The organism is Desulfobacula sp. (assembly GCF_030145145.1).
Lineage (GTDB): Bacteria > Desulfobacterota > Desulfobacteria > Desulfobacterales > Desulfobacteraceae > Desulfobacula.
In genome coordinates, this window is sequence record NZ_JAQYWD010000011.1 from 1 (window position 1) to 115,343 (window position 115,343).

The following is a 115,343-nucleotide window of genomic DNA, read 5'->3' on the forward strand; positions in this document are numbered from 1 at the left end:
AAAATCGTCTTGAAGAATTGTTTGCAGAGCTTGAAAAACATTCGTGCATTAATGAATTAGAACCAGCATCTGATGTAGATAGAATATTGCCTGGGTTTCGAAAACTTATCAAAATGAAGGTTCTTCCGAATTTAATCACCCGGTTGGTCGCTGACTGTCACGCTATGGCATAAAGAAACCTGAGGGTCACTATCAAATTTTGTGCCAACCGTTATTTGTGATAATAGGAAAATTTTGATAAAAACTATACGGCCTTGCACTCGCACTTGGAAAATTTTATGGCCAATTCGATTCTGTAACAGCCTGTCGAGGATTTCAAGTACAGGATTACGTTTACACCGGGGGTGGAAGTTGTTAAACCAGGAGAACTTCCCCGGTATGAAGGCAAGGCCAAACGGTTGATCCGTGAAACCTGAAAATATAATTTATGCATGTGTCTATCGTCAGGGATGGATAATTGACACGTCCCGTTTCCCTAAATTTTTATTCAATCATAAAAGGAGTAGAAAATGAAAAAGACATGTCGTTGCAGGATGTCAGGCGTTAAATCGAGTTTGAAAATGGTGTTTCTAATGCTGGTGATTGGCAGTTTTATGCTGCCCATGGTTGCCTTTGCAGGTGATACGATCAATCTGACTTATAGTGGATTTATGCCGCCCACCCATGCACAAAGCAAACTGGAAGCTGCATGGTGTAAAGAGGTGGGTATAAGGACAGAAGGGCGGGTAAAGATTACGCATTATTCCGGGCAAACCCTGACCAAGGCCGCACAGAATTATCAGGGCGTAAAATCAGGTCTTTCAGATTTGGGATGTTCAGTTCTACAATATACCCGGGGCCGATTTCCCATGATGGACTTCATCAACCTGCCCCTTGGTTACCCAAGTGGACAGGTCGCCACGGCAATTATCAATGAAGTCTATGAAAAGTTTGCACCAAAAGAATTAGATGAAGTAAAAGTGCTCTATCTTCATGCCCATGGACCTGGATTCATACATACCAAAGACAAACCCGTTCATAAAATGGAGGATTTAAAAGGGCTTAAAATTCGTTCCCACGGACCAACAGCCAGTATGGTTCAGGCGTTAGGCGGTACCCCTACGGCTTTTCCCATGAATGAATTATATCAATCGCTGCAAAAAGGGGTCGTCCAGGGTGGATTGTATCCCCTGGAATCAAATAAGGGATGGAAGATGGCGGAAGTTACGGATTATGTCATTGCCTGTTACCCCACAGCATATTCTTTGGGATTTTTCGTTGTCATGAACAAAGATAAATGGAATGCACTGCCCGAAGAGGATCAAAAAATAATTGAAGGAATCAATGGAGAATGGATTTTTAAACATGGAAAGGCATGGGAAGCCGGTGCTTTTGAAGGGATCAATTTTCTGCTTCAAGCGGGCAATTCCATGATTGGTATCGACCCCAAAGAAGCAAAAAGATGGACGAAAGCATGCAAACCAGTACTGCAGGATTATATCGATCTAAACAATGAAAAAGGCCTGCCTGGAAAAGAAGTGCTTGAATATGTAAAAGAACGGTTGGCAGAAAACGAAAAAGGAAAGTTTGAAAGCAAGTACATGGAAAAAAATCAATAAGACTGCTTGCGGCTTTTAAATCCATGTATTTTAAAATCATCATAATATAATTTCGGCGCAGAGTCATGCAGGGGATTTACCGTATCCTGTTATGACTCTGCAGCTGAAATTATAAATACTGCGAACCAAAGGTCTGTTTAACACCTTCAATAAAAATATTGAATCTGTTCTCTGTGGAGATAAAATATGAAAATTGCACAATGGCTGTCTAATACTCTCAAGAAGGCGGGTGGCATATGCCTGATCGCTATGATGCTTTTGACGTGTGCCGATGTGGTGGGTAGCTTTTTCGGACATCCCCTTCTCGGATCTGAAGAATTAACCGGCATGGGCGCATTTCTGCTGCTGGCATTTGCCATGCCTTCAACGGAAATGGAAAAGGGTCATGTGGGAGTGGATCTGCTCTACATGATGTTACCACCGCGGATCAAGAGGATAAATGATTGCGTAGTCGTTATGCTATCGTTTGTCTTGTTCTGTCTTGTTACCTGGCAATGTTGGTTATATGCAAACGAAGTCGGTGAAGCCGGACAAGTCTCTGCAACCCTCCAGTTTCCCACTTTTTATCTTATATACGGCGTATCTTTTGCATGCGGCATCCTTGCGCTGGTTATATTTATTGAGCTGCTAGCTCTATTAAAAGGAACGGTCCCAAATGAGTGAACACACTATCGTCGGCATCATCGGTATCTTTTTTCTGATCGCCATGCTTTTTTCCCGCATGGCGGTGGCCTATGTAATGGCGCTTGTCGGATTTATCGGGTATTCTTATCTGACTAACCTGCAGGTTGGATTGCGGCTTCTTTCAACCGATATTTTCAGTGTTTTTTCATCCTATGGCTTGACCCTGATACCCTTATTCGTATTCATGGGATATATTGCTTTTTACTCGGGAGTAAGCAGTTCTCTGTATGATGTGGCCTACAAGTTTGTCGGAAGAGTCCGGGGGGGGCTTGCCATGGCCACTGTAATGGCTTGTGCCGCATTTGGCGCTGTTTGCGGATCTGCTACGGCCACAACGGCTACAATGGGTACCATTGGTCTCCCGGAGATGGAACGGTATAAATACGGCTCCGAACTTTCTACGGGTTGCGTCGCTTCCGGAGGTGGTCTTGGGGCATTGATGCCACCTAGTGTGGTGCTTATCATATACGGTATTTTGACGGAACAGTCCATTGGAACGTTGTTCATTGCAGGTGTTGTTCCTGCCATCTTTATGACCTTTTTATTTATGGTGGCCATCAGGATTTATTGCATATTCAAACCGGAGCAGGGACCCAAAGGTGAGAAATTTACCCTCAAGGAGATGATTCTTTCCCTGGGAGAACTCTGGGAAACCCTTGCCGTATTCCTGTTCGTTATGGGGGGATTGGTAACCGGTTTGTTTACACCGACAAAATCAGGTGCAGTCGGGGCCTTTGCCATCCTTATGATTGTCATGCTCAGACGTAAGCTTTCCTGGGAGGACTTTAAAAATGCAATATACGGCACGCTTAAAATCTCCTGTATGGTTATTATGCTGATTGCCGGTGCCACTGTTTTTGGTCACTTCCTTGCGTTGACAAGAATTCCCCTTGAACTGGCCACTGCAGTGGGCACGCTCGACCTGCCGCCCTGGATCATCATCGGCCTGATTTGTTTTATCTACCTTCTGGGCGGATGCTTTATCGATTCAATGGCGTTGATCATGCTCACCATCCCTATTTTTTATCCCATTGTCCTCAATTTAGGATATGATCCTATCTGGTTTGGTATCATTATTGTGCTGGTTACCCATATGGGCATTATCACACCTCCGGTGGGTACTGCAGTCTATGTTACAAAAGGAATCGCCAAAGATGTTCCCCTCGTAACCATCTTCAAGGGGTCTTTTCCATTCCTTCTGGCCTTGATTGTTGGTACGGGTTTAATGACGGCCTTTCCTGAAATTGTGACCTTTCTACCAGGCCTGTTTGACTGATTACTTTGGATAAGAATGTATGAAAAAAATCAGTGATACCGGATGCAAACTCATAAAAAAAATTGTTGTACCGGATGAGGAGAAATTGATTTCCAAATAAAGGAGCGATGCAATGAAGACCAAAAAGATACTTGAGGGGAAAAAAATTCTCATCGTTGATGATGAACCGGATGTACTAGAATCTTTAATTGAACTATTGAGTTTATGTAAAATAGACACGGCAACATCTTATGATGAAGGCAAACAAATGCTGGAAAGCCAAAATTATGATATGGCAGTCTTGGATATTATGGGGGTAAATGGATTTGAATTACTCAAGGTCGCAAATAAACAGGCGATTCCTGCATTTATGCTTACGGCAAATGCATTAACAAAGGAGAGCCTTGAGAAGGCTGCCCAGTCTGGAGCAGTCTATTTCGCGCCAAAAGAGAAAATGATTGATATTGAGGTTTTTATTGCCGATGTATTTGAATCCCTGGATAGTAAAAAAAATCCATGGGAGAAATTATTAGAAAGGCTGGAGGGATTTTATGATAGAAGATTTAAGGGACAAAACTGGAGAGAACAGGAGGGCAAGTTTTTGAAAAACCACAGGAATAAGTTTTATTAATTTTTAATAATATGAACAAGTTGCTTTTCAAGCCGGTCCAAAATTTTCTCTAATGTTGAATAAAATTTTAAAATGAGACAGACGAATCAATCCTTCCGACTGTTTCATACCCCCATGCAAAAGTCATACTGTTCGATTATACCCAGCAATTTTAATTTCTGGATACACTTTGCGTGAATTGAATGGCGTTCACACAACCATTTATGCCTTACCAGCGAATTTTACTTGACACTTCAGGGGTAGAACTGGTTATTACAAATCAGAGAATTTGTCAACCAGGAAACGCTTGGACAGCAATTCTAAATATCAGGCTAGGGTCAGGCTTGCTTTATTGCGCTTTTAGCCTCTTCAAGAACCGATTTTCGATAAAAAGCACAATAAAACAAGCCTGACCCGTTCAAGAAAATGCCAAAATGAGAATTGCTGCGCTTGGACAGCAATTTTCATTATGGTTTAAATGATTGAACAGTGAACCGGGTCAGGCTTTGAGGGAGTGTATGCAAAAGAAAAATGAAATTAAAACCATAGGTGAGCTTAAAAAGTCAGGGTATGAGCCGGTATCGGTCAGGGCTGAAATGCGGCGTAACCTGATATCCATGATTCAAAAGAAAGACGATATATTTCCCGGGATAATCGGGTATGATGATACGGTCATTCCCCAGATTGCAAATGCCATTATTTCCGGTCAGGATATGATATTTCTTGGTGAGCGGGGACAGGCCAAGTCCAGGATGATGCGCTTAATGGTCAATCTGCTTGACGATCAAATACCCGTGATCAAAGGGTGTGAAATACATGATAATCCTTTGGCTCCCCTGTGCAGGGAATGCCGTGATCGAGTGGCTGATCAGGGTGATGCCGTGGAGATTGCCTGGTTGTCCAGGCAGGATCGGTATGGTGAGAAGCTGGCAACACCGGATATTGTCATTACGGATTTAATCGGAGATGTTGATCCGATTAAGGTGGCCGAGGGGCGGTACCTTTCCGATGAACTGACCATCCATTACGGCTTAATCCCCCGGACGAACCGGGGTATTTTCTGCATGAATGAGCTGCCGGATTTAACGGACAGGATTCAGGTGGGTCTGTTTAACCTGATGGAGGAAAAAGACATCCAGATAAGGGGGTACCGGATCAGGCTTCCCCTGGATATGGTCCTGATAGCCAGCGCAAATCCTGATGATTACACCAGCCGGGGCCGGATCATCACCCCGCTCAAGGACCGGTACGGGTCCCAGATAAGGACCCATTATCCTAAAACGATTGAAGATGAAATCCGTATTATGGAAATGGAACACCGGCAGTTTCCCCATGATGGCCCTGGCACGTATGTGCCCCGGTATATGTCGGAAATTATTGCAGAGGTCACCCATCTTGCCCGGAAAAGCGCCCATATTAATCAGAGCTCCGGGGTCAGTGCCAGGGTGTCCATTGCCAATTATGAAACACTGCTCAGCAACGCTGTTCGGCGGGCCGTAATCCTGGGTGAAACATCCGCGGTTCCCCGTATCAGTGACCTGCCTTACATTCACGCATCCACCATCGGCAAGATTGAACTGGAAAGCTTTGACTGTGTCACAGAGAGCAGTGTCATTGACGGGTTAATTCGACAGGCGGTGCTGAAAGTCTTTAACCGGTATTATCCGCCTCATAAGCTTAAGGCGATCGTCGCTGATTTTACAGGTGGCCTGAATGTTGAGGTCTCAGATGAAATGACGGCCAGGCTGTATGTACAGACCGCAACCCGGATTGGCGGTATGGCGGATGCGGTAAAGGAGATAGCACCCCCGGAGGATCCGGAAGCCGTTGCATCGGCGGTGGAGTTTATCCTCGAAGGGCTTCATTTGAATAAGCGGTTGAACAAGACTGAGATAGATTCAAAAAGGGTTTACCGGCGTTAGTATGCGAAAATATCGGTATTCTAAATGGGATTCATCTCAACAGCGATTTGATCCGGACCAGGAAGCGTTGATGGATGAGCTGGGCCAGGACCTGATGTCTTCGGGAAACGTGACCGATTCCCTCAATCAAATGCAGCAGCAGGGCCTGGAAGATGACCAGGGGCAGAGACTGCCGGGTGCAAAGGACATGCTGGAGCAGTTGCATCAGGAAAAACAGCGCCTGGAAAACCAGGCACAGACATCATCAGAAAGCAGATCTCCAGAGGATGGGGGCGATCTGGACAATGGCTTACCGTCGGCGGGTGATACTGAAAATCCGGAGGACACTGCGTCTTCAGCTGAAGCCGCGTTAACGGAAATGCTGCAGAAAATAGACCGGCTGGAGAATCAACTGAAGAACTCGGAAACCTGTTCCCTGGAGAGTATTGATGAGCAGCTTCTCAAGGACGTTATGGGGGATCAGGCGACGGACCACCTGAAACAATTGTGCGACATACCCCGAACCTTAACCGACGCCGGTTATATCAGCAGGACAAACGGTAAATATGTATTAACCCCTCGTGGCATGCGAAGGATTGGGCAAAAGGCTTTACGGGATATTTTCGCTCAACTTCGGAAAGGACGGGGGGGGGGGCATAATACTATTTCAAAAGGTAGCGGTGGTCAGATAATAGAAGATACCAAAAAGTATGCGTCAGGAGATGACTTCCAGGTACACCTTCAGAAAACGATTATGAACGCTGTTTGCCGGGAGCCGGCGGCATCCACCGTCAAACTTAAACCCGAGGATTTTGAAGTATTTGAGAGAGCCGGCCTGGAACGGTCAGCAACGGTTTTGATGGTGGATTTGAGTTTTTCCATGCTGGCCCGGGGCCATTTTGAAGCCGCCAAGCGGGTGGCGATTGCCCTGGATAGTCTTATACGGAGTCAATACCCCAAAGACAGCCTCTATATCGTCGGTTTTTCAAACGATGCCCGGCAGCTGAAAAAAGAAGACCTGTCTTACATCCAGTGGGGTGAGTCGGATAATTATACCAATATTCAGCACGGGCTGTATGTGGCCAGGAAGTTACTGGCCAAAGAACGTCAGTCCAATCAGCAGATCATCCTGGTCACCGATGGAGAACCAACAGCCCATTTTGAGGACGAAGCCCATTTTTTTTACCAGGCGCCCCCCAGTCCGCGCACCCTCCAGTTAACGCTTCAGGAAGTGAGGAACTGCACCAGAAAAGGGATCGTGATTAACACCTTCATGCTTGAGAATGATAAGTTTCTCACCGCGTTTGTCACCCGGATGGCGCATATCAATAAAGGACGGGTGTTTTTCACCAGTGCTGACACCCTGGGGCAGTATCTGATTGTTGACTACATGGCCAATAAAAAGCGGACCATCGCCCTGGGGTGAGTGGCGTTCAAATGAAGCCGGAGGGAAAGGTCAGCCTGGTTTCCCAGGGGCGATGAATTCATTCCCGGTCTTGAATGGTCTTGTTCTTTTTAAGGGGTAAGGCCGAACCGCAGCAATTTAAAGTCCTGGCAGACCCGATGGGAAACATGGCTGCCCACACGTCCCATGAATAGATTTTCCGGTTTCAGGCAGATGTTTGCTTCATTGGTCTGCAGTTCAAGAAATTGATGGGGGCTGAACAGGTGTATGAGCATGTTGCGGTATTGCTGAACCGTCAAGCCGGATCCATCCAGATCCCAGGTCCATGAATATCCAACCATATAGGCAATCATTTGTTCAATGTTTGGATGGGACAGCATGAGACAGAGTAAATCCCCGGCAATTTTACAGGATCGAAACCGCCGACATACCTCTATGGCCCTTATTTCCATCATTATGCCCGGTCCAAGTTCGGCCCATCGTTCATCCGCATCCGGATGACTGAAAACCCCAAAGCCCACAATCTGACGGCTTTCCGTCAGGGCCAGCACGACATTGGCCAGGGCTGCTTCGGCATGATGTACCAGGGTCTCCCGTTTGGTATAGATGGATTTATACTGGGCATGGGTTGTGAATTGATCGTCAAACCGGTACGTTTGAATTTCATCCGGTGTGCAGAATGATCGAATCTGAATCGGACCCAATGCTGTTGGTCGATGACGTGTATTTTGTATTGAGTTGGTCAATTAAAGCTAACGTCCGAAAGTTGAGCGGTTAATAATCACTCCATGTCCTGTGCAGGCACTTCATCATGATCACCAGGTCATGATGATTGCCTGAATCATCTTTGATAGCATTTTCCAGTTCAGCACACTTGAAAAAATCAAATTTTTTTAACGCATCAATGGCATCGTTTTCAATGCCGGCGGCAAGATCCGCCCGGAGCATTTCCAGGCCCTTATCCATTGCCAGCTGAATCAAATCCAGGAGCAGCCAGGTCCCCAGCCGGTTTTGACGAAACTCAGGTAAAACGGTTATCCGAAATCGCCCCACATGGCTGGTGGCGCCAAAATCCCGCATATACAGGCTCCCCTGGCCCACCACACAATCGTCGCAAAGAGACAGGATACAGGCAACATTCCCTTTTTCAACGGCATCAAACCACCGGTCCATAATCGGTGTATCCATGACATTGTAGTTCATCAGCCAACGATCGGATTCAGGGATCTGGGTGTGAAAAGCGTTCAGCAGCAACCGGTCGCCAGGTTCCAGGGGACGGATCACCACTTCCTTGCAATTTTTCAGTACACATTCTTTCGGGTATCTCACGATGTTGATCTCCTCAATCTGGCGGACGACCGGCTAACCATGTGGTTAAGAAAAGCCCTGACGATTCCGCCGAAGCGGTATCTTGGCCAGGCCATGCAGGGCCACATTTGTTTGTATGGATATCCAAACGATAGCTAATATATAGCTTTATGTCAAGAAAAGGATTGACCCGGGGATGAATTTTAAAAATCTGCTTGTGATTCATCGGATATATGATATGGGAAACAACAGACAAGGGAAAATAATGGGTATAATCAGGAGAAACGTCCATGAAAAAACAACGGCCTTTTTTCATTCTGCTGGTGGTGATCATTGCTGCGGTTCTGGCCTGGTTTCTGTTCGTTGAGGAAGAAGATCATTCAAACACCCTCAGGGTGTCGGGAAATATTGAAATCACCGATGCGCAGCTGGGCTTCAAGATTCCCGGGAGACTGGATGCCTGTTTTGTCGATGAAGGCGACACTGTGGCCAAAGGGGCCTTGCTGGCACGGCTGGAAAATTCGGATCAGAAAATTGTTGTGGCCCTTGGGGAGACCCGGCTTGCCCGGGCAAGATCCGTGCTGTCGGAACTTGTGGCAGGCAGCCGTCCCGAAGAGATACAGCTTGCCGGGGCAAAAGTGCTTCAGGCCCGGCAGACGGTTCTGGAACTGACCCGGGGCAGTCGGGTCCAGGAAATTGAAAGTGCCGGATCAGATCTGGATACGGCAATGGCTGCAGAAAAATCAGCCCAGACCCAGTTGATCCAGGCACGGGCGGATTATGATCGGTTTTCAATTCTGTATCAACAGAAAAACATCAGCCAGCGGGATTTTGAACTTTACCAGACCCGGTATGAGGTGGCCCAAAATACGGTACAGGAACTCCGGTCAAAGGTCAATATCGCCCGGCAGGCCTTATCCCTTCGCCGGGAAGGGCCACGGTCCGAGCAGATTGAAAAAGCCAAAGCAGCCCTGTCCCAGGCCCAGGCAGAATATTCCCTGGTAAAAGCCGGGCCTAGAAAGGAAAAAATCGAACAGGCAAGGGCCCAGGTGAAGGAAGCTGAGCAAACCTTGAACCAGGCCTTGCAGCAATTGAGTTATACTGAACTTTATGCCCCCATGGCCGGCATCATCCTGACCCGATCAGCAGAACCCGGAGAATACCTGAATCCGTCGACCCCTGTGGTGACCCTGGGAGATCTTCACCACCCCTGGCTGAGGGCTTTTATCAATGAAACAGATCTGGGAAAAATCCGGCTGGGGGACAGGGTCACCGTGACAACCGATTCTTTTCCAGACACATCCTATGATGGCATCCTGAGCTTTATCAGCAGTCAGGCAGAGTTTACACCCAAATCGGTTCAGACATTTGAGGAACGGGTGAAACTCATGTTCAGAATAAAAATCGACCTGTCCAATCCCCATCAGTCCCTTAAGCCGGGCATGCCGGCAGATGCGGTTCTGTCAATTTCTTCCCCCTGAAATGGACGGTATGGAAAAAAAAGACGTCCCCGCCATTGACGTCCGGAATCTGACCAAACGATTCGGCACGCTCACGGCTGTGGATAACCTCAGTTTCCAGGTCAGCCGGGGCGAAATCTTCGGCATTGTCGGGCCGGACGGTGCTGGAAAAACCACCACTCTGCGGATGCTCGCCAGCATCATGGATCCGGGATCCGGCACGGCGGCCATTGCCGGATATGATACCCAGACGTCCCCTTCCGCCGTAAAAGAGCACCTGGCCTATATGAGCCAGCGGTTCGGCCTGTATCCGGATCTGACCGTGGCCGAGAATATTTCTTTTTATGCCGACCTTTACGGCATGCCCCGGAAGGACCGGGAGACCCGCATCACCGATCTTTTGGGATTCAGTCACATGCAGCCGTTCAAACAAAGAAAGGCCCGGGAGCTGTCCGGGGGGATGAAGCAGAAACTGCAACTGGTCTGCGCCCTGATTCATACTCCGGCGGTGCTGCTCCTGGATGAACCCACCAATGGCGTTGATCCTGTGAGCAGACGGGATTTCTGGCGGATTTTGTACCGGCTTGTCAAGGAGGGGGTCTCCATCCTGGTCACCACGGCTTATCTGGATGAGGCGGAACGCTGTGACCGGATCGGACTTCTGGATCAGGGAAAGTTTCTGGCCACAGGCGCCCCCCATGACATCAAACAATTGATGATGGGCACGGTGCTCACCATAAGGAGTCCGGATGCCCGGAAGATCCAACCGCTGTTACAGGCGGGATTGCCCCGCCTGAATGTCACTGCGTTTGGGGATACCGTGCATATTGTCTGTCAACAGGTTCAGGCGACCCGGGAAAAAGCCCTTCAACTGCTTCAACCGACCGGTTTCAGGGTCGATGACATCAAAGAAGCCCCCCCCAGCCTGGAAGATGTTTTTGTGTCGATGATGTCACCGCCGGGAGGGGGCGGCGATTCGGCAGATACAGCCGGTAACGTCCCCGTTGTGACGGCGGATGCTGATTCTCCATCCGTTGGAACGCCGGGACAGATCACGGGGGACACGGCCGTTCGGGTGGATCACCTGACCCGGGTGTTTGGCAGTTTTACGGCCGTTGACAACCTGAGTTTCCAGGTCGACCGGGGGGAAATTTTCGGGTTCCTGGGGCCCAATGGTGCCGGGAAAAGTACCACCATCCGCATGCTTTGCGGATTGCTGGCCCCCAGTTCCGGCAATGGCCGGGTGGCAGACTATGATATCCTTACCCAGGCGGAACAGATCAAGCAGAACATTGGGTATATGAGTCAGAAATTTTCATTGTATGAAGATCTCACTGTTGAGGAAAATATCCGGTTTTATGGCGGCATTTACGGACTGAAAGGCCCTGCCATGACCCGGCGGAAAGCCTGGGCCATGGAAATGGCCGGTCTTTCGGATCATGGACGTTCCCTGACCGCCGTGTTGAGCATTGGATGGAAACAGCGTCTTGCCCTTGCCTGTGCCATCCTCCATGAACCGCCCATCCTTTTTTTGGATGAACCCACCAGCGGGGTGGACCCCTTGAGCCGGCGGCGGTTCTGGGAGCTGATTTACGGCATGGCCGACCAGGGAATTACCGTGTTTGTGACCACCCATTATATGGAAGAAGCAGAGTATTGTGATCGTATCGCCTTGATTTATAAGGGCCGGATGATTGCCGAGGGAACCCCCCTGGCCCTTAAAACCCACCAGATGAAGGAACAGATTCTTGATGTGAGATGTGACAGGCCCCAGGAGATGTCCCGGGAACTGGTCCCTCTGCCCGGGATAAGGGATGTCTCCCTTTTTGGCGCCGGACTCCATGTGGTCACCCTGGATGCGATCCGGGCGGAACAAGCCATTCGCCAAAAATTTGAAACCCTGGGGATCACCCGGTATGCCATTGAAAAAATACTGCCGGGCATGGAAGATGTCTTTATCTCCCTCATTGAAGCGGATGACCGGAATGACCCGGGCAATGGGCACCAGGGGGGAGATCAATGACGCTTCAACGGCTGTTTGCGGTTGCCAGAAAAGAGTTTATCCATGTGGTAAGGGACTGGCGCAGCCTGGCCCTGTCCCTTGCCATTCCCGTGATCCTGATCCTGCTGTTCGGGTATGCCCTGACCCTGGATTTAAGGAACGTGCCCACCGTGGTCTGGGACCAGTCCCGAAGCCGACAAAGCCGTGACCTGTTAAGCCTGTTTTCAGGATCACCCTATTTTTCCATGGTGGGCTATCATGATTCCTATAACGATCTGCAGCTGGCCCTGGACAGAGGCGCGGCCATGATTGCCATTGTGGTGCCGTCGGACTTTTCCCGGAAAATCATTGCCGGTAAAAAGGTGGCCATCCAGATCATCGGTGACGGCAGCGATGCCAACACCTCCCGCCTTGCCATGGGGTATGCAACAACCGTGGGCAGGATCTATGCCGCCACAATCACTGCAAAAAAGATGCAGCTGTCAGGAAGAGCCCCCCTGATGCCACCCGTGGAAATGGTCACAAGGTCCTGGTACAATCCTGATTTGAGAAGCCAGAATGTGATCATACCCGGGATCATTGCCATTGTCATGGTGGTGATTGCGGCCATGCTGACATCCGTTACCATTGCCCGGGAATGGGAAACCGGCACCATGGAACAATTGATCAGCACACCGCTGAAAGGTCCGGAACTGATCGTCGGCAAGGTTCTTCCGTATTTTGTCATTGGCATGACCGACGTGACCATTGCCGTTGTCATGGGCAAATGGCTGTTTCATGTGCCCATTGTGGGGAATGCCGGTCTGTTGTTTGCCATGGCCGCCATTTTTCTCACCGGGGCCCTTTTCTGGGGCATGACCCTGAGCATTGTATTAAAATCCCAGGTCCTGGCCAACCAGATCGCCATTGTTTCCGGGTATCTTCCCACCCTTATCCTGAGCGGGTTTGTTTTTGCCATTGAAAATATGCCCATGCCCATCCAATGCCTCACCTATATCGTGCCGGCCCGGTATTTTATTGCCATCCTGCGGGGGATTTACCTGAAGGGCATCGGGCTTGAAATTCTCTGGCTGGATGCGGCGCTTCTTTCCCTTTATGCCGGTATCATGATCCTGCTGGCCCACCGAAAATTTAAATTCAAACTGGAATAAGCATGATACACCGGTTAAAACAGATGCTCATCAAGGAATTTTTACAAATGCTGCGGGACCCCCGTATGCGAATGATCATTTTTGGCATGCCCGTGGTCCAGATGGTGATCATGGCCTTTGCATTGACCACGGATGTGACCCACATCCGCACGGCATTGCTGGACATGGATAAAACCGCCTCATCCCGTGAATTGATCAACGACTTCACGGCCGGCGGCTATTTTCAGATATGGCACATGGCCGGGTCCCAGAAAGAAATGGCAGACCTGCTGGATCATGCCGTTGTCAGGGCGGTGATTCATATCCCATCAGGGTTTGAACAGACCCTTGCCCGGGGGTCAACTGCCCGGGTCCAGGTATTGACAGATGGGACGGACAGCAATACCACCGCCATTGTCCAGGGATATGCCGGCCATATTATCCAGGCGTATTCAAATCGAAAACTCATGCACCAGGTGCAGCAGCAGGGGATGACCCTCCAGCCGGACCTGGTGGACACCCAGTCCCGGGCCTGGTTTAATGCCAACCAGGAAAGCCGCTATTATTTTGTTCCGTCCCTCATTGCCGTGATGTTGTTCATTTTCAGCCTGCTGCTCACCAGCATCGGCATTGTCAAGGAAAAGGAGATCGGTACCATAGAACAGGTCATGGTCACCCCCATCCGGAAAATAGAGTTTATCCTGGGCAAAACCATTCCATATATGATCACCAGTTACATCTCCATGACCATCATGCTGTGTGTGGCATTTGTGGTCTTCGATATCCATGTCAAGGGAAATATCCTGCTGCTCTATGGCCTTTCCGGGCTCTACCTGTTCGGGAACATGGGCATTGCCCTGATGATCAGCGCCAGTGCCGCAACCCAGCAGCAGGCCATGCTCACCAGTTTTTTGATTTTAATGCCCTGTGTGATGCTGTCCGGGTTCATGTTTCCCATAAAAAACATGCCGGATCTGGTTCAATATGCCACTTTTTTGAATCCCATGCGCTGGTATCTGGAAATCTTGCGAGGCATCGTCATGAAAGGTGTGGGCGTAAAGGTCCTGTGGCCGGCCATTGCGGGTCAGGCAGCCCTGGCCGCAGCCTTCATCACCCTTGCCTGGGCCCGGTTCAGCAAGACCTTGTCCTGAAAAATCCGTTCACCGGATCGGATCGCCGTTTATTCGATGGGGTCATCTTCGGTGAGCTTTCTTAATTCATTCATTAAGGTCGAATAGGACCATTTTTTTCCTGTCCTTGTTTTGAACCCGTCGGCATTCAATAAGGTGACAATTTTTTTTTTGGAAACCCATTGACTTAAATGATCTTGTGCCACCTTAAGGGCCCGTTCAAACTGCTCCCTGTATTCATCCTTAACAGATGGGGGCGGCGGCGCTATTTCCCGGATTATCACCGGGTCCCTTTTCCTTTCATAAAATTCCCGGGGCGTTTCGGCTTCCCGGGCTTTGGCGAGATCTGCCATTTCTTTATACACGGGACAGGTTGGCTCACAAGTGGCTTTGAACGGGTTTTTTTCACAATTGCAGTCAAAGGTGACATCAGACGTGTAAATATACTTGATGTTGGACTTGGTGCTATGCCGAATTTTTGATTTTGAGCTGGCGGATATGGCGGACAGCACATCCATACAATATTCAATCATCCATTCCTGACACGCGTCAGCGGACAGTCCGCTATAGTTGAACCAGGCGGCCAGGTACTGGGTTACGTCCTGACGGGAAGGCAGGCGCTCCCCATTGGAAAATCGGTCCAACTTAAGCCCGTTGTCAGCCAGATCCTGAATACATGGAAATATGGATGTTGTGTTCCGGTTGATAAACAGCTTGTTCAAGGTGTCCAGATAGGTATCAGAAAAATCAGCAGAATTGATTGTCATGTTCTTCACCACGGTTTGGTATTTGATTATGTTGAATAAAACAGAAAAAATATACCCCATTCCGGGACAACAGGGCAACCCTTAAGTTTTAACTAGGGCAGTTAGAAGTCATCCGGGCTCTGGATCAGGTCCCGGATGGCCTCAAGATCGGCCAGGGCTTTCGCCTGGGATACATCCTGCCAGCCGTCTTCCCGGATCCGGGTCAGTTCTTTTAGAAATTTGCCAAGGGTCTGGGTGTACTTTGCGGCACTGCCAAGTCCGGTAAAGGGCTTCCCTTTTATTTCACCACTTTCCCTGCGGATCTCCTGGACTTCCTGAAATGCCCGGTTAATGGACTTTTCACCCGTGTTGACACTTTTCAGGATCTCATCATTTCCATGCGCCATGACCTTGCGGGCCTTTTCAACTTTATGGGGGCTGATGCCCAGTTCTTTTGCCCGGATTGCGTTGGTTTCTTTCCGGTTCAGCTTAGGGGTTCCCTGGTTTTGCCCCTTTTGTGCAGCACCATGGACCGTGTCAAGCAATTCAAGGCATCTTAAGATATCTTCATCGGTCATGTTCCGGCGGTTCCGCTGGATATGGAAACTGTACAGAATCGCATCGTCTTCGGTTTCAAACTTTTTGAACAGGACCGGCACTTCTTCGATATCCATTGCCTTTGCCGCCGCCAGCCGGGTATGGCCATCCACCACGATGTTTTTCCCCTCCCAGATGAGGATGGGGAACATCGGGTCAAACCCGTTGGTCTCCATGTCCTGCCGGATGGATTCAAGGGTGTCCGTTCCAATGGGAAAGATGGCGGCAAAGGGATCCTGGATATTCAGTTCAGCAATGGCTGCAAAATCGATGTTCATGTTCACTATCCTGTTCGTTTATGGTTATTCGATTGTGTTGATTAAAATGAAAATGGGTTATACCCCATTCCGGCAAGAAAGTACAATCCTAAAAGTCGATCATCGTCTTTTCGGCCTCCTCCGGCCTTTGCCCCGCCCCTTTGTCCCGGCGGGGAAGGCCCGGGGCAGTGTCCTGGCAAGGACGTCATACCGCCCGGGGCTCACCGCGGCCTGCTCATGGATGAGGGTCTGCCAGATTCCAGCCTCATGATCCTGGGCCCGGGTCATTATCTGTTCCATATCATAACGGCTTTTCAGGGGCGGCTGCTGCCCGGGCATAACCACGCGGCGCGGGGTTACGGCATGGGTCCGGAACACGCCGGTTCCTTTCCGGGCATACCACAGCAGGGTGTGGGCCGTTGACAATGCCCCGGCCCAGGGATAATCATGGAGCCACCATTGATCTGACAGCCTGTCAATGGCCCTGTCAATGCGGTCCTGATCCTGCAGGGACCGGGGGGAAACCCGGGACGTATAAAACAGTCCGGTGCCCAGTTCATCACCGGCCATCTGCCATATCCGTTGAATGCCGTAGTCTTCCGGATGCAGGGCAACACGGGATCCGTGCCACAGGCCAAACTTTCCGCAGATAAACAAGGAGATCTGCTGTTTCAAGGCCCGGATAAACCCCAGGGTGGCCCTGGCTTCGGCTGCGGTTTCCGTGGGGAAGGCATTAAAGCACATGGCTTCAACGGCAATACCGGCTTCGGCCAAATTTTCCACGGCAGCCTGCATTGTTTTTACGCCCACGCCCTTGTTGATCAGTTTCAGAAGACGGGGGGCGGCCGATTCAATGCCCAGGGCCACGGACAGGGCCCCGCCGGCCTTGAGATCCCGGCATAGGTCCGGTGTCAGTTCCGGTTCCGGCCGCATATCCGAAGACCAGTGAATCTCCAGGGATGCTGCCTTTAGGGCCTTGGCCAGTTTTTGGGCGGTTTTCGGCAGAAATGCATCCTGGGAAAAATAAAAGTTCCGACATCCCCATTGGGATGCCATCTGTTTGAGGTGCGCCACCATGTCCGCCACCCGTCGCTCACGGTATTGGGCAGTTCCCTGACGGCACAGACCGTAATGGCAGAACGCGCATTTGCCCCAATAGCATCCCCGGGTGGGATCATAGGGCAGGACCAGCTCCGGTGAAAAATAGGTTTCCAGGGGAAGTCCGTCAAAATCAGGGGCTGGCAGCCGGTCCAGCCGGGTATGGGTACGGCCGCTGATAATTTTTACCGGCCGTTCTCCCCGGTCCAGAGTGTCTGCCAGTTCCAGCAGTGCCGCCTCCCCTTCGTACAGCACGGCCGAATCAAAGGGTCCCAATACCCGGACCTGGTTTGCCGGGGTCTGCCGCACCAGGATCTGGGTAATGGCCGGTCCGCCCACGGTGATGTGGACCCCGGGAAGCCGTTGTCTCAGATGATAGGCCAAAGAGAACCCCGGCTGGATCTGTCCGGGAAAGGCCATGGAAATTCCCACCAGGGTGATTTTGTTTGCAGCCAGGCGATTGCCCACTGCTTGAAAGGTTTCCTGAAACGGATTGTTTTCCGGATCAGCATCTGTTTTGATCTGTTCCGGGGTCAAGAGTGAAAACGGGGTTCGGTACCCGGTAAAATCAACAAACAAAGGACTGTAAGCCGCACTGATAATCGCCAGCCCGGCCTGTACGGTCTGGACAGCCCGTTCATAGGTTGTCCCATGGAAAAACCGCCTGCCGGTGCGATCCCTGAGTACGGAAACGGCATCGTCAATGGTATCGTTGACCCAGGACAGATCCGGGGCAACTTCCCCCAGGCGGGAATAGTGCATCTGGTCAATGTGATCCAGGGATGGTTTCTGGTCCAGGACCTGGTGGGCTGCCCGGATTTTCTGGGCCATTTCTGCCATGACGTCCCCGCGCAGCAGTCGATCATAGGCCTCCACATTGGCATCCACGGGCAGCACCGTTTTTCCGTGGGCACGGAGCCAGGCCGTGAGGGTGGGCACGGACAGATAGGGCGCTGTGGGATCGCATGTGGGGGGATAGATCAGGGCAATGGTCATGATGCCCGTCCCATCAATGGTGAATGATGGCGGCCAGGGGAATAATGGCTCGGGTGTAACCGTTTGTTATGGGTCATACGGATGTCCTTATCTATACTCACATTGTTTCCTCCATACCGGGATTATTTTGTTATCCTATACCATTTTTTCACATTTTTTTCTCCATTGGATTCTTGTATGATAAAAACTCATTTTATTTGCAATGGGATGTGATAGAGTACAGCAATTTTCATTATGGTTTAAATTATTGAACAGTGAACAGGGTCAGGCTTGTGTTATTGTGCTTTTGACAGCCCGGCTGAACATCCAGGGCAAAAAATCGGCAAAAGGGTCAATAATGCAACCCTTCTCCTGGGGAACGAAAAGGGGTATGCGGCAGGGTAATGATAATAAAATATGTCAAACGGATTTACGACAGGTTCCTTAAAATCAGGGGAACACCGCGTGAAATAGGCTTGGGATTTGCCCTTGGCCTTTTTATCGGTTTCAGCCCGTCTATGGGTCTTCAGATACTGCTTGCCGTTTTTATGGCATCCCTCTTGAAATGGAGCAAAATAACGGCCGTCATAGGGGTTCAGGTGACGAATCCGATTACAGCCCCCTTTATCTACAGCGGTACCTATTTCCTCGGATCCAAGCTGATCGGACTGGAAAAACCGCTGATACTGACCCGCCATTTGACCATGGAATCCCTATTGGCAATGATACAGCAGGCGCCCGGGATTTTTGTTGCCATGACGATAGGGGGTATCCTGATTGGATTGCCGCTGGCCGTCGCAGGATACTTTGTGGTGTATAGAATGATGAATCAGTACCAGGAAAAAATCAAAGCCCGTATCCGAAACAGGGCGCGTCAAATTCGGCAAAGATTAAAGTGGCGCAGATTACGCCGGACAAAAAAGTAACATCCACCGCTGAAAGTTTCAACAAAAGGAGATGATCATGGACAGACATTTTTTAATCGCTGTTTCAGAGCAGAAAAGCGCAATATATGGTGTTCGATTTGTTTCAGATTTTTTTTCAGACAAACACCCGATTAAATCGACCTTGTTTTATTCGGCCCCAAAACCGGCGGCCGCATTTGAAAATGAAACAAGTCTTGAGGCAGGTTCCAGACAGAAAGAGCAGCAGAGAAAAATTCTGGCCAAGGGAAAAGCTGCAATGGAGACCGTCAGGCAGGAATGCCTTGATATGGGATTTCAGAAAGAAAACCTGACGGAAATAATACAGACACAGGTTTTTTCAAAAGTTACTGATATTATCCAGGAAGGTGAGAAAGGATCCTACGATGCGGTTGTCCTGGGCAGAAGAGGACTTTCAATGCTGGAAGCAGCCTTTGAAGACAGTGTGAGTCGGGCGATTTTTAAAGAGACCGTTGCGTTTCCGCTTTGGCTTTGCCGATCGTCAAACCCTGCCCGTAAAAATATCCTGTTCTATGCTGATGGGTCAGGGGCATCCTTTCAGATGGCGGATCATGTCGGTTTTATTGTGGGGCTTGAACATCGGCACCGGGTGGATATACTGGTCCTGGAATCCCTGGCGGCCCAATCCTCCCTGATGGATCAATATAGAAAAATTTTTGTGGACCACGGGTTGTCTGACGATATGATCCGATTTCAACCGCTTGGCTCGGGCAATCCTGCAAAACAAATACTGAAACTCATTGAAAAGAATTCATATGCAGCCGTTGCCCTGGGAAGATCCAGCAGTGAAAGCAACCTGCTGACGCGACTGGTTAAAGGTCCGGTCTGCTCGGTGTTGTTCAAAGAACTTAAGGATGCAGCGCTTTGGCTGTGCCCATAATTTGTGTTCATATTTTTGAAGGCAAAAAGAGAAGCAGTTTGTCAAAAACCACTTCTCTTTTTGCTGACGGTCAGTTGTTTTAAAGGGCGTTATGCCACTTCTTCGAATTCTGCATCCACCACATCTTCATCCGCGTTTGTTGCGGAGGATGAGCCGGAAGGGTTTCCATTCCCATGACGGCCATCGCCCGGATTGTTGGATTGCTGGTACATCGCCTGAGCCAGTTTGTGTGCTGCCTGGTTCAAGGCTTCAGTCCTCTGCAGAATACTCTGGGTATCTTCTTTTTTCACAACCTGTTTCAAGTTGCTGATGGCTTCCTCTACTTCCATTCGAATATTTCCATCGACTTGTCCGCCCATTTCAGCCAGGGTTTTTTCAGTGGCGTGGATTAACGCATCGGCTGTGTTTCTCGCATTTACCCGGGCCTTTAACTTCTGATCTTCTTCAGCATGCAATTCAGCATCCTTTATCAATCTGTCCACATCTTCTTTAGAAAGGCCGGATGAGGAGGTGATCTGAATGGACTGTTCTTTTCCAGTTGCCGTGTCTTTTGCTGAAACATTGACAATCCCGTTGGCGTCAATATCAAAGGTAACCTCGATTTGCGGCAGGCCCCGGGGTGCCGGTTGAATGCCAACCAGATCAAATCGACCCAGCGGTTTGTTACCGGATGCCATTTCCCGTTCACCCTGGAGGACCTGAATGGAAACCGCCGGCTGATTGTCTTCGGCTGTGGAAAAGGTTTCACTCTTCCGAACAGGGATGGTTGTATTCTTTTCAATCAATTTGGTCATGACACCGCCCAGGGTTTCAATTCCCAGGGATAACGGGGTGACATCCAGCAGGAGGACATCTTTCAGATCGCCTTTCAGAACCGCTCCCTGGACAGCCGCGCCTATTGCCACAACTTCATCCGGATTCACGCCCTTGTTGGGGGTCTTGCCAAAAAATGTTTTTACCCGGTCCTGGACCGCCGGCATGCGGGTCATACCCCCCACCAGGATCACTTCATTTATGTCTTGGGCAGAAAGACCGGCATCCTTTAGTGCGGTCTGGCAGGGTGTTATAAGCCTATCCAATAGGGTTGAAACCAGGGATTCCAGCTTAGCCCTTGTGATTTTAATGTTCAAATGCTTGGGGCCGGACCCATCCGCCGTGATAAAGGGTAGATTGACATCGGTTTCCATGGATGTGGACAATTCCATCTTGGCCTTTTCAGCGGCTTCTTTTAATCGCTGCAGCGCCATTTTATCGCCTCTCAGGTCGATTCCCTGGTCCCGGCGGAATTCTTCTGAAAGATAATCGATGAGCATAAAGTCAAAGTCCTCACCGCCCAGATGCGTGTCGCCGTTGGTAGACTTGACTTCAAAAACCCCATCACCGATTTCCAGGATGGAAACATCAAAGGTGCCGCCGCCCAGGTCAAATACAACGATTTTTTCCTCTTTCTTTTTGTCCAGGCCATAGGCCAGCGCAGCTGCTGTGGGTTCATTGATGATCCTCAGGACATTCAGACCGGCAATTTTCCCAGCATCCTTGGTGGCCTGGCGCTGACTGTCATCAAAATATGCCGGCACGGTAATGACGGCATCGGTTATGGTTTCACCAAGGGATTCCTCTACGGATTTGCGAATTTCCGCCAGGATATGAGAGGATACCTCTGCCGGGCTGTATTGTTTTCCCCGAAGATTGATACAGACATCCCCATTGCCGGCTTTTTCAATCGTAAACGGCAACTTGCCGATATCCTTTTGAATTTCAGGCGAATCAAACTTTCGTCCGATCAGTCTTTTAACCCCAAAAACCGTATTGGCGGGATTGGTAATGGCCTGCCGCTTGGCAATCTGGCCCACCAACCGCTCTCCATTTTCAGACACCGCCATAACCGATGGCGTGGTTCTTCCGCCTTCCCGGTTCATGATTATTTTGGCTTCACCGCCTTCCATTACGGATACACATGAATTGGTCGTGCCAAGATCTATTCCTATAATTTTTTTCATTTTTTTACTCCTGATTTATATATTGCACTTTGTTTTGGCGATGCCATACATACAGCATCTTTTCTCATGTCGGAAAAATAAGCACCATAAAATTCATTGTCAATCATATTTTATGATTATTTATACTTTTTTATAAAAAGTAATGAGATAATATAAGGCTTATCGGCTGCTGCCTGAGTTTGTTTTATCGGCGTTCAACAGAGAAGGAAAAATAAACACATTAGAGACGCCTTTGTATCAATGATTATTCTGGGTATGACAGCAATTCTCATTTTGGCATTTTCTTGAACGGGTCAGGCTTGTTTTATTGTGCTTTTTATCAAAAATCGGTTCTTGAAGAGGCTAAAAGCGCAATAAAGCAAGCCTGACCCTAGCCTGATGTTTCATATTTAGAATTGCTCTTTTTTTATTGCTTGACATTGAAAAAAACATTAACTATGCTAAACATCACTAAATAAAAATATTTTTGGAGGTAATGGTGCCTCCCCTGTCTATAGCCGGACAGGAAAAAATACGTTAGAGGTAATGAAGCCTCTTTTGTCCACAGCAGGACAAAAGAGGCTTTTTTTGTTTTTTCATCCGATATGCCTGAACCGGGGTTAACCCAAACATACCCCAAAAATCAGGAAACGGTGGAGAAAAACAAATCAATAAACAGCAGCAAAAAGGAGAATCAACATGGCAAAAGAAATCATCCTCTATAACCTGAGAGACGATGTAACAGATGAAGATTACATAAAATGGTGTGCCGATTACAAGGGCCCAACCCTGTTGAGCTTGAGTTCGGTCAAAAGTTTCACCCTTGTGAATATGCTGGGCGGGGTGAAAGGAAATGGCAAAGAGAGCATCCCGCCGGAAGAAACCAAACCCCCGTTTAAATACATTGGGATTCTAGACAGTACAAATCTGGCAGACTGGGACAAGGATAGAAATTCAAAAACATTTAAAGAAGAATTTTTCCCCCAGTGGTTTTCCAAATGGGTGGCGGATTTTTATGTGTTGGCAGGCATGGAGGTTTATGACGAAAAAAGTGAATAAATTTTACATAAAGGAGGGGGCATCGTGAATTTAGAACATCTGTTAACCAAAGAACATCTTCAAATCAGAGAAACCATTCGAGAGTTTACCAAAAAAGAGATTATGCCCAGGACCAGGGAGCTGGAGGCAGATTACAGTCTTGTAGAAGAAGTGCACCAGAAGCTGGTTGATATGGGGGTTCAAGCCGATGGGTATCCGGAAGAATACGGCGGCGGTGGACACGGTTCCATGAAATCCTTGTGTATCATCACTGAAGAACTGGCCAAAGGGGATGCCGGCATCAGCCTGTCCGTTGGAATTAATGCCGGGATCATTCTCAAACCGGCAATGGTGGTTGAAAATAAATTTGTAATGGACCAGTTCATTCCCCGCTTCACGGGTGACAAACTGGCTTATGCCTGCATTTCCATGACCGATGAGCAGGGTGGGGCGGATTCGGAAAATCCATTGCTTGCAGGGGGAGGGATCAAGACCACGGCAAGGCTTGAAGGGGATGAATATGTGATCAATGGTGCCAAGTCCTGGCCGACCCACGGCGGCGTTGCAGAATGTTATCTGACGGTCTGCAATACAGACCCTTCAGCCGGCGATGAGGGAATCGCCTTGATTTATGTTCCCAAGGATACACCGGGCCTGACCTTTGGAAAACCGGAAGAGAAGATGCTGTTTAAAACATCCATCAACTCATCGATCTATTATAACAATGTCCGGGTGCCCAAGGAATACCGCCTGGCCGGTCCGGGTATGGATGCCAATATTTATCATTTTTTTGAAGTGGGAACCGGGTGGCATTCGTCTGCCATGGCCCTGGGCGTTGCCGAGCGGGCATTTGAGCTTGCTCTGGCGTATACAGGGACCCGGATGGGCGGATTCAAGCCGGTGCGGCAGCACAGCATGGTGGCAGGGATCCTGGCCGATATGGCCATTGGTATTGATATGATGCGGGCCAGCGTCTACAACCTGAGCTGCATGCTGGACAACCTGGATGTATACGGTCCGCCCTGGAGCCCGCAGTTAATTTCCAAAGCATCTGCCACCCGTGTTTTTGCCGGGGACAAGGCGGTTGAAATCGTGAATAAGGGTGCCGAACTCCTGGGGTCCATGGCAATTTCAAAAGACTTTGGCTACGAAAAATGTCTCAGGGATGCCAAGATATTCCAGCTCTGGCTGGGCGGGCAGCAGATTTGCCGCTACCGGGTCGCCCGGGGCTATTATGATTTGAAAAACTGGGCATAGCAATTGCCTTAGATAAGAGTCCCTTCATGTTTCTGGTTTTTAACATCATCCAAGGAAATGGAAGGATTAACGAATTTAATACGATACATTAACAAACAGAGGACATAATGATGTTAACAGGAAAAAAAATTATTGTAACCGGTGCCGCATCCGGTATTGGTGCTGAAACCGCCAAACTATTAAAGGCAAAAGGAGCCAGTATTGTTGGCATGGATATTAATGAACCCCAGGCCAATATAGATCAATATATAAACGTTGATTTTTCAGATCCAGGATCAATTGAAACAGCAGTGGCATCTGTTCCGGATGGAATTGATGCCTTGTGCAACATTGCAGGCCTTCCTCCGACAAAAGAACGGGCACTGGTACTGAAAGTTAATTTTCTTGGACTCAGACATTTTACCGAACGGATGATTGACAAGTTAAACGATGGTGCTTCAATCGTAAATATTGCGTCCCTTGCCGGTCTCGGCTGGCCGGAAGCCGGGGACCAGATCAAAGCCTTACTGGCATTAAGGGATTTTAGTGCCACTGAGGCATTCTGCGAATCAAATGGTGTAGAAGAAGGGGGGGGGCGGTCTTATTTTTTCACCAAAGAAACCCTGATTGTCTGGACCATGATGAATCGCTGGACCTGGCGTGACCGGGGCATCCGAATGAACTGCGTGAGCCCCGGACCTGTTGAAACCCCGATCCTCCCTGATTTTCTTGAAACCCTGGGTGAAAGGGCTGCAGAAGATGCAAAGGTGATGGACCGGCCCGGACGTCCCGAAGATATTGCACCGGTTATTGCGTTTATGTGCAGTGACGACAGTAACTGGATAAGGGGTGCAAATATTCCCGTTGATGGTGGGATGTACCAGCATGTTCTGTGTAATATGCATGGACATATTTAATTCAGTTAAATTTTAAATACGTATGTCATCTAAAAAAGTGAGAGGAAAAAAATGAGAGTATCTAATTTATGTAAGGCCATGAGCATTGGATTGATCAGCGTAATGATAGGATTTAGCTCTGTGCAGGCACAGGACGTCATCAAGGTCGGAATGTCTGCGGCGAAAACCGGCCCCCTGAGTGGCGGTACGGCGGTTACCCAGTGGCCGAATTTGAAACTATGGGAGCACACGGTTAATGCCAAGGGCGGAATCAAAGTAGGTGACAAACGCATGCCTGTTAAAATCTTTGAATATGATGACAGAAGCCATCCTACGGATGCGGTTAAAAATATTCAACGGATGATCAACAAGGATAAGGTTGATTTTGTTGTTGCACCTTATGGTACCGGGATAAACCTTGCCGTTGCCCCCATACTTGCTAAATACGGGTATCCCCATATCGCTGTCAGTTCCATTACTGACAAGGGGGATGAGTTTACCAAACGATGGCCGAATATGTTTTTAACCCTGGGTACATCCACAGGGTTTGCCGAATCAGTAGCCGATGTCCTTAAAAAAATGCGTGACCAGGGAAAGATAGGCAACAAGGTTGCGGTTGTAAATGTTGCTGATGCCTTTGGTATTGAACTGGCTCATGTTGGCAAACCCGCATTGGAAAAGGCCGGTTTTGAAATTGTATATGAAACATCCTACCCTCTTGGAACACAGGATTTAGCACCGGTAATCAATGGAGCAAAGAATGCCAAACCAGATGCATTTGTTGCCTTCAGTTATCCGCCTGATACGTTTGCACTCACCGAACAGGCCAAAATTTCAAATTTAGAGGTTAAGGCATTTTATGTCGGTGTTGCGACCTGCTTTCCTGCTTTTGAAAAAAGATTCGGTTCGGCAGCGCAGGGCATATTCGGTGCAGGTGGGATAAATCCTGACACACCGGAGATGAAAGCCTATTTCAAGAGCCATCTTGAAGTTACCGGTGTGGCCGCTGATTACTGGGCCAGTGCCACTACCTATGCAAGCCTTCAGGTTCTTGAGCAGGCCATTGAACGCGCAGGCACCATTGATCATCCCCAGGTCATTAAAACAATAAAGAACGGCACATTTGATACAGTTATGGGAAAGATTACCTTTGATGGGAACATCAATCGTAAATTCTGGACCATGGGGCAGTGGCAGGATGGTGTGTTCTATGGCGTTGCTTCCACAGGTCTGGATGGGGAAAAAGAGCCAATCATTAAAACAGGTTGGAAATAGATCTTTTTTTGTCATCAATAAGGGCCTGATCTGGCAACAGTTTCAGGCCTTTTTATAGTGTTTAGGAGTTCCGGGGTTATGGAAATAATTATTACGGGTATTTTGTTGGGTGGTGCCTATGCATTAATTGCAGTTGGCCTGACCATACAGTACGGGGTGGCTCGTATCATGAATCTTGCAACGGGTGAGACACTTGTTGCGTCATGTTTTTGCACATTCTGGATGTTTAACAGTCTCAAAATAAATCCAATTTTAGGTATTTTTCTGATCGCACCGGCGGCATTTATACTCAATTGGGCAATCTATTCACTCTTGCTTTTACCGCTGGTACGTCGTGCCAAGAACAAAGCAATGCTGGAGGTGGACAGCATTCTGGCTACCTTTGGAATTCTCTTCTTATTGGAAGGCTTGATGCTGGTGGGATTTGGCGGGGAGTATTTCAGCTATAGTTTTCTGTCCACATCCTACACGATTGCCGGAACCGCATACGGCTTGAACAGGATTGTGGCATTTCTGGCAGCCGTTCTGATCACAGGAACACTCTATGTTTTTCTTACCCATACCCGTTATGGAACATCCGTCCGGGCGGTTGCGGTTGACCCTGCCGCCGCCGGACTGGTGGCTATCAATGTTGATCGTGTTTCTGCATTTGCATTTGCCCTGGGAGGTGTTGTGACGGCCGCAGGAGGCACTCTTTTGTCTACTTTTTACACCTTTAATGCTTCCATGGGGGTTGTCTTTACGATGAAGGCATTGATCATTGTTATCATGGGCGGTGTAGGAGATGTCCGCGGTGCCGTGATAGCAGCGCTTATTCTTGGAATAGCTGAAACTGCAACGGCAACCCTTATAGATCCCGGATTAACCATTGCCGCTACCTATTTTCTGTTTATTCTTATTCTGTTATTCAGGCCCCAGGGGTTGTTCGGGAGACAAACGACATGATAAAAATAACAAAAGATGAAATCCGTATTTTACTATACATGGTGGTTGCTGTTGCCATACTTGCCTGTCTGCCGCTGCTCGACCAGGGGTACATCCTGTCGCTGGGATTGACCATTGTTATGTATGTCGCACTTTGTACTGCCTGGGTCCTTTTTTCAGGACCAACACACTATATTTCCCTTGCCACAGCCGCATTCTTTGGTCTTGGAACCTATGTCGTCGGCATCGGGATAGACGTATTGCCATTCCCCATACTGTTAATCATCGCGGCCCTCATCGGTGGGGTTGTTTCCGGATTGGTCGGCATTGCAACACTTCGTTTGTCAGGCGTCTACTTTGTCATTTTTACGTTGGGTATGGCGGAGCTGATTCGCCAGATTGTCACATGGATCCAAACCAATTTTACAACAGGAATCGGACTTTATGTTCTCACCGACTTTAGTGAAGCACACATTTATTGGATGTTGCTGGCATTGACGGTCCTTATCTTTATTACAGGCTGGCTGATCAATCGTTCCCGGTTGGGGTTTGCCATGAGAATTATCGGCAATGATGAGACGGTTGCCGCCCATGTCGGTATTGACTCGGCAAAGGCAAAGGTATTGCTGTTCCTTATCTCCGGTGCCTATATTGCTGTCATTGGGGCGATTCTTGCACCGCGGTTTGCGTATATCGAACCCCCCTCCGCGTTTAATCCCATGATTTCATTTTTAGTGGTCATCATGTCTCTGATGGGGGGAACCCGGACGCTATGGGCACCCTTAATTGGCGTTGTTCCTTTTACATTATTGTTTGATATGGTTTCTGCTAGATTTCCCAATCACTCAAGTATTCTGCTGGGCATTGCTTTTCTGCTGATTGTATATCTGATTCCGGACGGGTTGATTGGTAGAATTGAGGGAATCACCAAACGATTTTCAAAGAAAAAGGAGAGGACACATGAGTAAACCGGTTGTTTTGAAGGTCAATAGTGCTACCAAACGATTCGGCGGACTTTTGGCTGTTAACAATTTGGATTTCGAGGTGACTGAACACGAAGTTCTGGGTCTCATCGGTCCCAATGGCTCAGGGAAAACAACAGTGATGAACCTGATTTCCGGAGCTTTGAAACTCAGCTCAGGTGAAATCCGCCTGGAAGAAAAAATTGTCTCAGACCTGCCGGCGTATAAAATATCACAACTGGGGATATCCCGTACATTCCAGCTGGTTAAAATCTTACCAACCTTAAGTGTCATCGATAACGTTATTTCAGGTGGTGTATTCGGATATCACAGAATGTGGGGAGAAAATGCAGAAGAAACAGCATTACATCTGCTGAAAAAAGTCGGACTGGCAGCCTTGGCATTTAAGCCCACAGAACAATTGACCTATATCGATCAAAAACGTCTGGAACTGGCAAGGGCATTGGCCGGGAATCCCAAACTGTTATTGCTTGATGAATGGCTGGCCGGGTTGAATCCAACCGAATTGCAGATCGGTATTGAGTTAATTCATTCCCTGCGGGCTGAAGGAAGAACCATCATACTTGTAGAGCATGTTATGGACGCTATTCGAAGCTTATGTGATCGATGTGTGGTGATGAGCAGCGGCGTTAAAATTGCGGATGGAGAAGTGGCAGAAACATTAAAGAACCCGGAAGTCATACGGGCTTATTTGGGGGATTCAGATGCTTAGAATTGAAAATATGTCCGTGGCTTACGGGCATCACCGCGCCCTGGACAACGTATCGATGAAAGTTGACTCAGGTGAGATCGTCGTAGTACTGGGCGCCAATGGCGCTGGGAAATCAACACTTTTGAAGGCCATTGGCGGTATGATCCCGGCAGGAAATGGCTTTAAGGCCAGTATCAATGGCCTACAAATTCAGAACAAAAAACCCCATACCATTGTGGAAGCAGGGATTGCTCTTGTTCCGGAAGGCAGAGGTGTTTTTGGTGAATTAAGTGTCGGCGAAAACCTGAAACTGGGGGCCAACCCCAAACGGGCGCGGAAGCATGAAAATAAAAATCTGAAAACCGTATTTGACCTTTTCCCAGTCCTTGCCAGAAGAAAAAATCAACTCGTACGGACAATGAGCGGTGGTGAACAGCAGATGGTTGCCATTGGACGCGCCATCATGTCCCAACCGGATATAATGATGTTTGATGAACCCTCTCTGGGCCTCTCTCCGTTGCTGACAACTGAAGTGTTCAAGGTGCTCACCCTTCTGAAAAAAACAGGTGTCGGTATCCTGCTTGTAGAACAGAATGCCCGCCAGAGTCTGGCAATTGCGGATAGAGGTTACCTTTTAGAAAACGGGCATATCGGACAATCAGGATTGGCCAGGGACTTGATTGAGGATGAGGCGGTCCGCAAAGCCTACCTGGGGGGATAAATTAAAGGTGTTCGGTCATGGATTATATCCGGGTTGCTTTTGATGGGCTTGATCATCGTTTCGGCCAATATCCAAGAGGGGTCAGGCTTGCGTTATTGACGCTTTTGCTGAATTCCTTTGCCATTACAGTCTGTTATCAAAAGCACAATAACACAAGCCTGACCCCGTCGAACCATGACCCCGTCGAACCATCAATTACGACAATTGGGCGAAGTTAGGACCAAGCCCCTTTTGATGAATTTGACTAAATCAGCAGGTTTGGTTATGAGTGTCTCAAAGATTACCTTTTATCTGAAGGAGTGACATGGCCGATTATTTTGAATCCGGTATTGGAAAGGCAACCTTACATCATCCAGAACAAGATCACGCTGAACTGGGTCGCGAGGCGGCCTCAGAAGCACTGTCTCAGATTAAGCAATTCCAACCCTGTCTTGCAATGGCCTTTGTTTCCTCTGAATTGGATATCCCTGGGATCACAAAGGGGATAAAAGAGATGATAAAGGAATGTCCTCTGATTGGAACAGGCACCGCTGCTGCCATTGCAAACGGCTTTGCAGCAAACAGTGTTGTTGTATGTGTTCTGGCGTCCCCTCATATTAGAGTTCGAATCGGTGCCGGGAACAATGTCAGCCAAAACTTCCAAACAGCCGTCAGTGAAAGCCTGTCGGATGCAGGGATTAATCAATACTTTGACTATCTCCATCCACAGCATCAAATGCTTCGCATGGCTTCAGGAGGCACTTCTGGAAATTCACCTGTTCTTCTCATTGTTTTTTCCCCTGGATCAACAACTGAAAAATATTCCTCCAGCCATGATATCCACTCTGTCTTACGAAAATCTTCTGCCAATCGGATACCCATATTTGGCGGTAGCTCATCCGATTTTTTTCACTATGGACCAAACTATCAAATTATCAACAATCGTGTATTAAACGATGCCATAGTCCTGGCATTTCTTGAAACAGATGTTCTCTTTGGTTTGGGAATGGCACATGGATTTATCCCAACCAAAAAACAGGTGATGGTAACACGCGCTTCCGGTCATTTTATCCATGAATTTGATAAACGGCCGGCTGTTGATGTTTATGCTGAATTGCTTAAAATGGATCCGCTGCACATCAAAGGAAACTTTCAGGTGGGTGTACCGCCTTTCAAGCAATTTCCCCTTGGATCTGTGGATATGTATGGGAATTCAATATTGCATGTGCCGGAACGTCTTTTAGACGATGGATCTATTCAGTTCGCCCATGTCATTGAAAACTCCCGGGTCATGAGCTTAATGCGGGCTAAAGATGACGAGGTGCTAAATGCCGGGGTTGCCGCATATAATAAAGCCGTTCTATACGGCGGTTTAAACAAACCGTCATCCATCATCATGCTGTCCTGTGCATTGAGAATGAAAAATCAAGCGGAACAGGAAGACCTTAGACGGGTCCGGGAGAATGCAAATCTCTCGTTCTGTGGTCTCTATTCTTATGGGGAAAAAGGTGTTCTGGATGATGGTCTCCCTGTGTATAATAATCATTCTGTTTCTACCCTGGTTTTCTCAGATGAATTGAATCCCATTGCCTCTTTGGTGAACAAGAATAAAAACATATATGAAAAATTTAATGATGAACTTGAAAAAAAAGCACTTCAAATAAAGTCAATTTCCAAAATGAATGAGGTGATCCAAAATGAAACCGATGTGGGCCGGCTTCTCACCTCTCTGACGTCAGAGCTGGCCGTATCTTTCCCATGGGCGTATGGTGCCTTTTATCTGTCTGAGGGTCAAAATGGAACATTGGCTTTGGCAAGTGCGGTTGATTTTGAAAAGTTCCCCGACAAAATCCAGATAAACAAAGAACAACCAGGGTTCTTGTATATCCATCTGGATAGCCATGAAAAGTCTTTTGGGGTAATGGTTTTGAGAGTTAAGGACTCCGCCGTGGGTCTCAATGAAGAAGATATCCAATTGGCCAGAACAATCGGTAAAATGGCAGCGAATGGCCTTCATCAAATTGAATTGGACAGCCATCTGAATGTTAAACTGCGGCAGCTTGAAATTCTAAACCAGATCGGCAATGAATTATCTAAAACCGAGGAAAATGGCCTGCAATCTGAGAACATATTAAACCATATCAAACGGTCTTTAAAATTATCATTCGTAAGTCTGTGGCTGATCGATAGAACACATCAGCTGCTGACAAAAGAAGCCATCACCTCAAATGAAGATATGAAAATCGGCCAGGTGGAAAAAGAAAATGACGAGAGACTTGCCAGGTGGCAGATCGAACATGAAAAACCCCTTTTTTATACCAATGAACCCGGGATGATGCACCCCATCCAGTTGATCGCACCATTTAATTTTAGTTTTGTTTCATTACCCATCAAATTAAAAGGAGAATTAAGGGGGATTTTAAATTTATTTTCCCTCCGACAATATAAGTGGTCTCTTCAAACAGAGCGTATATTTGAAAACATGGAATTTTTGCAGAACATCTCCACCCAGATTGCCATGTTCATAGAAAACAGGAGTCTTCATAAACACACAACCCTCTACAAAGAGATTCATCATCGCGTGAAAAACAACCTGCAGAATATTGCCAGTCTCCTGCGGATGCAGCGGCGCCGTCTTGACAGTATTACAGCAGACCAGGCCTTGTCAGACAGTATTGCGCGAATTATGAGTATTGCCATGGTTCACGACACTCTCTCCCAGAGTGAGATTGGTCTTGTTGATCTCCACCGGCTTATGGACAGTATCATTAAATTCTGCGAGTCAGAAGCTTCCCACAAAATTAACATTACCCTGGATGTTTCCGATACACTCACCATGATCCCCTCCAGGGAAGCAACCACACTTTCACTGGTAGTGAATGAACTTGTTCTTAATGCCATCCAGCATGGCGTTAAAGGGAGAGAAAATGGTAAACTCCAGATCATTGTTGAACAAAAAAATGATATATCCGTCACGATAATAGATGACGGTCCCGGGTTGCCGGACGCATTTGATGCTAAAAAGGATGGGAATTTAGGATTGACCATCGTTCAAACCCTGGTTAAAGATGAACTTAAAGGTCATTTTGAAATCAATGGATCTTCCGGAACACGGGCATATGTTTGTTTTCCGACTCCTAAATCCTGCTACCCGTTACAAAAGTCTGAAAATAAAATTAAACTTCATAAAGAAAAACCTAAAACTCGTTTTGGTAAGATAATGAGCAAATTTGGAGGGAACCCGATGACAAAGGAAAGCGCTTTAAAAGATAAAGTGATACTGATAGTTGATGATGAAGCCGATATTCTTGAAACAGTGCAAGAAGAACTTTCCATGTGCCTTTTGCACAAGGCCCAGGATTACGATACGGCAAAGCAATACCTGGCAAGTTATACGTATGATATTGTTATTTTGGATATTATGGGAGTGGATGGGTTTGAGTTGCTGAAGGATTCTGTGCACAGGGGGTTTCCCACCACCATGCTGACAGCTCATGCCTTGACACCAGAGGCATTAAAACAATCCATAAAGCTGGGGGCGGTATTTTTTCTTCCAAAGGAAAAGTTATTTGAGTTAAAGGAATTTTTAGAAACAGCAGTCCTCAAAGAAAAAAAAGCGTCCTGGTCATATTTTTTTGATACATTCGGCAAGTATCTTAGCAACCGCTTTGGACCGGACTGGAAAGAAAAGGATAAATTCTTCAAAGAATTTGAAAAGTCCATCAGCATGAATAAAAAGGATTAATCGGCCGAAATCATATCCTTTTTTCTTCCGAAAGGGATTTGCAGTTTTCGCATGCGGGACCGAAGGGTACCCGGATTGATTCCCAGCAGGTCAGCGGCACCATTTTTCCCCTGTACTTTACCTTTTGTCAACTGGAGAACATGCAAGATATGGCGCCGGTTAATATCTTCCAGGTCAAGTACTTCAGGGTCATGAGAACCCAATTGCCTTGGAGACGGAAGGGTAGAATTTAACAGATGACGATCATCGAAATGAAGTCTTCCTTCAAATCGTCCTGTCCTGCTGAGAATAAGCGATCTTTCTATAAAATTTTCCAACTCTCTGACATTACCGGGCCAGTCATATTCCGTTAACCGATCAATTGTTTCGGAAGTGACAACCGGACGTTGGCCCAGGTTCAACTCCCGGGTTTTAAGATCGATAAAATAGTCTACAAAACCAGGAATATCGGCTTTGCGCTGGCGAAGCGGCGGGATGATGATGGGAAAAACATTCAACCGATACCAGAGATCTTCCCGGAAATATCCGTTTTTGACCATTTCTCCAAGGTTTCGGTGGGTTGCCGCGATGACCCGGACATCCAGTGTCTGGTTTTCGGTTCCACCAACTCTTTCGATAGTTTTTTCCTGCAAAACCCTCAGCAGTCGAATTTGTGCTGCTGCCGGCAGTTCGCCGACTTCATCAAGAAAGACCGACCCTTTGTCAGCCCGTTCAAAAAGACCTCTTTTCATGGCCATTGCACCAGTAAAGGCCCCTTTTTCATGACCAAACAATTCACTGTCGATAAGCGTTTCAGGGATGGCACCACAATTTATTTTAATGAATGGACCCTTTCGTCTATCTGAAGAATAATGCAGGGTGTTCGCAATCACTTCCTTACCCACTCCCGTTTCTCCAAGCAGAAGAACATGGTTGTCTAAAGAGGCAACTTGTCTGACCATTTCCATGACATAGCGAAGTCCGGATTGTTCACCAATGATAACGTCACCTGAAATTCGATGAAGTTCCTTTTGCAAATATTGCTTGTCATCTTGTAATATTGTTTTCAGTTTTACGACTTGCTGATAGCGAAGGTGGTTGGAAATGGCAATTGAGAAAGGATCCCGAAGCATGTGTATCAGCCGGAGATGCTTTTGAGAGAAAACATTCTTTTCTTTTGTCATCATACCGATCACCACCATCTGATCGCCTTCAATCTGAAGGGGGATACCGATGCCGGAGGCTGTTTTATAACCCGTTGTCTGGGCGATTTCCCTTGTTATGGTTTTTCTACCGTCAATGTCAATCAAGTAGGGTTTCCCGATGTCGGATTTTAATTCTGCCTGGGCTTTTTTTGATAGAAACCGGGTTTGGTTGAGTGGTATTTTTAATTCAAAATCAGATGCAAATGCAATGAATTTGAATCCACCCGTTTCAAGATCGAATAGATTGCAGTCAATGCTATTGATGGGGATATATTGTTTCAAAAATAAAAAACAATTTTTGAAAACTGCCTTCAACTCCAGGCTGCCGCAGATATTTAGTGTTGCTTCATGGAAAAATGCATAATCATCAATTTTCATATCAGGTTCTTAAAAGTGTGATATTTATCATATTGTTAAAAAAATATTATATTTCACATACAGATCTGATAAATATCACATATAAATAGTTATAACAATAATAATATTTGTAATCACAGGCAAAATTAAAGTTGGCACAGTTATAGCATTTAAGTTCATAACACGTTAAGCATGATCCTTCAGAGGGTAATGATGCCTTCTGAATTTAATGAATAGAAAAAAAGATCCTTAGAGGTAATGAAGCCTCTTTTGTCCAAAGCTGGACAAGAGAGGCTTTTTTTATTTTTTCATCATAGACGTCTGAAACGGGGATAAACAGACACCACTTAAAAATTCAGCAAGCGGTTGAGAAAAATAATTCAATAAACACAAGCAAAAAGGAGAGCCATCGTGAATTTAGAACATCTGTTAAGCAAAGAACATCTTCAAATTAGAGAAACAATTCGAGAGTTCACCAAAAAAGAGATTATGCCCAGGACCAGGGAGCTGGAGGCAGATTACAGTCTTGTAGAAGAAGTGCACCAGAAGCTGGTTGATATGGGGGTTCAAGCCGATGGATATCCGGAAGAATACGGCGGCGGTGGACACGGTTCCATGACATCCTTGTGTATCATCACTGAAGAACTGGCCAAAGGGGATGCCGGCATCAGCCTGTCCGTTGGCATTAATGCCGGAATCATTCTCAAACCGGCAATGGTGGTTGAAAATAAATTTGTAATGGACCAGTTCATTCCCCGCTTCACGGGTGACAAACTGGCTTATGCCTGCATTTCCATGACCGATGAGCAGGGCGGGGCGGATTCGGAAAATCCACTGCTTGCAGGGGGGGGGATCAAGACCACGGCAAAGCTTGAAGGGGATGAATATGTGATCAATGGTGCCAAGTCCTGGCCGACCCACGGCGGCGTTGCAGAATGTTATCTGACGGTCTGCAATACAGACCCTTCAGCCGGCGATGAGGGAATCGCCTTGATTTATGTTCCCAAGGATACACCGGGCCTGACCTTTGGAAAACCGGAAGAGAAGATGCTGTTTAAAACATCCATCAACTCATCGATCTATTATAACAATGTCCGGGTGCCCAAGGAATACCGCCTGGCCGGTCCGGGTATGGATGCCAATATTTATCATTTTTTTGAAGTGGGAACCGGGTGGCATTCGTCTGCCATGGCCCTGGGCGTTGCCGAGCGGGCATTTGAGCTTGCTCTGGCGTATACAGGGACCCGGATGGGCGGATTCAAGCCGGTGCGGCAGCACAGCATGGTGGCAGGGATCCTGGCCGATATGGCCATTGGTATTGATATGATGCGGGCCAGCGTCTACAACCTGAGCTGCATGCTGGACAACCTGGATGTATACGGTCCGCCCTGGAGCCCGCAGTTAATTTCCAAAGCATCTGCCACCCGTGTTTTTGCCGGGGACAAGGCGGTTGAAATCGTGAATAAGGGTGCCGAACTCCTGGGGTCCATGGCAATTTCAAAAGACTTTGGCTACGAAAAATGTCTCAGGGATGCCAAGATATTCCAGCTCTGGCTGGGCGGGCAGCAGATTTGCCGCTACCGGGTCGCCCGGGGCTATTATGATTTAAAAAACTGGGCGTAGCAGCAATGAGTGCCAATACCCACTCATAGTTTCCGGCTATATTCATTAACCCTATTTACGATGCGAAAGGAGTTTAACACGGATGGATCAGAAAATTTACCATCACATTAGAAAAGAGTCTATTGCAAACTTTTTCTTTAACGCTGTCGTCAATGGTATCATCGCATATTTTATCGGACGATCAACCAAGATGCTCTTCATATGGGGAAAGGGGAGCTTTGGAGGCGATATTGTGGCCACAGCCTTTTTTCTCCTTATCATTGTCTCCCTTGTTGTAATTCCGCTTAAAAAAAGAGGGGTCCGAAAAGGAACCCTGCCTTCACTTGAATGGAATCAATGTCTTTTTTTACACCGGATTCTGAGCAAATTTCCCCAAAATACAATTTTGTGTTCCCTTGTCTTTGGCTTTGTCGGACTTGCTTTTATCGCGCCGGTTACCCTCCTGCCGTTTTGGGTCATGGGTATAACCCAAATGACACCCCAGTCTTATATCATATTTAAAAGTATTTGGGGCGGGTGTCTTGTTGCGGTAATGATTTGGCCCATTATCATTTGCGCATTGGGAAACACGACTCCTGAATCCGCCTCTTGATTTTGGCAGGCTACGTTAAGTTCGTTTCAGAAGGTTTTTTAAATAATCATAGAAAAGGAGAAACTGAACATGCACATGAACAGAAAGGTCGATGTCCAAACCGAAAAAATTATTGATAAACTTAAGCTGGCTATTAAGGAAGCAGATTTTGATGCAACACCGGTCATTGCACAGGAAGCCCTGGATGCGGGTATTGATTCCGCTCAAATTATGCAGGAAGGCATCTGCCAGGCATTGATGGAAATTGAGCATGACTTTTTTGGGGACACCAAACCCACCATGCATCCAAAGCATTTAATGGGTGTTGAAGGCGCTCGCCGTGCAATGGCCGTGCTTGAACCCTTGATGAAAAATAATGACGGCAAATCCGGTACCATCGTCATGGGCGTTCCTTCGGGAGATACCCATGATTTTGGTACAAAAACAGTTGCCTTGTCCCTTCTCGCAGCAGGATTCAAAGTGGAATATCTTGGAAGAGACGTCGCCCCGTTACGGTTTGTCCAGAAAGCCCAGGAAACAAACGCTGATATTATCGGAATATCATGTTACCAGACAACAGGCTTTGAAAAAATTGAAGAGGTCATTGACCTGATTTCCCAGGTTAAACTCCAGGACAAAATCCGGGTGATGGTAGGTGGATCCGTCATCACCCAGAAGTATGCGGACAAGTTGAATATAGGATATGCAAAAAATGCTGCAGATGCCGTAACACTGGCACAAACACTGGTGAGGAGGTAATAGATATGGCAAAAATGACTGCAAGTGAAAGAATCATGATGTCGGCTATGGGGAAAGAACCTGACAGGGTACCGGTTTTTGGTATATTTAACGACTGGGCATGGGGGCAGTTATATGGCAGGAATCACATGCTGGATTACTGCCAGGATGCTGAAAAATGGGCTAAAGTCATGGTATGGACGTGTAAGGAAATGGGAGGTGATTCAGCAGTGGCACTGCCTGATGTGCACCCTTTGGCTGAAGCGATCTGTGAGGCATCCGGCCTGCCCAGTCCTTCCATTTCATGGAAAGACTTTCCCCGAACCGATGCGCATAGCCTATATGAGGGTGACCTTGTCAATGATCCGGCATATGGCAATCCCATTATTAAAACAATGAAGGATGCAGAAAAGCTAAAACCGGCTGATCCCTATAAACATGGAAGACTTCCGGTACTGCTCAAATCCATAGAACTTGCAAACAAGGAATTGAAGGGCGACTGGCCTGTTGGTGGAATGGTTGAAAATGCATTGTCTGTCGGCGGAGGCCTTATGGGCTGGACCCCGATGTTTATGGCCATGGAAAAAAATATAGCGTTGTGGAAAAAGGTAGAGGATGTGGCCATTAAGTCTTCATGGGCATTTGCCAAAGCCCAGAAAAAAGTCGGGGCTGTTTTTGCTGTAAGCCATACAGAGCTTCCCGCCCGGGTGGGGTCAGAATCATTCCTGGCAAACCCGACCTGGATGCAGGCAGACTGGCCGCCTGAGCTTTATAAACGAATCCCGGAGGAATTGGGTTTGGGCATTGCCGTACATGCCTGTACCACAGGACCGAATGAGCCGGGAATCGACGCATGGAAAACAATGGTAAATCATACAGCTTCATTTTTTTGTGCGGAATCCGGAGGCGCAGACTCCCTGGCGCGCATTAAGGAAGCATTAGCTCCAGCCTCGGTAATGGGCAACATTCATCCGGTGGATATCATGCTCCATGGCACCCCTGATGACGTAGAAGACGCCTGTATAGAGCTGATCAAAAAATGTGGTCCCGGGGGTCGTTTCCAGCTTGGACCCGGCTGCACATACTCTCTTGACGTCCCTTACGAGAATGTAAAAGCCATGGTTGATTCATGTGAGAAGTATGGCAAGTACCCGATAAATCTTTAAAAAAAGGATACGGCCATTATATTGTCGAAACAGATGGTGTCGTATCCGATTCACGACCCAGGACCATGTTCCGATGTATCAGATCATCGGAATACGGTCCTGGACACATCCAGGCCAGGAATGCGTAATTTTGTGTTTGCCAAAACAAAGAACCCTTTTTTAAAAATTCAAACCAAACAATGCCAGTTTAAATTCTTCCTGCATTGAATCCGGCACATCTGAACCAATACGGGTAAAGCATGAGGTGTTCCTTCCGGCATCATAGATACCTTGCGGGTTTGCGCTTATTTTCTTGACATTTTTCCGGTTTAGATTTACAAAGGAAAGTTCAATTATTGATATCAACTGATCCGAATATCGGAGGAATAATGGATTATAAAAAGACCTTGAATCTGCCATCCACAAAATTTGCCATGAAGGCCAATCTGCCCCAACGCGAACCCCAGCAGTTAAAAGAATGGGAAGAAAAAAAAATCTATCAGAAGTTAAGAGAACAATCTAAAGGCAGCGTCCCTTTTATTCTCCATGACGGCCCTCCCTATGCAAATGGTCATCTCCACATGGGACATGCCATTAATAAAATTTTAAAAGATATTATTGTCAGATCCAGGCAGATGGCCGGATTTGATGCGCCCTATGTTCCCGGTTGGGATTGCCACGGCCTTCCCATTGAGCACAACGTGGACAAAAAACTGGGTAAAAAGAAACGGGAGATGACCGATGTCCAGGTCAGGAAAGAGTGCAGATCATATGCTGCCAAATTTGTCGATATTCAACGAGAAGAATTCAAACGGTTTGGGGTTATTGGAGAATGGGATCAGCCGTATTTGACAATGAACTACCCGTATGAAGGCAGGATTGCCAAAGAATGTGGAGAGTTTGCTCTTTCAGGGGATATGTTTCTGGGCAAAAAACCCATTCACTGGTGCTGCAATTGTCAAACTGCCCTTGCAGAAGCGGAAATTGAACATCACGACCATACCTCTCCGTCCATTTTTGTCAAATTTCCGGTAAAGGATGATCTGTCAGACCTCCTGCCCGGGGTTGAAGACGATATTTTTGTGGTGATCTGGACCACAACGCCCTGGACCATTCCTGCCAATATGGGGGTTTGTCTGCATCCGGATTTTGTGTATGTGGCCGTTAAAACAGAGCAGCAAGGGGTTCTCATTGTTGCAAAGGATCTGGCGGAAAAGGTCATGCAAACCGTTGGCATTGAAAGCTATACCATTTTAAAAGAAATCTTTGCCCGGGATCTTGAAAAGAAACGCTGCAAACACCCGATTTATAACAGGGATTCATTAGTGATCCTGGGAGATCATGTCACCCTTGATGCCGGCACCGGGTGTGTTCACACGGCACCGGGCCATGGGGCCGATGATCATGTTGCCGGCAGTAAATACGGCCTGGAATGCTACTCACCGGTGGAAGACAATGGGGTATTTTCCAAGGATGTCGAACATTTTGCCGGTGAATTTATTTTTAAAGCCAATACCCATATCAATGAAAAACTGGCCAGCCTGAATCTCCTGTTAAAAAATGAAAACCTGTCCCATTCCTATCCCCATTGCTGGCGGTGTAAAAAACCGGTGATCTTCAGGGCAACTCCCCAATGGTTCATCTCCATGGATAAAATGGCCCTGCGGCAGAAAACCCTTGATGAAATCAATAATGTCCACTGGATTCCCTCCTGGGGCCGTGAAAGAATCTATTCCATGATTGAAAACCGTCCGGACTGGTGTCTGTCACGGCAGCGCTCCTGGGGGGTTCCCATTCCGGTATTTCATTGCAAAGCGTGTAAAGAGGTGTATGTCACACGGGAATCCGTAGATAAGATACACGGATTGTTCTCGGAGCACTCTTCTGATATCTGGTTTGAAAAAGATGCCATATTTTTGATGCCCGAAGGTGCCACGTGTGAAAAATGCGGGTCAACCGATTTCACAAAAGACCATAATATCCTGGATGTCTGGTTTGATTCCGGTGTGAGTCACGCCGCGGTTCTGGAAGAAAGAGAGGGGCTTTCCCGGCCGGCAGATATGTATCTGGAGGGAAGTGATCAGCACAGGGGATGGTTTCATTCTTCGTTGCTGACCAGTGTGGGAAGAACCGGACGAGCCCCGTATAAAGCGGTTCTCACCCATGGGTTTGTGGTGGATGAAAAAGGGCATAAAATGTCCAAGTCTGTGGGAAATGTTGTGGCCCCGGACACTGTGATCAAACAATATGGCGCGGATGTCTTGCGGCTTTGGGCGGCTTCGGCTGACTATAAGGGCGATATCAGTATTTCCAATAATATTATCAAACAATTATCAGACGCCTACCGGCGCATCAGGAACACCTGCCGGTTTATGCTGGGGAATTTTTCAGATTTTGATGTTACAACGGATTTGCGACCCATCAAAGAGATGTCCGGACTTGACCGGTTTATTCTCCACCGGCTTCATCTTTTTGTAAAGCGGGCCCTGGCATCCTATGAAACCTATGAATTTCATACCATTTATCATACCCTGCACAATTTTTGTGTGGTGGATCTGTCTTCTTTTTACCTGGATATTATCAAGGACAGATTGTACACGTCTCCGGCAGCGGACCCGTTGCGGCGGGATGCCCAGACTGTCATGTATATCATTCTGGATGCCATCGTAAAAATCATGGCCCCGATTCTGCCATTTACAGCGGATGAAATTTACCAGCATATGCCCAAAGGTATAGATCATAAAGACTGTATTCATCTGGATGCCATGGTTGAGCTGAACGATGAGTGGCAGGACGCAGAACTGGCAGAGGTTTGGGAAAGCATTAGAACCCTGAGAGGCGAAGTCACCAAAGCCCTGGAAGAAGCAAGGAAAAGTAAACTGATCGGTCATCCGCTGGATGCAGCTGTTGAAATTAAATTGCCGGATACACAACTGAAAACACATGTTCAGAACTTGAGTGAACCCCTCAATGATATTTTTATTGTCTCCAAGGCTGTGCTTGTTGATGCCCTTGATGAAAACGCTTATCAGAGCAAAGAAATCGAAGGGCTGGTCATCAAAGTGCAGAAATCCACTGGGGTCAAATGTGAGCGATGCTGGCGGTTTGAAGACACCATTGGCAATGACACGGATCACCCGACGGCCTGTGAACGATGTGCCGCTGCCTTAAAAAAGATCGTGTAAATTGAATCGGATTGTCCTCTCCAGAGACTTCGGTCAAACCGTATGGTTAAGGTTAATTCTGGTCAGCGGATGTGTTGTTTTCGCTGACCAGATCACCAAGTATTTGATCAAGATCAATTTAGCCGTATATGATCACATCGTTATTGTTGAAAAATTTTTTAATCTTACCCATATCCTGAATCCCGGCGGTGCGTTTGGTTTTTTTGCGTCCCAGTCCCTTGAAATCCGAAAATTTATTTTTCTGTTCATGTCGTCCCTGGTTGCTGTTTTTGTCTTGTGGTTCTACAAACGATGTGCCCTTGAATTTGTTTTTCTCTCCTATGGGCTGGCCTTGATTTTTGGTGGTGCCCTGGGAAACCTGATTGACCGGTTCCGGTATGGCAAGGTCGTTGATTTTTTAGATTTTTATATTGGCTCTGCCCATTGGCCGGCGTTCAACATTGCCGACAGTGCCATCAGCATTGGCATGTGCATATTGATTTATCATATTCTGTTAAAAAAAATGCCTGAGGTTTAATAGTTATGCATCCGACTCTTTTTCATATCTTCGGTGTCAAGCTTTACTCCTATGGTCTGTTCGTTGCCCTTGGGTTCATGACAGCCGTATGGGTATCCCAGAAAAATGCCAAACCCCATGGCATATCCCCCCAGACCATTACGGATATCTTTTTTGTCATCCTGATGTCCGCCCTGATCGGTGCGCGATTGTTGTATATAGTGGTCAATTTTGAGTCGTATCAATCCAACCTCCTGGGTATTTTCAAGATCTGGGAGGGGGGCCTGGTTTTTTTTGGTGGATTCCTTGCTGCCGTTATCGTTACCCCGGTTTACGTTGGAATGAAACACCTGGCCGTCTGGAAACTGGCGGATATTATTTCACCCGGCATTGCTTTAGGTCATGCCCTGGGCAGAATCGGCTGTTTTTTTGCCGGATGCTGCTATGGAAAAGCGTGCAGCCTTCCCTTTGCCATTAAATTTACAAATCCGGAAAGCCTTGCCCCCATTGGGATTTACCTGCACCCAACTCAGATTTACGCGGTAATTTCAAACCTGGTCCTGTTTTTTATTCTAATGGCGCTGCAGAAAAGAAAAAAATTTGATGGTATGGTCTTTCTCTGTTATATCATGCTCTATTCTCTGTTCAGATCCATCATTGAATTTTTCCGGGGGGACTTTCGGGGGGTGTTCTTTTTTGACTGGATCTCCCTGTCCCAGGGCATTGGATTGATTGTGTCCCTGATAGCCTTTATCCTTTTAATCAAACTGTCAAGACCCTTTTATGGCCCCAGCAAATAGTGTCATTAAACATCATCAATTGGGGTCATTTCTCAGTTCGGCCCAACCGGATACGATTCCGGGGTTTTTTATAATTCACGGGGAACCCTATCTGATAAAACAGGCGTTTGATACCCTGTCCTCTTTTCTGCTCGGACCGGATCATTCACCGTTTGCCCTTGAAACCCTGGAAGGGGGATCTGTTTCCATTGGGGATATTATTGAGCAGGTGTCCACGTTTTCTTTTCTTGTTCCCCAAAAAATTGTGGCCGTCAAAAATATTCCTTTGTTTCAAGCCCCCCAAGGCAGTCAGGACATCAGTTTTTCTTCGTCAGATATTGAGCACCTGGCACAATTTCTTGATGCAGGCCTTCCCGCAAATCATTTTTTAATCCTGACAACCCCCCATATTGATAAAAGAAAAAAAATTTACAAAAAAATGGCCGACAACGGATGCATCATTGACTGCTCTGTTGCCTCAGGTGTAAGAAAAGCGGATACGGATGAACAAAAATCGGTCTTGCAGCAGGTTGGTGCTGATATTTTGTCAACCGTTGGCAAAACCATTGACAATAAAGCTTTTCATGCCCTGGTGGAAATGACAGGATTTAATCTTGATCTTTTTTCCCAAAACCTGGAAAAGCTGATTGTTTATTCCGGAAAGGCCAGTCGTATTTTAATTACAGATGTAAAAGCGGTTATTATAAGGGATAAAAAAGACCCGATTTTCAATTTGACCAATGCTGTTTTGGACAAAGATGTTAACCTGTCGATTACCTATTTAAATTCACTGTTTAATGACGGTTTTCATCCCCTTCAGATCTTAAAATCCTTTGAAAATCTGATTCGAAAACTGATCCTGGTGAAATGTTTTATCCAGGACGTGTATCAACACACACCCGTGCAGTTGAAAAAAATGAATTTTAATTCATTCAAACAGGTAGTGCTTCCCAAAATCGTTCAACATGATCAGCAAACAATGACAGACTATAAAACCCAGGATGAATATTTAACATCCAACACTGTAAAGAAAAAAAAGGACCCTCCCAACGATCTTTTACTTGCACCCAACCCCAAGAATCCTTATCCTGTATTCCAAGTATTTCAAAAAGCTGAAAATTTTTCATTAAATGAGCTGAATCAAGCCGTGTTTTTTTTAAGTGATTTAGATTATCGGCTGAAATCTTCATCTTTTGATGCAAAGACACAAATCGAGAATTTTATCATCAATATCTGCAGAAAAGGAGGGGAGGGGGATGCCGAGAAAGACAAAAATCGTCGCCACCATTTCTAATTTAAATTGTTCGTCGAATTTTATTAAAGGCCTGTATTGGGCCGGCATGAATGTGGTGCGGTTGAATACCGCGCACATGACCCATGAGGATGCACTCGAAGTGATCCAAAACACCAGACAGGTGTCGGATAAGATAGGACTTCTGCTGGATACCAAGGGTCCTGAAATCAGAACCTGTGATTGTGTTTCCCCCCTGGCGGTAAAATATGGCGATACCATACGGATTAAAGGGGCACCGGGTGAACGCTCAAACAATGATATCATCTGCGTGTCATATGCGCATTTTGTAGCAGATGTTCCCATGGGCAGTTCTATTTTGATTGATGATGGGGATATTGCCCTGGCGGTCATGGAAAAGAACGCTGAGTATTTAACCTGCCATGTGGAAAATGACGGCGTGATTAAACCCCGGAAAAGTATCAATATCCCTTCGGTTCATGTGACCCTTCCGGCGCTGAGCGAAAAGGATAAAGGCTTTATCAGGTTTGCCGCTGATCATAACCTGGATTTTATTGCCCATTCTTTTGTGAGAAACAAAGAGGATGTCATGGCGGTCCAGAAAATTTTAGATGAAAAAAAGTCTACCATAAAAATTATTGCAAAGATTGAAAATGCCCAGGGGGTTGAAAATTTGTCGGAAATTCTTGATCATGCCTATGGGGTGATGATCGCAAGGGGAGACCTGGCCGTTGAAATCCCCACAGAACAAATCCCGTTGATCCAGAAAAAAATTGTCAAAGACTGCATGGAAAAAAGAAAACCCGTCATTGTTGCCACCCAGATGCTGCACTCCATGATTGAATCCCCCCGACCCACAAGGGCAGAGGTGTCTGATGTGGCCAATGCCTGCCTGGATCATACCGATGCCCTCATGCTGTCCGGGGAAACAGCCAGTGGCAAATATCCTGAAGTGGCGGTGAGAACCATGGCAAAGATTGCCCAGGAAGTTGAGAGCAAGAAGAGTAGTTTTATTAATGTCCCCTATACCCTTGAAAATAAAATAACCGCTTACCTTGCCAAATCAGCTGTTAAAGCCGCGTTAAGACTGAACATAAAAGCCATTGTGGCGGATTCCCTGACCGGAAAAACCATTTGTGCCCTGGCCGCTTACAGGGGAGACAGTCCCATATATGCCCAGGTATATGACAAAAGCGTGATGCGGCAGCTCTCCTTGTCCTTTGGGGTGTTTGCCGACCATATTCCCTTGACCAGTGCCGGTGAAAATCCCTTGAAGCAATCCATCTGCAGGCTGATTGATGAAAAACACTTTATGGACGAGGACCTGATCATTGTCCTGGCCGGCAGTTTTGGGGTCAAACACGGTGTTTCCTATATGGAAATCAGTACTGCTAAAAACTTTAAAGGAAATTGTACCCTAAATATCAAATAGATCCTGGGCCTGGTAGGAACTTCGAACAAAAGGGCCTGCTGCTATTCGTTTAAATCCGATTTGCCGGGCAATGTGTTCAAGCTGCTGAAATTCATCCGGGGAATAATATTTTTGAACGTTTAGATGGGCTCTTGTGGGCTGAAGATATTGACCCAGTGTGATGATGTCACAGCCATGATCAAACAGATCTGCCAGGGTCTGTTCCAGTGCTGCCGTGGTTTCCCCCAACCCCACCATGATCCCTGATTTCACCGGCATGGCAGGGTCAATGGCCTTAACATTCTGCAGCAGATCAAGAGACTGCTGATAATTGGCCTCAGGTCTTGCCATCGGATAAAGAGAGGGAACCGTTTCAATATTATGGTTCACCACATCCGGATTTGCACATACAACTATTTTTAGCGCCGCCATATTTCCCTGGAAATCAGGAATCAGGACCTCTACTTTCGGGTCGTCCGGCAGAACGGATTTTATGGCATGGATGGTATTCGCAAAATGGGTGGCACCACCATCCTCAAGATCATCCCTTGTAACTGAGGTCACCACGACATAGGTTAACTTTAAATCAAGGGCAGCTTTGGCCACCCGCATGGGTTCTTCTGGATCAACGGGCAGGGGGGCGCCCCAGGACACATTACAGAACCGGCAGTTTCGGGTGCAGTCAGATCCCAGGATCATAAAGGTGGCAGTATCTTTGGAAAAACATTCAAACATGTTGGGGCAATTGGCTTCCTGGCAGACAGTCTTTAACCCGGATGTTGACAAGAGGTTCCTGACCCGTTGATACTCCCCGCCCTGGGGAAGCGATTTTTTCAACCACCAAGGTTTTCCTTTTCGTTTTTTTTCAATAGACATTGGTTCTTAACTCGTTTCTTTTTTTCTAATCGAATAGTCGAATACAGTTGAAAAATGTTGTATAAAAGCCGTTTTTATTTGATCCATTGACAGAGTGTCCGTGTCTGGGCCGCAACTCGACCCGGATTTGACCAATTCCTTTTCAATGGAGGTGATGGAGATATCGCTGAGCCCGCAGGGATGAATCCATGAAAAAGGTTCAAGGTCAGGGGTGATGTTCATGGCCAGCCCATGAATGGAGATACCTCTTTTAATGGAGATGCCGACACTCCCGATCTTAGCATTCTCCACCCACATGCCATGATTTTTTGGGTTTCGGTCTGCAGGAATGTTAAACGCCAATGCGGTTTGTTTCATGATTTCTTCAAGACCATGGACATACTCTTTTACCCCCAGTCGGTTTCGTTCAAGATCAACAATGGGGTACAGGACGGCCTGACCTGGGCCATGATAGGTAATATTTCCACCGCGATCCGTTTGGACCAGATCAATGTTTTTTTCGCGTAAAAAGTTTCGGGATACGCCCAGGTTTTCCAGTCCCCCTCTTTTTCCAAGGGTGAAAACCGACGGGTGTTCCACAAAAAATATCCGGTCCTCAAGGAGCGGTTGATTCATCTTTGAGTGTAAGGTCTCCAATTGAAAATCAAGCGCTTTTCTGTAGTCCAGCAGATCAAGATCGATGAATACCGCAGAGCGCCTGGCCCGGTTTATCCTCTCAGGCATGGCTTCCTTGCTGCCGTGACTTCGTCCAGCCGTGTGACCTTGGGCCGAAGGGGTGCTGTTTTTAATTTTTCAGGATTCTCCTTTGCTTCCTTGGCAATGGCTTTTACCGCGTCAATAAATTGATCAATATCTTCTTTTGATTCGGTTTCCGTGGGTTCAACCATAAATGCACCATCCACAACCATGGGAAAGTATACAGTGGGCGGATGAAACCCGAAATCCAGTAGTCGTTTTGCCATATCCATGGTGGTAATGTGCGTCTCTTTTTGAAATAGATCATTAAATACACATTCATGCATACAGGGTCTGTCATAGGGCAGGTTAAGCGTGCCTTTCAAACTCTCTTTGATATAATTGGCATTGAGGACGGCCAGTTTGCTGGCATCGGCAAGTCCTTTGGCGCCCATGGACAGGATATAGGAATAGGCCCTGACCATCACACCAAAATGTCCGTAAAAGGTATGGATTCTGCCGATGGTATCCGGACAGTCTGTAACCCACTCATAGGTATCTAATTTTTTTATAATTCTGGGGATGGGTAGAAAGGGTTCAAGGGCCTTGACAACCGCCACCGGTCCTGATCCCGGACCACCGCCGCCATGGGGGGTTGAAAAGGTTTTATGAAGATTTAAATGAAGGATGTCAATACCGACTTCACCGGGTTTGACAATACCCATTATGGCATTCATATTGGCGCCGTCGCCATACACGAGCCCGCCCTTGGAATGGACAATATCGGCGATTTCTCGGATATTGGATTCAAACAGTCCCAGGGTATTGGGATTGGTGACCATGATCCCGGCCGTATCTTCATCCATAATGGCTGCCACGGCTTCCGGTTCGAGGATACCATTTTTACCGGATTTGATATTCACGGATTCATATCCGCAAAGACTGGCACTGGCTGGGTTGGTGCCATGGGCCGTGTCCGGGATAATAATTTTCGAACGCTGTCGACCGTTTTTTGCATGAAAGGCATGGATCATGAGCATGCCGGTAAATTCACCATGGGCGCCAGCGGCCGGTTGAAGGGTCACTGCATCAAATCCGGTTATTTTCGCCAGATAGTGCTCAAGGTTCGCCATCAGTTTTAATGCCCCTTGGGAAAACATATCCCCGGCGAACGGGTGGGCAGCGGCAAACCCTTGTCGGGCCGCCTGTACTTCATTGGTTTTGGGATTATATTTCATGGTACACGACCCCAGGGGGTACATACCGGAATCCACCCCAAAATTCCACTGGGAAAGGCGGGTGTAGTGCCGGACCACATCCAGCTCGGACAACTGGGGAAGGTCAGGGGCATCCCCTGTAAGGTGTTCATCCAGCAGTGTCCGTTCAACATCCGGCTTTGGCAAGGACATGGCACACCGTCCTTTACGACTTTTATCCCACAGCAGCGGTTCATTGAAAATAAGGCCGCTTGTTCCAGGTTGCTCGTTCATTATTTCACCTCCTTTGCCAGTTGATCGATATCTTTTTTTGAAAGGGTTTCCGTTGCGCAGAACAGATAATGGTGTTTGAGTTCAGGATAGAACGGTTCAAGATTCATTCCGGCAAAAATGCATTTATCCTGAATCAAGGCCGTCCTTTTTTGTTCAAACCCCTTCGGCGCCTTGAGGACAAATTCATTGAAAAAAGGTGTCTCATATACTGATTCAAAACCTGCCGTTAAAAGACTTTCTTTTAGATAGTGGGCTTTATCATGATTCTGCTGGGCAATTTCCCGGATGCCGATTTTACCTACAGTGGCAAGGTACATGGCCGCTGCCATGGCGTTGAGTCCATTGTTGGAACAAATATTGGAAGAGGCTTTTTCTCTCCTGATATGCTGCTCCCGGGTGGCCAGGGTCAATACAAACCCTTGGTCACCATTGGTATCATGGGTTTTTCCAATCAATCGCCCGGGAAGGTTTCTCATTTGTTTTTGCGTACCGGCAAGCAATCCCAGACCCGGGCCGCCAAATGATTTGGCAAGGCCTAAACTCTGGCCTTCGCCAGCCACCAGATCTGCACCAAAGCTGCCCGGTGTTTTTAAAAGACCATAGGCCATTGCCTCGGTAAAAGAGACGATAAACAAACTTTTTTTAACGTCGGCAATGGCTTTTACAGCGGCTAAATCTTCTATGTTACCCAAAAAATTCGGAGACTGAATGGCAATGCCGGCAATGTCCTCCATACCTGCTAAGGCGGTGAGATCTGTTCGCCCCTCTGGTGTATAAGGAATTTCAACCATTTCGTAGCCCGAAGGGCTGATGTAGGTCTGAATGATCTGTCTGTGGCTGGGATGAACCAGGGCCGAAACGGCAATTCTGCGGACTTTTTTACTCGTCCTTAAGGCAATCAGCGTGGCTTCTGCCAGGGCTGTCCCGCAATCATAATGGGATGCCGTTGCAATGTCCATGCCCAAAAGCGCTGTCACCATGGTCTGAAATTCATAGATGCCCTGAAGGGTTCCCTGGCTGACTTCCGGTTGATAGGGCGTATACGCAGTCATAAATTCAGACCGTGAAATCAAATAGGGGATAATAGCAGGAATATAATGGTCATATCGGCCCGCACCGATGAAGCATTTATAATCCTTACACGCAATGTTCTCGGAAGCAAGTGCTTCCATATGGGTATTGAGTTCCCATTCAGACAAGCTTTCCGGAATATCAATACCGTCCTTTGTTTTGAGATTATCGGGTATGCAGTCAAACAGGTCTTCAAGGCAGGATTGTCCTGTGACCTTTAGCATACTTTCGATATCTTCCGTGGTGTGGGGGAGATAACGCATGGCTTTTTATCCTTTCAGCATGTCAAGGTAAGCGGTTTTGTCCATAAGGGTATCCATCTGGGAGATGTCCGACGGTGTTAACTTGATGAGCCACCCGGTGTCATAACAAGAGTCATTCACCAGTTCAGGGGCATCTTCAAGTGCTGCATTGATCTCCACAATCTCTCCGGCGATGGGCAGATAAATTTCAGAAACCGCTTTGACAGATTCCACACTGCCAAACTCATCCCCCTGGTCAAATTCATCACCGACTTCCGGAAGTTCGACAAAAACGATCTCCCCCAGCTGGTCCTGGGCATAATCATTAATGCCAATGGTGACAATATCACCGGAAAGTTTTGCCCACTCATGATCTTTTGTGTACTTCACATCATCCGGTAAGTTAAGATCCTTCATTTCTTTCATGCGAGCCTCCAATCATAAATGTTAAATAAAATTATCCAGTTTTTTCCTTGCCGTTCTGTCCGGTCTGATATCTGTCACAATGGTGGCGGTTATCGTTCTTTTTCCTTCTTTAAACGTCAACTTCATACCCGGGTCCAAAGGTCTGGACACCTTTACAAACCCACAACTGATGCCTTTTATCTTGAGATCCGGGGGACGGTTTGCGGAATTGATGCTTACAATTTTGTTGTTATGCCAGGTGATCCCCATATCGGTGGCACAGGTCAGCACTTTACCAAGGATGTTTCCTGTTTCATCCGTTACCTGGGTATGATCGCCCGGGGAAACCTTTCTTAACGACTCTCCCACAAAGGGATAGGTAAATGCATCGCCCGATTCGGCCGAAAGTGCTTCCGCTCCAAGAAAGGGTTTTGTAAAAGCGGTTTTGTCTTTTGTATAGGGCAGGGCAAACTCCCAGGGGTGATTTGTGAACTTCCAGGGCCCAATATCCTGATGGGACAGGGGCAGACATGCGCCGGCCCTTAAAGAGTCCCGGGCGCCTAAACCACAGGCGGCAATGCCAAAACCGTCTCCCGCGGCCAAGGTGTCTTTCCACAGTTTAACGATGGCACCAGGAGCAAGAAAGATCTCAAAACCAAATTCACCGGTATATCCTGATCGTGATAATAAGACCGGGGTGCCGTCCAGCAGTTGAACATCGGAGTTACCAAAGACAGGTTCATTAAAGTTGCCTTTAAATGAAAAATACGGCATGCGATCAAACACTTTTTCAGGATTTCGAAGTACGCGTGACAGAATCCGGGCGGAATTGATGCCCTGGATGTCCATTTTGGCGATTTTTTCAGATAAGTCCTCAATGGTGACATCCAGGCCCTTTTTGTTTGCATCCAGATGTCGGGCAATGGCAGCGCCCATGCCTGCATTGACGCAGACCATGAACGAGCTGTCTGAAAATTTGTAAACAATGGCATCGTCTATGCAATGCCCTTCCATTGTCAAGAACGCACCGTATACGCATCGACCCGGCTGAAGCGGGGTAATGTCCCGGGTAAAACAATAATTGATCAGTTCAAAGGTGCCGACCCCGGTAACGCTGATGCAGGCCATGTGGCTGGTATCAAATATACCGGCGGATGTCAGAACGGTAAGGTGCTCGTTTTTAACCCCGGTGTCATACCATAACGGCATGTCAAATCCACCAAAATCAGCCATATTCGCACCGGCGCTTATATGCCAGCCATGCAACGGAGTTGTTTTCAGGCGGGTGTTCATGCTCATAATAACCATCCTTTTTCTAAATTAAAAAATATAAGGAACCTTTAAATTATAGGATTTATAGACCACAAAGGTTTCCACGGATCTGACGCCCTGGACCTGGGAAATTTCTTCGGTATAAAATTCCAGCAGCCCAAAGCCTTTTTTAAACAATATCAGCACCAGAAGGTCATACCTGCCGGTGACAACGCTGACGGAAATAACCCCTTTGAGCTTGCTGATTTCTTCCCCTTTTTCCACCAGGTTCATCTCTGAAAGCTTGATGCCGATGATGACCACCCGGTGATCGGGCAGGGTTGCCGGGTCAACAAGGCCGCAAATTTCCAGAACACCTTCTTCCTGAAGTTTATTTACCCTGGATCGAACGGTGTTCTCCGTGATGGCGAGTTTATCGGCAATCCGTTTAAAGGATTTTTTTCCTTGCTTTAATTCTCTGATGATATCAATATTGGTATCGTCAATTTTCATGATTTCCCCATTATTTGGTATATATTTGTGGAAAATGATTTTTATTTTATAATGATATAAAAAATATCTTACGATAATGGTATTGTCAAATAAAATTTAAAAAAATTTATGAAAAATTAAATTTTATTTGATTAAATTAAGGGAATTCATTTAGACAATGGTAATAAAATCGCCATTGCAGCCGTGTTAAATGGTCAGAAAGCAGTGCTTGCTCCTAAAACCGTAGACCGTCTCCTGACGGCCGCCGGCTTCAACCAGGCCGCCCTGGTAACCGTATCAGACAAGGCTGCCCTGTCAACAGCCTGCAACACCATCGGATTTCCCCGCCATGGTCACTGGAACGGAAATGATTCTCGGCGTCAGCCGGGAACAGGGGTTTGGACACCTCTGGAGACAAGCTCTTATTTTTGGGGAGTTATTCCCCGTTTGGGGAATAACTCCCCAAACGGCCGCCCTTGGCCCCAAACGCATCAGAATCAATCGTCAATTTGATAACCCCTAAAAATCAATCACTTTTCAGACCGCTTGCAGGTTCGAAATTCGGCGATTCAAAGGGCTGGCACACGAGTTGCTCTATATCACTATTAAAGAAGCATAGAAGGACATACATGACATTGGCACTTGAAAAATGATAATAAAGGAAAAGTCACATGGAAAATGGTTCTGAAGAGCGAGCGGTATTTTATCAGGTACTGACGAGAAAAATCAGGTCCTTGATACTGATTGTCTCTTTCCTTCCTATGATATTAACCACTGGCATTCTGTTTTACCGTTTTCATCTCACCTATACCAAAAAAACACAGGCACATATTTCAGAGCTGATTCAAAAACACAGTGACCAGATCGACACTTTTCTGTTTGAGAAAGTAGGGAATATAAAATACCTTGCGCATCATTTTGATCGTGGAAAAATGGCACCGAAAATTTTTCTTAAAGAAAATTTTGAGTTGTTAAAAAGTGACTATGGTGACGTATTCACGGACGTGGGACTGGTCGATGAAAATGGCATCCAGTTTGCGTATGAAGGTCCGTTTAAGCTTGAGAATGCCAACTATTCAACTGCAAAATGGTTTATAGAAGCAAAAGAAAAACCGTTTTATATCAGTGATGTGTTTACCGGGTTGAGAGGGCACCCGCATTTTATTATTGCGGTTAAAATTAATTCGGATGATTCCAACTATGTTTTACGATCGACCATCAATTTTGGTGCCTTTAATTCTCTTGTTGAAAATATCCATATCGGGAAAACCGGATTCGCCTTTATCATTAATGCAAACAGTACGCTGCAGACAAAAAGGGATATTGGATTTGACCCGTCAATAGCTGCATCAATGGTTGATCGAAACCTTTACAAAAATAAGAAAACATTTTTTACAAAAAAACAGGATGCTTCGGGAAATCATTATATTGTCGTGACATCCATGCTCAATAATATTGACTGGGTCATGGTTTTTCAGCAGGACCTCAATGACGCGTTTCATGATATGCGGGAAGCCCAGTATCTTGCATTGGCCATTTTTATGATCGGAAGTATTGCCATCCTTTGGGTAATCGTTGCACTTCCCCGCAAAATTGTGAAATTGATGTCCAGTTCGGATAAAAAAAGTGAGGCCATGAACAGGCAGGTTGTTGAAAGCGGGCGCCTGGCATCGATTGGCGAACTGGCAGCCGGCATAGCCCACGAAATCAACAATCCGGTGGCCATTATGGTGGAAGAGGCTGGCTGGATAGGCGACCTGCTGGAAGAAGAGGATTTAAGGGAATGTGAAAATCTCGAGGAATTTACCCGTGCCCTGGGTCAGATTCAAACGCAGGGCAGACGATGCAAGGAAATTACGCATAAACTGCTCAGTTTTGCCAGAAAGACCGATTCAACAATCAACGATGTACAGATCAATACGGCTGTCACGGAGATTGTCTCTTTGACCGCCCAGATGGCCAGATATAACAATGTGACAATCAAAACTGAACTGTATGAAAAAATTCCATATATCAAGGTATCACTTTCCGAACTGCAGCAGGTTATCCTCAATTTAATCAATAACGCCATTGATGCCATGGAAAAAACCGGCGGGGTGATAACAATTGAAACCAAAACCAGCACCACTAAAAAAAATCACATCGTTATTGCAATCGAGGATAATGGTCCCGGCATACCCAAGGATAACCTGCACCGGATATTTGACCCGTTTTTTACGACAAAACCCGTTGGACAGGGAACCGGTCTCGGGCTTTCAATCTGCTACGGTATTATTCAGAGAATGAGCGGAAAGATAGAAGTCTACAGCCATGTGGGCGTCGGAACAAAGTTTAGAATCTGGATACCATTCCAGGAAGATACAGAAATTAATGGAGAAGACCTTATCATTGAATCATAAAAAAAGGGAGATTAATTATGCACAAAATCAAAGTATTGCTGGTAGATGATGAAAAGGCATTTTTGGATACGATCAGTAAACGTCTTAAAAAAAGAGGAATGGATGTTACGGCCGTTTACAGCGGGAATGACGCACTTTCCGAGCTTGAGAAGAATAAAAGCATTGAAGTGGTAATTCTTGATGTAAAGATGCCGCAAATGGACGGCATCCAAACCCTGATCAAGATTAAAAAAACGTTCCCCCTGGTGGAAGTGATCATGCTGACAGGTCATGCCACGGTGGAAACTGCAATTGACGGTATGAAACTAGGGGCCTTCGATTATCTCATGAAGCCCTGCGACATTGAACTGTTGCTAACTAAAGCCATGAATGCGGCAGACAGGAAAAGACTGCATGAAGAAAAAATTATGGAAGCCCGGATTAAGGAAATTACGGATCGGCGGGTGTAAGATTTAAAGAGGAATACCATGAAAAAACAGCCAGAAGATAAGAATACCATCAGTGTTTTGCTCATTGATGATGAAAAAGGGTATTTAAATGTCCTTGCAAACAGGCTCTCCAGACGGTTTGTCAATGCCACAAAAGCGTTTTCCGGTCCACAGGCGCTCCGGATTTTGAGGAAAAAGGATTTTGATGTCGTGGTCCTGGATCTGAAAATGGAAGAACTGGATGGCATCGAAGTGCTGAAAATAATAAAAAAGATGGCCCCGGAACTGCCGGTCATTATTCTAACCGGGCATGGATCCCAGACAGCGGCCAAAGAAGGAATTTCTTACGGTGCTTTTGACTATCTGACCAAACCCTGCGAGCTGGTGGAATTGATCGATAAAATCGAACAGGCCTGTATTGAAAAATCAAGACAAATACAATCTTTTTACCCTGTGGATTAATTGAGCCGCTGGATTAGATGTGATCTGTTAAGGAGTTAAGATGTTTTATAAAACAAATGAATTTAAACTGTGCATTGCTTTTGTTGTTGGTATCTTGGTTTTTATACTGCCCAGACCTGAAGGAACTCAGTTCAGGATAACCAATGATCAGGACATGATGTTGTTGCAGAATTTGAGTACGCATTTTGATGTGGTTCCCCAAAAAGAGAAAAAGACTGTTTCCTACGTTGTGAAGGCTAAAAACCCCGGGGCACCTGAGGCGTCTGCAGACTTCCTGAATCAGAAGGTAAAAGACATGGGGTTAAAAGAGGTTAAAGTCGACTATATAGACGGGCTTTCACCAAAAGCAAAAAGGTTTCTTGCCATCCTTGCGTTTCTTGTCATATTGTTTGTGATTGAGCCCATACCACTGGAAATTACCGCTGTTTGTATCGGTGTGTTTCTGGTCATTTTTCAGATTGTAGATGTGAAAACGGCATGGGCCCCGTATATGCATCCGGTGGTCATTTTTATCATGTGCTGCCTTATTTTCGCCATTGCCCTGGACAAAGCCGGTTTAACCAAACGCCTGGGATATTACATTATTAAAAAGGCAGGAAACAGCGTCACCCGGTTTACATTTATCATTGCCATCGGCCTTGGGCTTGCCTCGTCGGTGATGCATGATGCGGCTGCCTGTGCAGTGGGGATTGTAACCATGCTGCCGTTGATGCGGTCGGTTGGGATTGAACCGTATACCAATACAGCCAAGTTCATGATGCTTTCTTTGCCTTTTGCCTGCTCTGCCGGCGGCATGGGATCGCTTGTGGGTGGTGGCCGGAATATGGTTTCCGCAGCATTTTTAAAAGAATTTACAGGCATTGAAATCACGTTTTTTGACTGGATATTGTATGCGATGCCGGCAGCCATTGTGACGGTTCCGGCGGCAGTTTTTATCGTATATATGGTTTACAGACCAGACCCGGAATTTAAACTGCCGGATTTTGATGAAGACCTGGGCCCCATGACAAAACTGGAAAAAAAGACGTTGATTATTATTGTTTCTTCCTTTGGCCTGTGGCTGACCAAAGGTCTGCACGGCATAGACTATTCGGTGACAGGGATGCTTGGGGTTGCCGTCCTGGTGGTGTTTAAAGTGCTCAAATGGAGAGATATTAATGACAACATGGAATGGGGAACGGCATTGTTTATTTTTGGTGGTGGTATCTCCCTTGGGCTTGCCATGGGCTATTCCGGTGCGGCCGATTATTTGGCCCACCTGTTCTTCCCGTTGATCCAGGGGAAAGGCTGGCTGGTGCTTTTCATCGGAGTCGGCGTCTTTGGTGCCCTGGTCACCAATGCCATGGCCAATGTGGCTGCTGCAGCGCTTATTTTACCCATTGTCATCCCAATGGCCCAGCTTGAAGGCGTGGACCCGACAGTGTTGGCACTATGCCTTGGGATGGCCACCTCCTTTGCACTGCTGCTGGTCATTGGCTGTCCGCCAAATGCCATTGCATACAGTTACCGGTATTTTAAATCATCTGATTTGACAAAGGTGGGCCTGGTGGCCACACCGCTCCTGCTAACACTTCTTGTGGTCGTAGCAGCCGTGTGGTGGAAAATCCTGGGATTAATCTAAGGGGCAAGTGAAAAGAATGACAGATAAAGAACACGAGATGGAAAACAAGACGGACGAAAAAATCCTCGTTCTTCTGGTTGACGATGAGACTGGGTTCCGTCGGACAATCGCCAAGCGTCTCGGTAAACGTCAGATGGCAGTCATAGAGTCGCCCAATGGCAAGGCGTGTATGGAAATACTTGAAAAAGAACCGGTTGATGTGGTCGTTCTTGACGTAAAAATGCCGGGAATGGACGGAATCGAGACATTAAAAGCCATTAAAAAAGTATATGTTAAAAAGATTCAGGTAATTCTTTTGACAGGCAATGCAGCAGTGAGCGACGGCATTGAAGGAATAAAGGCTGGTGCTTTTGACTATTTAACCAAACCTGTTGAGATTGATCATCTGGTAAATAAAATCCGGCAGGCAGCGGATATGCTCCGGTTTGAAACAGAAAAGCAAAAAGAACAGGAATACCGCTTGAATCTGGAAAAAAAGATGATAAATACGGAACGGCTTGCCTCTCTGGGAACGATGTCCACCGGGATTGCCCATGAGATCAACAATCCCCTGGCCATCATTAATGAGTCTGCCGGATTTATGAAACAGGTGGTCCAATCCCCTGAAATGGCGGCTTTTCCTCAAAAACAAGCCCTGTTAACCGGGATTGAGAAAATTGAAAAAAGCATCAAAAGGGCCCGAAAAATAACATTACAGCTCCTTGGACATGTCAAACAGCAGTCGTCCCAGATCGGTGAATGTAACGTGAAAGCACTGCTTTTTGAAACCCTGAGTCTTTTACAAAATGAACTGGACGATAAAAATATTAGTGTACAATGGGAAATGGATCCGGAAAAAATGACCATCTGGAGTGATCCGTATAAAATCAGACAGGTATGTATGAATCTGTTGAGCAATGCCATTCATGCAACACAAGAAAACGGTTCAATCACCCTGTCCGGTTATATGATTGATAGTGATGTCCTTCTCGAGATTAGGGATAACGGTATTGGAATTCCCAAGGAAAATTTGGGTAAAATCTTTGATCCGTTTTTTACAACCAAATCTTTTGATAAAGGAACCGGGTTAGGTCTATTCGTGGTTCATAAGATTATTTCCGCTCTGAATGGAGAAATTCATGTAAAAAGTGAGGTTGGAAAAGGAACTTGTTTTACTATCAGGTTTCCTAAATACACCAAAATCAGTGACGGGACAGATAAAATGGAAAGGGGGCAAATCAAATGATAAAAATACCGGCGAAAGTTTTAATCGTAGATGATGAAAAAGATTTTGTGGAAATGTTTTCATTGCGGCTGAAAGGCCAGGGAGAAAAAGTATCCACGGCTTTCAGCGGGAAACAGGCATTGGAGATCCTGGAAAAGGTGAGGATTGATGTGGTCATCCTGGATATCCGGATGCCGGGTATGGACGGTATTGATACCCTGAAACAGATAAAGACATTATATCCCCTTGTTGAAGTTATTTTACTGACAGGGCACGGATCCACGGAAACGGCTGTGGAAGGTATGAAATCAGGGGCGTTTGACTACCTGATGAAACCGGCTGATTTTGAAGACATTAGAATAAAACTTGAGAATGCCAGAAAACGAAAAGATGAGCACGAGGAGCGCATTCGGCAGGCGGAAGTCCGTCTTCTATTAAGAAAAAGTGGGGATTTATAAAACTCAACTGCGATTAAACTCAAGGAGACACAAATGAAATCCATCCTAGTGAAAGATTTAATGGTTCCCCTTTCGGAATATGCAACAGTAACCGATGATGCCATGCTCTCGGATGCTTTGGACGCCCTGGAATCGGCACAAGCGGAATTTGACAAAAGCAGATACCGCCATCGGGCAATTTTGGTTTGCGAGAAAAAAAGTGGAAAAGTGATCGGCAAGCTCAGCCAGCTTGACGTTATCCGGTCATTGGAACCTAAATATGAATTATTTACTGAAGATAAGACATTTCCGAACGCCGGAACATCACATTTTGGTTTCAGCCCAAAGTTTATGAAAGATATTCTGGAACAATACGAATTGTGGTATGAACCCATCAGTGATATCTGTAAAAAAGCACAGGTTCAAAAAGTTAAAAATATTATGCAAACACCTTCGGTCGGAGAGTTTGTTAAAGAAGATGCGAATTTAGGTGAAGCGATTCACCAACTCATCATGGGACACCATCAGTCTCTTTTGGTGACCCGAAATGGAGATATTGTGGGAATTTTACGGCTGACAGATGTTTTCAAAGAGATTTGCAATAACAGGTAACGTAAAACATATAGAGAGTGTTAAAATGCTTTTCAAAAAAATAGAAAATTTTCATGATGCAGTCATACAAATGACATTTGCCTGCGTTGTTTCATTGGATAAATCAGGGAATATTCTTGAATTTCACTCCTATCTGGATAAAATTTCTCCGAAAACCGGAAAATCCCTTATCGGGAAAAGCTGGGTTGAAATATTTGTTCCTGAAAAAAAAGGAAAATTTTCTAAAAATTGTTTTGAAGATGCGGTTTTTCAACGGGGCGGGGCAAATCAAACGCCCAAAATTTTAACATCTTATAATAACGAGTTGTTCGTAGAATGGAATTTTCTGAAGGTTGCCAAATCTTGTGATACCACAGCCCATATTCTGGGTGTGGGAATAGACGTTACCAGACACATAGAACTTGAGCAGCAGCTTCAGCATGCAGACCGGCTGGTCACGGTGGGTCAGCTGGCTGCCGGGGTCGCCCATGAGCTGAATGGCCCCCTGAACAATATTCTGGGATATGCACAATTATCATCCAAACAGCAGGATTTACCCGAACAGGTCTATCAGGACCTGGACAATATTATCCGGCTCTCTTTGCATGCAAGGGAAATCATCAAGAAGGTCATGCTGTTCAGCCGCCAGCTACCACCGGGTCATGAAAATATTGATTTGAATAAAGTGATCAAGGAAAGTCTGTACTTTACCGAACCACTGTGCAGGCAGGAAAAGATAGACGTCCAATGCGAATTTGATGAAAATTTGCCGGAGATGAAGGGAGATTTTTCCCAACTCCGTCAGGTCGTTGTTAATCTTGTGGTAAACGCGGCACAGGCAATGCCTGAAAAAGGCGGGGAGATCATCCTGCAAACCCTGGCAGAACCAAAAGACAGGATCGCAATGATCATCAGGGATACCGGAACAGGTATGTCCCCAGAAACACTTGAGCACTGCTTTATGCCGTTTTTTACAACCAAAGATGTTGACCAGGGGACCGGTCTTGGACTATCCGTAGTTCATGGTATTATTAAATCTCACAACGGGGTTATCACAGCGCACAGTACATTGGGAAAAGGATCCCGTTTCCATGTAGCGTTTCCGGCAGGGCCGGGAAAAGGAGAAAACAATGCCTGACACCCGATCAAAAAAAAACTATAAAGTTTTGATTGTCGATGATTCCATTCAGACACTTGAAGTGATTCAGCGAAACCTGAATGCAAACGGGTATGATGCATACACCTGCAGCAGTGTCCGGGATGCTGTGAGATTTCTAATGGAAAGTACCATTGATATCGTTATCACGGATTTTAAGATGCCCAAACAAAACGGCCTGGAACTTATTCGGCATATCCGGGATAATTTCTATGATATCGAAATCATCATGATAACCGGTTATCCGGATATTGAAGATGCGGTCCAGGCGATCAAAGACGGCGCGGATGATTATTTGGTCAAACCCTTTACTGATGATGAATTGCTGCTGGCAGTCCAACGGATGGTGGAAAAGCTCAATAACCGCAGATTTGTTGAATCTACTGCCAAGCCGGCAAAAACATACGGCATTATTGGTGAGTCTGCAAAAATGAAGCATGTGTTTCATCGAATTGAAAAAGCATCGGGCACCAATGCCACGGTTTTGATCTCAGGTGATAGTGGAACCGGAAAGGAGATCGTTGCACGCGCCATCCATTATAACAGCGAACGCCGCAGGAAACCTTTTGTTCCGGTCAATTGTACAGCGATCCCGGATACCTTACTGGAAAGTGAACTTTTCGGCCATGTGAAAGGTGCATTTACAGGTGCAAGAGACAAACGGGACGGTTTTTTTCAAATTGCCGATGGGGGAACTATATTTCTTGATGAGATCGGAGATGCCAGTCTGAACATGCAGGGGAAACTGTTAAGGGTTCTTCAAAACAAGGAAATTCGGCCGGTTGGGTCGCCCCAGATTCAACATGTGAATACCAGAATTGTCGCAGCCACGCACAAAGATCTTCCCGGTCTGGTTGGCAAGGGACTGTTCAGGGAGGATCTTTTTTACAGGCTGAATGTGATTGACATTGTTGTGCCGGCTTTAAATGAACGCTCGGACGATATCCTTTCTTTAATAAATTACTTTGCGCATAAATTTTCAAATGAAATGAATTGCCGCTTACCAGTATTTTCCGACAACGTAATTAATGCATTAAAACGTTATTCCTGGCCCGGCAATGTAAGAGAACTTGAAAATCTGATTCAGCGCCTTGTTGTTATGTTGGACGGCCATCAGGTTAAAACCACTGATCTTCCCGAGTCCATGCGGTTTAATATATCAATCAGGCAGGCAGGAAAACAAAAACTTAACGATGTTGTGGCAGATCATGTCTTGAATATACTCACGATAACCAAGGGAAATAAAACACAGGCGGCGAAAATTATGGGAATTGACAGAAAAACCCTGAATTCAAAACTAAAGAAGATAGAGAACAAGAGTCAAGATTATTGAGTCATTGATATTGATCCAGATTAAAATTTTTCTATAAAAGAAAAAAGGAGAGGACAGACTGATGAACAATAAAAGAATACCGCAATGGGTAATTTCCATAATGATTGTCGCCTTTTTTAGTGTCCTATCTGTTTCGGGAGAGGCTGCGTCGAGCAGTATTTTATCACGCGGACAAAGTGTTTATGTGCCTGTGTATTCACATATTTATCATGGTAACAAGGAAAAACCGTTTAATCTTACGGCAACACTGAGCATCCGGAACACAAACCTTGAAAAAGATATTTCCCTCCAATCAATTGATTATTTTAACTCAAACGGCGATCTGATTAGAAGATACATACAAACGCCAATCACCTTGAAAAAATTTGCAACAATCCGGTATATCGTTAAAGCCAAAGATAATACCGGCGGGTCCGGGGCCAAATTCATTGTTCGGTGGAAATCTGATGCGCTGGTAAATACCCCGCTTATCGAAGCGATTATGATAAGCACACAAAGTCAGCAGGGAATTTCTTTTGTTTCAAGAGGTCAGGCGATTAAAGAATAAACCAGTCGGTGAAAGTCCAACCGATGACAAAAGACTCAAACCTTGCAGCAGGGGAGGTGCCATGGCGGAAAACCAAGATGGAGAAGACCTCGGTATCGGTAAAAAAAATTAACCCACAAGTTTGATTTGGCTGGAATAGAGGCCCTGCTCAACCTATATGGCTCCTTTAGGGAGTTGAAAAATTATTTTCCGCCTTCATCAATCGCATAGCTAGTTATTGCTGACTTTCTCAATTTCAATTCTACGGTTGTCCTGTATTTGATATTATTTTCCATGAGATTCATCATCTCCCTGTCAATATTCACGGAATCAAGGTGATAAATATCAACTTCTTCAGTATTTTCTTCATTCATGGAAAATGAATCCCCACCATTTGGCGACAAATGTTTAGAATGCGTTTTATCAAGGTAATCAGGTTCTTTTTCATTCATCACCCGTTTAAGCGTTCGATTAAAATCGAGATCTTTCGGTTTATAACCAATGGTATCCATATTAGCTATATTGCCGGCAATAAGCTTGTGTCGCCTGGCAGAAATATCAAGTGCTTTTCCGATCATCTGTGATGTTGGTCCAAAAATTCTTGAGTCTGACATATTTCCTCCCTGATAATGCTTTAAACTTGATATCAAGAAAAGCAATTTGTATGCCAAAATGTACTAATGCCTTTTTCGAAACATGGACGGACTTCTTTGAATTGCAAGAATTTGCCCCATGATTCCTGGCCTTCTTAAACAGCGATCGTTCCGGTATACCATTACCCTGATGCTCTTAAATGCCGGTTTTGATAATAGTTTGTCAAAAAAAAGTCCGGGGGTTTCATGCTTTTTATTTTTAAATTTATGTATTGCATTAACCAGGATGTCAGGTATTTGAACCTAAAATTATTTTTATTGTCATAATTTTGACGAAACAATAGAGTCGAAAATATCCAGTGGGAGCATATTTTTGGGTTTTTGAAAAAAAGAATTGACATAAAATAAGAGATCTCTTATTTTATTTTAGTCAGACAGATGAGGGAAGGATTTTTTTTCGCTAAAAAGATCAGTCTCAAATAGGTCAGCAATGAGTTTCATTGTTGACCTATTTTTTTGCATAAACAGCGTTGATATAAATGAAGATATTTTTATTGAGAATGGAATGTATAGAAAAAGATTAAAGGAGATTTAAAATGAGTCTTGAGTGGATGCCAAGAGAAAACGAAGTAAAAGATCACACGTTACATAGAAACCCCCATTGGGGAACAGAAGCCCCCTGCGTCGTGTATGAGAAAAGACCGTTAACAGATCCCCAGGGAAATGTTACGGACAAATTGTTTGTGGCATGGATTACGTTGAACAACCCAAGACAGTTCAACTCTTACACCACAGACATGGTAAAAGGCGTTATTGCCGGATTTGAAAATGCATCTCTTGACAGAAGTGTTGTGGCTGTCGTTTTTACTGGTACAGGTCCCTATGCGTTCTGCACCGGTGGCAATACCAAAGAATATTCAGAATTTTATTCAAAAAGATGTGATGAATATGGTCAGTACATGGAGCTGTTCAACCACATGGTGGATTCCATCCTGGCCTGCAAAAAACCGGTTATCTCCCGGGTGAACGGCATGAGAGTTGCCGGTGGCCAGGAAATTGGTCTGGCATGTGACCTTGCTGTTTCTTCGGACCTTGCCATTTTTGGTCAGGCTGGACCCAAACATGGTTCCGCCCCTGCCGGCGGTTCCTCAGATTTCCTTCCCTGGTACCTGAGTGCAGAAGATGCCATGTACAACTGTATCTCCTGCGAGATGTGGTCTGCCTATAAAATGAAAGCAAAAGGCATGATCTCCAAGGTTGTTCCGGTTCTGAAAATTGATGGCGAATGGGTTAGAAATCCCACCGTCATCACGGACACCTATGTTCAGGACGGTGAGATTGTTTACGGCGATTCTAAATCCGGACAGGCTCTCAAAGACGGCCGTGCCATCCTGAAACAGCACCAGGCCAATGCAGATTTTGAACTGCTTGACAAAGAAGTGAATGCGATTATCTGGAAGTTCGCCAACCTGTTCCCGGGCTGCCTGATTAAATCCATTGACGGTATCCGTCAGAAAAAGAAATTTTTCTGGGATACAATGAAAAATGATCACAGACATTGGCTCGCAGCCAACATGTCCGGCGAAGCATTCCTTGGATTTGGCGCATTCAATACCAAGAAAATTACGGGTCAGGATACAATTGATTTTATCCAGTTCCGTCAGAACGTTGCTGATTCCATGATATGGAATGATGACATGTTTGCAAGTGTATTGGGTAAGCCCCAAGAGTAAAATCATCAATAAATTATGGTTCAAGGTTGATTTTGAGCCTTGAACCATAATTGCAGTCCTATTTTGTTTCGGCATCCTCCTGTAACGTCCCCATAAGGCTTTAAATTTGTAAATTTTCCATTAAAAAGAAAATTTTTTTTCTACATTCTGCTCAAATGTTATGATAATAACTCGCTCTCCCTCTTTGGTGCTGATATCTGTATGGAAACTGACAATACTGACACCGGTAATTTTTTTGATTACATCCTCTAGCATTTTGCTGGAATTTTCCAGAAGTTTTGCCCGTACTCGCTTGATAAGCTGAATTCCATCAACATCTTTTGCCAAATGCTGCTCGGCAGGTGTCAATACACCTTTCAGGCGAATTAGCACCATATCATCAATGAGATGGCTTTTCACATCTACTGGACCACGTCCCATATGTTTTTTCTCAAATGCGATCAAGGCCGTGCTTATTTCGGCTTCAACCTGTCCTTTACTTTTTTTTTGAACCAAGTGAATCCCTCCATCGTTAATTGGTGCTTCGCCCTTTGCCAGATACGATACTCAAAGCCGGGATAAAACAAGTTGCTCAAATTCCAGGCAATTTGAAATTTTTAAGATATAATGTCTATTTAAGCAAGATGATTTTTAAAATTTCAAGATAAACAGGTTTTGTATAATTAAAAACTTCGCTATATAATTAACTCAACTTTCGGACTTTAGCTTTAATCGACGGGGTCAGGCTTTTTTTATTGTACTTTTTATCACTATTTCATATCCAGACGGGTAAAAAGTGCCATAAAGAAAGCCTGACCCCATGTAAAAATGGCTAACTCCGAAAGTTGAGTATTTAAGATAATTGGGTATTTTTGCCTAACCCCGAGAAAAGGTACGTTAAGGATTGTAGAAAATTTTTATTTTGATTATCCTCTATGATCACAGATCTCTTTGGGAATAAAGATACAAAATTTCTTTATTTTTTAATTGACACGCAATTTTTTTAAGGAAAAAGTTTTTTGAAATGGAAACACACAACGCTTATGAGATTGTCACTAAAAAAGTCAACTTGGATTTTAGCCCTTTTATTGTTAGTGGTATTGGCTATCTCGACTCAGGCCATTGGCGTAGAAGGTTCACTCGAAAGAGACATTGAAAATTTCAGCGCTGATGTCCTGCTACTGATAATTTATGTGTTGATGGCATTGGTCTTTTCATTTCTCTGTTCAGTGGCTGAATCGGTACTTTTAAGCATCACGCCTTCATATATCGAAGGGCAGAAAGAAAAGCGACCTAAGCATGCAGCGCTTTTGAAACGACTGAAACAAGATAATGTGGACCGATCCCTTGCAGCCATTTTGACACTCAACACGATTGCGCATACGGTTGGCGCAATCGGTGCCGGGGCCAAAGCGACGATTGTATTTGGAAGTGCCTGGTTTGGTCTATTTTCGGCTGTCATGACGTTTTTGATCCTTTTCTTTTCCGAAATCGTTCCTAAAACCATAGGTGCTGTCTACTGGTCAAAACTTGTAGGCCCAATGTCATTTTTTGTGAACACCCTGATAGTGGTTCTTTATCCAATCGTATGGGTTTCCGATAAAGTGACAAGGTTTATCTCGCACGGAAAGGACATACACACGTTCAGTAGAGCCGAATTCATCGCCATGGCTCAGGTCGGTGCAGAAGCCGGGCATATTCACGATAAAGAATCAAGGATTATTCGGAACATATTCCGATTCGAGTCGCTAAAAGTGTCCGATATCATGACGCCCCGTGTTGTAATCTCAGCATTACCCGAGGATATGAAAATTATGGATTCAATGAAATACGCAACCAGAACCCCATTTTCACGTCTGCCGATCTACGGGAAGCATACGGATGACATAACCGGTTTTGTTCTTAAAGAGGATATTTTCATCAATGCGGCGCAGAAGCGAGGGGATGAAAAACTCAAGGCATTGAAACGAGACATACTTGCTGTTCCGAATTCAGTATCGTTGACAGCATTGTTGGAGCGCTTTCTTAAGGATCGCCAGCACATCGCCATAGTCATCAATGAACATGGAGGGACTGACGGACTGGTGACCTTAGAAGATTTAATCGAGACGCTTATAGGCATGGAAATTATGGATGAAACAGACGATGTTGAAGACATGCGTGCTCTGGCGCGGAAACAATGGATGAAACGTGCCAAAGCCATGGGTCTTGAAGCTGATATCTTTGATCAAAGAAAGGCCGAACATGTAACTTCATCGGACCCGAAGGACCGGGCCGCCGCAGATTAAATTGGACCTATTTAGTATAACAAAACATTATGTTACAAGATGTTTTGAAGTTTCTTTGAATTAATTAAAACCTTAATTTTAAGGAGGTGTTTATGAAATGCCATGAAGTTGATTATCAAATATTTGGGGATGATATGCAGACAGTAGAAGTCGAACTTGATCGGGGTGAAACCGTTATAGCAGAGGCGGGCGCCATGAACTGGATGGAAGACGGTATCTCTTTTGAAGCCAAAATGGGGGACGGCTCTCAACCGGACAAAGGACTTATGGGCAAATTATTCGATGCCGGCAAACGCGCGATTACGGGGGAGTCTTTATTCATGACGCATTTTACAAACCAGGCACAAGGCAAAAAAAAAGTGGCCTTCAGCGCCCCATATCCTGGAAAAATCCTTCCTGTTGATATGGCAAAAATCGGTGGGGAGTTGATCTGCCAGAAAGATGCGTTTTTGTGTGCAGCACTGGGAACCGAGGTGACTATTGCATTCAGTAAAAAAATTGGCACCGGTTTTTTCGGGGGTGAAGGATTCATTCTCCAGCGTCTTTTAGGGGATGGGTTGGCCTTTGTTCATGCCGGCGGTACCATTGTAGAAAAGCAATTACATGGAGAAACCATCCGGGTGGACACAGGTTGCATTGTGGGATTCAGCCCGGGTGTTGATTACGATATCCAGAGGGCCGGAAACCTGAAATCCATGTTTTTTGGCGGAGAGGGTCTATTCCTGGCAACTCTGAGCGGTCACGGTTCGGTTTATCTCCAAAGCCTCCCTTTTTCAAGGTTGGCAGACAGAATTATCCAGCATGCACCGTCAGCAGGTGGTGCCAACAAAGGAGAAGGCTCTCTTTTGGGAGGTCTGGGCAGAATGCTGGATGGCGACTAAACATGAACCATGGTTGTAAATCCACAAATACCACTATCTATTTCAACGTTAACCATTTTAAGTATGAGATTCCTTTTATTAAATAATTTCTTTGATTTTTTTTATGTATTCCGGGGTTGTTCCACAACAACCGCCTATAATTTTCACACCAAGCGTTTTGATTTTTTTAATATTATCTGCAAAAAAAATTCATCCTCTGGATAAAAGACAGCAGTATTTTTTGTTGTTTCTGGCATACCTGCATTGGGCATAATGATTACAGGTACACTAACACTGCATTTAATCTCCCGGGCCAAATCAATCATTGTTCTGCTTCCCATTGAGCAATTGGCACCAACAGCATTGGCACCGGCATCAACCAGTGATTTCATATTTACCACATACGGATCTTGCAATCTGAACCCCGGTTCGATTCACATTTTCCACACTTTGAGTGACACCCATTTTTTTTAATTTTATGGCGGATGCACCAAATGTATTGGCTGTTGCAACATCTGATCCGGCATCATAATAGGCCCTATGTATTTCCCTTATAATATCAGGATGCTTTAAGGCCCACCCATACACAGCCGAAACAGATTCTTTGTGTATGGGTGGGCCTGCTTTTTAAGGAAAGGGACTTTCATGGAGATGAAGGCAAAGAAGGGGGGCAAGTGAAAAGGTAGAATAAAAAAAATGGAATGAATATTGAAATACTCGGTTTTTTCGGATAAGAGGGGGCTTTGTAGAGAATGGTTGAATCGGTTAGTGGGGGTCTAATTTTTGAAACATTTGTTTTTATGTTCAAAATAGAGCGGAGCGATACCACAAGTTGTCACTTTTAATATTCAATTTGGTTCTGGCTTTGCAAGGTTTAGATAACAAAATTCATGCATTTTTTATCAGAACAGAAGAACAGTATTTTTAAACTTAAAAAATTTTAAGGGATTATAAAAAATGAACATTGAAGTAGATTTTCAACCCATCGGCAAACATGTGGAAATTGATTCAGGCACAACGATTTTAGAAGCGGCCCAGGAGGCAGGTGTCGGTATTTCGGCTATTTGTGGTGGTGTGGGATCCTGCGGCGCCTGTCGCGTTCGTCTGGATGACCAAGAGCATGTGAGCAAACCAAACGAGACCGAAATTGAAGTTCTTGATTCCGATGACATCGCTTCGGGCATACGGCTGGCTTGTCAGACTGAAATTTATGGCCCCATCCGGGTGGATGTCCCTTCCGAGTCCATGACGGCAACCCAGCGCACCCAGGTGGAAGGAGAAGAAATCAGTTTTGAATTTGAATCGCCCATCAAAGTCCTGGATTTGACCTTGACCAAAGCCGATGCCACAGACCCGCAGGCGGATTTTGAGAGACTCCGTGCGGCTGTTTTGACAAGCGGCTGGACTACCCTGCGCTGCGATAGAATGAATATTCTTAAACAAATTCCAGGCCTGTTGCGGGCAAACAAATGGAAAATCCGGGTGGGACTGCGCGGTGACGAACTGGTCAGTGTCAGTGCGCCGGGAACCCTTTTGCTGGGGATGGCCGTGGACATCGGCACCACCAAGGTGGCCGGGTATCTGGTGGATATGGCCAGCGGCGAAACCCTTGCCATAAAAGGCATCATGAATCCCCAAATTGTCTACGGTGAAGACGTGATGGCCCGGATCACCTATTCTTTGATGCATGAGAATGGATCGGGCATTCTGCAAAAGGCCATCATCGATGCGTTGAATAAACTGGCCATTGATCTCTGCGCCGCAGCCGGGGCAGACGGTGACACCGACACATCGGTTTATGTGCCGACCCAGATTGTGGAATCGGTCATGGTGGGTAATACCGCCATGCATCACCTGCTGCTGGGCCTGCCGGTCAAACAGTTGGGCCTTTCACCGTATGTGGCGGCGGTATCATCACCGCTGGATGTAAAGGCGGATGAAATTGACCTGGCTTTTTCACCGGGTGCCACTGTCCATCTGCTGGCCAATATCGCCGGCTTTGTCGGGGCCGATCATCTTTCCATGCTTCTTGCTACAGATACCCACAAGAAAAAAGGGGTGGTGATCAGCCTGGATATCGGCACGAATACGGAAATAACCCTTGTATCCCATGGCCGCATGATTGCCTGCTCAACCGCTTCAGGACCGGCTTTTGAAGGGGCCCATATCCATCATGGCATGCGGGCCGCGGACGGTGCCATCGAACGGGTCCAGATTGTCGACAACAAGTTGGCCTTTCAAACCATTGGCCATACGGCGCCTGTAGGGGTCTGCGGCTCGGGTATCCTGGATGCCATTGCCCAGCTCAAGCTTTGCGGGGCAATGAACGACAAGGGTGCCCTGGATGTCAAGCATCCCTTGATCCGCGAGGGTAAAAAATTGCCCGAAGCGCTTCTGGCAGCTGCTGCCATATCCGGAAACGGTCATGATATTGTCCTAAGCCGCAGTGATATCAATGAAATTCAGCTGGCCAAAGGCGCCATGCGGGCGGGCATTGAACTGTTGCTGGATGCGGCAGGTGTCACGGCAGCGGATGTTGATGAATTTATTATTGCCGGTGCTTTTGGTTCTTACATCAGCGTAGAAGCTGCCGTTGGCATTGGTATGTTTCCCGATATTCCCATAGATCGGTTTCGTCAGGTGGGTAATGCCGCCGGTATTGGTGCAAAGCAGGCCCTTTTGTCTACCACACGCCGGGCGGAAGCTGCTGGCATCGGCGAGCGGGTCGAGTACCTGGAACTCACCGTCAGTGAGAAATTTCAGGCAGAATTTTTAAAGGCCTTGTATATGTAACCGTTCCTATCGAAAAGTGAATAATCTTATTCTGGTTTTGACCTTTCAAACGTAGCCAAAGCGCTGAAACCGAGGGACAAATGGATCGGTTGGAACCCCCTCGAAAAATACCGGCAATTGAAACACCAGTTCATTAAGGCGGATGATATCATCTCCTTTGTCCTGATGAAACTCTTCCAGGTGATTGATCAGCCAAAATTTTAAACCCGCCTCGATTTGGTAAGAAAAGGCCGTTTATTTAAAAGGGAGTTTTTCCTGGTTTCCCTCCACGGACACCTTTTTATATATGCCGGTTTCCCAATTTTTCAAGTCTGAACAATACCATTTTGAAAATCTTCGATCCGACGGCCCTCCGGCCATATTGGTGTGAATTTCCTCGGTAGCCATATCAACAATCATTCTGAAGGAAGGCGAAAAGGTGGTCTGCCGTCCGCCGCTTTCAAAAATCTGCCCCTGATGGGGGGTTGCCAAACTGCCGTTGATGGTAATCGGCCCGCGGTCAACCCCTAAGAATCGGGGGAGTTTCCCGTTAAATACAATATTTTTCATGGTTACTTTCCGGGTATCGCCCCATTGTTTAACAGAGGATGCCAAAGCCGTTTCAACCGCCTGTTGAAAAAGTGCTTCCCGGGAGTGACCGCCAAACCAAACCGAGTGTTCCGCCAGCAGGATCCGATCAAAATTGATATAAAAATCATTAAATATACCGGTTTTTGGTCAAGATAATCAACCGCATCAACGCCAAGCCCATTTTGACCAAAAACGATTCGGTAAAGGGTTTTATAAAATTGGTCAAACAGGTATGCCCCTTCTGACTCGGCCGTGTATTCAAAATTCCAATGTCGGAGAATATCTGCTTTGCCTCCTTCCGGGAGCAGCGGGGCAAGAATCTCCATAAAGAGCGCTGCCTGATTTGAATAAAAATCATAGTGTATAACGGCCATGTCTTTCACCGTCAACTGGTTGTTTTCCGCAAGTTGTTTGCCGATCCGATCTGACCGGTAGGATCCCATCCCCACATTGATCGGATCCACCTTACCATATTTCTATCCGTTCACTAAAGGGGACCCACTGGTCGGTCCCGCGCAGGTATTTTCCGTTGCTGCATTTTTCTATCCAGGAATCGGTCCCGTCCATGAATGTATAGGTCACTCCCCAGGAAACGTTCTTGTTCCGTCCCACCAGCAGAGCGGGGATGCCGGGCATGTTCGCGCCTACCAACGGCCAGCAGCTCATCGCTGGAATCCAATATTTCAGATGGCCGACCCTGGCCCAGGATTCTCATCATCATCATCTGCATCCCCCGGTCCCTGCCGTGGGCAACTCCCATCAATCGATACGCATCTGATTTATTTTCTGCTTCAATATGGCAGACACCGTTGCTGTCTCTCCAGATTTTCCCGTTACTGTTCATATCACCAACTGATTTAAAGTTTATGAATCCATCAGTACCCAAATGGCGCGTAATAATACCCGGACATCGAGTTTTCATGAAACGTCTCAATGGTCGTCCACAATTTTTTACCGTTAACAGGGGAGGGTGGCATTTCCATAATTATTTTTCCAAACACATCATGCCGTTGATTTGTATCGATGACATCATAGGCTAAATTCAAAAGCTCCAATAGTATTGAGTTGTCTTTATATTTGAGATATTCGAATAATCGGTTTTTGTTCATGGTTAGTCAACTTTCGGTTTGTAAATACGCTGATGATGGCAGCCCCTACAATTTTAGCCAGATTTTCTTACGTTCAAGGCTGCCATCAGATGTATATCAATACCGGCAAGGTTTTTTTCAACCTTCTGGGCTTTGCATGGAAAACAAATTAAACTGAACGATTAGTACAATATTGACAATTGCCGCCCCTTGTCAATTAAAACTTTTATCTACCATTTCTTTTTTTATACCCAATCCGAATTCCTGAAGATCCTTCTCAAGCAAGGAGTTCAAAGCCTTCTCTTTCATTAAATTGGCCCTGATGGACCTCATGGTGTTGCCCATCATGTTTCCCTGCATGATGGGCAACATCCCTTTCTGGTAGAACGGTAGCTTTAGCGCCACACTTTTGGCCTTTGCCACTCTCTATATTGTGGATCAGGTTTAATATTAGCATTCCTTTTGGCTAGTGCTGGAAAGGGTTTATAAACTTAATGCTCTCCCTTACTAAAGAAATTTTCCAGTCGAAAACAAAAATATTTTTTCTCAGAATGCTCAAAGTTACAATTGATATCTTTGATACTTTAAAGCTCGGTGAAGGTAAAGAATCGGATAATAATCCTTGACCTCAAAAAATACTTCCATATGATATAAAAAAGTTGCTTAACGGCTCGTAGTATTCAAAATATCGGGGAGGATCAAATAGGGAATTGTTAGGAAACAATATAAAAGTCGGTATCGCACAGATTGCACCGGTCTGGCTAAACAGGTATCAAACCCTAAAAAAGGTCATTAAATATACCGATGACGTCTGCGTTTGTCAACACCGCCGCCTGGAACGACAACATGAATATGGGGATGAAAATCAAGTCTCCTGCTATGAGTATGCAGTACCATGGTCATTCCGATTTCGGCCCCCAAATTCTTTGGATTTAAACCAAAATCCTTAAGTGTACTGGAAACACAAAGAAACAAAAAAGAAAACACTAATCTCTGATTGTGAAAGGCCAATGATCTTAGTTCGTTCGGTAATGTAAAAGTAATCAAAAAATATGGAACCGGTAATAATTTGCCTTGTTGTCGATCAATCCACTGATTGGCTTCATGGTTCTGACATTGTGGGCAACTCCGATGTCCACAGGATAGAGGTTTCCATTCAGCATGATTGCAGTCGGGACAACCCACATAAAGTTCACCGGCGGCGGGAGTACGACAATTGCAAATAGCATCCATTGCTTTTAAATGACTCGGCAATGCAACATCACCATATTTGTCTGCAAATAAATCTTTATATTGATTAATAATTGAAGAAATTTTCATGATTACACCTTTCTTAAATCTAATTGAAGTGTATTCATGAGTTTATTAATTGTGAGCAGGCTGCTTTGTTCTGTGAAGTCAGTTATATGCGCATAGCGTGCCGTTGTTTCAGGGCTTGCATGATCAAGCAAGGCCTGTATACAAGATCAGTAAAGTATTCTTCCAATTGTTCCGGCTTCAATTTGTCGGGGCAGCAATCAAAGTAATCACGGACCCGACGAATAGCCCTGGAATAGGCTTCAATAGTTTTTTGGGCTTTCCTTTGAAGTTTAAGTGATCTCAGGTGATGTTTATAGAGTCTGTTGAATCGGTTTAATTCTGACTTTTTCATGGTATACTCTTTTTAAAATAATGGTACCCAAATTGGACCCGGGAAGGAGTATACACTATTTTTGTTTTTCCGCCGCACAGCGGCTTCGTCCAACACCACATAAGATAAACTGAGCCCTAATAGAAGAGCGTTTTATCGATTGTTGCCTTCATATAACCAAGTTCCAATTGATTCTCAGGCTGGCAATAAATCGATAAAATGTATGAACTGAAGGGTAATATTTATCGGATAAATCAGTTTGCGTAGGATTAGGATAGGAACTTGCTTTTTGATAAAGAAAGTATCGAAAATCCCTAAAGTTAAAAATATTATTGCTCCCCTGATCCAAGACATGTTGTGCTTGGATCAGGGGAGGTCAGTTTATCCAGATATACAGCCAATTTCAAAAATAGCTCGTCGACAGATTGCTGTTACCCTTATAAATAAAGGATATGCTTTCAATGCAGCTGCCAGGCTTGTGGGGTGTAGTGTGTCCACAGTAGCTCGAAGCATCAAGCGCATGAACATTATTGGGGATTTGACTGATGCTTCGCGTTCTGGACGTCCTGCTATTTATTCAGAAACATTCAAGCTGGAATTGACAGGATCTCTATCAATAAAATTGATGGGACAGACGATGTTTTAACTATCGCCTGAAATACATCGAGAAATCGAAAACTTACAAAATGGGATCCTTCCTTATCCGGCGAAGGTGGTGGCCGTGCACACCGGCGGTGACATTTTGGATGATGGTTTATTCACTTCCAAATTTATTGACTTGATTTTGATTTTTTCCAGTTCCGATTTGAGACGGATTATTTCTTCCCGCTGTTTTTTGTTTTGTTCCTCTAATTCCTGATATTTCTTTCGAAGCTGCTCAAGTGATCCGATAAGAGCAATCTTGGTCCATTTGAAGAAAGTTTTGATTGTGTCTTTTGTTATCATGCGGCATCCTTATTGGAACAATCTTACATTTTGGGATACCATAGAAATTCATTGCTGTCTGTCTTTTTCTGAAATCAGTTTGAACTTACGTTATTTTTATTGAATTAATTTGAATAAAACCAGCTAGACTCTTGGAGGCTCGACCCTGAATGCGCACCCAGGCGGGTTATATATTTTAGGGGGCCTCATGGAATCATGTTCGGACTTGGGGGGATTTATACCGGGGTGTTAAAAGATGTTGGGTTTGCACTGGTGGCCCCGCTGTGACCTTAGCTGAAAGCCTGGAAATGGTGCAGCAGATAAAAAATTTCCCCATTCTGAAGGGGGCTCGCGGCCAGGAACCCGTCAACATTGACCAGGTCGCAGATAATCTTCAGCGGCTGGCGCTGCTGGTAACAGATTTTCCCGGGATAAAGGAAAAGGAACAATTTAAAAAAAATAGACGTTGGTTGTGAAACATAATTATTGTTAACAATGTAGGAACCGGGAGGGGGGGATTACGTTTAACCTTCAGGTTACCGTTACTGTCGTAAGCAGATTCAGGGCAAACCTGACAAATGTTTCCACTCCAAGTAATAGCAAAGACTCGTCATAATCAAATTGTGCATTATGCAGGGGGGGACAACCCATAAATCCGGTTCCAAGGAAAAAATAGCATCCCTTTGTTTTTTCTAAAACCAGGGCCATGTCTTCTGCACCCATGGTTGATTCCGGTTCCTTAATACGGTCACCGGGAACCACTTCGAGCATACTTTTTTTCATTATATTAACGATACCAGGATCACTTTCAAGGGGGGGGACCCCAATGGAGGATGAGAATTCATAGGCAGCGCCCGTGGCGGCACACACACCGTCTATAATCTGCTTAAATATCTCAGGATATTCTTTCCAGGTTTGTTTGTCAAAGGTCCGTATTGTGCCGCGTAACTCAGCGTTTTCCGATATTATATTCGGCGCTGATCCGGCATGAAAGGAGCCGATGGTGACAACCGATGGGATCAATGGATTAAGCTTCCTGGTCACCACTCGCTGGAGCGCATTGGCCACTTGAATTGCCGTATCAATCGCGTCCACACACAGATGGGGCATGGCACCGTGCCCCCCCTTTCCCTTAATGTTGATCTTAAAGGAACTGGCCGCCGCCATAAGGACACCGGATTTCAGGCCCAGAGTGCCGGCAGGAAGGCCTGGCCATACATGACACGCTACTGAATAATCCACATGGGGATTTTCAAGAACTAAGCTGTCAATCATTGGTTTTGCTCCGCCAGGGCCCTCTTCGGCCGGCTGGAACATGAATTTAATATTGCCTGAAAAATGTTCCCTGAGCCTGGCCAGAATACCGGCGGCCACAAGGGTCATGGTCATGTGAGCATCATGGCCGCACGCATGCATCATATTTTCATGGGTGGATGCGAACTCAAGCCCGGTTTCTTCCGAAATGGGCAACGCATCCATATCCGCCCTGATAACCAGCGTTTTACCGGGCCTTCCGGTTTTTAAAAGCCCCAGAACGCCGGTTCCTGCAATACCGGTAAACACTTCCAGTTCCGGTATTGTCTTCAAATGCTCAGCAATGAACCGGGCTGTTTTTTTTTCTGCAAACCCCTTTTCAGGAATTTGATGAAGGGCACGGCGAATGGAAGAAATTTTTTCCATTTCATTTTCAATCATTGCCTTGATATCCGTCATAACAGCAGCTCCTATAGTTGAGATCCCAATTAACAGTTGGGGCATCTCACCAAATGGTTATCCCCCACATCCAGTATTTCCGGGTGTGCAGCACTGCAGGAGGGTACTTTGTATGGACACCGATTGGCAAAAAAACACCCCTGCGGCAAATCAATAGGGCTTTGAATTTCACCCGCCTTCAATACGCTGTCTGTTTCCAGCGGTGTATTAATATCCGGCACAGTGGAAAAAAGCATTTGGGTATAGGGATGTTTGGGTGAGTTAAACAATTGTTTTTTTGAAGCATATTCCACGATTTCACCAAGATACATAACTGCCACATGGTCACTTAGATACTTAACAACGCTAATATCATGGGTAATAAAAAGAGTGGTCAAGCGATACTTTTCTTTCAAATCCATCATTAAATTAATTATTTGTGCTTGAATGGATACGTCTAATGCTGAAATCGGCTCATCAGCCAGAACCAGTTCCGGTTTTAATATCATGGCCCGTGCAATGGCAATGCGTTGCCGTTGACCGCCGGAAAACTGGTGAGGGTATCTGTTGAGATAACTATGGTCAATCCCCACATTATCGCATAACGATAAAATGGTATTTAATCTCTCTTTTTTTTTATAGTCAGTATGGATTTTTAACGGTTGCTCAAGAATTGTTTTAATTTTTTTTCTTGGATTCAAAGAAGAGTATGGATCCTGAAAAATCATTTGGATATCTTTTTGGATGGCGCCTCTTTTATGGGGGGATAATTTTGAGATATCCTTTCCGCGAAAATTTACCAATCCATTTGTGGCCTGGTGGAGTCCTAATATGACTTTCCCGATTGTTGTCTTGCCGCAACCACTCTCTCCAACCAGTGACAACGTCTTTCCCTTAAAGATGTCAAAACTTACTCTATTCAGAGCATATAAATCTCTTTTTTTAAACGTACCCGTTTTAACGCTGAAAGTTTTTACGACATTTTTTACTTCTACTAATTTTCTTTGACTTTGTGACAAAATAGTATCCTTTTATCGATCTGTTTTTTTTCAGGGTACGTGTTACATTCTTCATCAGCATAGTCGCATCGGTTTTTAAAGTAGCAGCCTTCCGGGAGATTCAGGAGCGAGGGCATGATTCCCGGTATCTGATACAGCCTGTCATTCTCATCATTTAATTTCGGCAGGCATGCAACCAACCCTTTTGTATATGGGTGCATGGGATTAAATATGATATCTTTCTTACGCCCATATTCCACAATTCTTCCAGCATACATCACAGCAATTTTATCACAAAGTTGAGACACAACGGCGATATCATGGGTTATTAAAATCAATGAAGAGTTCATATCTTTGCTGAGTTTTTTCATCAGGTACAGAATTTGTGCCTGGATGGTCACATCCAAAGCCGTTGTGGGTTCATCAGCAATTAAAAGTTTGGGATTATTTAAAAGTGCCATTGCAATAACAACCCGTTGCTTCATTCCACCTGAGAGTTGATGGGGATAGCTCCCCATTCTTTTTTCAGCAGCAGGCATTCCAACCAATTTCAGGATGTCCAGACATGTTTTTCGGGCATCTTTTTTTGCCACCTTTTTATTATGATATAATATGGTCTCAATTAATTGATCACCAATACTTATCACCGGATTTAATGACGTCTGGGGGTCTTGGAAAACCATGGAAATTTCATTTCCCCTGATCTTTTCAAGCTTTTCTTCGCTCAATGTAAGCAGGTTTATTCCATTAAAAATAATTTCACCCGCTACAATCTTTCCCGGGTCATCAATTAAGTTTAAAATGGAAAATCCAGTGATGGATTTACCAGCCCCAGACTCTCCGACAATCCCTAAAATCTCGCCTTTCTCAATTGAGAAATCAATTCCGTCTACTGACTTTACAACCCCGTTTCTTGTAAAGAAATATGTTTTCAGATTATTTATTTCCAGAAGTGCCATTATCGTTTCAGCCTTGGATTCATTATATCTCTCATCCGGTCACCCACCAGGTTTATGGAAACAACCAGCACCATCAAAACAATACCCGGGAAAACGGAAGTCCACCAGTAGCCGCTGAATAAAACCTGATACCCGTTTGATATGAGCGAACCCAGGGAGGGCTCAGTAATAGGAACACCTAATCCCAGGAAACTCAACGTTGCTTCCAATATGATGGCATTTGCTATCCTTACGGTTGCAATAACAATTATGGGCGCTGTAGTGTTTGGCATTATTTCGCCAAAAATAATTTTTAAATTGCGCATACCCAATGCCTGGGCCGACTGGGTATAATCTTTTTCTTTCTCCAAAAGGACCACACCCCTGGCCGTCCTTGCATAATAAACCCAGTTTACAAGGGTTATGGCAATAATGATTTTACCGATGCCGGCGCCCCAGAGTGCCATGATAATCAAAGCAATTAAAATTGAAGGGAATGAGAGTTGAATATCGGCCACTCTCATGATAAGCGTGTCAACCCATCCACCATAGTAACCGGAAATCAAACCGGCTGAAAAACCAATGATAACGGAGATAAACGTACTAACAAGCCCCACATACAAAGAAATCCTGAGTCCGTAAATAATGGCTGAATAAATATCTCTGCCCTGCTCATCTGTCCCTAAAACAAAATTAGTGTTGGGTGCCTGGAAACTGTTTTCTAGAAATAATTGTGTTAAATCATAGGGGTTCTGATACGTGAACAATGATGGTGCAAGGGCCAATGCAATAAACAGTATAAATACTGCAAGGCCCGAAACAGCCATCTTATCTTCCATAAACTCTATTACCGCTTCGTTTGTAAATAGTTTCATTACACCCGCACTCTTGGATCAATAAATGTATAAAGGACATCGACTATAAAATTAATTGCAACGAAAATAACAGATATGCACAGCAGGTATGCAACAACGATGGGCCGATCAAGATTTTGTATGGAATCAATGATAAGTTTTCCAGTACCCGGCCAGGCAAATATGGTCTCAGTTATTATTGTAAACGCTACAAGTTGCCCAAACTGAATACCGATAACCGTAATCAAGGGAATCAATGTGTTTTTAAGGGCATGATAATAAACAATTATTCTTCGTGGAACCCCTTTTGCGGTAGCCAGTTTAATATAATCCTGGAGCAAAACCTCCATCATACCTGTTCGTGTTAATCTTAAAATAAGCGCCAGCTGAAAAGCTGAAAGCGTGATAACAGGCATAATCAAATGTTTTATGCCGTCCCAGGTGAGTGCGCTTGTAAAAAGAAAAACTTCCCCCCGCCCGGATGAGGGTAACACACCAAATACCACTGAAAATATCAGTACCAGTATCATGCCGGTCCAGAAAACAGGCACGGAAATTCCTATCAGGGAAAAAAACATGATGACCCTGCTCAGTATTGAATTGGGCTTTAAAGACGATATTATTCCAAGGGGAATACCAAGAATGATTGAGAAAATCATTGCCAGCACAGAAAGTTCAAGCGTAGCGGGAAATCGTTCTATCACGATGTCCAAAGCCGGTTGTCCATATCTGAAGGAGTTGCCCAGATTCCCTTGCGCAACATTTTCCAGAAACTTTCCATATTGAATAATAAACGATTGGTCCAACCCCAGTGCATGCTTCATTTCAATAACCTCCTGTTGAGTCGCATCAATGGGAAGCATGAGTTCAACAGGATCACCGGCTTTGAACATGATAAAGAACACAATAAAACTAATCGTAAACATGACTAAAACGGAATGAAACAATCTATTAAAGATATATTTAGCCATTTTATTCCTTAAATGATAAGGATGATTTTATACCATAAAATCCATCCTTCAGGTACAAAACCATCCTTATTGTTGGTATTTATTCATCAAACGCCATACTGTTACTGGGTACTGATATCAAATACCCAGATACGGCTATCGGTTCTTGGTTCAAAATTAATGGTTTTACCGAATGCATACAAATCAACCTGGTAGTGCAGGGGAATAAAGCATTGAAGGTCTGTCAAAGCTATTTTTTGAGCCTTCTGCAGATATTTCAGCCGCTCATCAGGATTCATAATAGCCGATGATTGATCAATTAACGCATCAACTTCAGCATTTGAAAATCTTCCCCTGTTCCCAAACCCCTTAACGGTATCATATGAATGTACAATAGCATCTAAAATTGAACTTGCATCACCATCCGCACTTGCCCATCCCATCAGGAAGAAACTGGTGTTCAGCTTCCTGTTTTCAGCCCAGAAAGTAGATTTTGGCGTTGCATTGACCGTGACCTTTATCCCTATTTTTGAGAGGCTTGCAGCCACTGCCTGTGCGATTTGAGAATCATTTATATATCGATTGTTCGGGCTGTCAAGCTGTACTTCAAACCCATTTGGATATCCTGCTTCAGCAAGTAATTCTTTTGCTTTTTTCGGATCGTATTTTTCTCTTTCAATGCTGGGGTCATACCCAAAAACAACACTCGGGCTGAATTGGGCGGCTGGTATTGCAAAATCTTTCATCACATACTTAACGATAGCATCTTCATTTATGCCATAAAACAACGCTTTTCTAACTCGAACATCCAAAAACGGGTTTTTCCCGGTTGGGCTTTTTATGTGGGGAGAATCCTCACGAAATTGATCCATCTGCAAAAAAATGAGTCTCAATCCGGGTTTTACAAAAAAATTCAATTTATCATTTCTTCTGACCCGGGCCACATCAACAACAGGAACCCTGTTAATGATATCGACTTCCCCGCTGAGTATTGCTGCAACTCGTGTTGCATTGTTTGTTAGGGGTCTGAAGACAACATTTTCAATTTCGGGTTTTCCCCGCCAGTGATCATTATATGCCGTTAATTTTATCAGATCCCCTTTGCGCCATGTAACCAGTTTGTAGGGTCCTGTCCCCACTGGATTTAGTGTTATCCATTCATTTGATTTACCCTCTACTGTTTCTTTATCCAGTATACCGACATAGGTCAGTTTTCGTAATAGAATTGGAAATGGTTTTTTTGTTACAAATTTAACGGTAAAGTCATCAATTTTAGAAAAGGACTCAATCATGGCCACCGTGCTTTTAAATCCGGATTTATCCCAATTTTTAACTCTGTCAAAAGAAAAGATGACATCATCGGCATTAAAGTTATTTCCGTTATGAAATTTTACGCCTTTTCTTAACTTTAAAATCCATACGGTGGGTTCCGGATTTGCCCAGGAAACCGCAAGGCTTGGCTTGGTTTTAATATCTTTATCAAAAGAAATCAAAGAATCGAAAATATTCGAAAGAATTGAATTTGTCGTCGTCTCATTCTGGTAATATGGGTCCATTGCCAAGGCCCCGGACGCGATACCAATTTTTAAATCCTTTGCAAAACATACCGAACTCAGCAAAGCTGTTGCCGCTAATACAATTAATAGTTTCTTCATACCTGCTCCTTTGTCGTGTTTATACTCTTTCTCATACTGTGAAGCGATACCTATAGGATAGGAACTTGCTTTTTGTCAACAAAACTATACGGCCGTCATAATCATAAACGCTACCCATAAGAAGCGTAATGATTCAGCACGTATTCCCGAAGCCGCTTGAATGATAGAAAAAAGTTTACTTTTTCGGTAAATATTCGGCTTAGTCATTCATGGTAAATATTTTTACTTAATTTTTAAAAAATTCGGAACGCCAGCCAAAATATTTGTTACAACTTTCGGTCTTCAATGGACCTCAACTGTTTATGCCCTGGCTTTGAATGCCGATATCGTTTGTCCGAGGACCATTGCATTTTATCATGAGATAATTTCTGCAGAAACAGGATATGGCTATACAACTATCTATAATGGGTGTAGAATATTCTCTATTATAAAAATATTCTTGAATTGATTGTATAGAAATTTGATATAAAATTAATGGGTTATCGTCAATAAGCCTTCTGGTACATATTGTGCAAAAACATGTATTGAATTTTTTTTATACCATCTGATAAAATGAGGATAAAATTGCATGCAACCCAAAACCCTCCAACACCGCATTATGATTTTTATCCTGATCCCTGTATTTTTTATTCTGACCGGAATGGGGTGGATCAGTTTCTTGTATACCCGCAATGCAATGCTCAAACAATGGGGCGAAACCGCTATTGCAAAACTTCAAAAATCCTCCCATATGATTGATATGCGCCTCAGCCGGACAAAATATTTATTGTCCATGTTAAAAAATAATTACAGCCAGGATCAGGGCCATATTGTTCACCGCTTCATTGTTGAACAATTGCAGGAAATGGAAGGGGTTGTTGAAGTAAATTCTGATTTTTTAAACGATACTCGCATCCCTGCATATGCTTCAAGACGGTACATGGTTAACCCGAATCCCATGCCTTTCGGTCGAATGGAAAAATTTCAATTATCGTTTCCCCAGTATAATGCTAAGCTCAACAGCGAAACAGTATCCCTGTCAACAGATGTTAAAGATAAAATCGGTAAAAAAATCGGCCGGATTGAAGTGGTCATCTCTTTTCAGGATTTGATCGATCAAATCAGCAAGGCAAACTGGTGGAAAAATAATAAAGCATTTTTAATCGATCATGGGGGCAATATCCTCATCAGCACGCAACAGAATAAAGAAATTCCAAAATCAGACGTGTTCGCAGACACGGATCCATTGGAAAAAAAGACCTTAGAGGCATTAAAACAGAATCCATATGGTACCATCTTTGGCCCCGGTCATCCACCCGATGAAATAAGCGGATATTATCATTTGATTGAAGCGCCTTGGAGCCTTGTTCTTATTTCACCCGGCAATCAGGTATTGAAACCTATAATAAATTTCAGGCGGTATTATTTTATTGTGGGTTTTTTATCTATTATATGTGTTCTCCTTTTTATCCGCATCTCGATTACAGGGACGGCCAACTCGATTAAACGGGTGTCCGAGGCTGCTAAACATCTTGCCAATGGAACGTTTAGCCAACAACTCCCCGTCCTGTCAAAAGATGAGGTGGGGGAGCTGACCTATAATTTTAATAAGATGACCCAGCAGTTAAAAGAACGATTAGAGCTGAAAGAGGCAATGAATTTGGCCATGAAAGTGCAGCAAGGCCTGCTTCCACCCACCAATTTTTCATATAAAAATATTGAGATCAGCGGTCGTTCTGTCTATTGTGATCAAACAGGCGGGGACTATTTTGATATCATCGAATTTCCCGATGAACCCGGGAAAATTTGTGTGGCAGTTGGTGATGTGGTGGGTCATGGAATAGGGGCAGCGCTTCTGATGGCAACGACTCGCGCACTATTACGAAGCCGGGTGACACAAAAAGGGTCTTTGTCCCGCGTCATGAACGATGTCAATCGGCTGCTCTGTTTGGATACCCGTGATACGGGCAGTTTTGTTACCTTGTTTTTATTAATGGTTGATGTAAACAAAGATGAGCTTCAATGGGTTCGTGCCGGTCATGAGCCAGCCATGTTTTACAGTCCGGAACAAGAGAATATTACCGAACTCAAAGGTGAGGGAATCGTTCTGGGAGTGGATAAAGACTGGACGTATACAAAAAATTTTCAGTATCATATTCCCAAAGGCACCGTTGTTTTAATCGGCACAGACGGCACCTGGGAAGTTGAAAACAAATCAGGAGAACGACTGGGTAAAAAAAGCGTGGAAAAGGTGCTTCAAAAATCAATTTTACTTTCCTCTGAAGAAATTGTACACTCGATTATATCGGAAACTCAAAAATTTCGCGGTGACATTCAACAGAATGATGATATTACGCTTTTAGTTCTGAAATTCCTATAGATGATTTCACAAAAGAATGCCTCAAGCAACGCATTACATTGGGTCAGGCTTTTTTTTATGGCACTTCTTACCTGTCTGGTCATGAAACAAAGATAAAAGCACCATAAAAAAGCCTGACCCCGTCCATTAGAACTTATGACCGAAAGTTGAGATGATAAGTCAAACCCCTTTAGATAGGAGGGATATCAGTATGAAATTAGCAAAGGAATCAAAAACTTTCATTATCGTCATTCTAACGATTGGCATTGCTCTATTCCATCTCACAGGGTCTGAAACCCATATGGGGACTCATATGATTCACCGGGAATTGTTTTTTTTCCCCATTATTCTCTCGTGTTTCTGGTTTGGGTTAAAACCCGGGCTGATTACTGTGGGAATTGTAAGCTTACTCTATGTTTCCCAGGCTTTTTTCGGAACGGAAACACAATTGCTGCTTGTTCCAACGCTTTTTCACCTGATCACGTTTCTGCTGGTAGCCATCATTCTTGGTGTTTTGGTGAACCAGAATGAAAAAATTCATGAAGAAAATATCAGGAAGAAAGAGTTGGCTGCCCTGGGAAACGCGGCATTAAACATTGGTATAGAAATCCAGGATGTATTGGTCGCCTTGAAAAAATCAGGGTGTCAATCAAAAGTGGATTCCCCGGAAAAAGACGAAATTGAAAAAGGATTTAACCGGTTGGACAAGCTTGTAAAGGTCCTTACCTCTTTTGATACACCCACGGACAGGCATGGGTTGAACTTCAATATCAATCAAGTCATTGCCGAACAAATTTCTGCCTTAAAGGAAAAAGCCCATTTAGCAGGCATTAAAATTGAGACGATTTTAGACAAAAAAGAGTGTCTGTCCAAGGTGTCGGAAGAATCCATTGTTAAATTAATAAAAGATTTAATCGTGAATGCCATTGAAGCGTCTTCCCGGGGAAGAAAAATTTTGATCCGCACCCGCCACATGTCCACGTATAATATAGTAGAAGTTGAAGATGAGGGCGAGGGGATTAAACCTGAACACCTGAAAAAAATTTTTCACCCTTTTTTTACAACAAAAGAATACGGGCACGGACTTTCCCTGGCCTCAGATTATAAATTTATTCAAAGTTGTGGTGGTGATATGGCTGTCTCATCCAATTTTGGTAAAGGAACGATCTTTAAGGTTAAAATACCCATTGATGACCCTTCCAAGCCTATAAATGGCATGAACAAAATATCGGATTGGAATCCCAGGGAGAACAAGCAAGCGGTTGAAGATTGACATTCGCAAGGGGATTAACTCTATTTTCAGGCCTTTCAGGATAAAAACAACTGGGTCTGACGTGTAGAATAGTCGAATACGCCTGTAGAATATCCGACAACCTTCATTCAGGTGGAATCGCGGTTTTATTTTTAAACGATTAAAATCAGTTGGTTATGATCCGCTATACCCCTGGGCACAGAAAATGCTATAGCTATCCATGAAAATGAACGCCAAAATGTGGAAAGATAGAAAAGGAGGCATAATGAGAAAAACAAGGTCGTTGAGAATATTATTGGGTATCAGTATGTTGTTGGCTGTTCCGTCATTTTCTTATGCAATGAACAAAGCGACCGTGACAAACATCGAAAAAAGGTTTGTTCAAACCCTTTTTTTATCAGACCTGTTGAAATATGCGTATGAATCCAACCCCTCCATCAAAGCCTCGAAAGAATCATGGAGAATGTTTATTGAAAACTATCGTATCGGCAAAAGCTATCCCGACCCACAGTTGATGGTTACCTGGTTTCCTTCGCCCATAGAAACACGCCTGGGTCCCCAGGATTGGAACCTGACCCTGTCCCAAGCGATTCCATTTCCAGGAAAACTGACTCAGATGGGTAAAGTCCTTGAGGCAGACACAAAAATTTCCAAACTCAAACTGGATAAAACCATCAAGTATATTGTGACTTCCATTTCCAGTTCATTTTATGAATTGATCTATATTCAAAAGGCGATGGATATTGCCCAAGCAAATTTTGATTTAAATCAGAAATTGATCACCATCGGTGAGACCGCCTTTGCCCAGGATAGGGCATTGTTTTATGACATTGCCAAAGCCCAGGCACAGACGGCCCAGATCCAGTATGATATTTTTCTTTTGGAAGAATTGGAACAGGCTGAAAAAGCAAGGATAAATACCATATTGAACCGGGTTCCGGATGCGTTTTTGGGCAGGGCATCAGATCTTCTTTTCAGGGATGTCGTGTATCGCCTTGATGAAATTTATGATCTTTCCATGACCCTTCAGGAAGATATTTTAATTGCCGATGAAGCGGTCATTAAATCTGAGGAAGCCGTCAAGCTGTCCCGGTATGAATCCCTTCCCAGCTTCAAGCTGGGCCTTTTCTATGCCGCCATTGGTGATCCTGATGTGTCAGTGCCGCCAGGGAATGCCGGGGATGATGCCATTGGCGTTCAATTGGGTTTGAATATCCCGTTATGGTTGGGGAAAAATAAAAGCGACGTATCCAAAGCCCTGGCTTTTCAGCGAAAGGCCAAAGCAGATAAAGTGTCCATTGCAAATCAGACAAAAGAGAAAATCAGCAGGCTCTGGTTCAAACTCCAAAATTCAAAACGATTAATTACCCTGTACGAAAAACAACTGATTCCCCAGTCCATACGATCTGTTCAAACTGCTGAAACATGGTACAGGCAAGGAAAAGGCAGTTTTTCCGATTTCCTTGAAATCCAGGCAACCGCCTATAATTTTCAATTGTCCCTTGCCCGGTCAATGGCAGATTACGGTAAAACCCTTGTCCAGCTTGAACAGCTGGCCGGCGTTATCCTGGATAAAAAGATTAAAGAAAAAAAAGGGGGAAATACCCCATGAAAATAAAAACAGCCATTATACTGATCCTTTGCTTATTTTGTATATCTCCTTTATGGGCTGATTACGACAGATTAAAGGATGCATTGCAACAGTATACCCCTCCTGAATATTTTACCGATTCACTGGGATTTAAGACTGAACGCCTTGAATCGCCTATTGAACCGGACCCCGGTACAGACGCTGTTTTATCCCGGATTAAAACGTTAAAACAGGGGTATGAAAAAAAAATAAGCACGGGTCATGGGCCATTTTTCCTGTGCCCCATGGATACAGAAATGTTTAACCGGCTGGCTGTTCTGTCGATGGATATGGAAGCGGTCAGGCAGATGGTCCGTCATCATTTAAGATTAGATGAAATAGAAATTGTTGCAGGCGTGAGAAACCCGGCGGTTATCGGGGCACAAAAAAAAGTAATCGCTGAACTGGAATCGTTTGACCAGGTAATGGATCTTGATGAAAATCTTAAGCAATATTCTGCGTTTACCGAAGGTCTGAACAATAAGGTCGGGCCCCTTAAAATGAAGACGTCCATAAAACAAATGTTTCCGTTTCCGGGTTTGACCGCCCTTAAAGGCAGAATTATTCACCAGCAGGTGGCAATCCTGGTGGAAAAAATGAGAATAATCCAAAAAAATATTATCACTGAGACGCGTAAGGCATACTGGGAAATGGTGTTTACCGAGCAATCAATGGATGTGACCGCTGAAACCATTGATGCGTTGATCCGGCTGAAAGATGTGGCAACCACATTGTATAAAAGCGGTAAGACCAGTTTCCAGGATGTTATTAAAATCAACATCAAGATTGAAATCCTGAAAGAAGATCTTTTGACCCTTTCATCTAAAAAAAGAAATATTGAAGCAAGGCTGAATGAACTGTTAAATCTTCCAGCAAACACCAGAATGGGTGACGTTGTTTTAAGTGGCCCTGACAAAAATATTCCAGGCCCTGACACTCTTTTTTCCAGGGCCCGGCAGAACAGCCAGGGGCTCAAAATAATTCGGCATCAAATCAACAAGGTTCAGACCCTGATAGAAATGGCTGAATCCATGATACAGGCGCCATTTACCCTTAATTTTTCATCCTATGAAGATGCGGCCATAAATTCGGTTGGGTCTGGTGCTCAAAAATCATCTTTTGCTGAAAAATCCATGGCCGCCATGGAAAACAACACCCCTTTAAACCCCTGGTACGGTATTGATGACCCATGGCTGAACCAAACCAGACAAACGCTTTTGAGTTTAAAACAAACCCTTGTGAAACAGGAAAATGCCACGGATAGAATGGTAAGAGACGCCTGGTTTGCCGTTGATAAGAACAAGCGGGAACTGTTGTTATATAAAGACAGGATTTTGTCGTTGTCCAAATCCGCATTGGATGTGTCCACCCGGGAGTATGAATCCGGTTCAATTCCTTTTTCCCAGGCCATTGATTCCTATACGGATTGGCTATCCATAAAACTGGCCATTGCAAAAAGACAAACAGATCTGGGAAGTTCAACGGCAACCCTTGAACAAATCATTGGCATCCGCTTCTGATAAAAAATTAGGAAAATATACCCATGGAAAAAAGCAATGGAAAACTCATTTTTATAACGGCGTTATTGACGGCTGTGATCACTGGATCCGTTTTTTTTGCTGTATTCAAATTTATGGGATTCAGCCCGGATTCAGTCAAACCCACCCATGGGGGGGGGCGGACTGAACCACAAAACACAGGATCCCAGGAAAAAAAGATTGTTTACTGGCGCGCCCCAATGGATCCCATGGAAATTTATGACGATCCGGGCAAAAGTAAAATGGGCATGGACCTGGTGCCGGTGTATGCGGATGATGTTACCGGGGATTCAACAAGCCATGACCGAAAAATTGTTTATTGGAAAGCCCCCATGGACCCGACTGAAATTTATGAACAACCCGGCAAAAGCAAAATGGGCATGGACCTGGTGCCCGTTTATGAAGACGAGCTTGTGGGAGGCGTCGACATACGAATAGATCCGGTTGTGGTTCAGAATATGGGGCTGAAAATTGAACGAGTAGAAAAAGGTCCCCTCCACCATACCATTAAAACCTATGGTCATATTACCCTTGATGAAACCCGAACCGGTATCATCAGCCAGAAGACCGGCGGATGGATAGAAACGCTGTATGCCGATTACACCGGTTTTTTTGTGACAGCCGGCCAACCCCTGTATGCAATCTATTCTCCCTCGCTTCTGGCATCCCAGGAAGAGTATTTGTCAGCCTTTAAAAACTATCAACGCCATAACACCAGCCTGAACAGGGAAATTCTTTTTTCAGCCCGAAAAAGGCTGGGGTATTTTGATATTGCCGACCCGGAAATCGCTGCCATTGAAAAAACCGGTGAGGTGATCAAAGCCATGGTTGTCAGATCACCCTTTACAGGCGTTGTCACCCATAAAAATATCATCGAAGGGGCCTTTGCCAAACCTGGGGAGAGCCTTTTTACGATTTCCGATCTATCCCATGTCTGGGTTGAGGCCCACATTTTTGAATATGAGCAAAACCTGGTTTTCAAAGGCCAGGCGGTTGAAATGACCCTGTCGTATCATCCTGAAAAAATGTATACGGGAAAAATAGCGTTTATTTTCCCCTACCTCCAGCCAAAAACAAGGGATGTCATCGTCCGAATCGATTTTGAAAATGAGAATGCTGACCTCAAACCCGATATGTTTGTGAGAATAAAAATAAAAACCGGGGCCGACAAAACGGGACTATCCATCCCTTCGGAAGCTGTCATCTATTCCGGAGAGAGAAAAATCGTTTTTGTTGCCAAAGGTGGGGGCAAATATACTCCCCGGGAAATACAGACCGGCATTTATTTTGATCAGGGCAGGGTGGAGATTTTAAGCGGTCTTACCCCGGCGGATCGCGTGGTCATTTCCGGACAATTTCTCCTGGATTCAGAATCAAAGCTGAGAGAAGCGATCCAGAAAATGATTGACGCCAAACCCGCCCCTGAAGCTGAAGACAAGGCGACAGACGACGATTTTTTTAAGGACATGGAGACCACGGATGATTTTTTCAAAGATATGGATTAAAAAGGGGATGTCCCATGATCGATAACATCATCGAATGGTCTGTCCATAACCGGTTCATGGTTATCCTTGCAACGCTGTTTATCATTGCGGCCGGAATGATCGCCCTGTTGAAAACCCCGCTGGATGCCATTCCCGACCTGTCCGATGTCCAGGTGATCATTTACACCGAATATCCGGGCCAGGCCCCCCAGGTGGTGGAGGACCAGATCACGTATCCGTTAACCACGGCCATGCTCAGTGTGCCCTTTGCAAAAGTTGTCCGGGGATATTCGTTTTTCGGAATTTCTTTTGTATATCTCATTTTTGAAGATGGTACGGATATTTACTGGGCAAGGTCCAGGGTGATGGAGTACCTTAATTTTGTCTCCGGCCGATTGCCCCAGGGCGTTACCCCGAGCCTGGGGCCCGATGCCACAGGGGTTGGATGGGTCTACGAGTACGTCTTGAAAGACACCACCGGGAAAAACGATCTTCAAACCCTTCGTTCCATCCAGGACTGGTTTCTAAGATATGAACTGACCGCTGTTCCCGGTGTTTCGGAAGTCGCCAGCATTGGGGGATTTGTAAAACAATACCAGGTGGAAGTGGATCCCGACAAGCTGGTTTCCTATGACATTTCCCTCCGGAAAATCAAGACGGCGATCCAGCGGTCCAATTCGGATGTGGGGGGCAAACTCATTGAAATGGGAGAGACCGAATTCATGGTGCGGGGCCTGGGATATATAAAATCGGTTGAAGACATCCAAAATATTGTTGTTTCCTTTGATAAAAAAGGAACCCCTATTTTATTGAAGGATATCGCCAATGTTCACATTGGTCCGGAACTTCGCCGGGGTATCCTTGAATGGAATGGTGAAGGAGAAACTGTTGGCGGTATTGTGATCATGCGGTATGGAGAAAATGCCCTTACGGTCATCAAAAAGGTGAAACAAAAGTTAAAAGATCTTGAAAAAGGTCTTCCGGATGGTGTGGAGATCGTTACCGGTTATGACCGGTCAGATCTCATTGAACGGGCGGTTGACACCCTGAAAACAAAACTCACCGAAGAATTGATCGTTGTGGCCCTGATCTGTATCCTCTTTCTTTTGCATTTCCGGTCTGCATTTGTGGCCATTTTTACCCTGCCGGTGGGCATTTTAATGTCCTTTGCCATCATGTATCCCCTGGGAATTAATGCCAATATCATGAGCCTTGGGGGAATCGCCATTGCCATTGGGGTGATGGTGGACGCATCCATCGTGCTGGTTGAAAATGCCCACAAGCACATTCAACGGGACAATGGGGAAAAAAGCCATACCCAGATGATTATCGATGCATCAAAAGAAGTAGGCCCAGCCCTTTTTTTCAGCCTGTTGATCATTACGATTTCTTTTTTGCCGGTATTCAGCCTGGGGGAACAGTCCGGAAGGCTGTTCCGGCCACTGGCCTATACCAAAACAACGGCCATGGCAGCTTCTGCCCTCCTTGCCATTACCATCATTCCTGTCCTGATGACGTTCTTTGTACGGGAAACGCCCATTGATCCAGGCTTGCCGTCAAAGAAAAAAATCCAAATCTGGACGCTGGCCATTGCAGGACCGCCTTTCGCCGTTATTTGTGCTGGTTTGGCGGGAATACACCTGCCGGATTTAAGTCTTGTTGCAGCACTGGTGCTTTCCCTTTTTTTGTTTTTCTGCCTGAATCCCCAGCAAATTATTTCAGAAGAGAAAAATCCCATCAGCCGGTTTCTGATACGACTGTATCTGCCCATCATCAGCCTGGCATTAAAATGGAAACGAACAACCGTCCTGATATCGCTGGTTGCGGTTTTGATTTCCCTGTACCCCATGACCCGGGTGGGCAGTGAGTTTATGCCGCCGTTAAACGAAGGGGATCTTTTGTACATGCCCACAACCCTGCCGGGTATTTCCATTACAAAGGCCAAAGAGCTGTTGCAGCAGACCGATAAAATCATCCAGAGATTTCCTGAAGTGAAAACCACTTTAGGCAAAATCGGGCGGGCAGAAACCTCAACCGATCCCGCCCCCTTGTCTATGATAGAGACCGTGATTGTGCTCAGGCCCCAGGTTGAATATGACATCATTGAAAAAAACCGGTTCTTTTCACACTGGCCCGGATGGGTAAAAAAACCATTGACCTGGATCTGGCCGGAAAAAATAGAGGGTAAGATCCTCCATGAATGGAGAAAGAAAAAAAATAAATGGTTTTTTTCAAACTGGCCCGGTTTTTTTAAAACACCGTTGTCCTGGGTGCTGCCGGAAGAACGATACATTACCCTCAAGGAACTGACCGATGATCTGGAACAGGCGGTTAAGTTCCCCGGGCTGACCAATGCCTGGACCATGCCCATAAAAACCCGGATTGATATGCTTTCCACCGGGATTAAAACCCCGGTGGGGATAAAAATTATGGGACCGGATCTTGAAATCCTGGCCCGGATAGGTGAAAATATTGAAGCCACGTTAAGGAACCATCCTGCAACCCTGTCTGCCTTTTCAGAGCGCGTCACAGGGGGGAATTATCTGGATTTTAACATACACAGAGAAAATATTGCCCGGTATGGCCTGGTGGTGCAGGATGTACAGGATATCATTAAAACCGCCATTGGCGGAATGAACGTTACCTATACCATAGAAGGTCTTGAACGATACCCGGTTAACCTGCGATATAACAGGGAATTACGGGACAATATCGATATGATAAAACGCGTAATGGTCCCCACACCCGTCGGGGCACAAGTCCCCCTGACCCATCTGGCGGATATTTCAATCCATAAAGGACCCGCAGGCATTAAGAGTGAAAATTCAAAACGAACAGCCTGGGTTTATGTTGACATAAAAGACGTTGACCTGGGGTCATATGTTAAAACCGCCAAGAAACTGGTGGATGAACAGATAGATCTGCCCCCAGGGTATTCCCTGATCTGGTCCGGACAGTATGAGTACATGGAAAAGGCCAGGAAAACCTTGAATATTATCATTCCCGCGACATTGCTGGTGATTTTTATTCTTCTGTATATTCATTTTAACAATATGATGGAGGTGATCATCGTCATGGCCAGTCTTCCCTTTGCTTTGCTGGGCGGGATCTGGTTGATCTACCTGCTGGGGTATCATCTGTCCGTTGCCGTGGGGGTGGGATTTATTGCCCTGGCAGGACTTGCAACGGAAACAGGGATTGTCATGCTGGTCTATCTGGATGAAGCCTTTAACAGGAAAAAAAAATTAAACCGGATGAACGCTTTAACCGATCTTCACGATGCCATTATTGAAGGTGCCGTGGACAGGGTTCGTCCTAAAATAATGACCGTTGCCACAACTTTAATCGGGTTATTACCGGTGATGTACGGGTCCGGTGCAGGCTCCCAGATCATGAAACGGATCGCTGCTCCCATGGTGGGGGGACTTGTCTCCTCCACCATCATGACCCTTATCATTATACCGGTGTTTTATAACCTGTGGAAAATGTGGAAAATAAACCCAAAATAATAAAGATAGAAAGGAACACCCCATGAAAAAAAACGTTAAACACCTGGTGGTCGTATGGCTTATTTCAATTTCTATCACGGCCATGGCTTATGCCGGCAACGACATGGCAGGCCATGACATGAAAGGCCATGACATGGCCAAATCAGACAGGGTAGGGGACCTGATTCATGAATCTGTAGTGGACGGATATATGCTGTCCTACTATTTCATGGATCTTAGAGATCAAAAGGGGGGTACGCATGATATGGCGGACATGGACAACTCCCATTCCATGCCGAACAAAGCAATGGATAAACCCCATCATCTCATGGTGTATATAATGGATCAGCATCATCAGCCTGTTTTAAAAGCAAAGGTAGGCTTTCTGATCAAGGATGCCAAGGGTAACGCCCAAAAAGCAATGGGCATGTTCATGAGCAATGGATTTGGCATTACGGCTGATATGAAAAAAAAGGGCCTCTACACCATTACGACCAAGGCGATTGCAGGGGATAAAAAATTGATGGACAAGTTTGATTATGACATGAAATAATGCAAGCCTGACACCAAGCTTATGGATAAAAATATGAAACCCAACGTACCAGAAAAAAACGGGCTATCCCGGAGAACTTTTTTGAAATACACCGGCACCATTGTTTTTGCCATGGGAAGCAGCGGCTATATGCTGGATGAATGCCGGGCAAAAGAAGACGGTTCCAAAATAGCGGTCTCAGATGGATACCTTGTGGTTGATATTGAAAAATGCCAGGGATGTATCAGCTGCATGTTGGCCTGTTCCCTTGTGCATGAAGGCGTATTGAGTCCTTCTTTTTCCAGGATTCAGATCTTGCAGGATTCTTTTGGAAAATTCCCGGATGATCTGACCATTGAGCAGTGCAGGCAATGTGAAACACCTGCCTGTGTCGAGGCATGCCCTGAAAATGCCCTTACGGCCAATGCTGAATTCGGGCATGTTCGCATGGTGGATAAAGAAAAATGTACGGGCTGCGGCAGTTGTTTTAACGCCTGTCCCTATACCCCGACAAGGCTTTTGGTTATGGAAGATGAAACCTTTAACCGGGAATCAAAGAGCATAAAATGCGATCTTTGCGCCAATGCCCCCCATCACTGGGATGAAAAAGGCGGCGGACCAGATGGCAAACAGGCCTGCGTGGAAGTCTGCCCAGTCGGTGCCATTGCCTTTACCAGAAAACTGCCGGTCCAGGAAGGAAAATCAGGGTATAAAGTCAATCTCAGGGACGAAAACTGGGTAAGATTAGGCTACCGAAAATCGTGAGGCGAATCAGACATACAGCGAACCCGGCTAATTCCGGAGGTATTAGATATGAACGGATATGCAGGTAATATTTTAAGCATTCATCTGGGTACCCGAAGCATTACCACCATCCCCACTAAAAAATATGAGCAATGGGTGGGGGGGCACGGCATGGGATCTGCCCTGTTTTTTGATATGGTTAAAGACAAAACCATTGACGGGTTTAACCCTGAAAATGTCATTACCCTGATGAGTTCTCCCTTATGTGGCACACTGGTACCATCGGGTGCGGCCAGAACGGAAATTCAGGGTATTGGTGTTCAGTCCCTTCCCATCGGCTGGTTTACCCGGAGTAATTTTGGCGGACGATTTTCAGCCATGCTCAAATATGCCGGCTGGGACGGTATTGCGATCCAGGGCCAGGCAGACAGCCGGGTATGGATTGATATTCGAAATCACGAAGTCAGGATCAGGGAATGCCGGGAATTGGATCTGTGGGGAACCGATACCTGGGAATGCCAGAAAATCATCTGGAAGGATGTGGCCGGAGACGGGGCTTACGGAGACTGGGTCAAGGTCAATAAAAAAGGCGATATGACCACCCAGCGTCCTGCGGTCCTGGCCATAGGCCCTGCAGGCGAAAACTTAAGCCGCATGGCCTGCCTGATCCATGATGCCGGCAATGGTGCAGGCCAGGGCGGTTTTGGTGCGGTATTCGGGAAAAAAGGCCTCAAAGCCATCAGCGTCATCGGTACCGGCAGTGTCAAAGTGAACGATCCAAAAGCCTTGATGAAATCCAGGCTGTGGCTGAAAGACCAGTATCAATTTGATCTGAAAAATCTTAAATTTAACACGTTTGTAATGGGGTTTCAAAGCCCGCCCGTGCCCATGGCGCTTTACCGGTATGGAAAGCCCAGGATCGGCCAAAGGCCACAGGCATGTGTGGGATGCACGGCCGGGTGCCGGGGCCGGTACGAGGATGGTATTGGAAACGAGGCCATCTGCTTCACATCCGTATTTTATTACCTGGGCAAGACCCTGTTAATCCAGCGCCAGGCGGCGGATCTCATCAACCGGTACGGTTTAAACGCCGCAGAGATGTTTGTGGGAGAGCTTTATTTAAAAAGGCTCCAGGCCAGGGGCATTATCGGAAAGGGAAAAGAAATTGACTGCCCCCTGGCGTATGAACAATACGGGGAACTGTCCTTTGCTGAGCAACTGGTGAAAGCGATTTCCTTTCGCAATGACGGCAAGGGGAATCCCCATCCCTTTGGCGATATCCTGGCAGAAGGGTTTGTCCGGGCTGCTGAAAAATGGGGCCGTCTGGAAGGAGAGAATTCTGATCTCAAAACCGGCCTTCTCCAGTTCCCCCACTGGGGGCTTCCCAGGCACAAACTGGAGAGATCCCAGCTGGACTGGGGCTACGGCACCATATTGGGTGACCGGGATATAAATGAACATTGCTTTGATATGCTAAGGGCTTTCCCAACATATTATAAACAGTCCGGTAAACCCTTACCCCCTTCCCAGGATGTGGTCCAGATCATTACCGACAAGATGGAACCCTTCCAGGGAGATATGAAAATGCTCGACTTCAGCACGGAAAACATGTACTCGGAGCATATGATCAAGCTGGTGAGCTGGCACAGGTATTATACCCGGTTCTGGAAACAGTCGGTCCAGTTATGTGATTTTCGCTGGCCTGATTTTCTAAACCTCTACGGACCAGGGCAGGCCGGTGCCACAGGCATAGCCGAACAAAGATTTTTCAATGATGTGACCGGCAAGAACTTTTCATTTCTGGATGGCATTAACCTGGGTAAAAAGATATGGAACCTGGACAATGCCATCTGGGCCCTCCAGGGCAGGCACCGGGACATGGTTCGATTTGCCGATTATATCTATACCCGTCCGGGAACAACCCCCAGCGGATACCCGGAATATATGCCAGGTATAAAAAACGGAAAGTGGGATTATGTGATAACTTCCGGAAGGCATTTTAACCCAGATCGATTTGAAGATTTCAAGACCCGTTTTTATCGGTTCCAGGGTTGGGATGAAAACACGGGGTGTCCAACCAGAAAAACCCTTGAATCCATGGGCCTTGATAATGTCGCAGATGCGCTTGAAACGAATGAAAGAATATAGACATTCGGTAAGGGACTCGGAAATGACAGCTTTTGCCCCGTGCAGGCATTTCCTGAAAGGTCTCCGGGCAAAATTCCATTGGAGGGGTTAAAAAGATTGATCTGGCTCAAACCGGATTTAAAGGGCAAACCATACAATCAGTCAACTCTTTTTTATTGGGTTCATCCATTGTGGAGAAACACAAAAAATGATAGACTTTCCGGGTTTCAATAAATCGAATTAAAACCTGAGAGGTCCCTGAAAAATGAAAGAAAAAACAAAAGAAAATATCTACAAGGCATTTATTGGTGAAGCCAAGGCCTACTTCAGACTGCTGGCCTATGCCCGGAAAGCTGAAGAGGAAGATGTCCCCCAGATTGCTCTCCTGTTCCGGGCGATTGCCGATGCAGAAAGGGTCCATGCCACCCGTCAGTTAAACCTTGTCAAGGATCTGGTGGTAAAGGATACCGACACCAATCTTGAACTGTCCTTTCAGCGGGAAAAATCCGTGAGTGAAAACATCTACCCTGACTTCATCAAAGATGCGGAAGATGAAGGCGAAGCGGCTGCCGTGCTGGCCTTTACCCATGCCAGGGATGCGGAATCATTCCATGCAAAACTGTATGACAGGGCCATCTACCAGATGATTAAAAAAGTGGTCAAGGCCTACCAGGTGTGCCAGGTGTGCGGGTATGTCACCGACAAGAAAAAGCCGGCCAAATGTCCGGTTTGCGGCGCGCCCGAGGAATCGTTCAAAACCATCGGGGAGGAGTGATTCTGACGGGTCCCGGGGGTTGGACCCGTCCTGGGTCATGGTAATGGCATTCAGTTACACTGCTGTTAAAAGACTTAATAACAGCAGAACGCATCCAATTGCCTGAAAAATCTGTTTGGTCCTTTTCATGAACCGCCATGGGGGTAAAAAAAAGGCAATACTGAAACCGGCACAGACATAAAAAAACAAAAAAAACCGGGCATTATCAGGAGTCCAGGCCATGATCAAAGATACCAGATAAAAATAAACAAAAAAGACGATGGCAACCGATTTGAGCCTGCGGGGTCCTTTTAGCATGGCATAAAATAAGGCTGGAAACACCAGAAAAAACCCCACCGGTCCGAATGAAGATATTTCCTTTGGCATCCCAGTCAAATGAAATATCTGAGCAGCACCACTTTCACCTAAAAACGGCCTTACCAAAAAATTATAAAGCGACTCCAGGGGCTGGGCAATGTTCCATTTCAACCCTCTTTCTAAAAAGATAGCGACCGGTGCTGTAACATTCATACTTTCAAAAATATACCGTATAAAATTTGCCACTGCGCCCTGTATCCCATGGGTGTTGAAAGGCAGGGTGACCATGTTACCCTGCCAGGATCCTTTGTTGAAATGATTGGACAAAAAAAGCCAGGATTGGGAAAAAACTGCCCCTGGTACAATGGTAAAAATGGCATAGTAATTTTTTCCCAACATGCTTTTCCACGGGAGAACGCCATGCCGTCTGAACAGAACCACGCCGGACAAAACAAAAAGAATCGGCGCAAAGATCATGCTGGAAATATTGTCAGACAGGCAGAAAAAAAGTCCCAGGATTAAAAAAATGGAATCCATCAGGGTTGGCAGCTCCACCGTTCGATAAATGGCCAGAAGACAAAAAAGTGCCACGGCAACGGATATAATTTCGCAATCCGGATATAGGGCCTGGATAACCAGACGGGGTAGGGACAGGACCAGAATGGCGGTGGTAAAGGCTGTGGGCGGCCACGAATACCGTCTGGCAAGGGCATAGGTGGAAAAACCAATGGACAGGTACGCTAAAAAAGAAAAAACGCCGGTACCGGCTCCGGATCCGAACCGTAGAAAGGTGTGGAATAAAACAAGGTGGTTAACCGGTACAAACCCAGGAAATTCAGCCGCTTTTCCTAAAGAAAAAAATCCGGTTTTTGTATAAAGGCTTATCGTGTAAAGGTCTTTTTGGAATTCTTTTGGAATCGGCAAAAAAGTATGGATAATCATGTACAAAAAACACCCCCCCAGAAAAATGAAAGAGATGGGATTTGCAGATCCAATACTTTTTAATGTGTCAACTATGCTGAAAATGCAGGAACGATGTCTAAAAATCAGGATCAATGAAACCATGAAAAAAAAAGTTTCTCCCCATGTGGAAATGATGGAATAGCCAGTAATAAAAGAGACCTGGTGAAGAAAAGACAATCCCATGAAAACCGAAATAATGGCATATGAAGCGGATTCTGCAAACGGATTGCCGTCCCTGCGAAACAAAAAAAACGCTGCCGTACACATGCAAAAAATTTCCACGAGAACCAGTGCAGGGATCAACACTCTTTCTGCCTTGCTCTCTGTGCTTCTTTTGCCTTGAGATGATCTCTTATTTCAATCATATAATTTTGCATATCCCGGGCAAGGATTTCACATTCCGGGCAATAGACCTTTTTGATCAGTTTGTCATGCTGTTCCAACTGGTGCCGGAACCAGGGGATATAGGGCGACCCTTTGCAAAATTTCTGTCCTGTATATTGAGCAATGGGACATCCTGTGCAGACCAGAAAATAATAGATTCTGCAGGGCGGACAATCCAGCACGCCCCCGTCAGACCCTTTTTTATCGATAATCCGTTGCCATTTTTTCACTGCAGCGTCCATAATTTTGATTTTATTCATGATACCACACCTCACCAGATTAACTAAAATTCCAGGAATGTTTGTGGACATCAATGCATCGACGGACAATAAAGGCCATCTTTTTTTTATCCGCTTTTGCTGCCATTGCACTGACATCACAGTGTGTAACACCCGCCATCTCCTTTAGTACCGCTTTTACCGACCCTGAAAGCGCATCGCAATGATAGCCGCCTTCAAGGGACATCACAAATTTGCCATTGCATACCGTGTCGGCGATTTTTTTAATTGAGGCTGTCATTGCTGCAAATCCTTCAGCCGTCAGCCGCATGCCCCCCATGGGATCATCCGAATGAATATCAAACCCTGCTGAAACCAATATCAGTTCCGGTGCAAATTGTTCGGCAACCGGCGCAAGCAATTGCTCAAAAATAGCTGCGTATTCTGCGTCACCAGATCCCTTGGGAATCGGCAGATTGATGGTATATCCCTCTCCTGCACCTGAACCGGTATCGGTAAAACTGCCCGTGCCCGGAAAAAGACCGGCTTGATGGACAGAGAAAAACAACACCGTGGGATCTCTTTGAAATGCATGCTGGGTACCGTTTCCATGATGAATATCCCAGTCGATGATCAAAATCCTGCCCAGTTTTAACCGTTCCTGTGCAAACATGGCACCCAGAACAACATGGTTGAACAGGCAATACCCCATGGCCCGGCTTTTTTCCGCGTGATGCCCCGGGGGCCGTATCAGGGCAAACGCATTTTCTATTTTTTTTGCTGCTACCAGGGATATGGCGTTTAACAGTCCGCCCGTGGCATGGAGTGCTGCTTCAAAGGTATTTTCAGATGCATGGGTATCCCCTGTAAAGGCGATGAGGCTTTTTCCCTTAGTTTCAGCGATTTTTTCAACATACTCATGGGTGTGAAAAAGAAGGATGTCCTCTTTTGCTGCTCGTTGGGGCAGAACATCAACAAAGATATCCTGCATGTCAGGATCTGTCAGCATTGAATAGATGGATTGGAGTCTTTCAGGGGTATCCGGGCATCCCTCCCCTGGAATATGCGTTAAAAAGATGTTCCCTTTTACGATGCCGGTTCTTTTTGTCATTGTTTTTATCCAAAATTCAAATTTTATGGGCCTGTCAAGTTGATTTTACGGGAATTGTCAGCACGGCACAGGGTAAATGACGCAGCAATGCTTCGGTGGTGGTGGGTATGAGCCTGCCCGGGCGATCATCCATTCCTGCAATGATTAAATCGATGCCATGGGTTTTCGCATAAATGGCCAGCTCTTCACCGGGAACCCCCCTGAGGATATGCGTTTTAGCAGGCATCATCTTTTTCAGCTGTAAAGACAATTTTTCTTCCAACCGTTTTTGTACGTCATCATAATGGGCAGAAGTGATGTCCACAACCGTCTCGTTCACCGGCGATTCCATGACATGGACCAAACAGATCTCGGCTGTAAATTTTTCAGAAAAGGTCATTGCAAAATTTTTCAGGTAAGCATCTGATTTTGACATTCTGCAGGCCACCAGGATATTGAGAAACGCATCTTTTGGACGCGGGGTGTCAGAAACAATAGGGGGAATCACCAAAAAAGGCTGCAACATGGTTTGAGCCATGCGCCTTATCACTGAACCCATAAAAAACAATTGGAATTCTGAAAACCCCTGGCTGGCTGCAAGGACCATATCTGCTTTTGATTTTTTGGCAATTTTTGCTGCTTCAAGGACAGGATCGCCATACCGTATAAAAGATTCCCATCTGATATCAAAGGGCGCCATTATTTTTTTTATTTTTTCCCGGGCTGCCGCTATCTTTTCTTCTTTTTCACCGCCTCTTTCGAACTCAATTTGCCGGGCAACGGAATCGAGGGGAGGGGGGATCGCATGAAACACTGAAAAAGAAGCGTCAAGCCTCAGACAAAGGTCGACTCCCCAGGACAGAAAGCGGTCTGAAAATTTTGATAAGTCGGTTGCGCAAAGTATTTTTTTTATCTGTTGCATGCATCCACTCCATATGTGTGTCAGCCGGTTGTCCTATCGTTACGTTTGAACAGACTAATTTCAGCTGCAGAAAGCGTGTCATAAACCGGAGCGTTTCCAAACCATAAAACCGCATGGACACTTTTGAAGGTCAGATGAATCTCAAATACCATCAGCTTACACCAAATTGGGATGCAAGACAAATCATAATGGTTTTTTTCGAATCGTCCTTTATATGACCCTGTTGAAAGGGAATCCCCCTAAAAAAATGGACATTACGTCACGGCATTTTTGGAAAACCATGAATTTTAGTTGATGGTTTTGATGCCGGTCAGGTTCACGTATATCTTCTGGACGATGTAATAATATTTTACATCTTGTAAACACTTGATCCATTCTTCCGTTATTTTGAGATTGCTGTATGTATTACCGGTTGTCCATTCGGGCGGTGTCAGGCCGGTGGCCTCTTAAATCTTTTTTTTACTTGTTCAGGTATATAATTTGCTAATCATAAAACGTAAGGCAAACAAAATAACACCATTAACAGGGGCGGTTCATAATACATCTGTCTTCCTCAAACGTGTTAAAGACGTTAACTCTGCCTGAATATTTAGAAGGAGCTCTCAAATGAAAATTTCCAGAAGAAACTTTATCAAAACCACAGCAGGAACAGCAGGACTTGCAGCAGCCTCTGTGTTTCCCTTTAGACATCTCAAATTCGCCCATGCGTTTGGTGACCACCCCCAGGAGGAACGCCCTTATCGTATCACAAAAAAAATTCCCCAGGTATGTGCCCGGGCCTGCGAAGCCAACTGCGCTTACAATGTCGTGGTGGGGGTAGATCCTGTCACCGGCCTTGAACGGGCCATCACCCTGGAAGGTAGAAAAAAAGACCCGGTATCCCGGGGTAAATACTGCATCAAGGGGATGGGATTCGTGGATTCCATGTATGACCCGGATCGACTCATGGTCACCCTCAGGCGGACCAACCCCCAGAAAGGGACAGACCATGATCCAGGCTGGGTCGTCATGGATACAAAAAAAGCGGCGGATGAATTCGTGGACCGCCTCAAAAAGTACAAAAGGGAAGAGATCCTCATGTGCTCTCCAGGAGATCCCTATACCAACCGACTCTGTCAGAGCACGGGCATCACCCGGGCTGATCAGAGGACCGAGTGTTTCGGAACCCATTACTATATCAACTGCCTGACGGTCACCAACCCGCCCAATCCTTATTATTCCAGTACCTATACCCCGAGCCATCACATCTGCGGTTATGATTACAGTGATTCAAAATATGAGCTCTGGTTCGGTTTCGACTCCCTCACCAAGGCCAGCAAGGCGGGGATTCTGAACCATATCGTTGAAGGCAGGCGAAAGGGGACCAAAAGAGTGATGCTCAACCCTGTGCGGAGCACGCTGGCGGACTGTTATGCTGACGAATTTTACAGCGTCAAGCCGGGGACGGATTTGGCCATTGCCTTGGCCATGATCAAGACCATTACGGAAGAAGGCATCTACAATCGCCAATTCATGAGCGAGTATACGGATGCCCCTGCCTTAATTGATGAAAAGACCCATCTCCACGCCACAGACAACACCGGCAAATGGCTCGGGTATTGCACCCAGGACAGAAAAATCAAACCCCTGGACGAGTGCAAAACCCCGGCCCTGGAGGGTGGACCCTATACCGTTGAGTTCAAGGGTAAAAAAATCACTGCCAGTCCGGCCCTTAAAAAACTTTGGGAAGCCACTGCCGGGTGTACTGCCGAGGCTGCAGAAAAACTGAGCGGCATGCCGGCAACGGCCATCAGACGCATCGCCCGGGAATATTGTGCCGCAGCTCCCAGGGCCTTCTGCCCCGCCCTCAAGCGGGATGCTGCAGGACCCAACTACGCCAACAGCTGGAAATTGCGGCATTGTATCAACATTCTCAACATGCTCTCCGGGGGCATGGACCATGAGGGCGGCGTGCTCCTGCTCCATGACGTCACGCTTCCCTGGCTGGACGATATAGCGCCAATCCCCAGGCCTTATCCGCCCCAGCCGCAAAAGCCGGTGGACGGCAGAAACGAGTTTCCGGTCACCTGGAATATTTACAAAAATCGGGATTACTCTGCCCCGGGCCATTATGGCATGGCGGGTTTCGGTCTCTACCATGGCACCACCACCAAAGTGGTCTTTTTCAGGAATCCCCATCGGGGTCTCTATTCGTTTATACAGCCTCAAATGGTGGAAAAGAGTTTGGAAAAAATGGAAATCGTGGCCGACTGGAACCTTTACCTGGACGACCTGGGCTATTGGTGTGACTACGTTTTTGCCGCCGGCCATCAATTCGAGAGTGCCAAGCTTGATCTCCGGCTCTACTACCCCAAGTGGCCCTGCCTGGCGGGAGGCCTGCCGGTTCAGAAGTCTCCGGGAGACCAGATCGGCTGGGGGACCCTGGCCAAAAAAATAGGACTGGGACTGGCCCCTGAGTACTGGACCACAGACGGAAGTTCAAACCCCAAACACCTCATCAAGGATACCCGGGCTGACATGGCGGTACAGAAAGCCCATGCCGGCAAGGATTTTAAGGACTTTATCAACAAAGGCGGGGTCTGGGTGGATAAAAAGCCCTATGAAAACTGGCAGCACATCCGAAAGATTGGCTGGAACAAACCCAATGGCCGCTTGAGAATTTATGTGGATGAATTTGTTCAAGCCGGTTACAAGGGCGTTCCCCAATGGTCCCCCCGGTGGTACGGCACTGAAGGAGAGTATCGGTTCTCCACCCTGAATACCCGGGCCCCCTGGCTCATGCATGCAGACCCCAACTTTGTCAACAGCGCCATCATGAAACAGTTAACCACCCGGAATCATATGGACTGTGTGTGGATCAACCCGGATGATGCCAGGGAATTGAGCCTTACAGAGGGTGAACAGGTTGTTCTGGAAACCAACCCCAAATACATGAAAGAGCTTCCCAGGCCGGTTCGTGCCAGGCTCCACCTTTCAAAAAGGGTCAGAAAGGAGTGTATTCTTCTTTTTCACGGTCTCGGGCATCGGGCTAAAAATCTCCGCCACGCCAGGGACTGGGGGTATCGTGACGGTGACCTCATCCCCCAGAAGGACCCGAAAATGGTTAAAAAATATGATGCCCTGGGGATGGGATGGGTTCTGGATAACCACGTGAGAATCAGGAAAGTTTAAAGGAGTGACACCATGAAGAATTATGCTATTTTGCTTGACGCAACAATTTGTACCGGTTGTAATAGTTGTACCTACAAATGCATCCAGGAAAACAGGTTCCATGCCCAGGCCTCCCAGGGTCTTTTCAGAACCGTTGTTGAAATAAAGGATGAAGGCATACGTCACTACAGGTGCATGATCTGCAAGGATCCTGCCTGTGTTGAGGCATGTCCCGAAGGGGCATTGACTCAATCGGAATATGGTTCTGTGCTCTATGATGCCAACGCCTGCGTGGGTTGTGAAGCCTGTGTTGATGCCTGCCCCTTTGGGGTTCCCCAATATGATCCCATGACCCAAAAAATCGTTCGGTGCAACATGTGCGCCCATCGTGTCAAGGACGGGGGTTTGCCCGCCTGTGTTGAGGTCTGCCCCAGCGATGCGCTCTGCTTCGGCGAATACAATGCCATCGTGGCTTTGGCCAAAAAACGGACGATAGAAGAACATCTCAACCTCTATGGGCTTACGGAAGCCGGAGGTTGCCGGTTCATCACGCTGATGAAACAGGCACCCGCCGATTTAGGATATCCCAACGTCGTTCAAAGGGCCCAAAACAAACCGGCCATGGATGTGACCCTTCCCGGTATGGCTGCCTTAGCCATTGGGGGATTCAAAACCTTTAGCAATAGAAGAGCCAGACTTGAAACCGAGGAAAAGGAAAAATCAACCCCATAACCCATTGATTGCGTTGCGGGGTGAAAACAGCTCGCAACGCAATCATTTAACGACCAAGGAAAAAAAAATGATATTTTCAGATCAATACGTTCAATCTTCTCCTGAAATCCGGGAAATGATGTATACACGGGTCGCCCAGGCCCTCAATTATCCAGACCAGGATCTGGTTGCCGGGCTCCTGGATTATTCGTTTATTCAGAATCTTCTGGCGATCGTTGAGGAGATAGAAAGGCCTGGCACAAAAGAAGCGGTTCAAGACCTCCAACAGGAGTATGGTAACACCACAAAAAGCCCAGAAGACCTGCTTCTTGCATTGGAAAAAGACTATACCTGGATGTGTTTTGCCTCAAAACCCCGGCAGGTCTATCTTTTTGAATCTGTTTACCGGGAAGGAAAGCTGCTTCAGGAATCCACCTTTGAAATCGCCAGATTATACTATGAAGCCGGCCTTCAAATGGATGAAGGATTTGACATGCCGCCCGATCATATTGCCACAGAATTTGAATTCTTGGCCTACCTGTGTTTCAGAGAAATCGAGGGTATCAATGAAGACGACGAAGAGAAAAAAATGTATGCCCAAACCCTTCAACACCAGGTCTTAGAAGAGCATCTTGGCCCTTTTGCATCCCGATTTGCCAGGGCCCTTGAACACAATGCCGGCACATCTTTTTATAAGGCCATGGGACGGTTTATCCAAGCAATTGTGTAGATATTAACGATAAGGGGTAAACCCGAAGGGTAGGGTGCCGTGGGTGGACATAATGCGGGAGGGCAATTGATATGGCGGGTTCAGTCTATGGGTATCTTGGAATATTTGTTTTTTTAGTGGCCTATTCATTGGTGCCGTTGGAAAATTTCATCCATTTGAGAAAAAGCAAACCGGTTATGCTGGCTGCCGGCCTGATCTGGATTTTTGTTGCCCTGGCCTACAAAGGATCAGGAGATCTGCATACGGCCCATGACGCCATCAAACGCTGCCTGTTGGAATATGCCGAGCTTTTGCTTTTCCTGCTTTCAGCAATGACCTATATTAATTCCCTTGAAGAGCGAAATGTCTTTCAGATGATACGGGCGTTTTTAATCGGGAAAGGGTTTTCTTTGCGCGGGGTTTTCTGGAGCACAGGGGCCCTGGCCTTTTTTATTTCTCCGGTGGCAGACAACCTTACCACCGCTTTGCTCATGGGCAGTATCGTCATGGCAGTGGGGGGGGATGACCGAAAATTTATTGCCCTGTCCTGTATCAATATTGTGGTGGCAGCAAATGCCGGGGGGGCGTTTTCACCGTTTGGAGATATTACAACACTCATGGTCTGGCAAAAAGGCAAGGTTGATTTTTTTGAATTTTTTGCCTTGTTTTTACCCGCCATGGCCAATTGGCTTGTACCCGCCATTATCATGAATTTTGCCATAATCCGCAACAAAAAGCCCACCCCTGTTATTGAAGACGTCCGCATGAAATATGGGGCTAAAATGATGATGATCCTATTTCTTCTGACGATTACGACCGCTGTGTGTTTCCATAATTTTTTAAACCTTCCACCGGCTGCCGGCATGATGTTCGGATTGGCATGTCTGGGTATTTTCAGCCATCATGTAAAACTTAAAGAGGGCCGGGAACACCGTTACGATTATGTCCTTGGTGCAAGGAAATTAGGTAAATCCCATCATCCCCTTCATCCGTTTCTGGGGAAAACCTTTGAAAGAATAGGACAACTGCTTGAAGATAGTTCCCTGCCGGCGTTCATGATTGACCGGGAACATAAAATCACCCGCTGGAATAAAGCCATGGAAGACCTTACCGGCATCAAGGCAACAGCGTGTATGGGGACCCGTGATCAGTGGAAGCCCTTTTATCATAAAAAACGGCCCGCGTTATGCGATATTGTCATAGACCGTACCCCGGATGCCCTGATTGGTAAGTTCTATCATGGGAAATACCAGACAAATGACCTTATAAAATCATCTTTTGACGTATCTGACTTTTTCCCTTCCATTTCTGATACCGGCAAATGGCTTTTGTTTACGGCAGCCCCCATCACAGATAAAAATGGCCACATACAGGGGGCTGTGGAGGTGATAGAGGATGTAAGCGAACTCCATAAAAAAGCCCGGCAATTTGATATTATGGAACGCGTATCCAGGGCTGAGTGGGATACCCTTTTGTTTTTCTATGGGGTTATCCTTTGCGTAGGCGGGCTTGCACAGTTCGGCTACCTTGATCTTATCTCAACTTCCATGTACGCAACCCTTGGTTTTACGCTGGCCAACGTTATTATTGGTGCTATTTCCGCTATTGTGGATAATATTCCGGTCATGTTTTCCGTACTGACAATGGATCCGGGCATGCCCCTGAATCAGTGGCTCCTGGTGACACTGACAACCGGAACAGGCGGGAGCCTTTTGGCCATTGGTTCGGCTGCAGGTGTTGCCCTCATGGGAACGGCAAGGGGGACATATACGTTTGGTGTTCATTTAAAGTGGATGCCGGTGATCGCATGCGGGTATCTGGCCAGTATTTTTTGCCACCTGTTAATCAGTTGATAAAAAAATGGAGGAAAATAAAATGAAACCGTTAACGAATAAAACAAAAAAAATTGTGGTGGCACTGGACTTTTCAACATATTCTAAATCGATATTTGAATATGCGGTAAATATGGCCCGGTCGATTCAATCTGAAATAACGATCCTTCATATCATTAACCAAAAGGTCATTGATTTTGCAAAAAAGCAATTTGAGGCTGACCAGTTGGAATTTTTTCCGGTTTCTGAGTTTATTGCGGGTGAAAAAAACCGGCGGATTGCCAAAATTGAAACCCTCATCCAAGATTGTCAGGCTGAAGATATCACCACTAAAATACACATTGAAGAGGGGATTCCTTCGGTTGAAATAATAAATTTTTTGGAGAACTCAGACGCTGCATTTTGTGTCATCGGCCAAAAAGGAAAAACAGACCTTCCGGAATTTCTTTTTGGTACGGTAGCGGAAAAAGTATTCCGGCATTCCCCGATGTCTATTTTAAGCCTGCGATTTTAGGACGAACGGGAATCCAAAATGGATCGTTTATTTTTTTGAACCCATTTTGGGTAAGGCAAAAACAATTCATTTTCTCAAACGCTTTGACCTTGATCATTGTATTTGATTCGGGGTATGATACTGTTATGAATTCAATGCCCAGCATAGACTATTATCGATTTGGGAAAATAATTGTCAACTCAGAATCCATTACATCTGATCTGATGATCCTTCCCAACGGTCATATCCTAAAAAACTGGCGTCGAAAAAAAGGGCATTTCCTCGCCTATGATGACATACAACCGATCATTGATGCCACACCTGAGGTTCTTATTGTCGGTACAGGCGCTTTCGGGTTGATGAAAACTGATCCCAATCTGATTGAAACACTCAAGGCTGTAACAAAAAATCCATTAAAATTAATTCAATTGCGAACCGGAAAAGCAAAAGAAAAATATCAGAAAGAAATTCAGGGCAATAAAAAGATCGCTGCCTGCTTTCATTTAACCTGCTAAGGACTAAACTTGGACAATCCAAATCATCACCAGTTCCAGCATTGCCCGGGATGTGGTAAAAAACACCTCAATCTGGAAATTAAAGTTCAAATTATCCGCCTGATAATACAGGCATCTATTGAGGACAGAAACCGTGGAAGATGAGATTCAATATCAAAGTAAGACACAGCGGAAAAAAGAAGCTGAAGAACTTCAGCGGTTAGGTTTGAAGTTGGACAACCTATCTGTCCAGCAATTGGAGAATATTGAGATTCCGAAAAATTTGAAGACCGCCCTTATCGAGGGTAAGTCAATTACATCCCATATTGCAGGCCGACGGCACCGGCAGTTCATTGGCGCGTTGATGCGGAATATAGACCCAGAATCCATCCGTTTGGCATTACTGCAAGCGGAAGAAAAAAATCTTCTTGAATCTGAAGCTGCGAAAGAATCCAAGGTGTGGATAGACAAGCTGTTAACCGGTGAACCGGCTGAGATGGAGGCCTTGCTGGATGAATTTCCCGGGCTTGAGCGCCAGCGGCTGAGGCAATTGGTTAGAAATATTAAAAAAGGAGCCCCTGGGACTAAATCCCTCAAATTTAGAGAAACCCTTGAAAAGCTCATTAAGGTGGAAATAAATTCAAAATGAGTCATTCATAATCTGGCAGGCAGTGGTGTTATTTCAAACATATTATTTATGTGGTTCACATAATCGATATTTTTGCAAGGCTTTGAAAGGTGATCAATATAAGGGTCTTTTCGTTTTATTTCTTTTATGGATTCTAAAAATTCTATATTGCCGGAAATAAAAAGGATCGGAATGGTTCTGTCTGATAATCTGATGTGATTATATATATCCTTACCACTGAGATCTCCAGGAAGAATATAATCCAAGCTTACAAAATCATATTTATTTCTATTCAACAAGTCTACTGCAATTTGTCCATTACTGGCAATATCCACTTTGTGATTGAAGGGTTCACTTGTCAGTATGGTGTACTGGACATCTGAGATAGCCTGCTCGTCTTCAACAAGCAGAATATATTTTCCGAAACAGATTTTTTCATTTTTAACTTTTATTATTTCTTCCTCTGTTAATTCTTTTTTTATGACGGGGAATTTAATGGTAATTTTAGTGCCCGCTCTAAATTCCGAATCAACAAGTATTTCCCCTTTGTGTTGTTCTATATATTTTTTTACATTTGCCATCCCATAACCTGTTCCCCCAATATCCCCTTTATACAGTTCATATACGTCCTTGCTTCCCTTTAGAGTGAAAGAGGGTTCATAAATCCTATCCAAATATTCACTTGGAATACCGCAGCCATTATCTTCAATTTCAACGCAAATTTTCTCTTCAATATAATATGTTCTGACCATTATTTTCGGAGTCCCAACCTTTCCCAAAGCATGAATTGAATTTTGAAACAGATTTACCAATGCATGCTCAATCATACCTGGATCAGCGAGCAGATAAGGCATACTTTGTTCTTCTTCTTTTATCAACTCAATCCCGGCCATATCTTTTTTCATAAGATTTATAACAAAGTCGATTTTATCGCTAATCTTGAAAAATTCCTGTTTAGGTTCCTGGCTTTTGGCAAAAGCCACTAAGTTTCGGGTAAGATTTTTTCCGCGTAAAGTTTGTTGGAATATTAATTCAAGCGTCTTCTTTGTTTCTGCATCCTTACATTCCATAAGCGAAAGTTCAGCATTACCCATTACTATACTCAAGATATTATTGAAGTCATGGGCCATTTTTCCAGCAACCTGTCCAACCAAAGCAAGCTGTTTTTGTTCACCCGCAATTTTCTGGGCATCTAATTTTTCTTTCTCTGCCCGCCTGCTCTCTGTGATATCCCTGAATTCTGTAACTCTCACTGCGCGACCATGATAGGGAATATTTTTAGCCTGTATTCTCATATAATATCTGGTGTTGTCTTTACGGAGTCCTTCAACTTCATAGGGCCGTTCAAAACCACTTCGTATTTTTTCCATAACTGGTTCTCGCCATTCCGGTGCAATCAGCATGAGTCCATCCATGCCTATCAGCTCTTCAATGGAAAAGCCGGTCATATCAGAAAGCCCCTGGTTACAATCCAGAATAATCCCTTTATCATGGATTGAAATGCCGCCAAACGATGCATAATGAAGGGCTTTAAATCGGTTTTCACTTTCCCTTAAAGCATTTTCAATCATTTTCCTTTCATTGATTCCCTGTAATAATTTTTCATTCGCTATTTCAAGTGATTTAGTTCTTTTTTTTACTTGGGTATCCAGTGAAGAATAAAAATTTTTAAGTCTATCAGTAAGCTTGTTGAATCCAAATGCCAAATCAGAAATCTCATCTTTCCCTTTTACAAGAATCGGATTGATCTGGGAATAATTTGACTCCTCCACAGCAGTTAAAAAATGTTTTGAAATAAGAATTAAACGGTTGATGATAAGAAACTTTATGACAAAGATAATAACTACAAAAAACAATAAAAGTCCTACAGCACCAAAAAGAAAAGTGTTTTTAAGCTCAAACCACAATTTTTCCGTAACCTTAGCAATGGGTATTGCCACGGTATCCATACCGATTACCTTTCCCATTGGTTGATAAAACCCTGCAACTGGACCATATTTTTCGATCAGGGAAACTGGTGCATTTTTAGGATCACCATGGCAATTGAGACATGATTCTTCCATACGTCTTGCGTTGAATTTGGCCATATACTCTTTGGTTCCGATTTTTATCGGGCCCTCCCATTTTTTTAAATGGGGATTATTATCGAAATACTCAATGATTTTGATTTCCTCAGGTCCAGCATGGTTGAGGGGGTTTCGAGGATTTTTAGAAGAAAATTTAATTATATATTCTGGAAACTCATTTCTGACGTCTTCAAAAATTGAGCGAGCAACATAGGATGTTGACATTGTTTCAAGAATGAACTCCTTTTCACCGATCAGTTGATACATCACTGGACGGATATAGTTTCCTACATAATTACGGATGGCAAGATCAAATTTCAATGCCATTAAGGCCTGTTGTTCAATAACCTCATAAATACGATTATTTGTGAAGGTATATGAAGAATAAAGAAGCAAACAGGAAAACAAAGCCGTTATAACACCGATAGAAATTAACAATTTTGCGGTAATGCTTTTCATTATTTCCCCAAAAATAATACTTATTCTATAAAACAAAAAAGGACATGAAGGCTTTTTAAATTCCGGCAATGTCCAAAAAAATTAAGTTTACAATATGTTGTGGTGAGAGGCAATTTTATTTTTAGACCGGCTGTCAACTATACTGTATCCAGCACTTCACGAATTTTTTGAGCAAGCTCCTTAATAAGGATTGGTTTCAATAGAAAACCTTTAATGTTTAGAGATTTAATTTTTTCTTCAGAAATGGATTCACTGAACCCCGTGCAAAGCAATATGGGGATGTCATGGCGTATTTTGATCAATTCAACTGCAAGTTTGTCCCCAGGCATTTTCGGCATTGCTTTATCTGTAATAACCAAATCAAATTTATCCGGACTTGCTCTAAAGGCTTCGAGAGCTTCAATACTGCTGGTGCGGGAAGTAACCTGATACCCTAAACGCTCCAGAACCTGTTTTTCCATTGCAATGATGCCCTCTTCATCATCCACCAGAAGGACGCTTTCAGTACCACCGAGTATGGGTTCATTTGCCTGGGTCTCTTTTTTTGCCGAACGGGTCTTGATGACAGGCAGATAAACATGAAATTGAGTCCCTGTGCCAGGTTCGGTGTAAACCTGGATTGCGCCATTCATGGCTTTCACAATACCATGGACCACTGATAATCCCATTCCAGTTCCCTTACCTTTTACTTTCGTGGTAAAAAACGGGTCAAAAATTTTATCAATTGTTTTCTTATCCATACCCGTGCCGGTATCTGCTATTGTCAGGCAGGCATATGAACCAGGAGCCATATCAGAATTTACAAAGTGATACTGCCCCAATTCGACTTCTTTAAGGCTTACTTTTAATTCCCCTTCTGTTTCTTCCATGGCATGATAGGCATTAGTTGCAAGGTTCATTACAATCTGATGGATCTGTGTGGGATCTGCTTTTACGGCATCACAGTTAGGCTGGAGGCTCTGATTGATGGAAATGGTTGCGGGGATTGTGGATCTGATAAGTTTTAAGGCTTCTTTTATAATCGGCTGCATCTTTATCAATTTCAGATCATTGGTTCCCTGGCGTGAAAAGGCAAGAATCTGATGCACAAGATCTCTGGCTCTCAGTGATCCCGTATAAATTTCATTGATGCTTTCTCTATATGGACTATCATCAGGGACATCCTCTAAGAGCATTTCTGAGTGCCCCACAATGGGAAAAAGAATATTGTTAAAATCATGGGCAATACCACCGGCAAGGGTGCCGATGGCTTCCATTTTCTGGGATTGCTGCAATACTTTCTCCATCCTGATTTCATCGGTAACGTCACGCTTAACTGCAACGAAATTGATTAGTTTTCCTGATTTATCAAGTACGGGTGAAATCGTGGCATCTTCTGTATAAAAACTGCCATCCTTTCTTTTGTTGGTCAACCTGCCATTCCAGGTATTTCCTGTAATTATCGTCTCCCACAGTTGCCGGTAAACCAACTCATTATGCTCACCACTTTTCAGAATTCGTGGATTTTTTCCGATCAACTCTTGCTTTGAATACCCTGTGGTTTTCTCAAACGCGGGATTGACATACTCTATATTGCCATCCGCATTTGTAATTACAACACCTTCTGCGATTTGCTCAATGGCGGCAAGGTGTCGCTTACGATCTGCCTCCATCTGGTTACGCTCGGTGATATCCCGGGTAATGGAAAGAATGATATCTTCATTTCCGATTTTCAATATTCGTGCAGACATAAGACCAAATTTTATTTGCCCTCCTTTTCCCTGAAACGCTGCTTCCAGGTTTTCAACAACCCCATCTTTTTTCAGCCCTGAAACCAGGCGGTCCTTGTCTTTTGGATCATTCCAGATATCGAAGTCAAGGGAAGATTTTCCAATCACTTCTTCACGAGAGTATCCCATAATCTTTGTAAAGCCTTCATTTATTTCAAGATATATCCCATCCTCCACCCTGTTGAGATTGATCGAATCCGGGCTTGAAAGGAATGTCAGCCGAAATTTTTCCTCACTCTCCCGAAGGGCCTGAATGGCTTCTGTTCTCGTTTCAATCATTTGATTGGCAGACACAGCAATACTCTTGAACTCTTCAAACTGTAGTCCAGCCGTATCAATGGCCGTTGTCTGTGAAGATGCGATTTTAAAAAAGTTTGAAAAGAGCCTGATCCCGGATTGAATTTTATGCGCTTGATATCGGGTCCAAAAAAGAATCAGAAAGGACATGAAAATCATAACTACAAAATATAAAACAGCTCGTTTTAAAAAATCATGATACAGCGCTTTTTTTTTTGACAGGATAATTTCATCCATCGTATCCAGATACACCCCGGCACCAATGATCCATCTCCATTCCGGAACACCGACAACATAGGCCAACTTGGGGGAAAATTCCTCTGAATCCATTTTCTGCCAGAAATAGGAAACAAATCCCCCCCCCGGCTCTTTTGCAGCCCTGTTCTGTTCCTGTATGATTTTAACCCCTTTGGGATCGGTCAATTCCCAAATGTTTTTTGTTGTCTTTGTAATTTTCCCGTTTATAAATAAAGGCTGCCCCCCGTAAATGCTCCCGAAAAAATAGCCTTCGTTTTCAAATCGGAGCTTTGAAACTCTTTCCAGAACTTCCTCCTGAATTTC

The 115,343-nt window shown here is 45.3% G+C and carries 101 protein-coding genes and 1 pseudogene (1 of these 102 running past the window's edge); 63 read left to right on the plus strand and 39 right to left on the minus strand.

Translation table 11 applies throughout. The features are described 5' to 3' along the window. The first annotated feature begins 509 nt into the window (after positions 1-509). The 6 genes from Q1Q15_RS07750 to Q1Q15_RS07775 all read left to right on the plus strand — a co-directional run bounded on the left by Q1Q15_RS07750 (position 510) and on the right by Q1Q15_RS07775 (position 7,474). Entirely contained in the window at positions 510-1,598 is a 1,089-nt protein-coding gene (locus tag Q1Q15_RS07750) for a TRAP transporter substrate-binding protein (protein ID WP_300458196.1), read from the plus strand. Between the two features lie 186 nt (positions 1,599-1,784). Further along, a complete protein-coding gene (locus tag Q1Q15_RS07755) occupies positions 1,785-2,261 on the plus strand; it encodes a TRAP transporter small permease (RefSeq protein WP_300458197.1) in 477 nt (158 codons plus the stop codon). Continuing rightward, positions 2,254-3,558: a TRAP transporter large permease gene (locus tag Q1Q15_RS07760; protein ID WP_300458199.1), complete on the plus strand. Its 1,305-nt coding sequence runs from the start codon at positions 2,254-2,256 to the stop codon at positions 3,556-3,558. Before Q1Q15_RS07755 ends, Q1Q15_RS07760 begins: the two co-directional genes overlap by 8 nt. A gap of 112 nt (positions 3,559-3,670) precedes the next feature. Beyond that, a complete protein-coding gene (locus Q1Q15_RS07765) occupies positions 3,671-4,168 on the plus strand; it encodes a response regulator (protein ID WP_300458201.1) in 498 nt (165 codons plus the stop codon). A gap of 497 nt (positions 4,169-4,665) precedes the next feature. Beyond that, the gene (locus Q1Q15_RS07770) at positions 4,666-6,069 is read left to right on the plus strand and encodes a hypothetical protein (RefSeq protein ID WP_300458203.1); all 1,404 of its coding nucleotides are present in this window, start codon (positions 4,666-4,668) and stop codon (positions 6,067-6,069) included. Position 6,070: 1 nt separating this feature from the next. Then, positions 6,071-7,474: a VWA domain-containing protein gene (locus tag Q1Q15_RS07775; RefSeq protein WP_300458205.1), complete on the plus strand. Its 1,404-nt coding sequence runs from the start codon at positions 6,071-6,073 to the stop codon at positions 7,472-7,474. 89 nt (positions 7,475-7,563) lie between these two features. Here the strand turns inward: Q1Q15_RS07775 and Q1Q15_RS07780 are convergent, their stop codons facing one another. Together Q1Q15_RS07780 and Q1Q15_RS07785 are read right to left on the minus strand one after the other, a co-directional pair. Further along, a complete protein-coding gene (locus Q1Q15_RS07780) occupies positions 7,564-8,199 on the minus strand; it encodes a hypothetical protein (RefSeq protein WP_300458207.1) in 636 nt (211 codons plus the stop codon). A gap of 28 nt (positions 8,200-8,227) precedes the next feature. Continuing rightward, positions 8,228-8,782 carry a GNAT family N-acetyltransferase gene (locus Q1Q15_RS07785; protein WP_300458209.1) on the minus strand — a complete coding sequence of 185 codons (555 nt, stop codon included), beginning with the start codon at positions 8,780-8,782 and terminating at the stop codon, positions 8,228-8,230. Positions 8,783-9,051: 269 nt separating this feature from the next. Between Q1Q15_RS07785 and Q1Q15_RS07790 the strand changes: the two genes are divergently transcribed. Genes Q1Q15_RS07790 through Q1Q15_RS07805 form a run of 4 tightly spaced genes read left to right on the plus strand, consistent with a single transcriptional unit; the run spans position 9,052 to position 14,504 of the window. Beyond that, complete coding sequence (locus Q1Q15_RS07790; protein ID WP_300458211.1) at positions 9,052-10,242, plus strand: efflux RND transporter periplasmic adaptor subunit; 1,191 nt, start codon at positions 9,052-9,054, stop codon at positions 10,240-10,242. 10 nt (positions 10,243-10,252) lie between these two features. Then, entirely contained in the window at positions 10,253-12,244 is a 1,992-nt protein-coding gene (locus Q1Q15_RS07795; RefSeq protein ID WP_300458213.1) for an ATP-binding cassette domain-containing protein, read from the plus strand. Next, positions 12,241-13,374: an ABC transporter permease gene (locus Q1Q15_RS07800; RefSeq protein ID WP_300458215.1), complete on the plus strand. Its 1,134-nt coding sequence runs from the start codon at positions 12,241-12,243 to the stop codon at positions 13,372-13,374. Before Q1Q15_RS07795 ends, Q1Q15_RS07800 begins: the two co-directional genes overlap by 4 nt. A gap of 2 nt (positions 13,375-13,376) precedes the next feature. Beyond that, positions 13,377-14,504, plus strand: coding sequence for an ABC transporter permease (locus Q1Q15_RS07805; RefSeq protein WP_300458216.1), 1,128 nt, complete (start codon positions 13,377-13,379; stop codon positions 14,502-14,504). A gap of 29 nt (positions 14,505-14,533) precedes the next feature. Here the strand turns inward: Q1Q15_RS07805 and Q1Q15_RS07810 are convergent, their stop codons facing one another. From Q1Q15_RS07810 to Q1Q15_RS07820, 3 genes are all read right to left on the minus strand, one after another. Beyond that, entirely contained in the window at positions 14,534-15,250 is a 717-nt protein-coding gene (locus Q1Q15_RS07810) for a hypothetical protein (RefSeq protein ID WP_300458218.1), read from the minus strand. Positions 15,251-15,351: 101 nt separating this feature from the next. After that, complete coding sequence (locus Q1Q15_RS07815) at positions 15,352-16,104, minus strand: ParB/RepB/Spo0J family partition protein (protein WP_300458219.1); 753 nt, start codon at positions 16,102-16,104, stop codon at positions 15,352-15,354. 99 nt (positions 16,105-16,203) lie between these two features. Next, positions 16,204-18,177 carry a radical SAM protein gene (locus tag Q1Q15_RS07820; RefSeq protein WP_300458220.1) on the minus strand — a complete coding sequence of 658 codons (1,974 nt, stop codon included), beginning with the start codon at positions 18,175-18,177 and terminating at the stop codon, positions 16,204-16,206. A gap of 383 nt (positions 18,178-18,560) precedes the next feature. Between Q1Q15_RS07820 and Q1Q15_RS07825 the strand changes: the two genes are divergently transcribed. Together Q1Q15_RS07825 and Q1Q15_RS07830 are read left to right on the plus strand one after the other, a co-directional pair. Continuing rightward, entirely contained in the window at positions 18,561-19,082 is a 522-nt protein-coding gene (locus Q1Q15_RS07825; protein ID WP_300458221.1) for a DUF2062 domain-containing protein, read from the plus strand. A gap of 37 nt (positions 19,083-19,119) precedes the next feature. Further along, positions 19,120-19,980 carry a hypothetical protein gene (locus tag Q1Q15_RS07830; RefSeq protein WP_300458222.1) on the plus strand — a complete coding sequence of 287 codons (861 nt, stop codon included), beginning with the start codon at positions 19,120-19,122 and terminating at the stop codon, positions 19,978-19,980. 89 nt (positions 19,981-20,069) lie between these two features. Here Q1Q15_RS07830 and dnaK read toward each other — a convergent pair whose 3' ends face one another. Beyond that, the gene (gene dnaK / locus Q1Q15_RS07835) at positions 20,070-21,980 is read right to left on the minus strand and encodes a molecular chaperone DnaK (RefSeq protein WP_300458223.1); all 1,911 of its coding nucleotides are present in this window, start codon (positions 21,978-21,980) and stop codon (positions 20,070-20,072) included. A 678-nt stretch (positions 21,981-22,658) separates the two neighbouring features. Here dnaK and Q1Q15_RS07840 point away from each other — a divergent pair. The 9 genes from Q1Q15_RS07840 to Q1Q15_RS07880 all read left to right on the plus strand — a co-directional run bounded on the left by Q1Q15_RS07840 (position 22,659) and on the right by Q1Q15_RS07880 (position 33,447). After that, positions 22,659-23,018, plus strand: a complete 360-nt coding sequence (locus tag Q1Q15_RS07840; RefSeq protein ID WP_300458224.1) for a hypothetical protein — start codon at positions 22,659-22,661, stop codon at positions 23,016-23,018. A gap of 24 nt (positions 23,019-23,042) precedes the next feature. Then, positions 23,043-24,254 carry an acyl-CoA dehydrogenase family protein gene (locus Q1Q15_RS07845; RefSeq protein WP_300458226.1) on the plus strand — a complete coding sequence of 404 codons (1,212 nt, stop codon included), beginning with the start codon at positions 23,043-23,045 and terminating at the stop codon, positions 24,252-24,254. Positions 24,255-24,361: 107 nt separating this feature from the next. Beyond that, on the plus strand, positions 24,362-25,150 hold the full coding sequence (locus Q1Q15_RS07850) for a coniferyl-alcohol dehydrogenase (protein ID WP_300458227.1): 789 nt from the start codon (positions 24,362-24,364) through the stop codon (positions 25,148-25,150). Positions 25,151-25,201: 51 nt separating this feature from the next. After that, positions 25,202-26,404 carry an amino acid ABC transporter substrate-binding protein gene (locus Q1Q15_RS07855; RefSeq protein ID WP_300458228.1) on the plus strand — a complete coding sequence of 401 codons (1,203 nt, stop codon included), beginning with the start codon at positions 25,202-25,204 and terminating at the stop codon, positions 26,402-26,404. Positions 26,405-26,482: 78 nt separating this feature from the next. Continuing rightward, the gene (locus Q1Q15_RS07860; protein ID WP_300458229.1) at positions 26,483-27,349 is read left to right on the plus strand and encodes a branched-chain amino acid ABC transporter permease; all 867 of its coding nucleotides are present in this window, start codon (positions 26,483-26,485) and stop codon (positions 27,347-27,349) included. Further along, on the plus strand, positions 27,346-28,296 hold the full coding sequence (locus Q1Q15_RS07865; protein ID WP_300458230.1) for a branched-chain amino acid ABC transporter permease: 951 nt from the start codon (positions 27,346-27,348) through the stop codon (positions 28,294-28,296). Before Q1Q15_RS07860 ends, Q1Q15_RS07865 begins: the two co-directional genes overlap by 4 nt. Beyond that, positions 28,289-29,023: an ABC transporter ATP-binding protein gene (locus Q1Q15_RS07870; RefSeq protein ID WP_300458232.1), complete on the plus strand. Its 735-nt coding sequence runs from the start codon at positions 28,289-28,291 to the stop codon at positions 29,021-29,023. The genes Q1Q15_RS07865 and Q1Q15_RS07870 overlap by 8 nt, the downstream gene beginning before the upstream one ends. Next, on the plus strand, positions 29,016-29,723 hold the full coding sequence (locus Q1Q15_RS07875; RefSeq protein ID WP_300458234.1) for an ABC transporter ATP-binding protein: 708 nt from the start codon (positions 29,016-29,018) through the stop codon (positions 29,721-29,723). The genes Q1Q15_RS07870 and Q1Q15_RS07875 overlap by 8 nt, the downstream gene beginning before the upstream one ends. A 304-nt stretch (positions 29,724-30,027) precedes the next feature. Then, positions 30,028-33,447: an FIST N-terminal domain-containing protein gene (locus Q1Q15_RS07880; protein ID WP_300458235.1), complete on the plus strand. Its 3,420-nt coding sequence runs from the start codon at positions 30,028-30,030 to the stop codon at positions 33,445-33,447. Here Q1Q15_RS07880 and Q1Q15_RS07885 read toward each other — a convergent pair. After that, positions 33,444-35,009: a sigma 54-interacting transcriptional regulator gene (locus Q1Q15_RS07885; protein WP_300458236.1), complete on the minus strand. Its 1,566-nt coding sequence runs from the start codon at positions 35,007-35,009 to the stop codon at positions 33,444-33,446. The genes Q1Q15_RS07880 and Q1Q15_RS07885 overlap by 4 nt on opposite strands. 390 nt (positions 35,010-35,399) lie before the next feature. Between Q1Q15_RS07885 and Q1Q15_RS07890 the strand changes: the two genes are divergently transcribed. The 9 genes from Q1Q15_RS07890 (at position 35,400) to pyk (ending at position 46,209) form a co-directional block, all read left to right on the plus strand. Next, positions 35,400-36,611, plus strand: coding sequence for an acyl-CoA dehydrogenase family protein (locus Q1Q15_RS07890; RefSeq protein ID WP_300458238.1), 1,212 nt, complete (start codon positions 35,400-35,402; stop codon positions 36,609-36,611). Positions 36,612-36,693: 82 nt separating this feature from the next. Further along, positions 36,694-37,203, plus strand: coding sequence for a hypothetical protein (locus Q1Q15_RS07895; protein WP_300458239.1), 510 nt, complete (start codon positions 36,694-36,696; stop codon positions 37,201-37,203). Between the two features lie 69 nt (positions 37,204-37,272). Next, positions 37,273-37,941: a cobalamin-dependent protein gene (locus Q1Q15_RS07900; RefSeq protein ID WP_300458241.1), complete on the plus strand. Its 669-nt coding sequence runs from the start codon at positions 37,273-37,275 to the stop codon at positions 37,939-37,941. 5 nt (positions 37,942-37,946) lie between these two features. Beyond that, positions 37,947-39,086, plus strand: coding sequence for a uroporphyrinogen decarboxylase family protein (locus tag Q1Q15_RS07905; RefSeq protein WP_300458243.1), 1,140 nt, complete (start codon positions 37,947-37,949; stop codon positions 39,084-39,086). Between the two features lie 368 nt (positions 39,087-39,454). Then, positions 39,455-42,250, plus strand: coding sequence for an isoleucine--tRNA ligase (ileS, locus tag Q1Q15_RS07910; RefSeq protein WP_300458244.1), 2,796 nt, complete (start codon positions 39,455-39,457; stop codon positions 42,248-42,250). A gap of 1 nt (position 42,251) precedes the next feature. Next, positions 42,252-42,767, plus strand: a complete 516-nt coding sequence (lspA, locus tag Q1Q15_RS07915; protein WP_300458245.1) for a signal peptidase II — start codon at positions 42,252-42,254, stop codon at positions 42,765-42,767. A 5-nt stretch (positions 42,768-42,772) separates the two neighbouring features. Further along, the gene (gene lgt / locus Q1Q15_RS07920; protein WP_300458246.1) at positions 42,773-43,546 is read left to right on the plus strand and encodes a prolipoprotein diacylglyceryl transferase; all 774 of its coding nucleotides are present in this window, start codon (positions 42,773-42,775) and stop codon (positions 43,544-43,546) included. Beyond that, on the plus strand, positions 43,530-44,819 hold the full coding sequence (gene holA, locus Q1Q15_RS07925) for a DNA polymerase III subunit delta (RefSeq protein WP_300458248.1): 1,290 nt from the start codon (positions 43,530-43,532) through the stop codon (positions 44,817-44,819). The genes lgt and holA overlap by 17 nt, the downstream gene beginning before the upstream one ends. Continuing rightward, positions 44,782-46,209 carry a pyruvate kinase gene (gene pyk, locus Q1Q15_RS07930; RefSeq protein WP_300458249.1) on the plus strand — a complete coding sequence of 476 codons (1,428 nt, stop codon included), beginning with the start codon at positions 44,782-44,784 and terminating at the stop codon, positions 46,207-46,209. The genes holA and pyk overlap by 38 nt, the downstream gene beginning before the upstream one ends. On the opposite strand, the gene lipA is transcribed toward pyk, so the two are convergent. From lipA to Q1Q15_RS07965, 7 genes are read right to left on the minus strand one after another with little or no spacing between them, the layout of a single operon-like run. Continuing rightward, the gene (gene lipA, locus Q1Q15_RS07935; RefSeq protein ID WP_300458251.1) at positions 46,195-47,064 is read right to left on the minus strand and encodes a lipoyl synthase; all 870 of its coding nucleotides are present in this window, start codon (positions 47,062-47,064) and stop codon (positions 46,195-46,197) included. The genes pyk and lipA overlap by 15 nt on opposite strands. Positions 47,065-47,070: 6 nt before the next feature. After that, positions 47,071-47,787, minus strand: coding sequence for a lipoyl(octanoyl) transferase LipB (gene lipB, locus Q1Q15_RS07940; RefSeq protein WP_300458252.1), 717 nt, complete (start codon positions 47,785-47,787; stop codon positions 47,071-47,073). Continuing rightward, positions 47,772-49,229, minus strand: a complete 1,458-nt coding sequence (gene gcvPB / locus Q1Q15_RS07945; RefSeq protein ID WP_300458254.1) for an aminomethyl-transferring glycine dehydrogenase subunit GcvPB — start codon at positions 49,227-49,229, stop codon at positions 47,772-47,774. The genes lipB and gcvPB overlap by 16 nt, the downstream gene beginning before the upstream one ends. Next, positions 49,229-50,563, minus strand: a complete 1,335-nt coding sequence (gcvPA, locus tag Q1Q15_RS07950) for an aminomethyl-transferring glycine dehydrogenase subunit GcvPA (protein WP_300458255.1) — start codon at positions 50,561-50,563, stop codon at positions 49,229-49,231. The genes gcvPB and gcvPA overlap by 1 nt, the downstream gene beginning before the upstream one ends. Before the next feature lie 6 nt (positions 50,564-50,569). Then, positions 50,570-50,968 carry a glycine cleavage system protein GcvH gene (gene gcvH, locus Q1Q15_RS07955; RefSeq protein WP_300458258.1) on the minus strand — a complete coding sequence of 133 codons (399 nt, stop codon included), beginning with the start codon at positions 50,966-50,968 and terminating at the stop codon, positions 50,570-50,572. 21 nt (positions 50,969-50,989) lie between these two features. Continuing rightward, positions 50,990-52,246, minus strand: a complete 1,257-nt coding sequence (locus tag Q1Q15_RS07960) for an aminomethyltransferase family protein (protein WP_300458259.1) — start codon at positions 52,244-52,246, stop codon at positions 50,990-50,992. A gap of 21 nt (positions 52,247-52,267) precedes the next feature. Further along, positions 52,268-52,711 carry an Lrp/AsnC family transcriptional regulator gene (locus tag Q1Q15_RS07965; protein ID WP_300458262.1) on the minus strand — a complete coding sequence of 148 codons (444 nt, stop codon included), beginning with the start codon at positions 52,709-52,711 and terminating at the stop codon, positions 52,268-52,270. 650 nt (positions 52,712-53,361) lie between these two features. Here Q1Q15_RS07965 and Q1Q15_RS07970 point away from each other — a divergent pair. The 10 genes from Q1Q15_RS07970 to Q1Q15_RS08015 all read left to right on the plus strand — a co-directional run bounded on the left by Q1Q15_RS07970 (position 53,362) and on the right by Q1Q15_RS08015 (position 62,868). Beyond that, positions 53,362-55,089, plus strand: a complete 1,728-nt coding sequence (locus Q1Q15_RS07970) for a PAS domain-containing sensor histidine kinase (RefSeq protein WP_300458265.1) — start codon at positions 53,362-53,364, stop codon at positions 55,087-55,089. 17 nt (positions 55,090-55,106) lie between these two features. Beyond that, entirely contained in the window at positions 55,107-55,538 is a 432-nt protein-coding gene (locus Q1Q15_RS07975; RefSeq protein ID WP_300458267.1) for a response regulator, read from the plus strand. 18 nt (positions 55,539-55,556) lie between these two features. Continuing rightward, positions 55,557-55,979 carry a response regulator gene (locus Q1Q15_RS07980; RefSeq protein WP_300458270.1) on the plus strand — a complete coding sequence of 141 codons (423 nt, stop codon included), beginning with the start codon at positions 55,557-55,559 and terminating at the stop codon, positions 55,977-55,979. Between the two features lie 40 nt (positions 55,980-56,019). After that, complete coding sequence (locus tag Q1Q15_RS07985; protein ID WP_300458272.1) at positions 56,020-57,600, plus strand: DASS family sodium-coupled anion symporter; 1,581 nt, start codon at positions 56,020-56,022, stop codon at positions 57,598-57,600. A 16-nt stretch (positions 57,601-57,616) separates the two neighbouring features. Then, positions 57,617-58,825 carry a response regulator gene (locus Q1Q15_RS07990; RefSeq protein WP_300458275.1) on the plus strand — a complete coding sequence of 403 codons (1,209 nt, stop codon included), beginning with the start codon at positions 57,617-57,619 and terminating at the stop codon, positions 58,823-58,825. Continuing rightward, positions 58,822-59,262 (plus strand): response regulator, encoded by a 441-nt coding sequence (locus Q1Q15_RS07995; protein ID WP_300458278.1) that lies wholly within the window; start codon positions 58,822-58,824, stop codon positions 59,260-59,262. Before Q1Q15_RS07990 ends, Q1Q15_RS07995 begins: the two co-directional genes overlap by 4 nt. 33 nt (positions 59,263-59,295) lie before the next feature. After that, the gene (locus Q1Q15_RS08000; protein WP_300458280.1) at positions 59,296-59,853 is read left to right on the plus strand and encodes a CBS domain-containing protein; all 558 of its coding nucleotides are present in this window, start codon (positions 59,296-59,298) and stop codon (positions 59,851-59,853) included. Positions 59,854-59,878: 25 nt separating this feature from the next. After that, a complete protein-coding gene (locus Q1Q15_RS08005; RefSeq protein ID WP_300458283.1) occupies positions 59,879-60,970 on the plus strand; it encodes an ATP-binding protein in 1,092 nt (363 codons plus the stop codon). Beyond that, entirely contained in the window at positions 60,963-62,321 is a 1,359-nt protein-coding gene (locus Q1Q15_RS08010) for a sigma-54 dependent transcriptional regulator (RefSeq protein WP_300458286.1), read from the plus strand. Before Q1Q15_RS08005 ends, Q1Q15_RS08010 begins: the two co-directional genes overlap by 8 nt. Positions 62,322-62,382: 61 nt before the next feature. After that, on the plus strand, positions 62,383-62,868 hold the full coding sequence (locus Q1Q15_RS08015) for a DUF3124 domain-containing protein (RefSeq protein ID WP_300458288.1): 486 nt from the start codon (positions 62,383-62,385) through the stop codon (positions 62,866-62,868). Positions 62,869-63,050: 182 nt separating this feature from the next. Here the strand turns inward: Q1Q15_RS08015 and flgB are convergent, their stop codons facing one another. After that, entirely contained in the window at positions 63,051-63,461 is a 411-nt protein-coding gene (flgB, locus tag Q1Q15_RS08020; RefSeq protein ID WP_300458291.1) for a flagellar basal body rod protein FlgB, read from the minus strand. 575 nt (positions 63,462-64,036) lie between these two features. Here flgB and oah point away from each other — a divergent pair. Then, on the plus strand, positions 64,037-65,173 hold the full coding sequence (gene oah / locus Q1Q15_RS08025) for a 6-oxocyclohex-1-ene-1-carbonyl-CoA hydratase (protein WP_300458293.1): 1,137 nt from the start codon (positions 64,037-64,039) through the stop codon (positions 65,171-65,173). 120 nt (positions 65,174-65,293) lie between these two features. Here oah and Q1Q15_RS08030 read toward each other — a convergent pair whose 3' ends face one another. Then, complete coding sequence (locus Q1Q15_RS08030; RefSeq protein WP_300458294.1) at positions 65,294-65,668, minus strand: DUF2294 domain-containing protein; 375 nt, start codon at positions 65,666-65,668, stop codon at positions 65,294-65,296. A gap of 527 nt (positions 65,669-66,195) precedes the next feature. On the opposite strand from Q1Q15_RS08030, the gene Q1Q15_RS08035 reads away from it, so the two are divergent. Together Q1Q15_RS08035 and Q1Q15_RS08040 are read left to right on the plus strand one after the other, a co-directional pair. Continuing rightward, a complete protein-coding gene (locus Q1Q15_RS08035; protein WP_300458424.1) occupies positions 66,196-67,440 on the plus strand; it encodes a hemolysin family protein in 1,245 nt (414 codons plus the stop codon). Between the two features lie 92 nt (positions 67,441-67,532). Beyond that, on the plus strand, positions 67,533-68,321 hold the full coding sequence (locus Q1Q15_RS08040; RefSeq protein WP_300458297.1) for a TIGR00266 family protein: 789 nt from the start codon (positions 67,533-67,535) through the stop codon (positions 68,319-68,321). Positions 68,322-68,399: 78 nt separating this feature from the next. Here the strand turns inward: Q1Q15_RS08040 and Q1Q15_RS25465 are convergent, their stop codons facing one another. The 3 genes from Q1Q15_RS25465 to Q1Q15_RS25470 are packed head-to-tail and all read right to left on the minus strand — an operon-like array spanning position 68,400 to position 68,888. Then, a complete protein-coding gene (locus tag Q1Q15_RS25465) occupies positions 68,400-68,468 on the minus strand; it encodes a homocysteine S-methyltransferase family protein (protein ID WP_363320904.1) in 69 nt (22 codons plus the stop codon). Beyond that, positions 68,465-68,692, minus strand: a complete 228-nt coding sequence (locus Q1Q15_RS08045; protein ID WP_300458299.1) for a homocysteine S-methyltransferase family protein — start codon at positions 68,690-68,692, stop codon at positions 68,465-68,467. The genes Q1Q15_RS25465 and Q1Q15_RS08045 overlap by 4 nt, the downstream gene beginning before the upstream one ends. Further along, positions 68,676-68,888 (minus strand): homocysteine S-methyltransferase family protein, encoded by a 213-nt coding sequence (locus Q1Q15_RS25470; RefSeq protein ID WP_363320900.1) that lies wholly within the window; start codon positions 68,886-68,888, stop codon positions 68,676-68,678. The genes Q1Q15_RS08045 and Q1Q15_RS25470 overlap by 17 nt, the downstream gene beginning before the upstream one ends. 369 nt (positions 68,889-69,257) lie before the next feature. On the opposite strand from Q1Q15_RS25470, the gene Q1Q15_RS08050 reads away from it, so the two are divergent. Next, complete coding sequence (locus Q1Q15_RS08050) at positions 69,258-71,093, plus strand: ASKHA domain-containing protein (RefSeq protein WP_300458301.1); 1,836 nt, start codon at positions 69,258-69,260, stop codon at positions 71,091-71,093. A 234-nt stretch (positions 71,094-71,327) separates the two neighbouring features. On the opposite strand, the gene Q1Q15_RS08055 is transcribed toward Q1Q15_RS08050, so the two are convergent. The 7 genes and pseudogenes from Q1Q15_RS08055 to Q1Q15_RS08080 all read right to left on the minus strand — a co-directional run bounded on the left by Q1Q15_RS08055 (position 71,328) and on the right by Q1Q15_RS08080 (position 74,402). Beyond that, complete coding sequence (locus Q1Q15_RS08055) at positions 71,328-71,762, minus strand: penicillin acylase family protein (protein WP_363320905.1); 435 nt, start codon at positions 71,760-71,762, stop codon at positions 71,328-71,330. Beyond that, positions 71,645-72,127, minus strand: a complete 483-nt coding sequence (locus Q1Q15_RS08060; protein ID WP_300458304.1) for a penicillin acylase family protein — start codon at positions 72,125-72,127, stop codon at positions 71,645-71,647. Before Q1Q15_RS08060 ends, Q1Q15_RS08055 begins: the two co-directional genes overlap by 118 nt. Position 72,128: 1 nt before the next feature. Then, positions 72,129-72,329, minus strand: a complete 201-nt coding sequence (locus Q1Q15_RS25475; RefSeq protein WP_363320901.1) for a penicillin acylase family protein — start codon at positions 72,327-72,329, stop codon at positions 72,129-72,131. A 16-nt stretch (positions 72,330-72,345) separates the two neighbouring features. Next, positions 72,346-72,585: pseudogene (locus Q1Q15_RS25480) on the minus strand (penicillin acylase family protein); the annotation flags it as partial. 379 nt (positions 72,586-72,964) lie between these two features. Then, positions 72,965-73,174, minus strand: a complete 210-nt coding sequence (locus tag Q1Q15_RS08070; protein ID WP_300458309.1) for a hypothetical protein — start codon at positions 73,172-73,174, stop codon at positions 72,965-72,967. Between the two features lie 369 nt (positions 73,175-73,543). Then, a complete protein-coding gene (locus Q1Q15_RS08075) occupies positions 73,544-74,071 on the minus strand; it encodes a transposase zinc-binding domain-containing protein (protein ID WP_300458311.1) in 528 nt (175 codons plus the stop codon). A gap of 82 nt (positions 74,072-74,153) precedes the next feature. Beyond that, complete coding sequence (locus Q1Q15_RS08080) at positions 74,154-74,402, minus strand: phage integrase N-terminal SAM-like domain-containing protein (RefSeq protein ID WP_300458312.1); 249 nt, start codon at positions 74,400-74,402, stop codon at positions 74,154-74,156. Positions 74,403-74,670: 268 nt separating this feature from the next. Between Q1Q15_RS08080 and Q1Q15_RS08085 the strand changes: the two genes are divergently transcribed. Next, the gene (locus Q1Q15_RS08085; protein WP_300458315.1) at positions 74,671-75,027 is read left to right on the plus strand and encodes a helix-turn-helix domain-containing protein; all 357 of its coding nucleotides are present in this window, start codon (positions 74,671-74,673) and stop codon (positions 75,025-75,027) included. A 53-nt stretch (positions 75,028-75,080) separates the two neighbouring features. Here Q1Q15_RS08085 and Q1Q15_RS08090 read toward each other — a convergent pair whose 3' ends face one another. Further along, the gene (locus Q1Q15_RS08090) at positions 75,081-75,326 is read right to left on the minus strand and encodes a hypothetical protein (protein ID WP_300458317.1); all 246 of its coding nucleotides are present in this window, start codon (positions 75,324-75,326) and stop codon (positions 75,081-75,083) included. 263 nt (positions 75,327-75,589) lie between these two features. Here Q1Q15_RS08090 and Q1Q15_RS08095 point away from each other — a divergent pair, with 263 nt between their 5' ends. Further along, positions 75,590-75,781, plus strand: coding sequence for an acetate--CoA ligase family protein (locus Q1Q15_RS08095; RefSeq protein ID WP_300458319.1), 192 nt, complete (start codon positions 75,590-75,592; stop codon positions 75,779-75,781). Between the two features lie 55 nt (positions 75,782-75,836). Here Q1Q15_RS08095 and Q1Q15_RS08100 read toward each other — a convergent pair whose 3' ends face one another. The 6 genes from Q1Q15_RS08100 to Q1Q15_RS08125 form a co-directional block, all read right to left on the minus strand. Next, entirely contained in the window at positions 75,837-77,018 is a 1,182-nt protein-coding gene (locus tag Q1Q15_RS08100) for a M20 family metallopeptidase (protein ID WP_300458322.1), read from the minus strand. Between the two features lie 29 nt (positions 77,019-77,047). Next, positions 77,048-78,016, minus strand: coding sequence for an oligopeptide/dipeptide ABC transporter ATP-binding protein (locus Q1Q15_RS08105; RefSeq protein WP_300458324.1), 969 nt, complete (start codon positions 78,014-78,016; stop codon positions 77,048-77,050). After that, a complete protein-coding gene (locus Q1Q15_RS08110) occupies positions 77,992-78,954 on the minus strand; it encodes an ABC transporter ATP-binding protein (RefSeq protein WP_300458327.1) in 963 nt (320 codons plus the stop codon). The genes Q1Q15_RS08105 and Q1Q15_RS08110 overlap by 25 nt, the downstream gene beginning before the upstream one ends. Further along, positions 78,954-79,808 (minus strand): ABC transporter permease, encoded by an 855-nt coding sequence (locus Q1Q15_RS08115; RefSeq protein ID WP_300458329.1) that lies wholly within the window; start codon positions 79,806-79,808, stop codon positions 78,954-78,956. Before Q1Q15_RS08115 ends, Q1Q15_RS08110 begins: the two co-directional genes overlap by 1 nt. Continuing rightward, positions 79,808-80,758 carry an ABC transporter permease gene (locus Q1Q15_RS08120; RefSeq protein WP_300458332.1) on the minus strand — a complete coding sequence of 317 codons (951 nt, stop codon included), beginning with the start codon at positions 80,756-80,758 and terminating at the stop codon, positions 79,808-79,810. Before Q1Q15_RS08120 ends, Q1Q15_RS08115 begins: the two co-directional genes overlap by 1 nt. Before the next feature lie 101 nt (positions 80,759-80,859). Further along, positions 80,860-82,392, minus strand: coding sequence for an ABC transporter substrate-binding protein (locus Q1Q15_RS08125; protein WP_300458334.1), 1,533 nt, complete (start codon positions 82,390-82,392; stop codon positions 80,860-80,862). Positions 82,393-82,960: 568 nt separating this feature from the next. Between Q1Q15_RS08125 and Q1Q15_RS08130 the strand changes: the two genes are divergently transcribed. The 10 genes from Q1Q15_RS08130 to Q1Q15_RS08175 all read left to right on the plus strand — a co-directional run bounded on the left by Q1Q15_RS08130 (position 82,961) and on the right by Q1Q15_RS08175 (position 98,300). Beyond that, positions 82,961-84,751, plus strand: a complete 1,791-nt coding sequence (locus Q1Q15_RS08130; RefSeq protein WP_300458336.1) for a SpoIIE family protein phosphatase — start codon at positions 82,961-82,963, stop codon at positions 84,749-84,751. Between the two features lie 190 nt (positions 84,752-84,941). Beyond that, positions 84,942-86,003, plus strand: a complete 1,062-nt coding sequence (locus Q1Q15_RS08135; protein WP_300458339.1) for an ATP-binding protein — start codon at positions 84,942-84,944, stop codon at positions 86,001-86,003. A gap of 244 nt (positions 86,004-86,247) precedes the next feature. Beyond that, complete coding sequence (locus Q1Q15_RS08140) at positions 86,248-87,594, plus strand: TolC family protein (protein ID WP_300458342.1); 1,347 nt, start codon at positions 86,248-86,250, stop codon at positions 87,592-87,594. Then, a complete protein-coding gene (locus Q1Q15_RS08145; RefSeq protein ID WP_300458345.1) occupies positions 87,591-89,132 on the plus strand; it encodes a TolC family protein in 1,542 nt (513 codons plus the stop codon). Before Q1Q15_RS08140 ends, Q1Q15_RS08145 begins: the two co-directional genes overlap by 4 nt. A gap of 23 nt (positions 89,133-89,155) precedes the next feature. Then, complete coding sequence (locus tag Q1Q15_RS08150; RefSeq protein ID WP_300458347.1) at positions 89,156-90,655, plus strand: efflux RND transporter periplasmic adaptor subunit; 1,500 nt, start codon at positions 89,156-89,158, stop codon at positions 90,653-90,655. A 14-nt stretch (positions 90,656-90,669) separates the two neighbouring features. Next, on the plus strand, positions 90,670-94,143 hold the full coding sequence (locus tag Q1Q15_RS08155) for an efflux RND transporter permease subunit (protein ID WP_300458350.1): 3,474 nt from the start codon (positions 90,670-90,672) through the stop codon (positions 94,141-94,143). Positions 94,144-94,165: 22 nt separating this feature from the next. Further along, on the plus strand, positions 94,166-94,675 hold the full coding sequence (locus tag Q1Q15_RS08160; RefSeq protein ID WP_300458353.1) for a hypothetical protein: 510 nt from the start codon (positions 94,166-94,168) through the stop codon (positions 94,673-94,675). Positions 94,676-94,708: 33 nt separating this feature from the next. Further along, positions 94,709-95,419, plus strand: coding sequence for a 4Fe-4S dicluster domain-containing protein (locus Q1Q15_RS08165; protein ID WP_300458355.1), 711 nt, complete (start codon positions 94,709-94,711; stop codon positions 95,417-95,419). A gap of 48 nt (positions 95,420-95,467) precedes the next feature. Further along, the gene (locus Q1Q15_RS08170; RefSeq protein WP_300458356.1) at positions 95,468-97,546 is read left to right on the plus strand and encodes an aldehyde ferredoxin oxidoreductase N-terminal domain-containing protein; all 2,079 of its coding nucleotides are present in this window, start codon (positions 95,468-95,470) and stop codon (positions 97,544-97,546) included. A 244-nt stretch (positions 97,547-97,790) separates the two neighbouring features. Then, positions 97,791-98,300, plus strand: a complete 510-nt coding sequence (locus Q1Q15_RS08175) for a rubrerythrin family protein (protein ID WP_300458358.1) — start codon at positions 97,791-97,793, stop codon at positions 98,298-98,300. 54 nt (positions 98,301-98,354) lie between these two features. Here the strand turns inward: Q1Q15_RS08175 and Q1Q15_RS08180 are convergent, their stop codons facing one another. From Q1Q15_RS08180 to Q1Q15_RS08195, 4 genes are read right to left on the minus strand one after another with little or no spacing between them, the layout of a single operon-like run. After that, a complete protein-coding gene (locus Q1Q15_RS08180; RefSeq protein WP_300458360.1) occupies positions 98,355-99,866 on the minus strand; it encodes a hypothetical protein in 1,512 nt (503 codons plus the stop codon). Continuing rightward, a complete protein-coding gene (locus tag Q1Q15_RS08185) occupies positions 99,860-100,204 on the minus strand; it encodes a hypothetical protein (RefSeq protein WP_300458362.1) in 345 nt (114 codons plus the stop codon). Before Q1Q15_RS08185 ends, Q1Q15_RS08180 begins: the two co-directional genes overlap by 7 nt. 19 nt (positions 100,205-100,223) lie before the next feature. Further along, positions 100,224-101,273, minus strand: a complete 1,050-nt coding sequence (locus Q1Q15_RS08190) for a histone deacetylase (protein WP_300458365.1) — start codon at positions 101,271-101,273, stop codon at positions 100,224-100,226. A 34-nt stretch (positions 101,274-101,307) separates the two neighbouring features. Next, on the minus strand, positions 101,308-102,174 hold the full coding sequence (locus Q1Q15_RS08195; RefSeq protein WP_300458367.1) for a universal stress protein: 867 nt from the start codon (positions 102,172-102,174) through the stop codon (positions 101,308-101,310). A 606-nt stretch (positions 102,175-102,780) separates the two neighbouring features. Here Q1Q15_RS08195 and Q1Q15_RS08200 point away from each other — a divergent pair. The 7 genes from Q1Q15_RS08200 to yjgA all read left to right on the plus strand — a co-directional run bounded on the left by Q1Q15_RS08200 (position 102,781) and on the right by yjgA (position 110,212). Further along, positions 102,781-105,345 (plus strand): twin-arginine translocation signal domain-containing protein, encoded by a 2,565-nt coding sequence (locus Q1Q15_RS08200; protein WP_300458369.1) that lies wholly within the window; start codon positions 102,781-102,783, stop codon positions 105,343-105,345. Positions 105,346-105,357: 12 nt separating this feature from the next. Beyond that, a complete protein-coding gene (locus Q1Q15_RS08205; RefSeq protein WP_300458371.1) occupies positions 105,358-106,056 on the plus strand; it encodes a 4Fe-4S dicluster domain-containing protein in 699 nt (232 codons plus the stop codon). A gap of 67 nt (positions 106,057-106,123) precedes the next feature. Then, the gene (locus Q1Q15_RS08210; protein ID WP_300458372.1) at positions 106,124-106,765 is read left to right on the plus strand and encodes a molecular chaperone TorD family protein; all 642 of its coding nucleotides are present in this window, start codon (positions 106,124-106,126) and stop codon (positions 106,763-106,765) included. Between the two features lie 71 nt (positions 106,766-106,836). Beyond that, positions 106,837-108,597 (plus strand): sodium:proton antiporter NhaD, encoded by a 1,761-nt coding sequence (nhaD, locus tag Q1Q15_RS08215; protein ID WP_300458375.1) that lies wholly within the window; start codon positions 106,837-106,839, stop codon positions 108,595-108,597. A gap of 22 nt (positions 108,598-108,619) precedes the next feature. After that, a complete protein-coding gene (locus tag Q1Q15_RS08220) occupies positions 108,620-109,090 on the plus strand; it encodes a universal stress protein (RefSeq protein ID WP_300458378.1) in 471 nt (156 codons plus the stop codon). Positions 109,091-109,215: 125 nt separating this feature from the next. Further along, complete coding sequence (locus Q1Q15_RS08225; RefSeq protein ID WP_300458380.1) at positions 109,216-109,584, plus strand: MTH938/NDUFAF3 family protein; 369 nt, start codon at positions 109,216-109,218, stop codon at positions 109,582-109,584. Positions 109,585-109,717: 133 nt separating this feature from the next. Next, positions 109,718-110,212, plus strand: coding sequence for a ribosome biogenesis factor YjgA (yjgA, locus tag Q1Q15_RS08230; RefSeq protein ID WP_300458382.1), 495 nt, complete (start codon positions 109,718-109,720; stop codon positions 110,210-110,212). A gap of 5 nt (positions 110,213-110,217) precedes the next feature. Here yjgA and Q1Q15_RS08235 read toward each other — a convergent pair whose 3' ends face one another. Beyond that, positions 110,218-112,716: a DUF3365 domain-containing protein gene (locus tag Q1Q15_RS08235; protein WP_300458384.1), complete on the minus strand. Its 2,499-nt coding sequence runs from the start codon at positions 112,714-112,716 to the stop codon at positions 110,218-110,220. A 137-nt stretch (positions 112,717-112,853) separates the two neighbouring features. Further along, positions 112,854-115,343 carry the 3' portion of a cache domain-containing protein gene (locus Q1Q15_RS08240; protein WP_300458387.1) on the minus strand. The gene runs 570 nt beyond the window's last position, so the window shows 2,490 of its 3,060 coding nt (coding positions 571-3,060); its start codon lies beyond the right edge, outside the window — the gene reads right to left on this strand; the stop codon is at positions 112,854-112,856.

Coding starts and splice junctions, on each gene's coding strand:
- Q1Q15_RS08175 (WP_300458358.1), top strand. CDS start 97,791: ATGAAAGAAAAAACAAAAGAAAATATCTACAAGGCATTTATTGGTGAA.
- Q1Q15_RS08200 (WP_300458369.1), top strand. CDS start 102,781: ATGAAAATTTCCAGAAGAAACTTTATCAAAACCACAGCAGGAACAGCA.
- Q1Q15_RS07775 (WP_300458205.1), top strand. CDS start 6,071: ATGCGAAAATATCGGTATTCTAAATGGGATTCATCTCAACAGCGATTT.
- Q1Q15_RS08005 (WP_300458283.1), top strand. CDS start 59,879: ATGCTTTTCAAAAAAATAGAAAATTTTCATGATGCAGTCATACAAATG.
- Q1Q15_RS08235 (WP_300458384.1), bottom strand. CDS start 112,716: ATGAAAAGCATTACCGCAAAATTGTTAATTTCTATCGGTGTTATAACG.
- Q1Q15_RS08155 (WP_300458350.1), top strand. CDS start 90,670: ATGATCGATAACATCATCGAATGGTCTGTCCATAACCGGTTCATGGTT.
- Q1Q15_RS07985 (WP_300458272.1), top strand. CDS start 56,020: ATGTTTTATAAAACAAATGAATTTAAACTGTGCATTGCTTTTGTTGTT.
- Q1Q15_RS08050 (WP_300458301.1), top strand. CDS start 69,258: ATGAACATTGAAGTAGATTTTCAACCCATCGGCAAACATGTGGAAATT.
- Q1Q15_RS07815 (WP_300458219.1), bottom strand. CDS start 16,104: ATGAACATCGATTTTGCAGCCATTGCTGAACTGAATATCCAGGATCCC.
- Q1Q15_RS08120 (WP_300458332.1), bottom strand. CDS start 80,758: ATGGCTAAATATATCTTTAATAGATTGTTTCATTCCGTTTTAGTCATG.
- Q1Q15_RS07810 (WP_300458218.1), bottom strand. CDS start 15,250: ATGACAATCAATTCTGCTGATTTTTCTGATACCTATCTGGACACCTTG.
- Q1Q15_RS07755 (WP_300458197.1), top strand. CDS start 1,785: ATGAAAATTGCACAATGGCTGTCTAATACTCTCAAGAAGGCGGGTGGC.
- Q1Q15_RS08100 (WP_300458322.1), bottom strand. CDS start 77,018: ATGACGGATATCAAGGCAATGATTGAAAATGAAATGGAAAAAATTTCT.
- Q1Q15_RS08185 (WP_300458362.1), bottom strand. CDS start 100,204: ATGAATAAAATCAAAATTATGGACGCTGCAGTGAAAAAATGGCAACGG.
- Q1Q15_RS07760 (WP_300458199.1), top strand. CDS start 2,254: ATGAGTGAACACACTATCGTCGGCATCATCGGTATCTTTTTTCTGATC.
- Q1Q15_RS08015 (WP_300458288.1), top strand. CDS start 62,383: ATGAACAATAAAAGAATACCGCAATGGGTAATTTCCATAATGATTGTC.
- Q1Q15_RS07805 (WP_300458216.1), top strand. CDS start 13,377: ATGATACACCGGTTAAAACAGATGCTCATCAAGGAATTTTTACAAATG.
- Q1Q15_RS07830 (WP_300458222.1), top strand. CDS start 19,120: ATGGACAGACATTTTTTAATCGCTGTTTCAGAGCAGAAAAGCGCAATA.
- Q1Q15_RS08035 (WP_300458424.1), top strand. CDS start 66,196: ATGAGATTGTCACTAAAAAAGTCAACTTGGATTTTAGCCCTTTTATTG.
- Q1Q15_RS08140 (WP_300458342.1), top strand. CDS start 86,248: ATGAGAAAAACAAGGTCGTTGAGAATATTATTGGGTATCAGTATGTTG.
- Q1Q15_RS07960 (WP_300458259.1), bottom strand. CDS start 52,246: ATGAGCATGAACACCCGCCTGAAAACAACTCCGTTGCATGGCTGGCAT.
- dnaK (WP_300458223.1), bottom strand. CDS start 21,980: ATGAAAAAAATTATAGGAATAGATCTTGGCACGACCAATTCATGTGTA.
- lgt (WP_300458246.1), top strand. CDS start 42,773: ATGCATCCGACTCTTTTTCATATCTTCGGTGTCAAGCTTTACTCCTAT.
- Q1Q15_RS07790 (WP_300458211.1), top strand. CDS start 9,052: ATGAAAAAACAACGGCCTTTTTTCATTCTGCTGGTGGTGATCATTGCT.
- Q1Q15_RS08110 (WP_300458327.1), bottom strand. CDS start 78,954: ATGGCACTTCTGGAAATAAATAATCTGAAAACATATTTCTTTACAAGA.
- Q1Q15_RS08045 (WP_300458299.1), bottom strand. CDS start 68,692: ATGAAATCACTGGTTGATGCCGGTGCCAATGCTGTTGGTGCCAATTGC.
- gcvH (WP_300458258.1), bottom strand. CDS start 50,968: ATGAAAGAAATGAAGGATCTTAACTTACCGGATGATGTGAAGTACACA.
- Q1Q15_RS07795 (WP_300458213.1), top strand. CDS start 10,253: ATGGAAAAAAAAGACGTCCCCGCCATTGACGTCCGGAATCTGACCAAA.
- Q1Q15_RS07860 (WP_300458229.1), top strand. CDS start 26,483: ATGGAAATAATTATTACGGGTATTTTGTTGGGTGGTGCCTATGCATTA.
- Q1Q15_RS08090 (WP_300458317.1), bottom strand. CDS start 75,326: ATGATAACAAAAGACACAATCAAAACTTTCTTCAAATGGACCAAGATT.
- Q1Q15_RS08220 (WP_300458378.1), top strand. CDS start 108,620: ATGAAACCGTTAACGAATAAAACAAAAAAAATTGTGGTGGCACTGGAC.
- Q1Q15_RS07990 (WP_300458275.1), top strand. CDS start 57,617: ATGACAGATAAAGAACACGAGATGGAAAACAAGACGGACGAAAAAATC.
- Q1Q15_RS25475 (WP_363320901.1), bottom strand. CDS start 72,329: ATGAGCTGCTGGCCGTTGGTAGGCGCGAACATGCCCGGCATCCCCGCT.
- Q1Q15_RS07880 (WP_300458235.1), top strand. CDS start 30,028: ATGGCCGATTATTTTGAATCCGGTATTGGAAAGGCAACCTTACATCAT.
- Q1Q15_RS07905 (WP_300458243.1), top strand. CDS start 37,947: ATGGCAAAAATGACTGCAAGTGAAAGAATCATGATGTCGGCTATGGGG.
- Q1Q15_RS07970 (WP_300458265.1), top strand. CDS start 53,362: ATGGAAAATGGTTCTGAAGAGCGAGCGGTATTTTATCAGGTACTGACG.
- Q1Q15_RS07820 (WP_300458220.1), bottom strand. CDS start 18,177: ATGACCATTGCCCTGATCTATCCCCCCACATGCGATCCCACAGCGCCC.
- Q1Q15_RS08150 (WP_300458347.1), top strand. CDS start 89,156: ATGGAAAAAAGCAATGGAAAACTCATTTTTATAACGGCGTTATTGACG.
- gcvPA (WP_300458255.1), bottom strand. CDS start 50,563: ATGCGTTATCTCCCCCACACCACGGAAGATATCGAAAGTATGCTAAAG.
- gcvPB (WP_300458254.1), bottom strand. CDS start 49,229: ATGAACGAGCAACCTGGAACAAGCGGCCTTATTTTCAATGAACCGCTG.
- Q1Q15_RS08000 (WP_300458280.1), top strand. CDS start 59,296: ATGAAATCCATCCTAGTGAAAGATTTAATGGTTCCCCTTTCGGAATAT.
- pyk (WP_300458249.1), top strand. CDS start 44,782: ATGCCGAGAAAGACAAAAATCGTCGCCACCATTTCTAATTTAAATTGT.
- Q1Q15_RS07885 (WP_300458236.1), bottom strand. CDS start 35,009: ATGAAAATTGATGATTATGCATTTTTCCATGAAGCAACACTAAATATC.
- Q1Q15_RS08135 (WP_300458339.1), top strand. CDS start 84,942: ATGAAATTAGCAAAGGAATCAAAAACTTTCATTATCGTCATTCTAACG.
- Q1Q15_RS08205 (WP_300458371.1), top strand. CDS start 105,358: ATGAAGAATTATGCTATTTTGCTTGACGCAACAATTTGTACCGGTTGT.
- flgB (WP_300458291.1), bottom strand. CDS start 63,461: ATGTCAGACTCAAGAATTTTTGGACCAACATCACAGATGATCGGAAAA.
- Q1Q15_RS07965 (WP_300458262.1), bottom strand. CDS start 52,711: ATGAAAATTGACGATACCAATATTGATATCATCAGAGAATTAAAGCAA.
- Q1Q15_RS08075 (WP_300458311.1), bottom strand. CDS start 74,071: ATGAAAATTTCTTCAATTATTAATCAATATAAAGATTTATTTGCAGAC.
- holA (WP_300458248.1), top strand. CDS start 43,530: ATGGCCCCAGCAAATAGTGTCATTAAACATCATCAATTGGGGTCATTT.
- Q1Q15_RS08160 (WP_300458353.1), top strand. CDS start 94,166: ATGAAAAAAAACGTTAAACACCTGGTGGTCGTATGGCTTATTTCAATT.
- Q1Q15_RS08165 (WP_300458355.1), top strand. CDS start 94,709: ATGAAACCCAACGTACCAGAAAAAAACGGGCTATCCCGGAGAACTTTT.
- nhaD (WP_300458375.1), top strand. CDS start 106,837: ATGGCGGGTTCAGTCTATGGGTATCTTGGAATATTTGTTTTTTTAGTG.
- Q1Q15_RS07750 (WP_300458196.1), top strand. CDS start 510: ATGAAAAAGACATGTCGTTGCAGGATGTCAGGCGTTAAATCGAGTTTG.
- Q1Q15_RS07870 (WP_300458232.1), top strand. CDS start 28,289: ATGAGTAAACCGGTTGTTTTGAAGGTCAATAGTGCTACCAAACGATTC.
- Q1Q15_RS08195 (WP_300458367.1), bottom strand. CDS start 102,174: ATGCAACAGATAAAAAAAATACTTTGCGCAACCGACTTATCAAAATTT.
- Q1Q15_RS07875 (WP_300458234.1), top strand. CDS start 29,016: ATGCTTAGAATTGAAAATATGTCCGTGGCTTACGGGCATCACCGCGCC.
- Q1Q15_RS07895 (WP_300458239.1), top strand. CDS start 36,694: ATGGATCAGAAAATTTACCATCACATTAGAAAAGAGTCTATTGCAAAC.
- oah (WP_300458293.1), top strand. CDS start 64,037: ATGAGTCTTGAGTGGATGCCAAGAGAAAACGAAGTAAAAGATCACACG.
- Q1Q15_RS08130 (WP_300458336.1), top strand. CDS start 82,961: ATGCAACCCAAAACCCTCCAACACCGCATTATGATTTTTATCCTGATC.
- Q1Q15_RS07765 (WP_300458201.1), top strand. CDS start 3,671: ATGAAGACCAAAAAGATACTTGAGGGGAAAAAAATTCTCATCGTTGAT.
- Q1Q15_RS08115 (WP_300458329.1), bottom strand. CDS start 79,808: ATGAAACTATTTACAAACGAAGCGGTAATAGAGTTTATGGAAGATAAG.
- Q1Q15_RS07995 (WP_300458278.1), top strand. CDS start 58,822: ATGATAAAAATACCGGCGAAAGTTTTAATCGTAGATGATGAAAAAGAT.
- Q1Q15_RS08125 (WP_300458334.1), bottom strand. CDS start 82,392: ATGAAGAAACTATTAATTGTATTAGCGGCAACAGCTTTGCTGAGTTCG.
- Q1Q15_RS08190 (WP_300458365.1), bottom strand. CDS start 101,273: ATGACAAAAAGAACCGGCATCGTAAAAGGGAACATCTTTTTAACGCAT.
- Q1Q15_RS07865 (WP_300458230.1), top strand. CDS start 27,346: ATGATAAAAATAACAAAAGATGAAATCCGTATTTTACTATACATGGTG.
- Q1Q15_RS08080 (WP_300458312.1), bottom strand. CDS start 74,402: ATGAAAAAGTCAGAATTAAACCGATTCAACAGACTCTATAAACATCAC.
- Q1Q15_RS07855 (WP_300458228.1), top strand. CDS start 25,202: ATGAGAGTATCTAATTTATGTAAGGCCATGAGCATTGGATTGATCAGC.
- Q1Q15_RS08040 (WP_300458297.1), top strand. CDS start 67,533: ATGAAATGCCATGAAGTTGATTATCAAATATTTGGGGATGATATGCAG.
- Q1Q15_RS07800 (WP_300458215.1), top strand. CDS start 12,241: ATGACGCTTCAACGGCTGTTTGCGGTTGCCAGAAAAGAGTTTATCCAT.
- Q1Q15_RS07975 (WP_300458267.1), top strand. CDS start 55,107: ATGCACAAAATCAAAGTATTGCTGGTAGATGATGAAAAGGCATTTTTG.
- Q1Q15_RS08225 (WP_300458380.1), top strand. CDS start 109,216: ATGAATTCAATGCCCAGCATAGACTATTATCGATTTGGGAAAATAATT.
- ileS (WP_300458244.1), top strand. CDS start 39,455: ATGGATTATAAAAAGACCTTGAATCTGCCATCCACAAAATTTGCCATG.
- Q1Q15_RS07850 (WP_300458227.1), top strand. CDS start 24,362: ATGATGTTAACAGGAAAAAAAATTATTGTAACCGGTGCCGCATCCGGT.
- Q1Q15_RS07825 (WP_300458221.1), top strand. CDS start 18,561: ATGATAATAAAATATGTCAAACGGATTTACGACAGGTTCCTTAAAATC.
- Q1Q15_RS07900 (WP_300458241.1), top strand. CDS start 37,273: ATGCACATGAACAGAAAGGTCGATGTCCAAACCGAAAAAATTATTGAT.
- lipA (WP_300458251.1), bottom strand. CDS start 47,064: ATGTCTATTGAAAAAAAACGAAAAGGAAAACCTTGGTGGTTGAAAAAA.
- Q1Q15_RS07840 (WP_300458224.1), top strand. CDS start 22,659: ATGGCAAAAGAAATCATCCTCTATAACCTGAGAGACGATGTAACAGAT.
- Q1Q15_RS08170 (WP_300458356.1), top strand. CDS start 95,468: ATGAACGGATATGCAGGTAATATTTTAAGCATTCATCTGGGTACCCGA.
- Q1Q15_RS07980 (WP_300458270.1), top strand. CDS start 55,557: ATGAAAAAACAGCCAGAAGATAAGAATACCATCAGTGTTTTGCTCATT.
- Q1Q15_RS07770 (WP_300458203.1), top strand. CDS start 4,666: ATGCAAAAGAAAAATGAAATTAAAACCATAGGTGAGCTTAAAAAGTCA.
- Q1Q15_RS08145 (WP_300458345.1), top strand. CDS start 87,591: ATGAAAATAAAAACAGCCATTATACTGATCCTTTGCTTATTTTGTATA.
- lipB (WP_300458252.1), bottom strand. CDS start 47,787: ATGCCTGAGAGGATAAACCGGGCCAGGCGCTCTGCGGTATTCATCGAT.
- Q1Q15_RS08210 (WP_300458372.1), top strand. CDS start 106,124: ATGATATTTTCAGATCAATACGTTCAATCTTCTCCTGAAATCCGGGAA.
- Q1Q15_RS08010 (WP_300458286.1), top strand. CDS start 60,963: ATGCCTGACACCCGATCAAAAAAAAACTATAAAGTTTTGATTGTCGAT.